This window comes from Amycolatopsis sp. N2S4-7 (assembly GCF_058119595.1).
In genome coordinates this window covers 4,870,360-4,982,217 of the sequence record NZ_CP172299.1, presented here as the reverse complement: position 1 = coordinate 4,982,217, position 111,858 = coordinate 4,870,360, and the positions used below count along the sequence as shown (strand labels likewise).

Here is a 111,858-nt window from a genome sequence, read left to right as displayed (position 1 = left end):
GACCAGCTGCGGCTGGTCACGCGCTTGGAAGACGAGGGAATCCACCTCAACATCAACCGCTTCACCCTGCGCCAGATCCTGCTGCACGGCCAGGAAGTCCGCTACGGCAAGCGGTTCACGCACTACGAGACCGATGAAGACGGCGTGACAGCGCATTTCGCCGACGGGACCGCCGCGCGCGGCACCCTGCTCGTCGGGGCGGACGGCGTCCATTCCCCGGTGCGGCGGCAGTACCTCCCGCACGCCGAGGTCGTCGACGCCGGGCTCGTGCACCTGTACGGCCGGATCCCGCTCACCGCGCGGACGCGGGAACTGTTCGACCCGGGGATGTTCGCGGTGTTCTCGATGGCCGTTTCGCCGGAGCGGACGATGGTCGGGTTCGCGCCGGTCGACTACCCGGAACCGGTCGCCGACGCGTGCGCGCGGCTGGTGCCGGGTCTCGAGCTGCGCGACCACGAGCCGTACATGACGTGCGCGGTGGGCGCCCGGCGTGAGGTGCTCGGCCGGACCGACGAAGAACTCGCCGCGTTGTCCCCGAACGACCTGCAGGAACTGGCGCTCGGCCTGGTCGGCGGCTGGCACCCGCGGGCCCGGGCGCTGGTCGGGCACTGGGCCGTCGGAGCGACGTTCCCGCAGCCGATCCGCACGAGCGTGCCGATCGCGCCGTGGGAACCGTCGCGGGTGACGCTCGTGGGCGACGCGATCCACGCGATGAGCCCAGCCGGCGGCGCGGGCGCCAACACCGCGTTGCGCGACGGTGCGGGGCTGGCGTCCGCGCTGGCCGGGGCTCCGCTGCTCGAGGCCGTGGCTTCCTACGAAGCCGCGATGGTGGGCTACGGGTTCGCCGCGGTGCGGGAGTCCGCCGAAAACGGGCGCCGGTACCTCGGGCAGAACCCGCTCACAGGGGCAGCGTGAACGGCGTGCACGTGGGCGTGTAGCTCGCGTCGAGCGCGTGCAGGATCAGGCCGGTGACGTTCGGGTCGACCGCCTGGCTCAGGTGCCCGGACGCGTCCGAGCCGCAGAAGTCCTGCAGGACGACGTCGGTCGTGCCCGGCTCGTTCAGGATGCCGCTGGTGTAGGGCGTGACGACTTCGTCGTACTTGCTGACGATGCTCGTGTACGTCGGTCCGGGCACGTGGACACCGCCGCGGGCGAGGTCGTCCAGGAAGGCCGACGGCGCCAGGTACTCCGTGCACGCGCCGCACGCCGTCCGCAGGATCGCGCCGAGCCCGGGCACGGTCGTGAGCAGGGCCTTGGCGAGGGCGTCGAGGCCGCCGAGCGTGGTGCCGCGGTAGTTCGCGCCGAAGCCGACGAAGTGCGCGACCTTCGCCGCGCCGCCGCCGTACTTCAGGTAGTACGCGGGCATCGTGCTGCCTTCGGAATGCCCGACGATGTCGACCTTCGCCGCGCCGGTCGCCGTGCGGACGCGGTCGACGAAGCGGCCCAGCTGCGCGGCGCTGTCCCGCATCGAGGCGAGCCCGCCGACGCCGGGGCCGAGGACGCCGGTGCCGTAGGTCAACGAGAAGACGCAGTACCCCTGGTCGGCGATCTTCGGCGCGTGGAAGAACCAGTTGACCGTGTCGTTGGCGCCGAGGCCGTGCACGAGCACGACGGGCTCCGGGTGCTGGGCGCCGGGGGCGCACGTCCAGTCGTTCCAGCCGCCGCCCGGCGCCGCCTCGGCGACCGCCGGAGCGGCGGCGCCGAGGGTGAGCGCCGCGAGGACCGCGGTCAGGATTCGCTTGGCACCGCCGTTGGTGACCCGCATTCCGTTGCCTCCAGTTACCCATCAGTAGGTGATGCAGATCATGATCGGTCACAGGGTGGTGGAGGCGACCTGGGAAAACGCTCAGAGTTGCTCGCGGCCCGTTGTGACGGATCACAGCGGGGAGATCGGAATCCTGAATGCCTTCCCCATCGCGCCGGCGGCGCTCCCGGCCGATTCTCATGGTGACTGTTCCGACGGCGAAGCAGGAGAAGCGATGCGACGGCTGTGGCTCTTGGTGTTCTTGACCGCCCTTTTCGCGATTCCCCAGCCGGCGCGGGCGGCACCGGTGCGCTGGGACCAGCCGGGCCCGTTCGCCGTCGTCAGCGAAGCTCTCGACGCCGCCCACACCGTCTTCCGGCCCGCCGACCTCGGCGACGCGGAGCATCCGGTGATCGTCTGGGGCAACGGCACCGGCGCGACCCCCGCCGTCTACGCGCCCCTGCTGCGCCACCTCGCGTCGTACGGCTTCGTCGTGGCCGCCGCCAACACGCCGTCCTCCGGCTCCGGTGAGGAAATGCTGGCCGGAGCCCGGACCCTCGTGGTGGAGAACGCCCGGCCCGGCAGCCCGTACTTCGGGCGGATCGACACCGCGCACGTCGGCGCGACCGGGCATTCCCAAGGTGGCGGCGGGGCCATCGCCGCGGGCGCCGACCCGCTCGTCACCACCACCGTCCCGATCGAGCCGGGTCCGCAGGGGTCCGTCGCGGCGCTGCACGGGCCGGTGTTCTTCCTCGGTGGCCGGTTCGACGTCATCGTCCCGCCCGCGCTGCTGGTCATCCCGCGCTACCGGGCGGCGTCGCACGTGCCCGCGGTCTACGGCGAGCTCGCCGGCGCCACCCACTTCACCCCGGCGGGCGACGGCGGCGGCTTCCGCGGCGCGATCACCGCGTGGTTCCGGTTCTGGCTGTCGGGCGACGAGCAGGCTCGAGGCGTCTTCTTCGGTCCGGGCTGCACGCTCTGCGCCGACCCCGCGTGGTCGAAGGTGCAACGCAACGCCAAGGCGCTCGAAGTGTGAGCACCGGCGCCGGGGGTGCCCGGGCACCCCCGGCGCCATGGGTCAGGTGGTGATCACGATCCGGCGGCACTGGTTCGTGCCCCCGGCCTGTTCGTTGATCTTCACGCCGGCGTTGGTGCCGCCGAGCGCTGAATTGTCCGCCGCGGAGAGGTCGAAGTGGATCAGCGTCTCGCCGTTGACCGCGGCGGTCACCGTGCCGGCCCGGACGGCCGCGGCGAGCGTGTGGAACGCGCCGGCGTTGACCGGCTTCCCGGTCGCCAGCACCAGCTGCGTCAGCGTGCCGCCGATGTTCTTGTACAGCCGGAGGTTCACCCCGCCCGTCTCGGCCGTGAACAGCAGGTAGTTCGACGCGTCGGTGTACCGGAGGAACAGGCCGAACCCCGCTTGGCCGGTCCACAGCAGGTCGGCCTCGACGCGGTGGTCCGCGCTCGACGTCTCGAGCACCGCGTGGTCGGCGATGTTGTCGGCACTGGCCGAGCGCAGCACGCCGTCGGTCACGGTCACCGCGCCGTTGCCGATCCACCACGGGATCGGCAGGCCGCCGTTCGGCTGCTGGAACGTCGTGCCCAGCACGAGCTGGTCGTAGCCCGCCTGGGCGGCGGCCTGCTCGCCGGGGATGAACCCCAGCGGTGTCTGCTGCGCGCCGCTGCCCAGGTAGGCGAAGGCCAGCCGCGAGTCCGTGCTCGTCGAGTCCTCGGCGGCCAGCACCGTGAAGACCTGGCCCGGCGTGGTTTCCAGCATCGACGCGTACGTGGACATCCCGCCCTTGGGCGGCGACTGGACGACGTACGGCGGCAGCCAGGTCGCGCCGCGGTCGCGCGTGGCCCGCACGGCGAACCGGCGCGCCGCGTCCCGCAGGTACACGACGATGGTGTCGTCGGCCAGCCACACCGAAGACGGGCGGCCGCTGCCGGCGAACGCGGCGGCGGGGGTGGACCACGTGGTCCCGTTGTCCGTCGAGAGGGCCGCGCCGACGGAGGCGTTGTTGCCCCACCGGAACGTCAGGAAGAGCGCGTTGTCCCGCTGCACCAGGTAGGGCTCCTGGTAGTCGCGGCCGGCGGTCTGGCCGTTGACGACCCGGGTCGAGGTCCAGGTGGCGCCGTTGTCGGCCGAGCGCGCGAGCCACACCGAGTCGAAGCTGTCGCCGGAGCTCTTCGAGTAGTGCGCGGCCACCAGGGTGCCGTCCGCGAGCTGGACGACGGGCGCGGTGATCGCCGACGACGGGAGGTTCGCGTCGATCCGCACCTCGGCGCTCCACGTCGCGCCGCCGTCGGCCGAGGAGCGGAAGAACGAGCCCGCGGCGGAGACCGCCGTGGTGCCCTTGAAGTACGTCAGGTAGAGGGTCGTGCCGGTGCGGCTGAGGGACACGGACGGATCGCGGTGGTCGACGCCCGCGACCGCGGCGAGGACGGTGGCGGGCGCGGACCAGGTCTTCCCGTTGTCGGGACTGGTCGTGCTCCGCAGGAAGCCGTCCCGGTTCGTGTAGTGGTTGCTGCCTTGGCGGTAGACGACGTAGAGCGTGTTGTCGGGCAACCGGGTCACGCTCGGGAACGCCGAATGCTGCGTGTCCTGTCCGTACGCGATGGTGGGCTTGGTGGGACGGAGGGTCCGGACGACGCCGCTCGGACTGTCGGGTTGCCGCAAAGTCATGGTCCGACCGTAGCGGTGGGTCCCGGCCGGGTGGGCGCGTTTTTCGCGGTTCGCCCGAACAGGGTCACGACGCCGGTCAGGGCGAGGAGGCCGCAGAGCCAGGCGAACCAGTCGCCGAAGCGGGCGTACGGGGTGTGGCCGCTGCCGGTCGGGATGTCCGCCACCACCACCGAAAACGGGCTGCCTCCCGTGTGGGTCTCGGCCAGGACGTGACCTTGCGCGTCCGACAGCATCGGGGTACCGCGGGCCGCGCTCCACGCCACCGAGAAGCCGTTCTCGACGCCTCGGATCAGGGCCGTGCGGCTGTGTTCCCAGCCGTCGACGTCCTCGTCGGACGCCGGGATGAGGACCAGGCCCGTCCCGGCCTCGCCGTACTGGCGGCTGGGGTCCGAAAAGTTGACGTCCATGCACACCATGAGCCCGATCCCGGCGAAGCGGGCGAATTCGGTCCCCGACGCGAGGTTCGCCGAATCACCGTTGTGCCACTTGCGGTATTCGACCGGTTCGCCCGACGGCGCGACGGCCAGGGCGGCGTTGAACCGGCCTTCCGGCGTGGTGTCCAGGACACCGGCGACGACGTCGAGGTTCTTCGCGCGGGCCACCCGCGTCAGGGCTTCGACGAAGGGCGGACGGCTGGCCTGGTTCACCGCGAACGCGGCTTCGGGGAGCACGACGGCGCCGACCCCCGCCGGCAGCCGGCCGATTTCGTCCACATAGGACTGGACGAGCGCTTGGCCGTCCGGGGTGGCGACGTCGACGGCCCAGCGGCTTTGCCCCGGCGCGATCAGGGCGATCCGCGTCGACGGTCCGGTGAGCGGAGGGACACTCGCGAAGACGAGCGCACCCAGCACCGCCGCGACGGCGACCAGCCCCGTCACCCGGGACAGGCGGCGGACGCCGGGGGCGAGGGCGGCGGCGACCGCGGCCGGGACGAACAGCACCAGGAACTCGACGCCCCAGCCGCCGGTGACCGCGGCGAGCCGCACGATCGACGGCCGGTCGGCCTGGGTCGTCATGAAGGTGCCCATGAGGCCGGTCGGGTTGAGCAGCGAAACGCCGTAGAGCGCGACGGTCCACAACGCGGGCGCGGCGAGCGCGGCCAGGAAACCGTGACCGCGCCGGACCAGCAGCCGGAAGAGGACGACCGAGGCCGCGAACAGCAACGCGCTCCCGCCGAGGATCGCGATCGCCGCGGGCCGGGGGACCGACAGGGAGTGCCAGAAGTAGCTCCAGGTGCTGCTGCCGCCCGCGAGGTAGGCGACGAAGGCGCACGTGAAAGCGCTTGCCGCCGACACCCTCGGGGCGAGCAGGAGCACCGGCAACGGCGCCAGCCACGCCAGTTCGGGCAGCGGGTCCAACCCCGTGCCGAAGAAGAACAACACCGCCGAGACCGCGGTCGCCAGTAGTGCTTTCATGCCTGCCCCTTTCGCCCGGTGCCGAGGATTCCAGGCGGGGTGGACGGGCACACTGGGCTGAACCACCCGGTCTTGGTGGGGTTTTCCTCACCCCCGTTCACGGAGAGTTCAGGAAGCCGTCACGCGGAGGGGATCGGTCTCCGCGAAGTCGATCAGTAGCGTTGCCAAGGAACAGCAACGGAAGAGAGCCGACCATGGACTTCTCGCTGATCGTGCTGGTGGTGATCGTCGCCGCGCTGGCCTTCGACTTCACCAACGGCTTCCACGACACCGCCAACGCGATGGCCACCTCCATCGCCACCGGGGCCCTCAAGCCGCGGGTCGCCGTCGCCGTGTCCGCCGTGCTCAACCTCGTCGGCGCGTTCCTCTCGGTCGAGGTCGCGAAGACGATCTCCGGCGGCATCGTCGACGACACCAAGGTGACGCCGGTGATCATCTTCGCCGGGCTCGTCGGGGCCATCGTGTGGAACCTGGTGACGTGGCTGGTCGGGCTGCCGTCGAGCTCGTCGCACGCCCTGTTCGGCGGGTTGATCGGCGCCACCTGGATCGCCTCGGGCGCGGACGCCGTCCACTTCGGGAAGGTCGTCGAGAAGGTCCTCATCCCCGCGCTCGCCTCGCCGGTCGTCGCCGGGATCGTCGCGACGCTGGGCACCTTCCTCGTCTACCGGATCACCGCCCGCGCGAAGCAGGACACGGTGGGCCGGACCTTCAAGGCCGGGCAGATCGCCTCCGCCTCCCTCGTCTCGCTCGCGCACGGCACGAACGACGCGCAGAAGACCATGGGCGTCATCACACTGACGCTGATCGCCTCCGGTTCGCTCGCGCCGAACTCGGGGCCGCCGCTCTGGGTGGTCCTGACCGCCGGCACCGCGATCGCGCTCGGCACCTACCTCGGCGGCTGGCGGATCATCCAGACGATGGGCAAGAAGCTCACGGAGATCCGGACGCCGCAGGGGTTCGCGGCCGAGACCAGCGCCGCGGCGGTCATCCTGACGTCGGCGCACCTCGGGTTCGCGCTCTCCACCACGCACGTCTGCTCCGGCGGCATCATCGGCTCCGGGCTCGGCCGCAAGCTCGCCGAGGTCCGCTGGGGTGTCGCGGGCAGGATGGTCGCCGCCTGGGCCCTGACGCTGCCCGCCGCCGCGATCGTCGGCGCGGTCGCCGCCGAGGTCTCGACGCTCGGGACCTGGGGCACCGTGCTGGTCGGCCTGGCCGGGGTCGTCGTCGCGCTGGGCATCTACCTCGCGTCGAAGCGGAACCCGGTCCACGCCGACTCGCTCGACGAGTCCGCATCCGCCGTGCAGCCGGCCAACGCCTGAGGAGTGCCGTGAACATCGACTGGGGTTCCCTCGGCGTCGTCTTCGTCATCGCGCTGGCATCGGTCGTCGTGCTGACGAGCCTCTTCTCCTTCGGGGTGGTGGGGCTCTCGAACCGCGAATCGGCCCGCGAGGCGGGTGCCTCGGGCGCGGGGTCCCTGGCCGGCGCGGTCGTGTGCTTCGCGCTGTGCGCGGGGATCATCGGCTACGGGATCTACTTGATCGTCGCTTGAGCGCGTTCCCGCAGGCCGTCCGGGAGTCCGCCGAGCATCGGGACGAGGGTGGCGCGGCGGGTTTCGCTCAGGTGGGTCAGCAGGTCGAGCGCCGGGGGCCAGAGGTCCTCGTCGGCGGCCGCCGCGGTGAGCAGGCGGCCGAGCCGGTGCGCCGGGAGCAGGCCGACGACGTGGTCGATGCGGCGCTTGTCGTCGAGCACGAACGCGATCCGGAGCAGGCCGGGGTCGTCGATCTCTTCGAGGGCCCGCCGCACCGTCGGGTCGGGCAGGTGCCCGACGAACCGGCCGAGCGTGATCCAGTCCTGCTTGCGCGCCAGCTCGGTGGCGACGGCGAGGACGGTGTCCAGGGGGATGCGGCTGATGATGGCGCTCGCGCGCCGCGGGTCGAGGTCCGCCGCGACCTCGGCGAGGAACCGGGGGCTGAGCCGCTTCGCGACGTCGACGCCGCGCGAGACGTCGACCAGGCCGGCGATCCGGGCGCACAGCAGCGGGCCGAACACCTTCTCGGCGATCTTGGCGAGCACGCCGCCGGGCAGCAGCCGCGCGGCGAGGGCCATCCGTTGCAGCACGGCGATGTTCGCGTCGAACAGCGTGTCGGTGACCTGCTCGCGGAACGCCTGGAGGTCGTCGGCGTCGACGCGGGCGAGGTAGCCGAGCCGCGCGGGCTCGACGTCGAGGACGCGGGCCAGCTTCAGGATCTCCGCCTCGGCCGCGTAGTTCCCGGCGGTCACAGGCCCACGGCCTTCCGGACCGCTCCGCGCAGCAGCGCGGGCACGTACCGAAGGCCCTCCTCGCCGGCTTCGGCGAGGGCTTTCGCCTGCCGCCGCCGCGCGTCACGCAACGCGTTCGCGAGGTCCTGCCGCTCGTGCTCTTCGAGGGCCTCGATGCCCTCGGGGAGGTAGCCGCCCAACTGATCGGCGAGTGTGCGCTCGGCCATGGTGGATCATCATGCAACACCCCGGGCGCTACCGTGCGGAAATGCGCATCGAGACGTCCACCATCCGTGTCGGCGACCTCTCCGCCCACCTGGCCCGCCCGGCCGGTGGCTCGGACTCCGGGATGCTGCTCCTGCCGATGCTCACCGGCATCGGGGAGCAGGTGCGGGCGTGGGCCGCCGAGCTCGCCGGCCGCGGGATCACCACGCTGACCTGGGACGTCTTCCACGGCGCGAGCACCGACAACACCTCCCGCGAGGACCTCGGGAAGAAGCTCGGCGGCCTGCGCGACGAGCCCGCGCTGGCGGAGCAGACGGCGCTGCTCGACCACCTGCTCGGCGACCTCGGCTGTGCGTCGGCCGGGGTCATGGGGTGGTGTCTCGGTGGCCGCTTCGCGCTCCTGCTCGCCTCCCGTGACCAGCGGCTCTCCGGGGTCGTCGCGTACCACCCGACGGTCCGCGAGCCCGCGCCGCCGAACCACGACCTCGACACCGTCGCGTTGTCGGCGCGGATCACCGCGCCGGTGCTCGTCGCCTACCCGGAGGCCGACTCCCTCGTCTCGCACGAGACGTTCGCCCGGCTGCAGACGGCGTTGCAGTCCCGGCCGCGGGGCGCGACGTTCACCCAGCACTTCCCGGGCGCCGAGCACGGTTTCAGCGACTCCGCGCGGCACGGCGCCGCCGTCAACGCCGATGCGTTCGCGCTGTCCTGGCCGCAGACGCTGGCCTTCCTGGACACCTTGAAAGGTTGACTTTCGGCAGTGGTCGGCGCCGGTCACGCCTTGTAACTTCGAACCCGTGCGAGAGGTGACGAAGCGCAGGTGGCGGGTGGTGCTCGACGTCGCCCTCGGGCTGTTCCTCGCGTTCACCGTCGTCGCGGGCACTGTCGAGACCCGGTCGTACTGGGAGCTGGCCGGCGGCCTCGCCGTCGTGGCCGGCTCGGTCGCGACGGCCCGGCGGTACCCGGCCGTCTCGCTCGGCATCGCGCTGGCCGGGGCGCTGGCCGTGCCGTTCCCCTACGGCGATCGCCTGCCGGTCTGGGTGGTGTTCGTGCTGGTCGCGATCAGCTACCAGGCCGGGCTGCGGATGCCGCGCGCCCGCCCCGGGATCCTGACCGGGGTGGCCGTGGCGGTGCTCGGGCTCCCGCTCGCGCTGGTCGCCGGGCAGGACGGCCTCGGCGACTGGGCGGGGATGGTCGCGATCCTGGTGTTCGCCGGGCTTTCGCCGTGGCTGCTCGGCCGGTACGTCCGCGTGCGCGGCGAGCTCGCCCGCACCGGCTGGCGGCGGGCCGAGGAGATGGAGAGCAGGCAACGGCTGGTCGCCGACCAGGCGCGGCTGCGCGAGCGCGCCCGGATCGCCAGCGACATGCACGACTCGCTGGGGCACGAGCTGAGCCTGATCGCCGTGCGCGCCGCCGCGCTCGAGGTCGCGGGCGGGCTCGACGACGTCCAGCGCGACGCGGCCGCGCAGCTGCGGACGAGCGCCGCCGCGGCGACCGACCGGCTGCGCGAGATCATCGGCGTGCTGCGCGAGGACGCCGCGCCGGTCGAACCGGTGCAGGGCGACCTCGGCGAGCTGATCGGCCGGGCGCGGGCGTCCGGGCTGCTCATCGACGCGGAAGTGGACGGCGACGCGGCCCCGCCGATGGTCGCGCGCGCCGCCTACCGCGTGGTGCAGGAAGCACTGACGAACGTGGCGAAGCACGCGCCCGGCGCCGCCGTGACGGTCCGGGTGGCCGGCTCCGGCGGGCGGACCGAGGTGAGCGTCGTCAACGCGCCGCCGCCCGCCGGGCCGCTGCCGGGCGTCGCGTCCGGGCACGTCGGGCTGATCGGCCTGCGCGAGCGCGTCCGGCTCGTCGGCGGCACGTTGCGGGCCGGACCGCTCGAGGGCGGGTTCGCCGTCACCGCGACGCTGCCGCACGACGCCGCGCCGGCCGAGGAGACCCCGGAGCTGCGGGACGCCGCCGAAGAGGAGGCCGGGCCGTCGACGTCGGCCCAGGCCCTCGAACTGGCTCGGCGGGACGTGCGGCGAAGCCTGGTCCAGGCGGTCGCCGTCCCGTGCGGGCTGTTCGGCCTGGTGCTGGCGATCAGCGGGATCGCCTTCCTCTACCAGTGGAACTCCTCGGAGCTGCCGGGCCCGGTCTACGACCGGCTGCGGATCGGGCAGCCGCGGGCCGAACTGGCGTCGCAGCTGCCCGAACACCAGCGCGGCGCCCGTCCGGTGCGGGGCGAGCCGCCGCTGCCGCCGGTGCCCGGGGTCGCCTGCGAGTACTACGGCACCGGGCGGACGTGGCTCGACAACGACTACGCCGCCTACCGGCTGTGTTTCGCCGATGGGAAGCTGGTCGCCAAGGACAGGTTCGCCGAGGGGGCACCGTGATCAGGCTCGTACTGGCCGACGACGAAGCGATGATGCGGGCGGGGGTGGCGGCGATCCTGGGCGCGGACCCGGGGATCGAGGTCGTCGCCGAGGCCGCCGACGGCCGGGAAGCGGTCTCGCAGGCGCTGGCCACGCATCCGGACGTCGTCCTGCTCGACATCCGGATGCCCGGGCTGGACGGCTTGGGCGCGGCCGCCGAGATCCGGCGTCTGCTGCCCGCGACCGGCGTCATCGTGCTCACCACGTTCGGCGAGGACGAGTACATCGAACGCGCGCTGGGCCTCGGCGCGAGCGGGTTCCTGCTGAAGTCGGGCGATCCGCGCGAGCTCCTGGCCGGCATCCACGCCGTCGCCGGGGGAGCCGCCTTCCTCTCGCCGAAGGTGGCGCAGCGGGTGATCGCCCGGCTCTCCGGCGGGCAGCTGACGCGTGCCGCCGCGGCCCGGGAGCGGATTCTCGGGCTGACCCCGCGCGAGCGGGAAGTGCTGACCCTGCTCGGGTCCGGACTGTCCAATGCGGACATCGCGGCGAAGATGTTCGTCGTCGAAGGCACGGTGAAGGCGCACGTGAGCACGATCCTGACCCGGCTCGGGGTGAAGAACCGGGTGCAGGCGGCGATCACGGCGTACGAGGCGGGGCTGGTCGGGGGAGACGCGGAGGCCGCCACCCCGTGATCCGCGTGCCCACCCGCGCGGTCGCCGTCGCTGGCAGGAGGCGCAGGACGGCGGTGCGCAGCGCCACCGCGACCGGGTTCGTCAGCTGCGGGCCGAGCTTGCCCATCCGGACGGACTCCCGGACGACCCTCTGACTGCGCGGGCGTCGCTGCCGGTCGTAGCTCCGAAGAGCGGCTTCGACACTGTCCTCGGTGGACACGGCGTGGGCGAGCACCACGGCGTCTTCCAGGGCCTGGCAGCCGCCCTGGCCGAGGAACGGGGGCATCGCGTGGGCGGCGTCGCCGAGCAGGGCGATCCGGCCCTTGACGTAGGTCGCGAGCGGCGTCCCCAGGTAGTAGAGGTCGTGGTGCAGCAAGGCTTCCGGCGGGGTCGCGCGGATCAGGGCCGGGATCGGGTCGTGCCAGCCGCCGAAGGTCTCTTCGAGGTCGGCCGGCGGCGCGCCCGGCTCGGTGACGTAGGAGGCGAACCAGTAGACGTCGCCGCCGGTCAGCGGGAGGACGCCGACCTCGGTGCCGCGGTCGAAGCTCGTGCTGAGCCGGGCGCCGGGGTGGTTCGTGACGCCGCGGAACGCCGTGCTGCCGGAGTAGACCGGTTCGGGGTGGCCGGGGAAGAGCGCGTGGCGGACCGGGCTGTGGATGCCGTCGGCGGCCACGACGAGGTCGGCCATCAGTTCTCCGCCGGTGAAGCGGACGCGCCCGTCTTCGGTTACTTCGGTGACTTCGGCATCGGTCCGGAGGCTGCCGGCGGGGACGGCGTCCCGGAGGGCGGCGATGAGGTCCCGCCGGTGGATCGCGCCGAGCGGGCGGCCGTGGACGCGTTCGAAGGCGGCGGTGTCGTACCGGGTGACCCGGCGGCCCCGGCGGTCGCGGAACCCGCCCTCCCGCTGGGTGGCCAGGCGGTCGCCGAGGTCGACGCCGAGTTCGTCCAGGCAGCGCAGGGCGTTCGGCCAGAGTGAAATGCCGGCGCCGACGTCGCCGAACTCCGCGGCCCGTTCCAGGACGGTGACCGTCCAGCCGGCCCGGTGCAGCCCCGCGGCCGCGCCCAGCCCCCCGATGCCCCCGCCGACCACTATCGCGTGCATGGCTCCTCCTCTACAGGTGTAGAGCACTCTACACCTGTAGAATGCCGTTTCGTGGACCGTCTCGAAGTGATCGGCGACGCAGCGATCTCCGTGATCGCGGCGGAGGGCATGCGCGGCCTGACGCACCGCGCGGTCGACCGGGCGGCGGGCCTGCCGGTGGGCTCGACGTCGTACTACGCGCGCACGCGGGCGGCGCTGCTCGAGCTGACGATCGCGCGGATCATCGCGCTGGACCGGGTGGAGGTGGCGCCGCCGTCGGGCGGGCTGGCGGAGTTCATCGCGGGCTACGCGTTCGAAGCGATCACCACGGGTCGGACGCGGATGCTGGCGCGGTACGAGTTCGCGTTGGAGGCCACGAGGCGCCCCGAGCTGCGAGCGACGTACGACGAGGGCGGTCTGCTGATCCGCCGCCAGGCGGCTTCGGTGCTGGCCGCCTCGGGTTCGACGGACCCCGAGCGCCACGCGTCGCTCGTGGTCGACTGGATGGAGGGGACGATCTTCGGGGCTCTTGCGGGGACGGGATCCCTTGCCCCGCCGACGTTGGAGGCCTTGGTCGGCAGTGCCCGGGAGATCCTGGCGGGGATCGGGGTGGGTCAGCGGCCGGCGGTGAAGGCGGTGAAGAGGTCGCGGCCGTAGTCCCACCGGCCGAGCCGGCTCGCGGAGTTGAGGTGCCCGTGGTGCCCGGCGCTGATGCGGTCGAGCTGCCACGCCGAACTCAACCGGCGGCCGGCGTCGGGGGTGCAGTACGGGTCGTTCCCGCTGCAGATCACGAGCCCCGGGACGCCGAGCGGCTTCGGGACCAGGCCGCGGAAAGTTCCGGCGGCGGCAGGGAACCGCGGGCCCCCGCTGTCCGGTGGAGCGACGAGGAAGACACCCCCGATGACCGGACGGCGGCGGGTGATCCACTCGGCGGCCGCGAGGCAGCCGAGGCTGTGCGCGACGAGCACCACGTCGGCCCCGGCCCGGCCGACGGCTCGGTCGATCGCCTCGCACCAGTCCGCCAGGTCCGGCTCGGCCCAGGACGCCGGGGCGATGCGCGACGCCGCGGATCCCCACTCCGCTTGCCAGAGGCTCTGCCAGTGGTCCTCGTCCGAGCCGTCGATGCCGGGGATGATCACACGATGCATGGCGGAAACTATGCGGGAAACATCGGCGCGCAGGGCGGGGAGCCGATGAACGGAAGGCGGAGGAGCGGGGAGACCTTGGATTCATTCGACGCCATCGACCGGGAAATCCTGGCCATCCTCCAGGAGGATGGCCGGCTCGGGGTCACCGAGATCGGCCGGCGGGTCAAGCTCTCCCAGCCGGCCGTCTCGGCTCGGATCCACCGCCTGGAGCGGTCCGGCGTGATCACGGGCTACCGGGCCGTCGTCGACCCGGCGCGGCTGGGCCTGGCCATCCACGCCGTGATCCGGCTGCGGACCACCCACGCCCGCATCGCCGCCTGCCTCGACCACTTCTCGCAGGTCCCCGAGGTCGTCGGCGTCTCCCGGCTCACCGGCGAGGACTGCTTCCTGCTCGACGTCCGGTCCGCCACGGCCGAGCGGCTGGAGGCCGTGGTCGACGGCATCGCCCGCTTCGGTCCCGTCACGACGTCGCTCGTCCTGCGCGACTACGAACCCAAGGCGCTCCGGCCCGCGGAGTGAGGCAGCGGGGTCACGCGTCGCGACGGCGCAGGACCGCCGCGCCCGCTCCCAGAGCCGCTGCCGCCCACGCCGCGCAGATCACCAGCCCCACCCACGGCGCGTAGGGCGCGACCGCCATCGTGATCGGGTTGGGCTGCCCGGCCTCGACCATCGCGTTCAGCCCCGCGATGCCCGGGAAGTACGCCACCAGCTCCGGCAGCCCCAGCGACGCCACGATCAGCGGCAGCGGCACGAGCAGCACGATCACCGACACCAGCGTCCCCGCCGCGCTGCGCAGGGCCCACCCGACGCCGGTGCACAGCAACCCGAGCAGCGCGAAGTAACCACCCATGCCGGACGCCGCCGTGAAGCCCGCCTCCAGGGACGTCGGCAGGCCGTGGCCGTCCTTCACCGCGCTCGCCAGCGCCGTTCCGGCGCACGCCAGCAGCACGCCGTAGCCGAACAGCACCGGCAGGAGCACCGCTGCCTTCGCCAGCACGACCCGCGAGCGCACCGGCGTCCACAGCAGCGTCGAACGGATGCCGCCGCCGGCGTACTCGCTCGTCACGAACAGGGTCGCCAGCGCGATCACCGCGAACTGGGTCAGGTAGAAGCCGCCGCCGATGGCGATCGTGTGCGCGCCCAGCGGCTGGTCGCCGTCGAGGCGCTGGGCGATCGCCGACAGCGTGCCGTAACCCAGCATCAACGCGGTTCCCGCCACCAGGCACCACCAGGTCGCCCGGACCGACCAGAACTTCGTCCACTCCGCGGCCACCGCACCCGCCAGTCCGCCGACGCGGACCTCCACCGAAGCCGTCATGCCGACACCCCGTATTCCACCGAAGAAGCGGTCAGTTCCATGTAGGCCTGCTCGAGCGACGCCGTGCGCTCGGCGAGGCCGTGCACCCGGACGCCCAGTTCGTGCGCGAGGTCGCCGACGCGCGTGACGGCCAAGCCGTCCACCACCAGTTCGCCCGGCTCGCCGGGGTGCGTCAGCCCGCCTTCGGCGCGCAGCCGCCGGTCCAGCGCCTCGCGGTCGCCGTCGGCCGGGACGCGCACCGAAACCGTCGTCCGCGAGTTGCCCGCGATGAACTCCGCGACCGGCGCGTCGGCCAGCAGCCTGCCCCTGCCGATCACGACGAGGTGGTCGGCGGTCAGCTGCATCTCGCTCATCAGGTGGCTCGAGACGAACACCGTCCGCCCCTCCGCGGCCAGCGACCGCATCAGCTGCCGCACCCAGCGGACGCCGTCCGGGTCGAGGCCGTTGACCGGCTCGTCGAACAGCAGCACGCCCGGGTCGCCGAGCAGCGCGCCCGCGATGCCGAGGCGCTGCCCCATGCCGAGGGAGAACTGCCCGGCCCGCTTGCCCGCGACGTCCGAAAGCCCGACGGTCGCGAGCACCTCTTCGACGCGGCTCGCCGCGATCCCGTTGCTGCGCGCCATGGCCAGCAGGTGCTTCCCCGCGCTGCGGCCGGGGTGCAGCGCCTTGGCGTCGAGCAGCGCGCCGACCTCGCGCAGCGGGTGCCGCAGCTCGGCGTAGCGCCGCCCGCCGACCAGCACCTCGCCGGCCTGCGGGTGGTCGAGCCCGACGGTCATCCGCATGGTCGTCGACTTCCCGGCGCCGTTCGGGCCGAGGAACCCGGTCACCTGGCCCGGGGCGACGTCGCAGGTGAGCGCGTCGACGACGGTCTTTTCCCCGTAGCGCTTGGTCAATCCCCTGAGTGTGATCATGTGCCCTCCCGGTGCGTTCCCCGGAAGTGTGCGGTTTCCGGGGACGCCCGGACATCGGACGACGGTCGCGGGCGACCCCCGACTTTCGGCGGGGTTCAGCCGCGGCGGCGGGTGTGCCGGGTCGGGACGGCGGTGGCGGGGTCCTCCGGCCAGGGGTGCTTCGGGTAGCGGCCGCGCAGGTCGGCGCGCACCGCCGGATAGCCGGTGGTCCAGAAGCTCGCGAGGTCGGCGGTGATGGCCGCCGGGCGGCCGGCGGGGGAGAGCAGGTGCAGGACGACCGGGACGCCGGCGAGCGTGGGCGTCGCGGTCCAGCCGAAGGTCTCCTGCAGCTTGACGGCCAGCACCGGCTGGTCGCCGCGGTAGTCGACGCGGAGGTGCGAGCCCGACGGGACTTCGAGGCGGTCCGGGGCGAGCTCGTCCAGCTTGGCCGCTTCCGGCCACGGCAGGAGGGCCTTGAGGGCGGTGCCCGCGTTGAGGGTCGCGAGGTCCGCTTTCCGCCGGGCGCCGGAAAGGTCGAGCCAGCGGTCCACATCGGACAGCAGGGTGGCGTCGTCGACCGCGGGCCACGGCTCGCCGAGGACGCGGTGGAGGAACGCCATCCGCTCGCGGAGGCGGGTCGCGTCCTCGCTCCACTTCAGCAGGCCCAGTCCCTCGGTTTTCAGGCCGGTCACGAGGGCGTCGCGGACGTCGGCGTTCTGCAGGGGCTTCGAGGAGAGGGTGATGGCGCCGAGCTTCCGGACGCGCCGGGCGACGACGTCGCCGTCCCAGGTGACTTCGTCCACTTCGGACACGCCGGCGACGCGGACGGCGAGCCGCTCGTCGGCGGCCGCGGCGAGGCGGATGGTGCCGTGCACCCGTCCGGGATCCCGGGTGGCTTCGGCGACGGCCAGCCATTCGGAGTCGAGCCCGCTGCCCGGCGGGAGTTCGGCCGCGGTACCACCGGCCATGAGGTAGACGGGCGCGCCACCGGGCCGCCGCCGCGCGAGCCGCTCGGGGTGCGCGAGCGCGACAACCAGCGCGGGATCCTGCTTGCCTTCGCCCTGCACGAGCTTCGAGAGGCGCTGCACTTCACGCTTCCAGCGGCGCGCGGATTCGTCGCTCGCACCCCGCAGGCGCCGAAGCTCCGCGGTCACGTCCGTCAGCGTGGCGCCCGCGTCCAGCAGCGCCACCACTTCCGCCGCGTTCCGGGCGCCGACCTCCGAAGCGCCGTCGAGCAACGCGCGCGCCAGCCGCGGGTGCAACCCCAGCTCCGCCATCCGCCGTCCCCGCGGAGTGATCGCGCCGTCCGCCGTCGCGCCCAGGGTGGCCAGCAATGCGCGGCCCGCCGCCAGCGCGCCCTCGCCCGGTGGATCCCACCAGGCCAGGCCGCTCCCGTCTGGGGTGGACCAGCACGCCAGCTCCAACGCCAGCCGCGCCAGTTCGGCCGTGCGGATCTCCGGCTCCGGGTACGCCGGGAGCAGGGACTGCTCGTTCTCGGCCCAGCAGCGGTACGCGCGCCCAGGTCCCTCGCGCCCCGCGCGGCCGGACCGCTGCGTCGCGACCGCGGCCGACACCCGCACCGTCGCCAGGCCGGGCAGTCCGCGCCGGTGGTCGACCCGCGGCACGCGCGCCAGCCCCGAATCGACCACCGCACGCACGCCCGGCACCGTCAGGCTCGACTCCGCCACCGCCGTCGCCAGCACCACCCGCCGCCGCGAACGCGGCCGCAGCGCGTCGTCCTGGTGCGCCGCCGAGAGCCGCCCGTGCAGGGGGAGGACGTCCACATCGGACAATCGCAGCAGCCCCGAAGTCCGCGCGATCTCACCGGCGCCCGGGAGGAACGCGAGCACGTCACCGTCCCCTTCGGACAGTGCGGTGCGCACCGCCCGGGCGACGCAGGCCTCGATCCGCTCACCGCGCGCGGGCGGGACGTACGAGAAGGACACCGGGTAGGTCGGCGCCGTCGCCGTCACCACGGGTGCGTCGCCGAGCAGCGCGGCGAGCCGCCCGGCCGCGACCGTGGCCGACGTCGCCAGCAGCCGCAGGTCGTCGCGCAGCCCGGCGCGGACGTCGAGCAGCAACGCCAGCAGCAGGTCCGCGTCCAGGTGCCGCTCGTGGCACTCGTCGAGCAGCACCGTCGCCACCCCGGGCAGTTCCGGGTCGTTCTGCACGCGCCGCACCAGCAGCCCCGACGTCACGACCTCGATCCGGGTCCGCGCGGACACCTTCCGGTCGCCGCGCACGGCGTACCCGACGGTCTCGCCGACCGGTTCGCCCAGGATCGCCGCCATCCGCGCCGCCGCGGCCCGCGCCGCCAGGCGCCGCGGCTCGGCGACCACCACCCGGCCGCCCGACGCCGCCAGGGCCAGCGGCACCAGCGTCGTCTTCCCCGTCCCGGGCGGCGCCACCAGCACCGCGGTGCCGTGCGCGTCGAGGGCCGAAAGAACGTCGGGCAGCACTTCCCGAACCGGCAGATCGGGCAGTTTCACTTCTCGGTGACCTCGGGGGGAGCGGGGAGCTGGTAACCGGACGGGCCGATGTTCGCGTTGAGCGAGCGCAGCCATTCACCCGAAGAGATCATCTTCCGGATCGCGTCGTCGACCGCGCCCACCCCCTGGGTGTCGCCCTTGCGCAGGCCGACGCCGTAGTTCTCCTTCGAGAACGGCTTCCCGACGACCTTCAGCAGCTCCGGATCGCGCGCGACGTAGCCCGCGAGGATCACCCCGTCGGTGGTCACGGCGTCGATCTGGCCGGCGAGCAGGGCGGTCACGCAGTCGCCGTAGCGCGGGTACTCGACGAGCTGCACCGCCTGGGCGAACTTGTCCTTCACCTGCTGCGCCGGCGTCGAGCCGGTGACCGAGCACAGCCGCCGCCCGTTGAGCGCCTCCGGCCCGGCGATGTCGGCCGACGTCCGGCGCACGAGGAGGTCCTGGCCGGTGGTGAAGTACGGCCCGGCGAACGACACCAGCTGCTTGCGCTTGTCGGTGATCGAATAGGTCGCGACGACCAGGTCGACCGCGCCGGACGTGAGGTCCGTTTCCCGCGTCGCCGACGTCGTCTCGCGCCACGAGATGTCCTTCGCGGCGACGCCGAGTTCACTCGCGACGAAAGTAGCGACGTCGACGTCGAATCCGACGAACCGGCCGTCCACGGTGTGCTCCGAAAGGCCCGGCGCGTCGAACCGGATGCCGATGGTGAGGTGATCCGTGGCACCGGCACGGGTGACCAGCGAGTCGGACGGCGAGACGTGCGCCGGACCGCACGCCGACGCCGTGACCAGCAGCAACGCGGAGCAGAGGAGCGTGCGCCACCGCATCCGGCCGCTCCCTCCACCGCTGCCCTGCCTCACGAAGTTCTCAGGTCCTCCCGTTAGCCTAAGTGCGTGGTGCGACCGTCCCAACCCGTGCTGGACACCGTCGGCACGCTCGCCCGGCTCGGGCTGGCGGCCGTCTGGCTCGTTTCCGGTGCGCTGAAACTGGCGGATCCGGGGCAGACGTTGATCGCCGTCCAGGCGTACGACGTGCTCCCGGACGCGCTCGAAGACGTGGTGGCCATCGCGCTGCCGCTCGTCGAACTCGTGCTCGGGCTGTTCCTGCTCGCGGGCCTGGCGACCCGGTGGGCCGCCGGCGCCGCGCTGGTGCTGCTCGTCGTGCTCATCGCCGGGATCGCCCAGTCGTGGGCGCGCGGGCTGAGCATCGATTGCGGGTGCTTCGGCGGCGGCGGCCAGGTGGCGGCGGGGCAGACCGAGTACCCGCAGGAGATCCTCCGCGACACCGGGTTCGCGCTGCTGGCCGCGTGGCTGCTGGCGCGCCCGCGCACCTGGCTGTCGGTCGACGGCTGGCTCGCGCGAAGTCGCGGGAACTCCACCGGGCCCGAGCACGACTACTCGGGTATCGCGGAAGGGAACTGATACACAGTGGGTGGAGCTGAGCGGACCGCTCGGAAGCGTCGTCAGGCCGCGCAGGCGGGCGGAGCGAGGGCGGTGGCCCAGGCCAGGGGCGCGTCCGGGGACAAGCGGAAGTGGATCATCGGGATCGGCGCCGTGGTCGTCGTGGCCGCGCTCGTGATCGGCGGGGTGATCTGGACGATTTTGGACAAGAACAAGACCGAGGGCAAGGTGATCGGCCCCGGCGAGACCACGAGTGCGCTGGCCGGCGATGTCACCCAGAAGCGTGACGGCGTCGTCGTCACCGTCGGCAAGACCGGCGCCAAGGCCTCGATCGACGTCTACGCGGACTTCCTCTGCCCGATCTGCGGCCAGTTCGAGAAGACGTACAAGTCCCAGATCGAGCAGGCGGTCAACGACGGCAAGCTGCAGGTGCGCTACCACATGGTGCCGCTGCTCAACGACCGCTCGAGCCCGCCCGGCTACTCGCTCGACTCGGCCAACGCGGCGCTGGCCGCGGCCGACGCCGGCAAGTTCGTCCAGTTCCACGACGCCCTGTTCGCGAACCAGCCCGAGGAGGGCAAGCGCGGCTACGACAAGGCGCAGCTGATCGAGCTCGGCAAGAACATCGGGATCACCGACCCCGCCTTCGCCCAGATGGTGAACGCCGGCACCTACGACCAGCAGCTCAACACCGCGTTCCAGCAGATCGAGACGGACCCGAAGCTGGCGCAGGACTTCGGCGGCGGGCAGAGCGGCTTCGGCACGCCGACGGTCACCGCGAACGGCACGATCGTCTCCTGGCAGGACCCGGACTGGCTCAAGAAGGTCACCGGCTGAACTCCGGGCAATTCGCCCACCCGGGTACGGACCGTGGTCTAGGCTGATTCCCGCAACAGGGGAACCGGAGGTGGCGAGGGCACGTCGCACCCCTGGTGACAGGGAGGGCCAGTGGACGGTTCGCATTCGGGGTTTCACGTCGACGACGGCGCGTACACGCGGTACGCGCGCGAAGTCGACCCGCTCGGTGAAGACGTCAAAGGCGCCGCGGACAAGCACGTCGGCCCGCACGTGACGCTCGGCGGCCACGGTTTTTCGGAGATGGGCGGGGAGTCCGGCTTCTCCGGGGCCTACAGCGGCCGGATGCGCGCGCTGCAGGAGAAGATGCACCGCGTCGGCGGCGGCTGGCGCCAGGTCGGCGAAGCCGCCCGGCAGACCGATCGCAACTACGCGGCGGTCGAGGCCGAGCACGGTGACGTCGTCCGGCGGCTCGGCGGAGACCTCGGGCAGGACCGCGCGTGACCGACGAGCACGCCGACCTCCTCGTCCGGCACGGCCTGGACACGACGAACCAGTTCGCGCAGAAGCTGCGCCACGACCCGGCCGCGATCGGCGGCGCGCGGGACGCGCACCTCGCGCTGCAGACGTCGGTGGGCACGACCCGCGACCACGCGTCCGCCCAGCGCGTCACCCTGACTTCGGCCAGCTCCGGCTCGACAACCGACCGCGCCACGGCGACGTCGAAGAGCCTCGAGCAGGAGGTCCAGGACCTCCTCGACGAGAGCGCCGAGATCGAGAAGGCCGTCGCCGAGGCGGCCGAGACCCTGCAGCTCGGCGAGATCAAGAACGACCAGGTCCGCGACCAGATCATCAAGGAGATCTCGGCGTCGATGAAGGCGCTCGCGGCGGTGAAGAACATCCAGCCGCCGGAGAGCCGCGGTGCCGCGTCCCGCGACATCCTGATGAAGCTGCAAACCAAGATCAGCCAGCTGACCGGCCAGGCCGCGACGTTCAGCGAGCAGACGATCAACCAGCTCACCGACATCGGCACCCGGCTCGGCGGCGAGGAGCAGACGACGTCGTCGAGCAGCGCGTCGCCGACGAAGGTCGGGTCGTCGTTCAACAGCAACAGCGGCTACTCCGGCGGCTCCGACGGCGGGGGCGGCGGAGGCGGGGGTGGCGGTGGCGGCGGTGGCGGCGGCGCCGTGCACAAGCCGCGGCTGCCGGTCGCGATCCCGCCGCAGCCCGGCTCCGGCGTCGCGATCAACCTGCCCGGCGGCAAGCAGGTCATGGCGCCGAACGAAACCGCGGCGAAGGCCGTCCGCAACGCGCTTTCCCAGCTCGGCGTGCCGTACGTCTGGGGCGGCACGGCGCGCGGCGTCGGCCTCGACTGCAGCGGGCTGACCATGACGTCGTACCAGGACGCGGGCCTGCAGCTGCCGCGGACCGCGGCCCAGCAGACGGTCGGTGCCGAGGTGCCCTCGATCGACCAGCTGCTGCCCGGCGACCTCGTCGTGTGGTCCGGGCACGTGGCGATGGTCATCGGCGACGGCCAGATGGTCGAGGCCGGCGACCCGGTGCAGATCAGCAAGATCCGCACCACGAACGCGGGACAGTCGTTCATCGGCTTCTACCGGCCCACGGGGTGAGTTGTGGCTGAATTCGACATCGACCTGGCTTCCGCGCGGGTCGCCGAGCAGGCCGGCCGGGCGGAGGCGGAAGCTTCCGCCCGCTTCGCGCGCTCGGGACCGGTGGTGGGCAAGGCCTCGTCCGACGCCGTCGAGGTCGAGGTGGCGCCCGGCGGGCTGCTCACGAGCGTGACGATCCACCGCTCCGCGCTGCGGCAGGGGTCGTCGGTGATCGCCGACCAGATCTTCGAGCTGGCCCAGCGCGCGACCCGCCGCGCGGGCGACAAGATGTACCACGCGCTGGCGCCGGTGGTGGACGCCGAACAGCTCGAGACGCTGGGCTACGAGCCGATCCCGGACGACGACCCGGACGCCGACACCTACTCGTACGGAAGGTGAGCGCGGTGATCACGACCCGTCAGCTGATCGCCCAGGCCCGGGCGCGGGAAGAGGCGATGTCCCGCGTCGAAGAGCTGCTCGCGTCGGCTTCCGGCACGGCCCACGACATCGACGGCCAGGTCGAGGTGACCGTCGACGCGCGCGGCAAGCTCCTGCGGCTGTGGCTGGCGCCGTCGGCGGTGAACCTGGGCGACCGCCTGGGCCCGCTCGTGGTGGAGATCGCCCAGGCGGCCATGCGCGAGGCGACCCAGGACGGCTACAACAAGGTCGCCCTGCTGCTCGGCGAAGACATGACGTTCATGATCGAGCAGATGACGGGCATCCCGGCGCCGGCCCGCGCGGAGGACGACGACCCGGGCATGACGGTCGAGGAGTTCCAGCGGCAGCGGGCCGAGCGCCTCGGTGCGGCGCCCGTGGAAGCTGCTCCTCCGGCACCGCCGGAGGATGAGGACGCGTACTGGGACTCCTTCGACCCGGCCTCGCTGCGCTCGGACCGTTAAGCCAGCTGGGCCGTCGAGTTCGCGCCGTCCAGCGCCTCGCGGATGATGTCCGCGTGACCCGCGTGCTGGGCCGTTTCGTGGATCAGGTGCAGCACGATCCGCCGTGCCGACCAGAACTGGGGCTCGGGCGGTGACCACGGCGTCGTCGGCAGCTGCACCAGTACGTCCAGCGAAGGCAGCGAAGCCACGTACTCGTCGGTCTCGGCCGCGGCGGCCGAGTAAGCCGAAAGCCAGTGCGACAACGTCTCGCTCATCGAGTACTGCGCCGTGTCCAGCATGCCTTCCGGGAGCGAGCCGTCGGCGTTGCGCAGCACCTGCAGCCACAGGCGCTCGCCCGTCGCGAGGTGGCGGACCAGCCCGCCCAGGGTCAGCTCGCTGACCGTCGTGCGCCGGCCCGCCTGCTCGTCGGAGAGGTCGCGCACCGGGATCAGCAAGCGCTTCCTGACTTCGGCGAGCAGCTGGAGGAGGTCTTCGTGTTCACGGCTCATGGGGGAACCGTAGAACCGAATTAGGCCAGATGGTGACCGGAATCGGCAATCCCGCTCAGCGGCACCCGAGTTCGGTCAGAGGTCTGGACCAACCCCCAAATCCTATGCATTAATTCAAGGCGTGAATTTTGGTCTCTCGACGAGGAGGACCCGCATGCGCTTCGGACGCAGGCTGGGCATCGGCGCGCTGGCCGTGGGGTTGCTGCTGGCGTCGGAAACCCCCGCGCTCGCCGGAAACGGCCCGGCCTACAAGGATTCCTGGCGCCCGGTGAAGGTCCGGGTGGCCGACCTGATGTCGCGCATGACGCTCGACGACAAGCTCGGCCAGATGATGCAGGCCGAACGCCTCGGGGTCAAAAGCCCGGCGGACGTGACCACGGGCAGGCTCGGTTCGCTGCTCTCCGGCGGCAGCTCGCAGCCGACCCCGAACACGCCCGTCACCTGGGCCGACATGTACGACGGCTTCCAGAAGGCCGCCCTCGCGACGCCGCTCGGCATCCCGCTGATCTACGGCGTCGACGCCGTCCACGGCCACAACGGCCTCTACGGCGCCACCGTCTTCCCGCACAACATCGGCCTCGGCGCGACGCGCGACCCGCGGCTGGTCGAGAAGATCGGCCGCGCCACCGCGGAAGAGGTCTCCGGCACCGGCATCGACTGGGACTTCGCGCCCTGCCTGTGCGTCGCCCGCAACGACCGCTGGGGCCGCACCTACGAGTCCTTCGGCGAGGTCCCGCAGCTGGCCACCGAGATGACGTCGATCATCACCGGGCTGCAGGGCCGCCGGCTGGACCAGCCGGGCTCGGTCATGGCCACCGCCAAGCACTACGTCGGCGACGGCGGCACCACCGGCGGCGTCAACGAAGGCAACACCGAGATCAGCGAGCAGGAGCTGCGGCAGATCCACCTGCCGCCGTTCAAGGCCGCCGTCCAGCGCGGGGTCGGCTCGGTGATGATCTCCTACAGCAGCTGGAACAGCGTGAAGATGCACGCCGGCTCCTACCTGATCAACGACGTCCTCAAGAAGGAGCTCGGCTTCACGGGGATCGTCGTCTCGGACTACAACGGCGTCGACAAGATCGACGGCAAGACCGGGTTCACCCCCGAAGAGGTCGAAGCCTCGATCAACGCCGGCATCGACATGGTGATGGTGCCCTACGAGTGGCAGAAGTTCATCGACACGCTGCGCACGCTCGTGCAGCAGGGCCGCGTGCCGATGTCCCGGATCGACGACGCCACCAGGCGCATCCTGACGAAGAAGTTCGAGCTCGGCCTGTTCGAGCACCCGCTGACCGACCGGCGGTTCCTGAACACCATCGGCAGCAAGCAGCACCGCGACCTCGCGCGCCAGGCCGTCCGCGAGTCCCAGGTCCTGCTGAAGAACGACAACCACGTGCTGCCGCTCGGCAAGCGGGACAAGATCCTCGTGGCCGGCAAGAGCGCGGACGACCTCGGCAACCAGTCCGGCGGCTGGACCGTCGGCTGGCAGGGCACCAGCGGCCCGGTCATCCCCGGCACCACGATCCTCCAGGGCATCGAGAAGAGCTCTTCGAAGGTGACCTACGCCAAGGACGGCACCGGGATCGACCGGAGCTACGACGTCGCCGTCGCGGTCGTGGGGGAGACGCCGTACGCGGAAGGCAAGGGCGACCGTCCACAGGGGATGGGACTGGACGCCACGGACCTCGCCACGCTGCAGAAGCTGAAGGACTCCGGGGTGCCGACGGTGGTCGTGCTGGTGTCCGGGCGGCCGCTCGACATCGCCGCGCAGCTGCCGGACTGGGCCGGGCTGGTCGAGTCGTGGCTGCCGGGCAGCGAGGGCCAGGGGGTCGCCGACGTCCTCTTCGGTGACTACAACCCGACCGGCAAGCTGCCGGTGACCTGGATGCGCAGCGCCGACCAGCAGCCGATCAACGCCGGTGACGGCAAGCCGGCGCTGTTCCCGTTCGGCTACGGGCTGCATTACTCGCGCCACTGGTGATCGTTCCCCGTTTCCCCACCGGAAAGGTTCCCGCATGCCGTCCAGAACCCGCCGTCCGCTGGTCCGGATCCTGGCGTTCTTCGCCGCCTGCCTGGGGCTCGCCCTGGGCAGCCCGGCGGTGGAGTCCGCACACGCCGCGACGCCGTTCAAGGTCCTCGCCTTCTACAGCGGCACGTACGACGCCGCGCACATCAGTTTCGAGAAGGAGGCCAACGTCTGGTTCCCGCAGCAGGCGGCGGCCAACGGGTTCACCTACACGGCCACGACCAACTGGAACCAGCTGACCACCATCACCCCGGCCCAGTACCAGGTGGTGATGTTCTTCGGCGACCAGCCGCAGTCGCAGGCCCAGTTCGAGGGCTTCCAGCGGTACATGCAGGCGGGCGGCGCGTTCTTCGGCTTCCACGTCACGGCGTACAACGACAGCTCCACGCCGTCGTACGCGAACTGGTTCCACAACGACTTCCTCGGCACCGGCCGGTTCACGTCGAACACGTGGGGCCCGACGGGGGAGACGCTGAAGATCGAGAACCGCACGCACCCGTCGACGGTGAACCTGCCGGCGACGATCAAGTCTTCGGTGTCCGAGTGGTACGCGTGGCAGAACGACCTGCGCCAGAACCCGAACATCTCGATCCTGGCGTCGATGGACCAGTCCACGTTCCCGATCGGCACGGACCCGAGCCAGACCTGGTACAGCGGCTACTACCCGATCATGTGGACGAACAAGAACTACAAGATGCTGTACGCGAACTTCGGCCACAACGCGATGAACTACGAGACGAACACCGCGCTGTCGTCGACGTTCGAAAGCGCCGACCAGAACCGGTTCGTGCTCGACGGCCTGAAGTGGCTCGGCGGCGGCGGGACGACGACCCCGCCGGACCCGGGCACGATCGACCCGGCGGCCTGGTACGCCGTGACGAACAAGGCGTCCGGCAAGTGCGTCGACGCGCGGGGCGCGGCCAGCGCCAACGGCACCGTGATCCAGCAGTACACCTGCAACGGCACCACGGCGCAGCAGTACCAGTTCGCCCCGACCAGCGGCGGGTACGACCGGGTCAACAACCGGACCAACCCCGCCCAGGTCATCGACGTCACGAACGTGGCGACGACGGACAACGCCGGCCTGCAGCTGTGGTCCTACAGCGGCGGCGGCAACCAGCAGTGGCAGCCCGTCTCCGAGGGCAGCGGCTACTACCACTTCGTCGCCCGCCACAGCGGCAAGTGCCTGACCGTGCCCGGATCGTCCACCGCGGACAGTGTCCAGCTGGTCCAGGCGACCTGTAACGGCAGCGCCGCTCAGTCGTTCAAGGTCGCTTAGGGGAAGGTCCGTGAAGGCCACCTCGGGGGAGTCCCTCGAGGTGGCCTTCACGGCTTTCCGGGGGCTCCTGACCTGCGGGTCAACGGTCTGCTCTTGATAAATACATGCCTGTCTGTATGTTTGTTGCCATCGGGTCGCCGAAGGGAGCGCAGCGTGGCGGGCAGGGTGTACGTCGTCGGCGTCGGGATGACGAAGTTCGAGAAACCCGGGCGGCGGGAAGGCTGGGACTACCCGCAGATGGCCCGCGAAGCCGGCACCAAAGCCCTCGAGGACGCCGGGATCGGCTACGACGCCGTCCAGCAGGCCTACGTCGGCTACGTCTACGGCGAGTCGACGTCCGGGCAGCGCGCGGTCTACGAGCTGGGGATGACCGGGATCCCGGTGGTCAACGTCAACAACAACTGCTCCACCGGCTCGACCGCGTTGTACCTGGCCGCGGAGGCGATCCGCGGCGGCCGCGCCGGCTGCGTGCTCGCGCTCGGCTTCGAGAAGATGAAGCCGGGGTCGCTCGCGTCGACCTACGACAACCGCGAACAGCCGCTGGGCAACCACCTCCAGGCGCTCGCCGAGATCTCCGAGGTGCTGTTCCCGCCCGCACTGTGGATGTTCGGCGCCGCCGGCCGCGAGCACATGAAGGCGTACGGCACGACGGCCGAGCACTTCGCGAAGATCGGCGAGAAGAACCACCGGCACTCCGTGAACAACCCGTACGCGCAGTTCCAGGACGCCTACACGCTCGACGACATCCTGGCGTCGCGGATGATCTACGACCCGCTGACCAAGCTGCAGTGCTCGCCGACGTCGGACGGCGCCGGCGCGGTGCTGCTCGCGAGCGAGTTCTTTGTGGACGTCAACGGACTGGCCGGGCGGGCCGTCGAGATCACCGGGCAGGCGCTGACCACGGACTTCCGCAGCACGTTCGACGGCAGCGCGAAGAACATCGTCGGCTACGACATGACCCGGCAGGCGGCGCTGCGGGTGTACGACCAGGCCGGCCTCGGGCCCGCCGACTTCCAGGTCGTCGAGCTGCACGACTGCTTCTCCGCCAACGAGCTGCTGACCTACGAAGCGCTCGGCCTCTGCGAAGAGGGCGAAGGCGGGCACCTGGTGGACGCCGGGGACACCACCTACGGGGGCCGGTGGGTCGTCAACCCGTCCGGCGGGCTCATCTCGAAGGGCCACCCGCTCGGCGCGACGGGGCTCGCCCAGTGCGCCGAACTCACCTGGCAGCTGCGCGGCGACGCCGGCGCGCGGCAGGTCGCGGACGTGCGGGCCGCGTTGCAGCACAACATCGGACTCGGTGGCGGCGCCGTCGTCACCGCCTACCAGCGAGCCTAGGAGAAACCATGGGTCGGATCAGCGCGTCCGTCGAACTGCCCGCGCCGCCGGAGAAGGTGTGGGCCGAGTTCTCGAACCCCGCCAACTTCGAGAAGTGGCTGACCATCCACACCAAGTGGAAGGGCGACGTCCCCGCCGGGTTCTCGGAGGGGTCGCAGGTGTCCGAAGTGGTCACCATGCTCGGGATGGCGAACACGATCACCTGGACCGTCGAGTCCTACGAGGCGCCGCACCGGCTGGTGATCTCGGGCACCGGGATGGCCGGGGTGAAGATCAGGTTCTCGCTGTCGGTGGCGGGGGCCGGTGACGCGTCGGCCGCCACCATCGAAGCCGAGTTCGCCGGGCAGATGATCATTGGCGCGCTCGGAAAGGCTGTCGAGAAGGACGGCAAGAAGAACCTCGACGAGTCGCTCGAGAAGTTCAAGGCCCTCGTCGCATGAAGTTCGACGCCGCCGGCCTCGGCAAGTGGACGTCGCCGTCGCACTTCGACGTCACGCGGGAGCGGATCGCCGAGTACGCGTCGGCGACCAACGACCCGATCCCGGCGCACCGCGCGGGCGACGTCGCGAGCCCGGTGTTCGCGATCGTCCCGGTGTTCCAGTCGCTGCTGGAGCCGGCGCTGGAGGTGGTGCCGCCGTCGCTGTTCGGCCGGGTGCTGCACGGCGAGCAGGACTTCCGGTTCCACCGCCCGATCCGGCCCGGCGACGCGCTGGTGTCACGCGCCAAGATGACCGGCTACGAAGGGCTGCCGAAGGGCACGCGGGCGACGGTCTACCTGGAATGCCGGTCGTCGGACGGTTCGCTGGTCAACGAGCAGTACGTGACGTTCTTTGTGCGCGGCTTCGACACCGGGGAGAAACGGGGCACGCTGGGGCCGTCACACCGCTTTGACGAGCGGTTGCGTTCGTCGTCGCCGATCGCGAAGGTCAGCCAGCACGTCGACGACGACCAGACGTTCCGCTACGGCCCGGCGGCCGGCGACCCGATGCCGATCCACCTCGACGACGAGGTCGCCCGTGCGGCGGGTCTGCCGGGGATCATCGCGCACGGGCTGTGCACGATGGCGTTCACGTCGTGGGCGCTGCTGACCGAGGTGGCGGGGTCCTCGGCCGGGAGGCTGCGCCGCCTCGCCGTCCGGTTCGCCGCGCCCGTGCGGCCGGGCCAGGACCTGTCGACGTCGATCTGGGCCGCGGGTCCCGGCGCTTTCGCTTTCGAAACCACGGTCGGGGACACCCTCGTGATCAAAGACGGACTTGCGGAGCTGTGATGGGTGCACTCGACGGGCGCGTTGCGCTGGTGACCGGCGCGGGCCGGGGGATCGGGCGAGAGCACGCCCTCCTGTTCGCGCGTGAGGGCGCTTCGGTCGTGGTCAACGACCTGGGTGGCGACAACGACGGGAGCGGCTCGTCCGCCGGGCCCGCTGCTTCGGTGGTTTCCGAAATCCGTGCGCTGGGCGGTTCGGCGGTGGCGAACACGTCGGACGTGGCGTCGTGGCCGGGTGCGTCGGAGCTGGTGGACCAGGCGGTTTCGGAGTACGGGCGGCTGGACGTCGTGGTGAACAACGCGGGCATCCTGCGGGACGCGTTCGTCGCGAGCATCACCGAGGAGCAGTGGGATTCGGTGATCGCGGTCCACCTGAAGGGCCACGCGGCGGTCCTGCACCACGCGGCGGCGTACTGGAAGTCGCTGTCGAAGGCGGGTTCTCCGGTGGCGGCGTCGGTGATCAACACGGCGTCGGCGTCCGGCGTCACGCTGCCGAACGCGGGCCAGCTCAACTACGGCGCGGCGAAGGCGGGCATCGCGGCGATGACCCTGGTGGCGGCGGCGGAGCTGGAGCGCTATGGAGTGCGGGTGAACGCGATCGCCCCGATCGCCCGTACGCGGCTGACGCTGGCGACCCCGGGGATGGGCGCGATCTTCGCGGAACCGGTGGCGGAAGGCGAGTTCGACGCGTTCTCGCCGGCGAACATCTCGCCGTTGGTGGCGTACCTGGCGACCGAGAAGTGCCCGGTGACGGGCAAGGTGTTCGCGGTCCAGGGCGGCGCGATTTCGGAACTGGCGGGCTGGCACGACGTGAAGGTCATCGAGACCGAAGGCCCGTGGGAGATCGACGACATCGCGGCGAGGCTGCCCTGAGGGGCCGCGAGTGTTCAGGCGGGTCCTAACCCGCCTGAACACTCACGACCGTCAGTCGCGCTCGATGAGGTGGCCTACCACGTCCGGGCCGGGGTGGGCGTGGCCTGAACCGTCCCGGCGGACGTCGATCTCCGGGAGCTCCACCGGGTCTCCGTTGCGTGCCGACCCTGCCGGGCGTGGGCCGATCCACGCCACCCTCAATGCCGTCTCGCCCTTCAGGAACCGCTGCGCCCGGACGCCGCCCGTGGCTCGGCCCTTGGCCGGGTACTCGCTGAACGGTGTCACCTTCACGCTCTGGCCCGTCGACGTGATCACCATGGGCTCGCCGTGCTCGTCGTCGTCCGTGCGGATGGCTCCGAAGAACACCACCGAGCCCGCACCGACGTTCATGCCCGCCATGCCGCCGCCCTTGAGGCCCTGGGGGCGGACCAGGGAGGCCGCGTACTTCAGCAGCGAAGCCTCCGAGGACACGAACGCCAGGGTCTCCGAGCCGTCCGTGAGCCAGGTTGCCCCGACCACCTCGTCGCCGTCCTTCAACGAGATCACTTCGAACTCGTCCGAGCGGACCGGCCACTCCGGGGAACACACCTTCACCACGCCCGCCCGCGTGCCCAGCGCGAGGCCCGGTGAGCCGGCCGCCTGGTCACCCAACGGGGCGATCCCGACGACCGTCTCGCCCTTCTCCAGCGGGACCAGCTCGCGAGCCGCCATGCCGCCGCGCAGGGAGACCGTGCCCGCCTGCTCCGGCAGCACCGGCAGGGGCAGCACGTCCGTCTTGAACGCCCGGCCGCGGCTGGTCACCAGCAGGACCTGGCCGCGCGCTGTCGTGTGGACCACCGCCGACACCGCGTCGTGCTTCACGCGGCCGTTGCGGCGGCGGGTCTCCGTCGACTCCTCGGACTCCGCCGCCGTGCGGGCCACCAGGCCGGTCGCCGAAAGGATCACCTGGCACGGGTCGTCCGCGACTTCGAGGGGGCCCGAAGGCTTCGACGCGGCCAGGACCTCCTTCAGGTCGCCGTCGATCAGGGCGGTGCGGCGCTCGGTCGGGAAGTCCTTCGCGATCTTCGCCAGCTCCGACGAGACGAGCTTCTTCAGCACCGACTCGTCGTCGAGGATCTTGGTCAGCTCCGCGATCTCCTCGCGCAGCCGCTCCTGCTCCGACTCCAGCTCCAGCCGGTCGTACTTGGTCAACCGGCGCAGCGGCGTGTCCAGGATGTACGTCGCCTGGATCTCCGACAGCTTGAAGCGCGTCATCAAGCCGTCCTTCGCGGCCTGCGCGTTCTCGCTCTCGCGGATGAGCTTGATCACCTTGTCGATGTTCAGCAGCGCGATCAGCAGGCCGTCGACCAGGTGCAGCCGCTCTTCGCGCTTGCGGCGCCGGTACTTGGTCCGCCGCGTGACTACGTCGTAGCGGTGGCGGAGGAAGACTTCCAGGAGCTCCTTGAGCCCGAGGGTCTGCGGCTGGCCGTCGACGAGCACCAGGTTGTTGATGCCGAACGACTGCTCCAGCGGCGTGAGCCGGTACAGGTCGGCCAGCAGCGCCTGCGGGTTGACGCCGACCTTGCACTCGATGACCAGCCGCGTGCCGTTCTCGCGGTCGGTGAGGTCCTTGACGTCGGCGATGCCGGTGAGCCGCTTGGACTTGTTGACCTCGTCGGTGATCTTCTCGATCACCTTCTCCGGGCCGACGCCGTAGGGCAGTTCGGTGACGGTGATCGCCTGCCGCCCGCGGCTGCCCTCCAGCGGTCCGGTCTCGACGCTCGCGCGCATCCGGACCACGCCGCGGCCGGTCTCGTACGCGCGGCGGACCTCGTCGAGGCCCAGCAGCTTCCCGCCGGTGGGCAGGTCGGGGCCGGGGACGAACTCCATCAGCTTGTCGAGCGTCGCGCTCGGGTGCGTGATCAGCCACCGCGCCGCGGCGACGACCTCGCCGAGGTTGTGCGGGATCATGTTGGTCGCCATCCCGACCGCGATCCCCGACGTGCCGTTGACCAGCAGGTTCGGGAACGCCGCGGGCAGCACGGACGGCTCCTCGAGCGAACCGTCGTAGTTCGGGCGGAAGTCGACGGTGTCCTCGCCGAGTTCGCCGACCAGCTGCATCGCCTCCGGTGACATCCGCGCTTCGGTGTACCGCGAGGCGGCCGGGCCGTCGTCGGGGCTGCCGAAGTTGCCGTGGCCGTCGATCAGCGGGACGTTCAGCGAGAAGTCCTGCGCCAGCCGCACCATGGCGTCGTAGATCGCGACGTCACCGTGCGGGTGGTACTTGCCCATCACGTCGCCGACCACGCGCGACGACTTCACGTACGCGTGCGTCGGGCGGTAGCCGTTCTCGTTCATCGAGTACAGGATCCGGCGGTGCACCGGCTTCAGCCCGTCCCGCGCGTCCGGCAGGGCGCGCGAGTGGATGACCGAATACGCGTACTCCAGGTACGAGTCTTCGATCTCCGTCTTCAGCGAGTTGTCGAAGACGTTCGCGCCGGCGCGGTCGAACGCGCTGGGATCGACCTTGGTGGTGGTGCCCTTGCGGCGTGCCACGGCAGAACTCCTTGGTAGCTAAGAAAATTAAGCGTCGATGGCGTCGCGGTCGATCCGGTCGGAGGAGGCGACCAGCCAGTTCCGCCGGGGCTCGACCTTCTCGCCCATCAGCAGCTCCAGCGCGCCCTCGGCGGCCTCGGCGTCGTCCATGGTGATCCGGCGGACCGAGCGGGTGGCCGGGTTCATCGTGGTCTCCCACAGCTCGTCGGCGTCCATCTCGCCGAGACCCTTGAACCGCGGCACCGGGGTGACGATGCTCTTGCCCGCCCGCTCCAGCTCGGCGAACTTCGACTCCATCTCCTGCTGGGTGAAGGTGAAGTGCGTCTCCGGGTTGCGGCCCTTCGTGACGAGCTTGTGCAACGGCGGCATCGCCGCGTACAGCCGGCCGTCTTCGATCACCGGGCGCATGTACTTCGCGAACAGCGTGATCAGCAGGGTCCGGATGTGCGAGCCGTCGACGTCGGCGTCGGCCATCAGGATGACCCGGCCGTAGCGCATGGTCGACAGGTCGAACGTGCGCCCGGTGCCCGCGCCGAGCACCTGCACGATCGACGCGATCTCGGCGTTCTTCAGCGTGTCGCCGAGCGACGCCTTCTGGACGTTCAGGATCTTGCCGCGCAGCGGGAGCAGCGCCTGGTACTCGGACACGCGCGCCATCCGCGCCGACCCCAGCGCGCTGTCACCCTCGACGAGGAACAGTTCGCTGCGCGAGACGCCGGTGGTGCGGCAGTCGACCAGCTTCGGCGGCATCGCCGCGCCCTCGAGCGCGGTCTTGCGCCGGGCGGCGTCCTTCTGCTGCTTCTGGGTGAGCCGGACGCGGGAGGCGTCGACCACCTTCTGCAGCACGACCTTGGCCTCGGACTTCGTCTTGCGGTCCTCGGTCCACGCCTTGACGTGCTTGTCGACGATGCCCTGGATGACCCGGGTGATGCCCGCGGTGGACAGCTCGTCCTTCGTCTGCGACGTGAACTGCGGTTCCGGCAGCCGGACGTGCACCACGGCCGTCATGCCCTCGAGGACGTCCTCGATCGTCGGCATGTCCTCCTTGGGCTTGAGCAGCCCGCGGGTCTTGGAGATGGCCTCCTGCAACGCCTTCGCCACCGCGCGGTCGAAGCCGCGCCGGTGGGTGCCGCCGTGGACGTTGCGGATCGTGTTGGTGAAGCACTCGACCGTGCGCTCGTAGCCGGTGCCCCAGCGCAGCGCCACCTCGACCTCGGCCCGGCGCTCCACATTGGACTGCATGACGCCGGTGGCGTCCGCCGCGTTCTCCTTGTACGTGCCTTCGCCGGTGATCAGCAGCGTGCCGCAGACCGGCTTTTCCCCCGACGGGGTCAGGAAGTCGACCATGTCCACCAGCCCGTGCGGGAAGTGGAAGGTCTCCTCGTTGATCGTGTCCTCGATCGCCGTGCGCAGCACGTACGTGACGCCCGGCACGAGGAACGCGGTGTTGCGCAGCTTCGCCCGCACGCCCTCGACGTCCAGGGCCGCGCCGGACTCGAAGTAGCGGGCGTCGTACCAGTAGCGGATCGAGGTGCCGGAGCGCTCGCCGCGCTTCATCTTGCCGATGACGTTCAGCCCGGAGCGGCGGGTGAACTTCGCCTTCGGTCCGGGCCCGTCGAACGTGCCGGGGACGCCGTGCTTGAACGACATCTGGTGGACCTTGCCGTCCTGCTTCACGGTGACGTCGAAGCGGTGCGACAGCGCGTTGACCGCCGAAGCGCCGACGCCGTGCAGGCCGCCGGAGGTCTTGTAGCCGGAGCCGCCGAACTTGCCGCCGGCGTGCAGCCGGGTCAGCACCAGCTCGACGCCGGACAAACCGGACTTGGCGTGGGTGCCGGTGGGGATGCCGCGGCCGTCGTCGTCGACCTGGACGCTGCCGTCGGCGTGCAGCGTGACGACAACCTTCGTCGCGTGGCCGGCGGCACCCTCGTCCGTCGAGTTGTCCACGACTTCGGAGAAGAGGTGGTTGATGCCCCGGCTGTCGGTGGAGCCGATGTACATCCCGGGTCGTTTGCGGACGGCTTCGAGACCCTCGAGATGCGTCAGGTCGTCGGCCCCGTACAAGGTCTCGGCAGTCACAGGGTCGTTCTCCCGGATCGTGGCTCGCGAAAGTGCTGGTGGTGGTGCGGACTCGCCTGCACCGTAGTGCAGGATATCCGCCGACCCCGACAACTTCCGCGCGCTGCCGTCTCCGGAGTGGCGTGCGCCGCCCCTAACGGGGGTCGTAGCCCAGGTCCGGCCACAGTGCCAGCAGGGCTTCGATCTTCCGCGGCACCTGGAAGTTGTTCCGGAAGTTCGGCTTCTCGCCGATCGTGGCGAGGCTCTTGCGGAGGTCGCCGAACACCGGCTTCGCGGACGTCTCCCGCGTCAGGAGGTAGCAGTAGGTGCGGCGCGGGTACGCGTACTCGTCCGTGTAAGCCTGCAGCACGAGACCGGGGGCCTCGATCCGCGACCCGACGAGGGCCCGGCCCTGCTTCTGGCTGTAGACGCGGATCACGTGCACGCCCGGGCGGAGCGTGCGCGGCGGGTCCTGGCCCTGGCCGTCGTCGGCCCAGAACAGCTCGACGCGGAACGGTGCTTCGCCGTTCTCGCCGGGGTGCGTGTACTCGCGCGCCAGCTCTTCGAGCCGGTACTCGGCCTCGGCCGACGGCTCGCCGCCTTCGACGAGGCTGACGAGGTACAGCTCGGCCGGGCGCGGCCAGGACGGCCGGGGCACGTCGGTCTCGGGCGCTTCGGTGGCTTCGGTGGCTTCGGGCTCGACGGCCGCTGCCGCAACCGGTTCCGGTACCTCGGCCGGAGCCGGGGACTCGGCGGCCGAGGCGGCCGAAGCGGGCGCCGCGGACTCGGCCACCGGGGCCGGTTCGGGTGCGGCGGGGGCGGGAGCCTCCGCCGGGCGCACCGGCGACGGCGCCGGGGGAGCGGGCCGGACCGGGGACGGGGGCGGCGTGACCGCCGCGGGGCGGACGGGTGCCGCCGGGCGGCTCGTCACGACCGGCCGGGACGGCGCGGCGGCCCGGGTGGTCGTGGCCGGGCGCGACGCGGTGACCGGCTTGCCGGCCCCGTACTGCTCCAGGAGCGGCTCCAGGTCACCCGCGGTCAGGGCGGGCCCCGCGAGGTCGCACCACTCGAGCCAGGCCTCCTGGGCCTCTTCGACGGTGTGCTTCTCGTTCGAGACGGTCACCGCCTCGAACAGCTGCCGCGGGCCGGCGGCCGTGACGTCGGCCGAGCCGACCACGACGAACGCCGGGTCGTCCTCGGCGATCACCAGCTTCGCGTTCAGCCCGCGCAGGGAGTGCACGATCACGCCCGCCTTCACCCAGTGCAGCAGGGCGTGCGGGCTCGTCGCCCCGGACAGCACCGTGTCCAGGCTCGCGTCGGTGATCACCGTGTCGCCCGGTTGCAACGGCAGCAGGGCGGCCGCGCCGGGACCGACGTGGCCGAAGGCGGCCACCAGGTTCCGGCGCGGGGCGAGCAGGGGGGTGATCGAGGCCCAGATGTCGCGGCCGGTGAGGAGTCGTACCGAACGTTCTGCCAAGCCCAGCCGAGCGCATTCCGCGTCCATGTCCCCGACCTTAGCCGGTGCCCTCCCCAGGCCGATGAACCGGAATATCTCTTGCTTGGAAGTAGTTGAACGCGCACGTAAGATGGGCTCGCGAAGGGAGCAGGTCATGCAGTTCGGAATCTTCACGGTGGGCGACGTCACGACCGATCCCACGAACGGCACCACGCCGACGGAACACGAGCGGATCAAGGCGATGGTCCGGATCGCGCTCAAGGCCGAAGAGGTCGGGCTCGACGTCTTCGCGACCGGCGAGCACCACAACCCGCCCTTCGTGCCGTCGTCGCCGACGACGCTGCTGGGCCACATCGCGGCGCAGACGTCCAAGATCATCCTGTCGACGTCGACCACGCTGATCACCACGAACGACCCGGTGAAGATCGCCGAGGACTTCGCGATGCTGCAGCACCTCGCCGACGGCCGCGTCGACCTCATGATGGGCCGCGGCAACACCGGCCCGGTCTACCCGTGGTTCGGCGAGGACATCCGGCAGGGCATCCCGCTGGCTATCGAGAAGTACGCGCTGCTGCGCCGGCTCTGGCGCGAGGACGTCGTCGACTGGTCCGGCAAGTTCCGCACGCCGCTGCAGGGCTTCACGGCCACGCCGCGCCCGCTCGACGGCGTCCCGCCGTTCGTCTGGCACGGCTCGATCCGCAGCCCGGAGATCGCCGAGCAGGCCGCCTTCTACGGCGACGGCTTCTTCGCCAACCACATCTTCTGGCCCAAGGAGCACTTCCAGCAGCTGATCGGCTTCTACCGCCAGCGCTTCGAGCACTACGGGCACGGCTCCGCCGACCAGGCGATCGTCGGCCTCGGCGGGCAGGCGTTCATCCGGCCGAAGTCCCAGGACGCGTGGAACGAGTTCCGGCCGTACTTCGACAACGCGCCGGTGTACGGGCACGGCCCGTCCCTGGAGGAGTTCACCGACCAGACGCCGCTGACCGTCGGCAGCCCCCAGGAGGTCATCGACAAGACGCTGACCTTCCGCGAGCACTTCGGCGACTACCAGCGCCAGCTGTTCCTGATGGACCACGCCGGCCTGCCGCTGAAGACCGTGCTGGAGCAGCTCGACCTGCTCGGCGAGCACGTCGTTCCCGTGCTGCGCAAGGAACTCGACGCGCTGCGCCCCGCCCACGTGCCGGAGGCGCCGACGCACGAATCGCTGAAGGCGGCGGCCACGCTGGTGGGGAGTGAAGCATGAAGCTCGCGGTGGTGACGGCGGGGCTGTCGGTGCCCTCGTCGACCCGGTTGCTGGCCGACCGGCTGGCCGCGGCGACCGTCGCCGCGGCCGGGTCCCCGGTCGAGGTGGACGTCGTCGAGCTGCGCGACATCGCCCTGGACGTCACGAAGAACCTGCTGACCGGCTTTCCGAGCCCGGCGCTGCGCAGCGCGATCGAGACGGTGACCGGCGCGGACGCCCTGATCGTCGTGACGCCGGTGTTCACCGCCGGCTACAGCGGCCTGTTCAAGTCGTTCTTCGACGTGCTCGACGCGGACTCGCTGGCGGGCATGCCGGTGCTGCTCGGCGCGACCGGCGGCACCGAACGGCATTCGCTGGTGCTCGACTACCAGCTGCGGCCGCTCTTCGGGTACCTGAAGGCGGATCCGGTCGCTACCGGCGTGTACGCGGCTTCGTCCGATTGGGGCAACGGCGAAGGCGCGTTGCAGCGGCGGATCGAGAAGGCCGGTGCGGAGCTGGCGTCGCTGGCCGCGGGACGGCCCGCGGTACCGGCCGAGCCGGCCTTCGTCCCCTTCGACCAGCTGCTGGCGGCCGCGGGCGACTGACCGTCCACTCAGGACCGGTAGTGCACCCGGTACCGCAGGTGGGTCACGCCTTCGCCGGCGACGACCTCGACGCGCTCCAGCTCGGCCTTGCCGGGGTCGACGTTCTCGAAGTACCGCACCCCTTCGCCGAGGAACACCGGCACGAGGTCGATCCGCACCTCGTCGAGCAGGCCGAGGTTCAGGCACTGCTGGGCGATGGCGGGGCCGGAGACGCCGACGGTGCCGTCGCCGGCCGCCTTGGCCCGCTCGATCGCGCTCTCGACGTCGGGGCAGAAGGTGAACGGCGCCAGGTGCCCGGCCGGCCAGTCCGCGGGCGGCGGGCGGTGCGTCACGACGAACGCCGCACCCCCGCCCGGCGGTTTGCCGCCCCAGCCGCGGGTGTACTCGAACACGCGGCGGCCGCAGACGAACGCGCTGTGGCGGACCGAATCGAGGAACGCGCGCAGGTAGCCCGCGCTGGCGGGGGCGACGCGGAAGGTCAGCGGGTAGCCGGCCATCGGGACCTCGACGTCGCCGTTCGAGTACCAGTCGAAGAGCGGCCCGACGCTGTCGTCGGGCCGCGCCACGAACCCGTCGAGCGACGTGCAGAAGCTCGCCACGACCCCGGGCACGTCAGCCTTCCTTCGCGAGCAGTTCGTCGAGCTGCTCGTACGACTGGACGATGCCGGTGTCCATACCGCTCGCGACCATCGCGTCCCGGGCTTCGACCGACGGGAACACCGAGTGGCTGTGCAGCCGCGTCCGGCCGTCGACCTCGGTGAGGGTCATCGTTTCGAGGCAGACCTCGTCCGGGGCACCCTCGTACTCGAACGTCTGGATGATCTTCTCGCCGTCCTCGACGTTGTGGAACACGCCGCGGAACCGGAATTCGCCGCGCTCGGCGCGGTGGATGTAGCGGTAGCTCCCGCCGGGCCGCGCGTCGTACTCGAGGATCTCCATCTCCAGGTCGCGCGGGCCGAGCCACTGTTTGACCAGGTCGGGCTCGGTGTAAGCGCGGAAGACGGCCGCCTTCGGCGCGGCGAACTCGCGCGTGACGTCGATGAACGGGGTGCCGGGCTGCGCGGTGATGGTGGTGCCGGTCATGACTGCTCCTTGAGGGTGTCGAGGACGGCGTCCAGCCGCCGGTAGGTGTGTTCGGTGGCCAGCCGGTAGGTGTCGATCCAGCCGGTCAGGGCCTCGAGCGCGGACGGGACGAGCCGGCACGGGCGCCGCTGGCCGTCCCGGCTGCGCGTGATCAGCCCGGCCTGCTCCAGGACCTGCAGGTGCCGGGAAATCGCCTGCTTGGTGATGGCGAAGGGCTCGGCCAGCTCGTTCACCGTCGCCTCGCCGCGGGACAGCCGGGCGACGAGCGCCCGGCGCACCGGGTCGCCCAGCGCGGTGAACGCCCGATCCAGGGTCTCGTCGTCAACCGCCATCTTTATCAACCAATCTGTTTATCAATCGATGTGTTGACTATAAGTCCGGCGGGGCACCGCGTCAAGGAGCTGCCGAAAGTAGGGGGTGGCTCCCGTCCTCCGGCAGCGGTCCGCGGGTCGGTCCGCTGCCTACCTTGACTGCCATGACCAGGCTCTTCCTCCTGCTCGCGGCCCTGCTGCTGGGCACCGCGACCCCCGCCGCCGCGCTCCCCGCCGCGTCGGCGACGGCTCCCGCCATCGACGGCTACGTCCGCGCCTACCTCGACCACACCGGCCTGCCCGGCGCCGCGGTCGCCGTCACGCATGGCGCCGAGATCGTCCGCGTCGCCGGGTACGGCCACGACGCGGCGGGCGCGCCGATCACCGCGTCGACCCGGCTGCCGATCGCGTCGCTGAGCAAGTCCATGACGGCGTTCGCGGTGCTGCAGCTCGCCGAGGCGGGCCGGATCGGGCTCGACGAGCCGGTGACGCGGTACCTGCCGGAGTTCCGGCTCGCCGACCCGCGCGACGCGCGGATCACCGTCCGGATGCTCCTGGACCAGACGTCCGGGATGGCCGACTCCGCGTTCCCCGACCTGAAGCTGCCGCAGCCGCACACGCTCGCCGAAGCCGTCGGCCGCCTGCGGGACGCGGGGCTCGCCGACGAGCCGGGGACGCGGTTCCACTACCACAACCCGAACTACGAGGTGGCCGCGCGGATCGTCGAGGTCGTCGCCGGCCGGCCGTTCGCCGAGCACCTGCGGACGCGGCTGTTCACCCCGCTCGGGATGGCGTCGAGCACGACCGTGGACGAGCCGCCCGCGGACCTCTCACCCGGCTACGTGCGCGCGTTCGGGTTCGAGGTCCCGGTGACCGAACCGGACTGGTTCACCGGCGGCAGCCACGGCGTGCAGAGCACCGCGGCGGACCTGGCGCGGTGGCTGGTCGCCCAGCGCGACGGCGGCGGCGTCCTCTCGCCGTCCTCGGTCGCGCTCGCGCACACCCCGGCCCCCGGCCGCACCTACGCGCTGGGCTGGGCCGCCTACCGCCCGGGACAGCTGTCCCACACCGGCGAGTGGTTCAGCCACACGGCCGCGCAGGTCCTGCTGCCCGGCGGCTACGGCGTCGCGGTGCTGGCCACCACCGGCCTGGCGCTGGACAACGACGCCGAGACGCTGGCGCAGGGCCTGGCCACCCTGATCGAGGGCGGTTCGCCGGAGCTCGCGCTGCCCGCCGGCGTCGTCGCCGACCGGGTGCTCGCCGGGCTGATCCTGCTTTCGGTGCTGCTCGCCGCGCTCGGCGTCGTCCACGCGCGACGGTGGGCCGCGCGCCGGACGGACTGGTGGCGGGCCGCCCTGCGGCTGCTGCCGTACCTGGTGCCGGGCCTGGCCCTGGTGCTGCTGCCGGAGCTGATGAGCGTCGTGTTCGCCGGGCGCGAGGGCACGTTCGGGCAGATCCTGTACGTCTGGCCGGGCCTCGTCACCTGGCTGGGATCCGCCACGCTCTGCGCGTTAGTGGTGCTCATTGCGCGGGTAAGCGCGGTCGTGAGTGGCACGACCCGATCCCGACGGGAAGAATCGGGCGAAACGACGGGAGTGGTCGCGTGGGGATCGGTGGACAGGTCAAGCGGGTCCTGATCGTGGTGGCGGGCGGGCTCCTGCTGGTGGTCGGTGTGCTGCTGCTGGTGCTGCCCGGGCCGGGCCTGCTGCTCGTGCTCGCCGGGCTCCTGCTGCTCGCGTCGCAGTTCCCGGCGCTGGAGCGGTACGTCGACCCGGTGCGGGACCGGGCCATGAAGGCGGCCGAGGAGAGCGTGTCGTCACCGCTGCGGATCGCCGGTTCGGTGCTGGCCGGGCTGGCGCTGCTGGCGGCGGGGATCGTCTGGGGCACGGTGAAATCGCTCCCGTTCAGCGGCTGGAGCACCGGGTCGAGCCTGATCCTGTCGTCGGTGATCCTGTTCGCGCTGCTGATCTGGAGCTACCGGCGGGTCAAGACCCGGCGCGAGGCCACCAGCCACAGCTGAGGAGGGATACTGTCGGCGCCATGAGCGCCGGATTCCAGCGGGCCCGCCGGCCGGAGCAGGTCGAGGAGCGCCGCACCGCGATCCTCACCGCCGCGCGGGAGCTGCTCGCGCAGCGGCCGGTCGCCGAGATCAGCCTGCGGGAGCTCAGCTGCCGCGTCGGGCTCGCGAAGTCCAATGTGCTCCGCTACTTCGACAGCCGCGAGGCGATCTTCCTCGAAGTCCTCGACGGCGCTTGGACGGCCTGGCTCGACGAGCTGGCGTTCGGGGAGCTGCCGGACCCGCCCTTCGCGCGGGCGGAGCGGATCGCCGGGACGATCGCGGCGACGCTGGCCGGGCGGCGGCTGCTGTGCGAGCTGATCAGCGCGATGGCCCCGGTGCTGGAGCGCAACATCTCCGTGGAGTTCGCGCGCGGCTTCAAGCACCGCGCGACCGCGAACCTCGAACGGCTGGCGTCGCTGGTGCGCGCCGGCGTCCCGGAGCTGTCCGCGGAAGCGGCCCGGGTGTTCGCCCGGGCCGTCGTGGTCGTGGTGTCGGGGGCGTGGCCCTGCGCGAACCCGACCGAAGCGGTCGCACTGGCGACGGCCGAGGCCGGCGGTGCGCCGGGGTTCGAAGCGGTGGTGGCGGAGAACCTCACGAACCTGCTGGCCGGTCTCGTCGCGCGAGTGCGGTGATGTCCGCGTTCTCCAGGACCGGCTTCTCGTACCCCGCCGAAGCCACCGCCAGCATCGCGAGCCCGATGTCCTCCGTGGTCGTCACCGCCCGCGGGAACAGCCGCTTGAGCACCGGGTACAGCGGCATCGCGACGCGGTAGAGCGTCCGGTACAGCGGGGTCTTCGACGTGATCCCGTGCAGCGGCTGGATGTAGCCGGGACGGAAGAAGAACGTCCGCAGCGGCAGCCGGGCCAGCGCGTTCTCCGTGGCGCCCTTGACGCGGGCCCAGCGCACCCGGCCGCGCTCGGTGCTGTCGGTGCCCGCGCCCGAGACGTACACGAACGTGCTGTCGTCCGGGAGCTTCCGGGCCACCGAAAGGGTGAGCTGGTAGGTGATCCGCTCGTACTCCTCCGGCGCCACGCCCACCGAAGAGACGCCCAGGCAGAAGAAGCACGCGTCGTACCCGGTGATCGGCTCGAGGGCGAACAGGTCCGGCCGCACGACTTCGGTGAGCTTCGGGTGGCTGGTGCCGACCGGGGACCGGCCGACCGCCAGCACCGCCTCGACCCGCTCGTCGCGCAGGCATTCCCTCAGCACGCCTTGCCCGACCATGCCGGTCGCGCCGAACAGGACGACCCTCATGCGCTCGTCACCGGCAGCAGCCCCCTCTCGGCGAAGACCTTCTTGGCCGTGAAGGTCGCGTTCAGCGCCTTCGGGAATCCACAGTAGACCGCCGAGTGCAGGAGCGCTTCGACGATCTCCGCGGGCGTGAGCCCGACGTTGAGGGACGCGTTGACGTGCACCTCCAGCTGCGGCTCGCAGCCGCCGAGCGCGGTGAGCATGCCGAGCGTGACGAGCTGGCGATCGCGCGGCGCGAGCCCCGGCCGCGCGTAGACCTCGCCGAAACCCCACGACACCACGGCTTCCGCCAGCGCGGGGGACACGTCGGCGAGGTTGTCGAGCACGCGCTGCCCGCTCTCGCCGTCGATGGCGGACAGGGTCTTCAGGCCGAGTTCGAAGCGCTCGTCGGTCATGGCGGGTTCCTTTCCCCAGTACGTCGTGGCGAGGACGACGCTAGGGGCTGGAGCGCGCTCCAGGGCAACCGTGACGGCCACCACGGCGGGTGGCCGTCACGGGAGGAACCTCAGACCGCCCTGGTGACGCGGGCCGCCGCGGTCTCGTCCACCCAGAACGAGGTGTACGACGTGTCGGTCCGCAGCCCGGCCGCGTTGGCGCTCCAGGCCTCCAGCCGCAGCGCGTACTGGGTCCGGTCCGCCGGGACCGTGAACTCGAACGCCGCCGTGCCGTCGGCGCCCGGCAGGACCGTCACCTCCGGACCGGCGTCCACGGTGTAGCCGTACGACGTCAGGCCCGGCTGCACCGGCGTCAGCGTGCAGCGGACCACCTGGCCGGGCCGCAGGGACCCCGTCCCGTCACACGTCAGGGGCGGTGCGGCCGACTCCGGGACGAACCGGTAGTAACTCGTCGCCGACACGGTGCCGTCGGCGAACGTGGTGGTCGCCTCCAGGTACTGCCAGCCCGTCCTGACCGGCGACAGGACGGCGCTCGCCGTGCCGTCCGGGCCCGCCGGCACCGTGGCCGGCTCCGCGCCCTGGAGGCGGGCGGTGAAGCTCACCGCGTCCGGCAACGGCGACGAGAACGTGAAGGTGCCCGGCGTCGTGACGTAACCGCCCACCGACGTCTCCGGGTACTCCGCGCTCGTCACCTTCGGCCCGTTGGTGTCGACGGTGACGTTGACCTCCTGCCGCGCCGAGACCAGTCCCGCCGCGGTCGTCGTGCGCGCGTGCAGCCAGTGCTGGCCCGGCGCGTCCGGGACGACCGTGACCTGCGCCGTGCCGTCCGGGCCCACCGGGATGGTGACGGCGCTGCCGGAGTCCCAGTCGTAGGTGAAGGACGTCGAGCCCGGCAGCGTGGCGTGCAGGGTGAACACGGCGGGCCGCCCCACCATGAGGGCGGCCGGCACGTCGACGACCGGCAGGCCGCGGTCGACCGGGACCTGCGTGGTCCGGGTGCCGGACAGGTTCCCGTTGGTCATCCGCGCCCGCACGGCGACGCTGTAGGCCTTCGCGGCGTCGGTCGGCGTGACCGTGAACGAGGCGGTGCCGCCGGACCCGGCGGGCAGGGTGACCTCCGGCTCGCTGTCGACCTTGTAGAGGTACTCGGTGGCGCCGTCGCCGACGTGCGGGCTGAAGGTGCACTGCCGCGTCTCGCCGAGGAACCCCTGGGCCGGGGTGCAGGCCATCGACGGGCCGTTGCGGTCCACCGAGAACCGGTAGGACGTGCTGGGCGTGCTGTTCCCGCCCGCGTCGACCCCGCGCACGATCAGCCGCTGCGACCCTTCGGTCCGCGGGGTGAACGTGTAGGTCCCCTTGCCGCCGGGCCGGTCGGCCGCGACGTGGACGGGCGGGACCGACTCGCCCACGTCGAAGCCGACGACGTCCGGGTCGCCCTGGGCGTCGAAGGTGAACACGCCCGGCTCGCCGACCCCGCCGGCGGGCGTCAGCGGGCCCGGGTAGTCCGTGGACGCCACCAGGGGGGCCGTCGTGGGCGCGGTGAAGTCGGTGGTGAACCGGCAAGTGCCGCTCCACGCGCCGACCGTCAGCTCGTCCGCGCCGCGGACCTGCCAGTCGTAGGTGACGCCGTCGGCGAGGCGGTCCTGGGCGAGGTCGAACCAAATCGGGTAGCCCGGGGTCCAGCGGGTCAGCACCTGTGTCTGCCGCTGGTCCGGGTGCGCCACCGGCCACCAGGCGAACTCCGCCCCGACCTGGTGGTCGTCCGGGTCGGTCACGATCGCGGAGAACCGGGTGTCGCCGCGGCCGATGACCGGGCTCTCGGCGCAGGCCCGGTTGTCCACGGTCAGGCTCGTGGGCACGTCGGGTGCCTGGTTCTTCTGGAGGCTGACGCCCAGCGACGGCTGGTGGGTGCGGCCGAAGCGCGGGTTGTGCTGCTGGCCGTCCGGGAGGCGCAGGACCAGCGTCAGCGAGGTGCGGCCCGCGTCGATCGCCTGCTGGAGCGTGGGCGCGGCGTCCCAGCCGAGGTAGTCCGACGGGCAGACGTCGAGGGAGCCCGGGCCGGGGACCTTGCTCAGCTCGGCGGGCTGCCGGTCCCACGTCGGCGGCTCCGTCGACGGCGCGGTCACCCAGAGTTCGGTGGTGCGCGGCGCCGAGCAGTCGGCGACCGCGGTTTCACGCCCCCACAGCTGCGCGGACAGCACCTTCGCGCCGCGCAGCCCGGAAAGGTCGAACGTGAAGTAGGACTTGGAAACGTGCTTCTTGCCGTCGGCCGTGACCTTCGCGCCGATGGGCGCGTCGCCCGCCGGGTTCACGAAGCTGGTCTTCGGCTGGGCGGAGTCGATGTAAGACCACGAGGTCGACTGGATCCCCGTGTAGACGGTCGCCGACGCCGGGTTCGCGGTGACGACGGCTGCGCCCGCGGCCAGCAACGCCGTCGTGACGGCCAGTACGCCCGCTCTCGCGGGCCTGATGGATCTTGTGGAGCCCAATGGGCTCACCCCCTGCTTCCTCCCCTGAGCCACCGAGGACGGCGGCTTCCGGATTGCACACGCCTGAGGGCGGCCGACGGTTGGGGCGGGGCAAGAAAAATCCGGGGAGACCGGAAACCGGTCTCCCCGGATCGGGGGGTTGGTTACTTACCGCTCGAGTACAACGCGCTCACGTCCGCGTCGGTCAGCGCCCGGTCGTAGACGTGGACCTGGTCGACCGCCCCGTTGAGGTAGTCGACCGGGCCGCCGCCGTACTTGCCGCGGCCGATCACCGTGTGGCCCGTCGACGCTTCGCCGAGGCAGACGCTCTTCGTGGCGGCCAGCTGCCCGTCCACGTACAGCTTGAGCGTGCCCGACGCCGCGTCGCGGACGCCGACCACGTGGTACCAGCGGTTCGGCTCCGGGGCGGTGGGCGCCAAGGCCCGCGTGCCGACGAAGCTCATCGCGAGCCGGTGGTCCTGGCCCGAGTACTGCAGGAAGAACGCGCTGTTGCTCGGGCCGTCCTGGCTCACCACGGTCTGGAAGCCGTCGCCGACGGCGTTGAACTTGACCCACGCCGCCGCGCTGTAGCTGCCTTCGGTGTTCACCAGTGCCGCACCGGTGTCGGCGTACTGGCCCGACCCGTTCACCGCCAGCGCCGACCCGCTCTTGCCCGCGGTCCAGGACGCGCCGCCGACGAGCGTCGCGTCGTGGTCGCCGACGACGTCCGCGGCCACCGTGCCCGCGTTCTCGTCGAACGGGTAGGCCGCGATGCCGTCGATGCCCGGCGTGCCCGCGGGCACGGACGGACCGGAGACCGGGTCGCCGGTGGCGCCCTTGATCACCGCGAGGTTCGCCGCGCGGACCGCCGCGAAGTCCATCTTCTTCACCTGCCGGTCGTAGGTGAAGAAGCCGTTGACCTCCTTCTCGACGTCGGTGGTCTGCGTGTAGACGCCGGCCGAGACGCCGCACCGCTGGGCGACCAGCAGCAGGCGCTGCTGGAGTTCGCCGTAGCGCCGGGTCAGCGTCGCGCTGTCGGGCTCCATCTCGTAGGCGAAGCTGCCCGCCGGGTCGAACTCGTGCCCGGCGACCTTCAGGCCGAGGCCGCCGTACTCGCCGTCGACCGCCGCGCGCGTGCCGGTCTGCATCGGCGTGCCCGGCCCGGTGTAGGTGTGGTCGTCGTAGATGTCACCCTTGCCGCTGTCCGGTTCGGACCGGCAGCAGTTGACGCCGGACTCGGCGTTCACCAGCCGCGTCGGGTCCCAGGCCTTGACCTCGTCGGCGATCCGGCCGACCTCGTAGTCGCCCCAGCCCTCGTTGAACGGCACCCACGTGACGATCGACGGGAAGCTGCGGTGCTGGTCGATCATCCGCTTCATCTCGGACTCGTAGTTGGCCCGCGCCGCCGCGGACGGCTCGACGTCGTCCTTCATCGCCGGCATGTCCTGCCAGACCATCAGGCCCAGCTTGTCGGCGTAGTAGTACCAGCGGTCCGGCTCGACCTTGATGTGCTTGCGCACCATGTTGAAACCGAGCGCCTTCTCCTGCTGCAGGTCGAACTTCAGCGCCGCGTCGGTCGGCGCGGTGTAGATGCCGTCCGGCCAGAACCCCTGGTCGAGCGGGCCGACCTGCATGACGAACTTGCCGTTGAGCAGCATCCGCTCCTTGCCGTCGGCGGTCTTGCCGAGGCCGACCGTGCGCAGCCCGAAGTACGAGCCGACCTCGTCGCCCGAAGGCACGAGCCGCACCCGCAGGTCGTAGAGGAACGGGTCGTCCGGCGACCACAGGTGCGGCCGGTCCACCTTGAGCTTCAACGGCTTGTTCGCGTCGCCGGACACGCGCCCGACCGGGCGGCCGTGGTCGTAGGCGACGGCTTCGACGCGCTGCTTCACCGGCCCGCCGACGACGGCGTTCACCGTCACGGAACCGAGGTCCGGCGTGACGTCCAGGCGGTCGATGCGCGCGGGCGCCACCGGCTCCATCCACACGGTCTGCCAGATGCCGGACGTCGGCGTGTAGAAGATGCCGTCGCCGGGCCGGCGTTGCTTGCCGATCGGCTGCCCGCCCTGGTCGTTCGGGTCGGCGACGCCGACGACGAGCTCCTGGCTCTTCGCCGTGGTCAGCGCGTCGGTGACGTCGATGGAGAACGCGTCGTAGCCGCCGGTGTGCCGCGACACGGTCCGGCCGTTGACGATGATCGTGGCGTCGTAGTCGACGGCCTGGAAGTGCAGCAGCAGCCGCTGGCCGCGGCCGACCTGCCAGGTCTTCGGGACCTCGAACGTGCGGCGGTACCACATGTTCGTTTCGTGGCGCATGATCCCGGACAGCGCGGACTCGACCGGGTACGGCACGAGGATCCGCTCGCCGAGCGTCTTGCCGACGGGCGCGGCCTCACCCGGGGTCGCCTTGGCGAACTCCCAGACGCCGTTGAGGTTCTGCCACTTGTCGCGGGTCAGCTGGGGCCGCGGGTAGTCGGGGAGGGCGTTGGTGGGGGAGACGTCCTGCGTCCACGGCGTGGACAGCGGTGGCGTCAGCCGTTGCCACTGGGGAGCGTCGGCCGCGCCGGCGGCCGGAACGGTGCCGAGGCCGGCGACCGCGACGGCGAACGCCGCGGCGGCGGTCAGCCAGCTCCGGGTTTTTCGGGCAGGGCGGAACATCGTTGAGACCTCCTGTTGGGGGGACGGGGACTCAGCGTGGAACTTTCACCGGGTTCGGGAACGCGCCAGCAGGCGCTGGATCACCACGACGACGAGCAGGAAGGCCCCGCTCACCACCGTCTGGTAGTTGGAGTCGAGGGTGCCGATCTGGTTGATGACGTTCTGGATCAGCGTGCGCAGCAGCACGCCGACGAGCGTGCCGATGATCGTCCCGGCGCCGCCGGTGAGCAGCGTGCCGCCGATGACGACGACCGAAATCGCGTCGAGCTCGGTGCCGACGCCGATCACCGTGACGCCGGACTGCAGGTACGCGGCGGTGAGGATGCCCGCGACCCCGGCCAGTGCGCCGCTCAGCGTGTACAGGCTGATCTTGGTGCGCGCCACCGGCAGGCCCATGAGCAGCGCGGACTGCTCGGCGCCGCCGATGGCGAACACCGACTGGCCGAACCGCGTGCGACGCAGCAGAAGCCCGCCGAGGGCGAACAGGACCAGCGTCAGGTACACCGGCACGCCGATCCCGAAGATCGTGCCCTGCCCGAGCCAGAGGAACGCCGAGCCGGGGTCCACTTTGTACGTCGTCGAGCCTTCGGACGTCAGGGCCAGCAGGAGCCCCCGGGCGAACAGCAGTGACGCCAGCGTCACGATGAACGGCGCCATGCCGGTGCGCGCGATGAGCAGGCCGTTGACCAGCCCGATCAGGGAACACACCGCCAGGGGCAGCAGGATCGCGACGAAGAGGCCGTACTGCGCGCCGTACGCGGCGAGAACGCCGCCGAGCGCGTAGTTCGAGCCGACCGACAGGTCGATGCCGCCGGAGATGATCACGAACGTCATGCCGAGCGCGATCACCGCGAGGAACGACCCCTGCAGCACGAGGCTGCGCAGGTTGTCGGCGGTGCCGAAGTGCGGGAACGCGAACCACGACGCGGCGAGGCCGAGCACGAGCACGACGGCCGCGCCCTGCCGCTGCAGGACACCGGCGAACGCGGCGCCCGACGCGGAGGTCTGGCTGGTGGTGGCGGTCATCGGCTGCTCCGCTCGCGCGCGACGTAGACCGCGACGACGATGATGGCCGCCTGGACCATCTGCGCGGTGGAGTCGGGCAGGTTGTGCTTGATCAGGGTCGCCTGGACGAGCTGCATGAGCAGCGCGCCGAACACGGTGCCGAGCACGCGGACCCGGCCGCCGGTCAGCGGGGTGCCGCCGACGACGACCGCGGTGATCGCGGACAGCTCCATCAGCAGGCCGACGTCGCTCGGGTCGCTGGCGGCCAGCCGGGACGTCGCCAGCACGCCGGCCACCGCGGCCAGCGCCCCGGAGATGACGTAGACGCTGATGAGCACGCGCTTCACCGGCAGGCCGGCCAGGGTGCTCGCGGCGCGGTTGCCGCCGACGGCGACCAGGTGGCGCCCGAACGTCGTGCGCTGGACGACCAGCCCGGCCAGCACCGCGAGCACGCCCGCCACGATGACCATGATCGGCACGCCCAGGAAATCGCCGGTGCCCAGCTCCAGGAAGTCCTGGTTGTGCAGCTGGACGAGCTGGCCGTGGGCGATCACCAGCGCGAGCCCGCGCCCGCCGACCAGCAGGGCGAGGGTCGCGATGATCGGCTGGATGCCCAGGTAGGCCACCAGGTAGCCGCTGAACAGGCCGGAGACCACGCCCGCGATGATCGCGACGATGACCGCCATCAGCGGGCCCGCGCCGAGGTAGAGCGGGATGAGCGCGGCGGCGATCGACATCACCGAGCCGACCGACAGGTCGATGCCCTCGGTGCCGATCACCAGCGCCATGCCGAGCGCGACGATGCAGACCGGCGCCGCCTGCACCAGCTGGGTGCGGAAGTTGGCCGCGGACAGGAAGTTCTCGGTGAACACGACGTTGAACAGCAGCAGCACGACGACGGCCAGGTAGACGCCGTAGTTCTGCAGCCACGCCGTGACTTTCGCGCGGTCCGGGGTCTTCGTCAGGGTGGCGCTAGACATCGTTGTCAGCCTCGGCTGCGATCGCGGTCAAAACGTTCTCCTCCGTGATGCGGTCGCCCGTGAGCTCGCTGACGACCGAGCCGTCGCGCAGCACGACCACGCGGTCGGAACCGTCGATCAGCTCCTCGAGCTCGGACGAGATGAGCAGCACGCCGAGCCCCTCCTGCGCGAGTTCGTCGATCAGGCCCTGGACCTCGGCCTTGGCGCCGACGTCGATGCCGCGGGTCGGCTCGTCGAGCAGCAGGATCTTCGGGCCGGTGGCCAGCCAGCGGGCGAGCAGCACCTTCTGCTGGTTGCCGCCGGACAGCTCGGACACCTTCTGCTCCGGGCTGGACGCCTTGATCCGCAGGCGGTCCATGAAGATCTTGACGACCTTGTCCTGCTTGGCCTTGCTGACGATGCCGAACGGGGACAGCGTCGGCAGCGCGGCCAGCACGATGTTCTCGCGCACCGACAGGTTCGGGATGATCCCGTCGGTCTTGCGGTCCTCGGCCAGCAGCGCGATCCCGGCGCGCATGGCGGCGGCGATCTTGCCCTTCTTGAGCGGTTTCCCCGCGAGCAGCACGCTTCCGCCGTCGAGGGGGAACGCGCCGACGATGGCGCGCGCGGTCTCGCTGCGGCCCGAGCCGAGCAGCCCGGCCAGGCCGACGACCTCGCCGGGCCGGATGCTCACCGAGACGTCGTGCAGCTTCCGCATACCCGACAGGTTCTCGGCCTTGAGGAGCGGTTCGCGCTCGACGTCGTGTTCCTCGCCGAACGCCGTGACGCCCTCTTCGCGGATCTGCTTGATCTCGCGGCCGAGCATCTTGGACACCAGCTCGATGCGCGGCAGCGCCTTCAATGGTCCACTGTGGACCACTCGGCCGTCGCGCAGCACGGTGACGCTCTCGCACACCCGGTACAGCTCGTCCATCCGGTGGCTGACGTAGACGATCGCGATGCCCTCGGCGTGCAGTCTGTTCAACACTTCGAAGAGCGTCTCGACCTCGCGCGGCTCGAGTGACGACGTCGGCTCGTCCATGATGACGACCTTCGCGTCGGTCGAGACCGCGCGGGCGAGCGCGACCATCTGCTGCGCGCCGACGCCCAAGGTGTGCAGCGGGCGCTTGACGTCGTCGTCGATGCCGTAGCCCTTGAGCAGCTCGCGGGCCTCGGCGTACATCTTCGGCCAGTCGACGAGCCCGGCCTTCGTCCGCGGCTCGCGGCCGAGGAAGACGTTGCCGGCGATGCTCATCAGCGGGACGAGGTTGACCTCCTGGTAGATCGTGGAGATCCCGGCGCGCTGCGCGTCGATCGGCCGCTTGAACGTCACCGGCTCGCCGAGGTGGCGCACCTCGCCCTCGTCGGGCTGGTAGACGCCGGTGAGCACCTTGATCAGCGTGGACTTCCCGGCGCCGTTCTCGCCGACCAGCGCGTGCACCTCGCCGGGCCGCAGCGCGAAGCTGACGTCGTCGAGCGCGAGGGTGCCGGGGAACCGCTTGGTCACCCCGGTCACCTCGAGCACCGGTGCGGTCGTCATGGCGACGTCCTCTTCGGTGGCTGCCGTCATCAGTACGCGTTCCCGACCTTCTGCGAAGCGTTGGTCTCGTCGTACTGGTCGTCGGTGATCACGATGCTGGCCGGGATCGGCTTGCCGGCCTCGAACTTCTGCAGCGTCTGGAAGGCCAGCGGGCCGAAGCGCGGGTTGGACTCGATCACGGCGTTGTAGCTGCCGTCGGCGATGAGCTGCACGGCGTTGCGGGTGCCGTCGATCGAGACGACCTTGACGTCCTTGCCCGGCGTCTTGCCCGCGGTCTTCAGCGCGTTGACCGCGCCGACGCCCATCTCGTCGTTCTCGGCGTACACGGCGGTGATGTCCGGGTGGCTCTGGATGAGCTGCTCCATCACGGACTGTCCCTTGGAGCGGTCGAACTCGCCGGTCTGCTCGGCGACCACGGTCAGGCCGGGCGTCTTCGCCAGCTCGTCCTTGAAGCCCTGGGTGCGGTCGGTGGTCACGTTGTTGCCGGACGAGCCGAGCAGGATCGCGACCTTGCCGGTGCCGCCGGTGGACTTCGCCATCGCCTGCGCCGCGCGCTTGCCCTGCTCGACGAAGTTGGAACCGATGAAGGTCAGGTAGTCGGTGCACGGCTGGGACGTCACCTTGCGGTCGATGGTGACGACCGGGACCTTCTTGGCCTTCGCCGCGTCGAGGGCGGGCTGGAGGCCGTCGGAGTTCAGCGGCGCGACGACGAGCAGCTGCGCGCCGCGGTCGAGCATCGACTTGATGTCGCTGATCTGCTTGTTGAGGTCGCTCTGGGCGTTGGTGACGAGCAGCTTGTCGTTCGCGATGCCGAGTTTGGCGGCTTCGTCCCGGATGGACTGCGTCTCGGCGATCCGGAACGGGTTGGCCTCCTTTTCGGACTGGGAGAAACCGACCACGGCCGTCTTCAGGTCGACCTTGGGGTAGCCGGTCTTGTCGAGCGTGCAGCCGTCGGCGCTCGGGGCGACCGACTGCGCGGACGCGGCCGGCCCGCCGCCGCTGGAGGGGGCGGCCGGGGTCTCTTCCCGGCTGGTGCAGGAGGTGAGGGTGAGCGCGGCGGCGGCCGCGGTGACCAGGACCAGGCGGGGACGGGTGGACAGCGGCACGGTGACTCCTCGGGCAGCGACGGTGGGGCCCGCTCACCGGGGTGATCGGAGTCACCGCGGGAGCCTTGAGGTACTTTTTACATCGTTGGAACAACGTTGTAAACCGGCAAATTATCGCTATGCTTCGTGCTCACACCTGAGAAGGAGCCGCCCGTGACCGTGACGCTCAAGGACGTCGCCACGCTCGCCGGAGTGTCGGTGAAGACGGTGTCGAACGTGGTGAACGGCTATGCGTTCGTCAAGCCGGAGAACCGCCGGCGGGTGGAGGAAGCCCTGGCGGCGACCGGGTACCGGCCCAACGTCGGCGCGCGCAACCTGCGTCGCGGCCGCACGGGGTTCCTGGCGCTGATGGTGCCGGAGCTGTCGATCCCGTACTTCGGCGAGCTGGCCGGCCTGGTCATCACGGCGGCCCAGAAGCGCGGGTGGAGCGTCCTGATCGAACAGACCCAGGGGACGCGGTCGCGGGAGCGCGAGACGCTGTTGTCGCTGGGGCCGCACCTGGTGGACGGCGCCCTGGTGCACCCGGAAGCCCTGGAGGCGGCGGACTTCCCGGCGGATCCCGGCGGCATCCCGCTGGTCATGCTGGGCGAGCACGCGGTGGACGTCCCGATCGACCACGTGGCGATCGACAACGTCCTGGCGGCGCACACGGCGGTCTCGCACCTGGCCTCCCTGGGCCGCCGCCGCATCGCGGCGATCGGCTTCAACCCGGCGCGCGGGACATCGTCCCAGCGCCTGGCGGGCTACCGTGCGGCGCTTTCCGACGCCGGTCTGTCCTATGTGGATTCTTTGGTGGCCCCGGCGGAGAAGTGGCACCGATCGGTGGGCGCGGCGGCGATGAAGGCGTTGCTGGCGCTGCCCGCGCCGCCGGACGCGGTGTTCTGCTTCAACGACCTCCTGGCGATCGGCGCGCTGCGAGCGGTGGCGGAGCTGGGGCTGCGGGTACCGGAGGACGTGGCCATCGTGGGCTTCGACAACAACGAAGAGAGCGCCTTCTCACTCCCGGCGTTGACGACGATCGCCCCGGACAAAACGGCGTTGGCGGAGGCGGCGATCGACCTGGTGCACCGCCGGATCACGGGGGACAAGACGTCACCGGCGCAGGACATCCAGACCCCGTTCGCCCTGGAGATCCGGGAGAGCACCGGGGGCCGCTGACCCTCAGCAGGGCTCGACGGCGCCGGTCGTGCCGACGGCGCACCAGCCGGGGTGGGTGGCGAGCCAGGCGTCCCGTTCGCGCTCGACGTCCTCCTGGCTCAGCCCGCGGGCCGCGTTGAGGCAGCCGCCGGTCCGGCAGTCCTCCGCCTTGGGCCGGGTGCTCCCGGCTGAGACGGTCTTGGTCGTGGTGACCACACTCGTGACGGTGGTGGGCGCGGTCTCGGTGACCGTCACCGGTTCGGCGGTCACGGTGGTGCGAACCGGCTGGGGAACTTGGGCGGCGGGTGCCGACGTACAGGCGCCGGTCAGCCCGGCGACCGCGAACAGACCGGCGATGGCGAGCTTCCGCATCCACCCAAGATGCGCCCGCGACCGCGGGGCGACCAGGGCCGTTGGACCCGGAAGGTCGGCTCGCGAGCCGACCCTCTGGGCACGAACCTCAGCGCTTCGGCCAGTGCCACGAAGGGCGGTCCAACCGGCCCTGGCCCACCAGCTTGGTCTCCCCGTACTCCTTCTCCAGCTCCAAAGCCGTCACCTCCGCGACCTCCGGCAGGGCCCGGATCAGCGAAGCCGCGTGGGAGACGACCACCAGCTGGGTCTCCTTGGCCGCCGTCGCGATCAAGCCGGCCAAGGCCGGGAGCAGGTCGGGGTGGAGGCTCGTCTCCGGCTCGTTCAGCACCAGCAGCTCCGGGGGCCGCGGGGTCAGCAGCGCCGCCACCCACAGGAGGAAGCGGAGCGTTCCGTCCGACAGCTCGGCCGCCGACAACGGGCGGAGCAGGCCGTGCTGGTGGAAGCGGACCGACAGCAGGCCGTCCTGGGAGACGACCTCCAGGCGGGAGCCCGGGAACGCCGCGTCGATCGCGGCCGCGAGGTCCGGTGCCCGGCCGATCTCCATGATCGTGCGCAGGGCCGCCGCCAGGTCGGCGCCGTCGTGGGAGAGCACGGGAGTGCGGGTGCCGATGTGGGACTGGCGCGCCGGGGCGGTGGCGTCCGTGCGGAAGTGGTCGTAGAACCGCCACGACCGGATCCGCTCGCGGACCACCAGCAGCTCCGGGCACGCGCGCGGGTCCGCGAACTCGCTCAGCATGCTGTCCGCCGGCTGGATCCGGTAGACGTCCGAACCCCACCCGCCGGACGACACCCGCGTCCGCACCGACGGGCCCGCGCGGTCCGCGAGGAGGGACGACGGCCGGAGGACCGGGCCGGACCACACCGCCTCCCGCTTGAACTCCGGGTCGAGGTTGAACAGCGTGTCCTTGAGCGGCACCGGCAGCCCCAGGTCGAGCGCGTAGCCGTACTCGTCGCCGGCGAAGCCCAGCCGCAGCCCGACGGCCTTCGACCGCACCGTGCCCTGCACCGGCGAGCGCCCCTCCCGCACCGCGCGCCCGACCGTCTCCGGGCCGGCCCACAGCGTCGACGGCAGCCCGCCTTCGCGCGCCAGGGCCGCCACGGCGCCGTTGCGCGACGCGTCCGTCAGCAGCCGCAGCGCCCGGTACAGGCTCGACTTGCCGCTGCCGTTCGGCCCGGTGACGACGGTCAGCCCGGACAGCGGCAGCACCAGGTCACGCAGCGAGCGGTAGTTCTCGACGGCGAGCGTGGTGAGCATGCCCCGAACCTAACCTCCGCAGATTCGTCCGATCTTTGTCTTGTCGAATCCGTTGACATCTTCGGCTCTGCGCAGCAAAAATTCCGTGTCGTCGATCCTATAGGATCCATGGTTGGCGTCCATTGAGCCGTGGTCCTCCGATGTCTGAAGGAGTGGTCATGGCAGCACGGACCCTGGGTGCCCTCGCCGGACTGACCCTGCTCGCGGGCCTGCTCACGGCTCCGGCGGCGGCCGAGGCGACCCCGGAACCCCAGCCGCAGCTTGTGGCCCAGAAGCCGTACATGGGCTGGAGCAGCTGGAGCCTCGAGTCGACGAACTATCCCGGCGTCAACCCCACCGGCACGGCCAGCTGGCTCACCGAGCAGCACGTCCTGCAGCAGGCCGACGTCCTCGCCGCGAAGTTCAAGCAGCACGGCTACACCTACGTCAACATCGACGCCGGCTGGGCGAACGCCTTCGACGAGTACGCCCGCCCGGTCGTCAACCCCGCGACGTTCCCCGACGGCATGAAGTACGTCGCCGACCACGTCCACAAAAAGGGCCTGAAGCTCGGCTCCTACCTCGCCGTCGGCCTGGACCTCAAGGCCTACAACGACGGCAACTCGCCGATCGCGGGCACCGCGAACTGCCACACCCGGGACCTGGTCTACCCCGACCTGCGCAAGACCAACGGCTGGGACTCCGCCTACAAGATCGACTTCACCAACCCCTGCGCCCAGTCCTACGTGGACTCGGTGGCGCGGCTGCTGGCCGACTGGGGCGTCGACTTCCTCAAGCTCGACGGCGTCGGCCCGGGCTCCTTCAAGGGCGGCGAGAACTACACCAACACCACCGACGTCGAAGCGTGGCACCGGGCGATCGCCAAGACCGGCCGCCCGATGGAGTTCGTCGTCTCCTGGGCGCTCAGCCACCGCCAGGCCGACGTCTGGAAGGCCAACACGAACGGCTGGCGCGTCGACACCGACGTCGAGTGCTACTGCGACACGCTGGTGACCTGGGACGCCTCGGTCAAGCAGCGCTGGAACGACGTCGTGCAGTGGATCCCCGACGCCGGCCCCGGCCACTGGAACAACCTCGACTCCCTCGACGTCGGCAGCGGCAAGATGGACGGCCTGACCGAGGCCGAGCGCCAGAGCTCCATGACCCTCTGGGCGATCGAAGCCGCGCCGCTCTACATCGGCGACGACCTCACCCAGCTCGACGACTACGGTGTCCAGCTGCTGACCAACGACGAGGTCATCGCGCTCAACCAGGCCGGCGTCCCGGCCAAGCCGGTGAGCCAGACGACCGACCAGCAGGTCTGGTACAACCGCAACGCCGACGGCAGCTACACGGTGGCGCTGTTCAACCTCGGCGCCGCGCCCGCCCGCGTCACCGCGGACTTCGCGCAGCTCGGCATCACCGGCCCGGTGCAGATCCGCGACCTGTGGGCGCGCAAGGACGTCGCCGGCGCCTCCGCCGACCTGCCCGTGCACGGCTCCCGCCTGTTCAAGGTGACCCCGCGCGACCGCGCCGCGCTCGCGGCCCCGGCGGTCGTGCACGGCACCGCCGCCACCGGCACCAGCGTTTCCCTCGCCTGGGACGCCTCGAAGGGCGCGCAGAACTACGACGTCTACGCGAACGGCAAGAAGGTGACCACCACCGGCGGCACGAGCGCCACGGTCACCGGTCTCGCGCCCTCCACGGCGTACGACTTCACGGTCGTGGCCAACCAGCGCTACGGCAGGCCGTCGGCGCCGAGCAAGAAGTACGGCCTGACGACGCCCGCGGCCGACGGCCCGAAGACGTACGAGGCCGAAAACGGCAGCCCGCAGGGCGGCGCGACGGTCTACGACTGCGCCTGCTCGGGCGGCAAGAAGGTCGGCTACCTCGGCGGCAGCGGCTACGTGGTGCTGCCGGCCGTGAGCGTCGCCAAGGCGGGCACCTACCTCATGCAGTTGTCCTATGTGGACGGCGACTCCAGCCGGACCGGCATCGTCACCGTCGACGGGACGTCGTTCCCGCTGCCGGTCGCCGGGAGCAACGACAACGACTGGAACACACCGCAGACGGTGACCGTCCCGGTGTACCTGCAGGCCGGGGCCAACACGATCCAGATCGGCAACCAGGCCGGCTACGTCTACGACGTCGACAGGATCACCGTCTAGTGGACCAGGCGGATCTCCTGCTTTCCTGGCCGCGCCCGGCGAACGACTGGACCGAGGCGATCCCGCTCGGCAACGGACGGCTCGGCGCGATGGTCTTCGGCGGCGCCGGCCGCACGCGGATCCAGGTCAACGACGCCACCGTCTGGTCCGGCACCCCGCACGGCCCGGCCGACGCGCTGGCCGACGTCGGGGCCGGGCCGGACCGGCTCGCCGAGGTGCGGGAAGCCGTGTTCGCGAAGGACTTCCGGCGCGCCGAAGAACTCCTGATGGCGTTCGAAGGGCCGTACAGCCAGGAGTTCCTGCCGTACGTCGACCTCTGGCTGACGCTGCCAGAGGGAACCTCGCACGGCCGGACGCTCAACCTGGACAACGGCGTCGCCACCGAGCGGCTCACCATCGGTGGCCACGAGGTCGAGCGGACGACCTGGGTGAGCCGTCCCGCGCAGGTCCTGGGCATCGCCCTGACGTCGCCGGGCCCGCTCGACGTCGGTGTCGACATAACGACGCCGCTGCGGGAGGTGTCGCGGGACGGCCTCGACCTCGGCATCGAGCTGCCGGTCGACGGCGCGCCGCGGCACGAACCGCAGGTCGAGGAGCCGCTGCGGTACGGGACCGCGGACGGCTACGACCCGTTCGGCGCGGTCGCCGTCCGCGTCACCCGCACCGGCACGCAGGTCCTGATCACGCTGGCCAGTTCGACCAGCGCGTACGACGCCTGGATCGGCGACCGCCAGCGCACCCGCGACGAGCACCGGCGGCGCGCGGCGGTGCTGGCCGAGCGGGCTGCCGCGGCGGGGATCGAGGAACTGCGGCGGGCGCACGAGGCCGACCTCCGGCCCCTCCTGGCGGCCGCGATGGTGCGGATCGGCGACCGGCGCGGCGGCACCCACGACGTCGCCGGGCTGCTGTCCGGGGTGGACGAACAGCTCACCGCCACCGTTCTCTTCCAGTACGGCCGGTACCTCCTGGCGAGCGCGTCCCGGCCGGGCGCGCCCCCGGCGAACCTGCAGGGCATCTGGAACGACGAGCTCCGCCCGGCCTGGTCGTCGAACTACACGATCAACATCAACACCCAGATGAACTACTGGGCCGCCGAGACCACCGGGCTCGGCGAGTGCCACCTCCCGCTGTTCGACCTGCTCGGCAAGCTCGCGGCCACCGGCGCCGACGTCGCCCGTGAGCTGTACGGCACCCGCGGGTGGGTCACCCACCACAACACCGACCCGTGGGGCTGGGCGCTGCCGGCCGGCATGGGCCACGGCAACCCGTCGTGGGCGATCTGGCCGATGGGCGGCGCCTGGCTGGTCCAGCACGCGTGGGACCACTACGACTTCACGCGCGACCTCGGTTTCCTGGCGTCGACGGCCTGGCCGCTGCTGCGCGGCTGCGCGGAGTTCTGCCTGGACTGGCTGGTCGACCGGGACGGCTACCTCGAGACGTGCCCGTCGACGTCGCCCGAGAACCTGTTCCTCTCCGAGGCCGGGACGAAGGAATCGCTGACGCACTCGGTGACCATGGACGTCGCGCTGGTCCGCGCGGTGTTCGAGCGCAGCCTCGCCGCGGTGGACGCGCTCGGGGTGTACGACCCGGTCCGCACCGAGATCGAGGCCGCGCTCCCGCGGCTGCGCCCGCTGCCCGTCCTCCCCGACGGGCGGCTGGGGGAGTGGGCTTTGGACCTGCCCGAAGAGGATCCGGCGCACCGGCACCTTTCGCACCTCGTGGCGCTGTACCCGCTCGGGCTGATCGACGCCGTCGCCACCCCGGACCTCGCGGAAGCGGCCCGCCGGGTCCTCGAGCGACGCGGACCGGGCGCGATGGGCTGGTCGTGGGCCTGGAAGATCGCGCTGCGCGCCCGGCTCGGCGACGGCGAGACCGCGCGGCGCCTGCTGGGCGAGGCGGCGCAGCCGTTCACCGGCGACCACCACCGCGACGCCCCGGTCGACGGCTCCGAGTGGGGTGGCCTGCTGCCCAACCTGTTCAGCACGCACCCGCCGTTCCAGGTCGACGGCAACTACGGCTTCCCGGCCGGGCTCGCGGAACTGGTGGTGCAGAGCCAGAACGGCGTCGTGACGCTGCTGCCGGCGCTGCCCGCGGACTGGTCCGGCGGCGAGGCGCGGGGCCTGCGCTGCCGCGGCGGGCTCGCCGTCGACCTCGAGTGGCGGGATGGCGTGCTCGTCTATGCCGTCGTCCGGCGGCGGTCCGGTGATCCGGCCGAGCCGGTGCGGGTGCGCTACCGCGGCCGTGAGACCGAGCTGTGGCTGCGGGCCGGGGAGTCGACCGTCCTGAAAGGACTGTGATGCTGACCGACCTCGGGCGCGACGCATTGTGGGAGTACCGCGCCGAATACGCGGCGCCGGCCGGCTTCGACGCGTTCTGGGCGTCGACGCTGGCCGAAGCCCGGGAGCACGACATCGGCGTGCGCCTCACGCCGGTCGATGCGCCCCTGCGCGCGATCGACGTTTTCGACGTCACGTTCGCCGGCTTCGGCGGCCACCCGATCCGCGCCTGGCTGAAGCTCCCGCGCGGCGTCGACGGACCGCTGCCGGCGATCGTCGAGTTCCACGGTTACGGGGGCAGCCGGGGGAGCGAACTCGAGCAGCTGCACTGGGCGGCCGCGGGGTACGCGCACCTGCAGGTCGACGTGCGCGGTCAGGGCGGCGTGACGCCGGATCCCGCCGGGACCGGACCGGCCTACCCGGGCCACCTCACGCGCGGCATCGAGAGCCGCGAAAACTACGTCTACCGGCGGATCTTCACCGACGCGGCCCGCGCTGTGGACGCGGTTCGGGCGGTCGAGGCGGTGGATCCCGCGCGGGTGGCCGTGGTCGGCAACAGCCAGGGCGGCGGGATCGCCCTGGCCGCCGCCGCGCTCGTCCCGGACGTCGCCGCGCTGCACGCCCAGGCGCCGTTCCTCTGCGACTTCCGGCGCGCGAGCCTCGTCGCGGGCGAGCGGCCGTACACGGAACTGACCGGATACCTGGCCACTCATCGCGAGCGGGTTCGGCGGACGTTCGAGACGCTGTCCTATTTCGACGGTGTCGGCTTCGCCGGCCGCGCCGTGGCGCCCGCGTGGTTCTCGGTGGGGCTGATGGACGGCATCGTCCCGCCGTCGACCGTCTTCGGTGCCTACCACGCCTATCGCGGGCCGAAGGAGATCGCGGTCTGGGACTACAGCGGCCACGAGGCCGGGGGAGCCGACGACCTGCGCGCGGTGCTCGGCGCGTTCGGGGCGCTGCTCGAACCAGTAGCCTGGAGGGAGACTCCGAGAGGGGACCGATGACAGGCGGACGGCGGCTCGAGGCCCTGCCCCACCGGCAGGTGCTGGCCGACGGCGTCTACGAGCAGATCCGGTCGCTGATCATGAACGACGGCATCGAGCCCGGTGCCCGCGTCAACATCGACGAGATCGCGCGCGAGCTCGGCGTCTCGGGCACGCCGGTGCGCGAGGCACTGGCGCGCCTGGAGTCGGAGGAGCTCGTCAGCCGGCTCCCGCTGCGCGGCTACCGCGTCACGGAACTGCTGAACCGCAAGGAAGTCGACGACATGTACGCGCTGCGCCTGCTCCTCGAGCCGCCCTCCGCGGCCCGCGCGGCGGCGGCGATGTCGGACGCTCACGTGGCTGCGTTGGAGGCGGAGCTGGCCACGTGCCCGGCGGCCCCGGCGGAGGACGCGTACCGCGACTACAAGGCCTTGACGGCCCACGACGCCCGGTTGCACGAGCTGATCCTGCGCTTGGCGGGTAATGCCGCGGTCGAGCAGGCGTTCGCGCGGACCCACTGTCACCTGCACTTCTTCCGGCTGAACTACAACCAGCCGTTCGGCGAGCAGACGATCACCGAGCACGGGGTGATCGTGGAGGCGTTGATCGCCGGCGATGCGGCGGGGGCCCGGAAGGCGATGACGGACCATCTTGAAGTGGCGCGGGACCGCCTGCTTTCCCGCCTCTGACTCGCGGTGGGTTCGCGGCCCCGGTAGCGGCGGCGGCCGGCCGGACCGGGTCACCCCGGTGCGGCCTCCCCCGACTACGTCAAACCAACCTCACTTCACCGGCATCGTCACTTCGTAAACCCGGCTCGGCGTGCCCGCCGTCGCGCGGAAGCCGTTGGCCCACAACGACTGGACCTTCGAAGCCTCCGTGGCGTTCGGGTTCGCGTTGGTGCAGGACGGGCCGGGGCCGCCGCCGGACATGAGCTCGGAGCAGGGGCCTTCGTAGTGGTCCGGCAGGCCCAGGGCGTGCCCGGTCTCGTGGGCCGCGATGCGGGTCTGGTTGTACTGCTCCGCCTGCGTGTAGTCGATGAAGATCGTGCCGCTGCCGTGGCCGTCGGTCTGGGCGTACGAGCCGCGCGGGTCGTTGCCCTCCGTGTAGTGCAGCGTCGCGCCCGAGGAGCTCTCCTGGAGCTTGACGTTCGACACCGCCGCGTTCCAGTTGGCCGCGCCGGCGTTGATCACGGAACGGAAGGTGGGGGCGTCCGAGGTGTCGTAGTAGACGATCGTGGCCGCCGCCGGGGCCGCGACCGCCGGGCCCGCCGTCAGCGGGGTGGCGATCATCGCGAGCGCGATGGCGGCGCCGGGCAGCAGGTACTTCCTGGACATCGGGACGACTCCTTGCGGTGGGGGATTTGCCGGATCGGGGTCCGAACGTAGAGATCGTCCCGGCCGTTGTGACCCGACTTTCGTACTGCACGGCGAATGGTGATTTACCAACCATTTCGTAGTCTTGACATGCGTAGCCGTGCATACGAGGATGCCCCGTCCGGCTCAGCCGATGGGCTCCGCCAAGGGGATCTCGCCCTCGCTCAGCCACGAGCCGCGCCACGCCAAGTCGTCCCTGACCAGCGGTTTGCCGCAGCTGTCGCACGTCGCGCCGGGGCGGGTGAGCTGTCCGCAGCGGGTGTGGGCCAACGTCATCGGCCCGAAGGCGTTCTCCGTCGACGTGTACGCGTCACCCCACGCGCCGAGGGCGTGCAGCACCGGCAACGCGTCCGAGCCGGCCCGGGTGAGGCGGTACTCGTGCCGGGTGCGGCCGCCGTCGCGGTAGGGGAGCTTCGTCAGCAGCCCGCGGTCGACGAGCTTGGCCAGCCGGGTCGTCAGCACGTTGTCGGCGATGCCGAGCTGGGTGCGGAAGTCCTCGAACCGGGTGGTGCCCGCGGTGGCGTTGCGTAGGATCAGCAACGTCCACGGCTCGGCGAGGACGTCGGCGGCGCGGGCGATCGGGCAGGAGGCGTCCTCCCAGGTGATGCGTCGGCTCATCGTGTGATCCCTTCGACCTGACTTGCTTGGAGCAAGTTTACGCCGTAGGGTCGGTGACAGCTAGCTTGCAACGTGCAAGTCAGGTGTGCGAAGGAGACAGTCATGGACATCACGGGTGCGGTGGCCCTGGTCACCGGGGCCAACCGGGGACTCGGCCGCCAGTTCGCCGCCGCCCTCCTCGAGCGCGGCGCGGCCAAGGTCTACGCCGCCGCGCGGAACCCGGAGTCGGTCGATCTGCCGGGGGTCGTCCCGCTGAAGCTCGACGTCACCGACCCCGAGTCGGTCCGCGCCGCCGCCGAGGTCGCGGGCGACGTCACGCTGCTGGTCAACAACGCCGGTTCGTCCACCGGCTCGTCGCTGCTCGGCGGGTCCCTCGAGGACATCCGGCTGGAGATGGAGACGCACTACTTCGGCACGCTTTCGGTGACGCGCGCCTTCGCGCCCGTCCTCGAGCGCAACGGCGGCGGCGCGGTGCTGAACGTGCTGTCGGTGCTGTCCTGGTTCACCGCGCCGCAGGTCGCGGCCTACTCTGCGGCGAAGTCGGCGGCCTGGTCGCTGACCAACGCGCTGCGCCAGGAGCTGGCGCCGCAGAAGACGCTGGTGACCGCCCTGCACGTCGGCTACATGGACACCGACATGGCCAAGAACGTCGACGGCCCGAAGGCCGACCCCGCGGTCGTGGCGGGTCTCGCCCTCGACGGCGTCGAGCAGGGCCGCTTCGAGGTGCTCGCCGACGACATCACCCGCAACGTGCGCGCCGGGCTGTCCGGCGACCTGACCGGGCTCTACCCGGCGCTGGCCTCCTGAGTCCACTTCGGACGGTGTCGGCCCGCTGAACGGCTTCCCGCTCAACGGGAGCCCACTCGGCGCAGAGGTTCGTCTTGACCGTGGCGGTATGTCGACTTAGCGTTTCTCGACAGTAAGGAAACTTTCCTAACTGTCGGAGGTCCTCATGCACAGACCCCGGGCGATCGCCATGGCGATCGCGACCGTCGGCGCGCTCCTGGTGGCGCCGGCGGCCGCGAGCGCCGCGACAGTCACCTACGAAGCGGAAAGCGCCACGATCTCGCAGGGCGCGGTCAACTCCGACCACGCCGGCTTCACCGGCACCGGCTTCGTCAACTACGACAACCTGACCGGCTCGTACGTCCAGTGGTCGGTCTCGGTCGCCACGGCCGGCAGCACGTCGCTGGCGTTCCGCTTCGCCAACGGCACGACGACCGCGCGGCCGATGACGATCGCCGTGGACGGCGCGACCGTGTCGACGCCGTCCTTCGCCGGGACCGGCGCCTGGACGACGTGGAACACCACGACGGTGAGCGCGACGCTGGCCGCGGGCACGCACACCGTCCGGGCCACCGCGACGACGGCGAACGGCGGCCCGAACGTCGACTCGCTGGTCGTCGGCGACTCCGGGGGCGGCACCGGCGCGCCGAGCGCGTCAGAACTGCTGGCGAAGCTGACGTCGTGCAGCCAGATCTCCAGCGGGCTCTACAAGACCGACTCCGAAAACGGCCGCACGATCCCCGTGTGCGGGCTGTCGGACGCCGTCTTCTGGAAGGCCGACATGGACATCGACTGCGACGGCCAGCGCACCACGCAGTGCAACGAGAACACCGACTGCTGCTTCCAGGCCGACACCGCGTTCCACCAGTCCGACGGCAAACCGCTGAACGCCGCGACGCTGCCCTACGTCGTGGTGCCGAGCCCGAGCAGCACCTGGGACTACCGGAAGTTCGGCATCGCCGGCGCCGGCGTGGTGGCGGTGATCTACCACAACCAGGTCACCTACGCCGTGGTCGGCGACACCGGGCCGACCGACATCATCGGCGAGGCGTCGTACGCGACGGCGAGCTCGCTCGGGATCGACCCCGACCCGTCGAACGGCGGGACGGACTCGGGCGTCACCTACCTTTTCTTCAAGAATTCCCGGGTGACGCCGATCGAGAGCCACGCCAACGCCGTGAGCACCGGCGAAGCCCTCGCCCGGCAGTTCGTGAACAACCACTGATCCGGTCCGCGCTTCCGGGGTCCCCGCGTTTCCGGGACCCCGGAATACGGGCGCGGTGGGACCGGGCGTATGAATGGGCGGGTGCCGGAGAACGTCGAAGCCGGAAACGGCCGAACGAGGAACCGCTGGGGCGAAGGCGAACGGCTGCGCGGGGAAATCCTGGCGGCGGCCGGCCGGTTGCTCGCCGAGCTCGGCGGCGAGGACGGGCTGACGATCCGCGGGGTCGCCCGCGCCGTCGGCATCGCCCCGGCGAGCATCTACCAGCATTTTTCCGACCGCGCGGAATTGGTGCGCGGCCTGCTGGAGCACGAATACGAGCGGCTGCGGGAATCGATGCGCGCGGCGGAGGAGTCGCTCGGCGAAACCGACGTCGTCGGCCGGGTGCGGGCGCAGATCCACGCGTACTGCACCTTCGCCATGGAGAATCCCGGGCATTACCGGCTGATGCTCGCGAACGGGGCGTCCCGGCCGACGCCCGGCGCGAAAGCGGAGGGACCGCTGCTGGACGTGATCGACCGGCTGACGGCGGGGTTCGAGCGGTGCGCCGAGACGGGCCACCCGCTGCGGGTGACCCCCGGACGCGCGGCGGCGGTGGTGTTCGTCGGTGCGCACGGGCGGGTGGCGTTGTTCCACAGCGTGCTGAACCGGACGGGGGCGGAGCTGGTGGAGCCGTTCGTGGACGAGCTGGTGTCGCTGGTCTTCGAGTGACCTCGAAGGCCGGGCGTGCTCAGACCGCGCGCTGCAGGGCGTCGACGTCGGCGGCGAGGCGGGCCGAGCGGGCGCGGCCCGGGCCGCGTTGTCGTCCTTGCGTGGCACCATCTCCACCAGCATGATCAGGTCCAGGTACACCCGGTACAGCCCGAGGCGCGCCCACGCCGGCATGTCGAACTCCGCCGGGCCGCCCGCCGCGCGGTAGCCCTCGATGAAGGCGGGATCCAGGTCGCGGAACAGGGCCAGCGAGACGAACTCCGCCACGGGGTCGCCCCAGAACGCGCGCTCGGCGTCGATGATGCCTGACAGCCGGCCGTCCTCCAGCAGGATGTTGCCGTCCCACAGGTCGAAGTGCACCAGGACCGGCGTCTTGACCAGCTCCAGGAGCGGCTCGTGCCGCCGCAGCAGGTGCTTGATCTCCGCCGCCGGGCGGGGGAGGCGGACGCCGTACCGGACGGTGTCGGCCAGGACCGCGTCCGTCATCGCCGTGAACGCCGCCGGCCAAGTCGGCCGAAGCGGGTCCTGCGGGTAGCCGAAGCCCTCGCCGGTCACGGTGTGCAGCCCGGCCACCACCCCGCCCAGCTCGCGGTGCGGCCGCGGGCCGTCGGCGACCTGCGACCACGGGACGCCCGGCAGCTCCGTCATCAGCAGGAACCCCGGCCCCGACCCGATGACGGACGGCACCGGGCCCGGCGCCCGGCGGTAGTACTCCGCTTCCGTGGCCAGGAGGTCGTGCTCGTACGACAACCCCGGCGCGGCCGGCGCGATCTTGAGCACCAGCCGCCGCCTGTCGGCCAGCCGCAGCCGGATCGCCGTGTTGTACGTTCCGCCGCCGATTTCCTCGGCCGCCACCACCGAAGCCGGGTCGATGCCCGATGCCGTCAGTTCCGCGCGCACCCGGCCGAGTCTGCCACTAGCCGCCCAGCTTTTCCTGCGCGTCGGCCAGGTCTTCGGGGGTCGCCGCGTCGTCCTGCGTCAGCTTGCGCCGCCAGTAGCCGGTGAACTCGATGGCGCGCTTGTCGAGCCCGCGCTCGCCGACGAGGTGCCGGCGCAGCGAGCGCACCATCCCGGCTTCCCCCGCGAGCCAGGCGGCCGAGCCCGGCCCGAGCGGAGCACCGCGCACGGCTTCGAGCAGCTTCGTCCCGTGCGGCGCGCCGTTCCGGTGCAGCCAGCGGGCCGGCAGTGGTTGCTCCTCGGCCGCGTCCGCCACCTCCACGAACACGACCGCGTTGTCCACTTCGGACAGCAGGGAGCCGATGGCGGGCAACGCCGTCTCGTCGCCGGCCAGCAGCACCGTGTCCCCGGCCGGCACGGGACGGCGGTAGGCCTCGTCCGGCCCGTACCGGCCGAGGACGTCACCGGGCGCCGCCGTCCGGGCCCAGGCCGTCGCCGGGCCGGGCGCGGCGCCGTGCAGCACGAACTCGACGTCGATCGTGCCGAGGTCCCGCGAGTGCACGGTGTAGCTGCGCATCACCGGCCGTTCGTCCTCGGGGATCGCGAGGTACGCCTGGTACCAGCGCAGCACGTCGTCCTCGGGCGACGGCAGCCGCACCGGACGGCCCGGCGGCGGGAACAGGAGCTTGAGCTGCTGGTCGGGCCAGGCCGCCAGCTCCCGCAACCCGGCGCCGGTGAACGTGACGCGGACGGTGCGCGGGGTCGGCCGCCGCACCGCGGTCACTTCGAGCAGGCCGGTCGGGTTCACGGCTTCCCCAGGTATTCGCGCAGGTGACGGGCGGTGAGCGTCGAGGCGTCCGCCACCAAGGAAGCCGGCGTGCCTTCGAAGACGACCCGGCCGCCGTCGTGCCCGGCGCCGGGACCGAGGTCGATGAGCCAGTCCGCGTGGGCCATCACGGCCTGGTGGTGCTCGATGACGATCACCGTGTTGCCCGCGTCGACGATCCGGTCGAGCAGCGCCAGCAGCTGGTCGACGTCGGCGAGGTGCAGGCCGGTCGTCGGCTCGTCGAGGATGTACGTCGAGCCCTTCTCGGCCATCCGGATCGCCAGCTTGAGCCGCTGCCGCTCACCGCCGGAGAGCGTGGTCAGCGGCTGCCCGAGGGTCAGGTAGCCGAGGCCGACGTCGGCGAGGCGGTCGAGCACGACCCGCGCGGTGCCGGTCGGGAAGAACTCCCGCGCCTCGGCGACGGACATCGCGAGGACCTCGCTGATGTTCTTGCCGCGCAGTTCGAACGTCAGCACCTTCGGCGTGAAGCGCTTGCCCTCGCACTCTTCGCAGACCGACGCGACCCCGGCCATCATCGCCAGGTCCGTGTAGATCACGCCGAGCCCCTTGCAGTGCGGGCAGGCGCCCTCGGAGTTGGCGCTGAACAGGCTCGCCTTGACGCCGTTGGCCTTGGCGAACGCCGTCCGGATCGGGTCCAGCAGGCCGGTGTAGGTCGCCGGGTTGGACCGCCGGGACCCGCGGATCGCCGACTGGTCGACCACGACGACGTCGTCGCGGTGCGCCAGCGACCCGTGGATCAGCGACGACTTGCCGGACCCGGCCACGCCGGTGACCACGGTCAGCACGCCGAGCGGGACGTCGACGCTGACGTCACGCAGGTTGTGCAGGCGAGCGCCGGTGATCGAGACGTGCCCGGCCGGCTTCCGCACCTCGGGACGCAGCGTGACCCGGTGGTCGAGGTGGCGGCCGGTGAGCGTGCCGGACGCGCGCAGGCCGTCGACGCTCCCGGTGTAGCAGAGCCGCCCGCCGGCGGTGCCCGCGCCGGGACCGAGGTCGACGACGTGGTCGGCGATCCGGATCGTCTCCGGCTTGTGCTCGACGACCAGGATCGTGTTCCCCTTGTCCCGCAGGCAGAGCAGCAGGTTGTTCATCCGCTCGATGTCGTGCGGGTGCAGCCCGACGGTCGGCTCGTCGAAGACGTACGTGACGTCGGTGAGGCTGGATCCCAGGTGGCGCACCATCTTCACGCGCTGCGCTTCGCCGCCCGAGAGCGTCGCGGATTCACGGTCGAGCGAGAGGTAGCCGAGGCCGATCTCGACCAGCGAGTCGAGGGTGTCGCGCAGGTTGCCCAGCAGCGGCCGGATCGACGGCGCGTCGAGGTTGCGCACGAAGTCGGCGAGGTCGCTGATCTGCATGGCCGCGCAGTCGGCGATGTTCCGGCCGTCGATCTTGGCCGAGAGCGCGGCCTGGTTCAGCCGGGCGCCACCGCATTCGCCGCACGTCTTGAACGTCGCCGCCTTCTCGATGAACCCGCGGATGTGCGGCTGCAGCGATTCGGTGTCCTTCTGCAGGTAGAGCCGCTTGACCTTGACCGCGAGGCCTTCGTAGGTGAGGTTGCTGGTGCCGACCTTCACCTTGCACGGCCCCTTGTGCAGCAGGTCGTCGAGCTGCTGCGGCGTGAAGTCCCGGATCTTCGTGTCCGGGTCGAAGAACCCGGAGGAGACGTAGATCTGGACGTACCAGTTGTCGGGCGCCCAGCCGGGCACGAGGACCGCGCCTTCGTTGAGCGAGCGGTCGAAGTCGAGGAGGGCGTGGACGTCGAGGTCGGACACCCGGCCGAGGCCTTCGCACGCCGGGCACATGCCCTCGGGCAGGTTGAAGCTGAACGCGCCGGACGTGCCCACGTGCGGCTCGCCGAGCCGCGAGAAAGCGATCCGCAGCATCGCGTAGGCGTCGGTCGCGGTGCCGACCGTGGAGCGCGAGTTGGCGCCCATCCGCTCCTGGTCGACGACGATGGCCGCGCTCAGGTTCTCCAGCAGGTCGACGTCCGGGCGCGACAGGCTCGGCATGAACGACTGGAGGAAGGCGCTGTAGGTCTCGTTGATCAGCCGCTGGGACTCGGCCGCGATCGTGCCGAAGACCAGGGACGACTTGCCGGAGCCGGACACGCCCGTGAACACCGTGAGCCGGCGCTTCGGGATGTCCAGGTCGATGCCGGCGAGGTTGTTCTCCCGGGCTCCCCTGACCTCGATCACGTCGTGGGTGTCGGCGGCCCGCCTGGGTGAGGTCATACCGTCCTTCTTGATAGTTTAGGCTGTAAAGTGATCTGTCATCGTACAATACTTTAGGGTGTAAGGAGTCGGCAAGGTGGTCGTCTTCGCGGGTCAGGGCGACGCCCGGCGGTCCATGGAACTGCTGTGGGGTCCGCCCGTCGTCGCACCGCGCACCGGTCCGGGGCCCAAGCCGGGCCTGTCCGTCGAGGCGATCGTCGCGGCGGCGATCGAGATCGCCGACGCCGAGGGCATGACGGCGCTGTCGATGCGGTCGGTCGGGGAGCGCCTCGGCCGCACGGCGATGGCGCTCTACACGTACGTGCCGGGCAAGACCGAGCTGGTCGACCTCATGTACGACCGGACGCTCGCCGAACTGCCTTCGTCGTACCCGCTGTCGGCCGGCTGGCGCCCGGCCGCCCTGGCGCTGGCCGGTTCGTTGTGGGACCTGCACCTGCGCCACCCCTGGCTGCTGCAGGTCTCGCCGGCGCGCCCGGTGCTCGGGCCGGGGGAGTTCCACGTCCAGGAGACGCTGCTGTCCGTGCTGGCCGAGACCGGGTTGCCGCTGGCGCGGGTGCGCTGGGTGGTGTCGGCGCTGTTCAACATCGTCCGCGGCTCGGTCCAGGCGGCGGCGGAGTCCCGCCAGGCGGCGCGCGAGACGGGACAGTCCGAAGAGGACTGGTGGGGTGCGCGGTCGGCGTTGCTCGGCGAGCTGGTGCCGGATCTTCCGGCGCGGTTCCCGACGGTGGCCCGGCTGGGCGCGGAGGGCGAGTACGAGGCGCCGGCTTCGGAGGAGCCCTACTTGGAGCGCGAGGCGCGGTTGTCGTTCGAAGCGGGCGTGGAGCTGCTGCTGGACGGCGTCCAGACGGCGATCGTCAAGGCTTCCGGGCCTCGATGAGGAACCTCGTGGTGTGGGCGGCGAACGGGCCGTCGCGCTGGATCTGTTCGTGCAGTTCCCGCAGCTTGCCGCGGTACTGCCCGACCGTGAACCCCGGGACCATCCAGATCACCTTGCGCAGGAAGTAGACCACCGCGCCGATGTCGGAGAACTCGGTGCGCAGCGACTCCGACCGCAGGTCGACGACCTCCAGGCCCGCGCGGACGGCCGCCTCGACGGCGTAGTCCGGGTGGCGGCTGTTGCGGGCTTCCTCGGGTTGCGGGCCGAGGAAGAACTCGACCAGTTCGAACACGCTCGCCGGGCCGACCTGCTGGGAGAAGTAGCTCCCGCCGGGGCGCAGCACGCGGGCGATCTCGGCCCACTGCGTCGTCACCGGGTGACGGCTGCTGACGAGGTCGAACACGTTGTCGCGGAAGGGGAAGCCCGCGGTGGCCACGACGGTGACCCCGCGCGGCCGCAGCCGTTCCGACGCCTTCGCGATGTTCGGCGGCCAGGACTCGGTCGCGGCCGTCAGCGGCGGCAGGGACGGGCAGCCGTCCAGGACTTCGCCGCCGCCGGTCTCGAGGTCGAGGGCCGCCTGCACCGAACCCAGGCGGGCACCCAGGAGGCGCTGGTAGCCCCACGACGGCCGGGCCTCGGTGGCGCGGCCGTCGAGCCAGGAAAAGTCCCAGCCGTCGACGGACACCGCTTCGGCTTCGGCCACCAGGTCGTCGAACACGGCCTCGATGGTCACCGGGTCGGCGGCGGGCCGCCACCCGATTTCCGGACGGGCGGTGGGGGCACCGGCTTGGCGAGCGTGACCGAGGAGAACGCCACCACCACCGGGCCGCGCCGGGTCTCCACGGTGCACGTCGTCTCGTCCCGGGCGACCAGGTCGCCGAGCGCGTCGGTGAAGCCGCCCTCGATCCGGAAGCGCACCACCACCCGCGTGCCGAGCGGCAGCTCCCGCAGCAGCCTCACAGCCGCGCACTCAGCTCGTCGTCGGACGGCTCGACCAGGAAGCTGCCGTCGTCCCACACGATCGTCGGGATCCGGCGCGCGCCGCCCTGCAGCTCGCGGACCCGGGCTTCGGCCTCCGCGTCGGCCTCGACGTCCACATAGGAATATTCGACACCTTCGCGGTCGAGCAGCGCGCGGCTGCGCTTCACGTCCGGGCACCAGCTCGCGCCGTAGACCGTCAGCTTCACGAAACTACCTCCGATACCGGGGTTTCCGCCGGGGCGTGACCCAACTCTGCCAGCCAGCCTCGGAACACCCGGTGCAGGGCCTCCGCCCCGACAACCTCGCCGAGCGGCGTGAACTCACGGGGGTGCACCACGAAGCCGCGCTGCTGCGGGCCGCCGAGGCCGCCGTGCGAGCCCACGTGCGTCTCGAACGGGGACGCCTGGTCCGAATCCGGGTCGTAGCGGCTGTTGATCATCACGTCCGCGCAGTGCGGGAACGTGTCGACCCGCCGGACCAGGTCCGCCGCGTGCGGGCCGTACGGCGTCAATGGGTCTTCGCCGATGACGACGCCCGTCGCGAGGCGGTGCAGGCCGTCGCGGCCCAGGACCACCGGCCCGAACTCGCGGCTGCGCACCAGCAGGAACCCGACGCCGGGGTGGTCCACCAGCGACGGCAGCAGGTCGGGGTGCTCGCGCTCGATCGTCTCCAGTTCGACGCGGCCTTCGTGCTCGGTGAACGAAACCATCGCGATGTGCCCGGAGACGACGGCCACCACGCCCGGCGCCACGCGGGTGACCGCGCCCGGCGAGCCGGACGTCGTGCGCGCCCGGTCTTCGGCGCACTCCGCGTCCTGCACCCGCGCCCGCAGCCGGCGCGCGATCAGCCCGCCGCCCTTCGTCGCCTCGGCCAGCGCGGCGTTGATCTGCCAGCTTTCGGCCTGCCGCCGCTTGCCCGCCGACGGCGACGGCGACCCGCCGCACAGGCGTCCGACGTACGCCTCGATCGTCTCGCCGAACCGCTGCGAGAACGCCTGGCCCTGGGTCTGGCCGTGGTCCGACAGCGCCACCACGTGGTAGCGGCGCGGCGCCAGCCGGCTCGCCCGGTGCAGCCGCGCGATCTGCTGGTCGATCGAGCGCAGCACCGACAGCGTGTCGAACCGCTCGATGCCGGAGTGGTGCGCGACCTCGTCGTAGCCGAGGAAGTCCGCGTACACGACCGGCCGCCCGGCGAGCATGTCGCCGAGGATCGCCGAGACGACGACGTCGCGCGCGATCACCGTCGTGCCCGGCCTCGCCAGGGGGTACCAGCCGCCGCGCGGGACCCGCGGCACGACCCCGGCGCGGCGCTGGCGCACCGACGCGTTGATCTCGCGGAAGACGTCGGCCAGCGCGACGACGAACGTGCGCAGCGCGTTGACCGGGTTCGCGAAGTAGGCGTAGTAGCCCGCGCCGAGCCGGTCGCGGCGGCGGCGCAGGAACTTCTTCGGCACCAGCACCGGGATCGAGCTCATGGTGAGGCTGACGTGGTCCGCGTCGCCGGAGAACAGGTTGCCGCGGCTGGCGCCGTCGCCGGAGAGCAGGCCGCGGCCGTCGGAGTGCCGCCGCTCGATCTCGGCCGCGTCGGTCGGGTGCGCGCACGCCATCACGTGGTCGCGGTCCTTTTCGTACCAGCGGAAGCCGAGGATGTCGTGGTTGGAGCCGTGCAGGATGCCGCAGACGCTCGCGCCCGTCTGCGAGCTCCAGTCGGTGTGCCACGGCGTCAGCGTGTGGCTGCCCTCGGCGAGCCACGCGGCGAACGTCGGCATGTCGCCGTCGCGGACGGCGCGGCGGACGGTGTCGAACCCGAGGCCGTCGATCTGCAGGAAGAGCACGCCGGGCGGCAGCTCGCCGTCGCCGACCGCGGGGGCGTGGCGACGGCGGCGCCGGGCGGCGCGGCGGAAGAAGATCTCGTCCTCGTCGATGGCGAGCAGGCTGGAGATCAGCGCGCCGACGGCGGCCATGGCCACCGTCACGGTCACCGCGGTCCGGATGTCGGCGATCTCGACGCCGGGCACGCCGCGGAACACGGCGAGGGTGCCCGCGCCGAGCAGGATGAACCCGGAGAGGCCGAAGGTGAAGAACGCCAGCGGGTAGGCGATCCGCATGACCAGCGGCCAGACGACCCCGGCGAGCAGGCCGAGCAGCAGCGCGCACACCGTCGGCTGCCACCAGTGCGTCATCCGGAAGCCGGGCAGGAGGACGTCGAGCAGGCGCAGCGCGCCGGTCACGGCGGCCCAGACCAGCAGGATGCGGGCGACGGCCCGGCCGCCGCGCAGCAGCCGGCCCTTCGGCGCGGTCGTCGTCACACTCGCTCCTTGGTCTTGCGCCGCCATCGGGCGATCAGGTTCGTCAGCACGGTGACCAGCAGGACCAGCACCGTCGCCAGCAGCGTCGCGACGAGCGGGGAGTCGAAGATGCCGCCGCTGACGATGCCGAGCAGGGCGTACGCGGTCGCCCACAGCACGCACGCGACGAGCGCGGCGGGCAGCAGCCGCCGCCACGGGTAGCCCAGCGCGGCCGCCGCGAGCAGCACCGGGATCCGGCCGGCCGGGACGAGCCTGCCGATCACGACGAGCTGCCAGCCGCGGCGGGCGAACTGGTCGCGGGCCTTCTCGAGCCGTTCGGCGGGCTGGCGGCGGCTGATCCAGCGGAACGCGGCCTCGCTGCCCAGGCGCGGGATGCCGAACGTCACGACGTCGCCGGCGTACGCGCCGAGCGTGGCCAGGAGGAGGACCAGCGGCAGGGAGAGGTGGTCGGTGGTGGTGGCGACGGCGGCCGCGGCGCCGACGACCGCGCCGGTGGGCACGATCGGGACGATCGAGCCGAGCAGGACGCCGCCGAACAGGGCCGGGTACCCGATGGCGGCCGGGTCGGTCCAGTTCACGCCTGGTCCGTGCGCGTCGGGAGGACGACCTCGGCACCGGGTTCGGTGAACAGCACCTCGGTGGCGATCTCGTGGGTGCGGACCTCGGCGGCGAACACCCGCGGCGGGTCCGCGAGCAGCCGTCGCATCCGGGCGGTGCGGTGCAGCCCGGGGACGGCGAGCGTGCCCCAGTGCACGGGGACGGCCGCGCGGGCTCTGGTGATTCCGGCGGCTTTCGCGGCGCGGGCCGGGTCCAGGTGACCCGGCCCGAGGTTCGGTCCCCAGCCCCAGACGGGCAGGAGGGCGACGTCGACCGGGCCGAAGCCGGCCATCCCGTCGAAGAGGTCGGTGTCGCCGGCGTTGTAGATCTTCTGGCCGGCGCCCTCGATGAGGTGCCCGATGGCGGGGCTCTGCGGGCCGTGGGTGAGCCGCGGCCCCCACCGGTGTCCGGAGTGGACGGCTTCGGTGGCGGTGACGGTGAGGCCGCCTTCGGTGCGGGTTTCGCCGGGCGCGATCTCCTCGACGTGCTCGAAGCCCTTCTTGGCGAGCCAGCTCCCGGCCCCGCGCGGGACGACGATCCGCGTGTCCTCGCCGAGCAGCCGCAGCGACGGCAGGTGCAGGTGGTCCCCGTGCAGGTGCGAGATGAGCACGAGGTCGATGCCGGCGTAGGTCTCGGGCTCCGGCGGTGGCACGACCCGGGTGAGCCCGCCGACCCGGGTGGTGAGCACCGGATCGGTCAGCACGACCCGGCCACCGAGTTCCAGCCGGACGGTCGAATGGCCGAGGAAACGCAGGTTGAAGCCGCTCACGGTGTCGAGTATCGCCCTCGCCGCACCCGGACGCCCGGCGGAGTGGCGCGGGCAACGCCGGGGCCGCGGCTCACCGTCCCGCGGGCAGCAGCGACGAGATCCGCACTGAGGCCGTGCCGATCCCGGTCGGGCCGTCGAGCCGGGGGCGGTGGCCCAGTTCGATCTCCGTGTAGCGGCCCGCGTTCCGGTGCCAGTGGGAACTCCCGGCCAGCCAGGCGCGGAGGGCCTCAACGTGGCCCAGCAGCGGGTCCGGGGCGGCGGCCGCCGCGTGCCGGAACTCCGTCAGCCGGGCTTCGGCCAGGTCGGCGACGATCTCCGCCGCGCGTTCCCCCGGGCAGCCGAGGAAGGTGCGCACCACCAGCACGGCGTTGTTCAGCTCGCCCTCGAACCGGACCTCCTTGCGGTAGGAGCAGAGGTCGTTGAGCAGGCCGCAGTAGTCGGCCGCCGTGTGCTCCAGGGTCTGCGCCTGCCGGGTGTGCCGCAGCTCGGCCGGCAGCGCCAAGCTCATCGTGAGTTCCGCGCCGAACGTCCGGCGGCGCATCTCGATGTGGTCGATGGGGTCCGGGATCCGGTTCTGCGCCAGGTTCGCCAGCCGCCACAGCCAGCTCCCGGTCATCGATTCGACCGCGCGGCGCACCGCGAGCCGGTTCGGCGTCCGCGGCCAGAGGTCGGCGAGCGCGGCTTCGAGCGGGTTCAGCGGGACCGGCGGTGCGCCGTCCGCCATGAACCGCGCGAGGCGATCGTGGGCCGCCTTCGCCCCGGCGAGGTCACGCGTCGCGCCGAACACCGCCTGGAAGTAGTCGTCGGCGTAGGTGCTCCAGGTCAGCCAGTCGCTGGTGACGTCGAGTTCGCCGGCCGGGGCGTCCGGCCGGATGCCCGCCGCGCACCGGGGCAGGTCGGCCGCGCGCAGCTTCCGCTCGTCCCACACGACGCCGTCGAGGAGCCCCGTCCGCCGCGCCCAGTCGACGTTGCGCACGCGGCACGAGTCCAGGTGCGGGCTCAGCCGCAGCGGGAACGGCGGCTCGGCGGCCGGCCGCGGCGGCGAGACCGGCTGGAACGGCAGGTGCCCGTACGCCCGCAGCCGCTGCGGCGCCGTCGCGAGCACCGAGGAGAAGATGCGCGCCGCGGACGTCCCGAGGCCGGCCGCGCCACCCGGCTCCGGGGCGCCGCGGCCGTCCAGCGCCCCCTCGTTCATGTACCGGCTGGAGCGCAGGTGCCATTCGTGCCCGCCGGACTGCCAGTCCTGCAGGCCCTTGACGTAGGCGAACGTCGCCGCCCGCGCCGCCGTGCCGACGCAGTGTTCGTCGAACAGCGCGGGCACCTCGGTCAGCGCGGTGTGCTCGAACTGGTGCAGCCGGGAGGTGATCAGGTCGTTGACGGCCTCGGCCGCCTCCTGGGTGCTCAGCCCGAGGAACTTCTCGAACACCAGCACGCCGTTGGACAGCTCGCCCTCGTCCTGCACCTCCCGCTGGTAGGAGAACAGGTCGTTGCGGAGGTGGACGCCGTCGGCGAAGCAGTCGCGCAGGACTTCCAGCGGCCGGGACGCGGCGATTTCGGCCGGGACCTCGGCGTCCACCGCGTGCTCGACCAGGTTCGCCGACCACGGCGCCCCGCCGACCTTCCGCCGCATCTCGACGTACTCGATCGGGTTGGCGAGCCGACCCTCGTTGATGTTGGCCAGCTCCCACAGCGACTCTTCAAGCAGCGCCTTCGTGCTGGCGACGAACCGGCGCCGCCAGGCCGCCGACCGTCGGGGGATCGTCCGGTTCCACAGGTCGGCCAGCCCCCGCTCGACCGGGTTCTCCGGGGTCGCGGTGATCTCGCCCTCGGCGGGCATGAACAGGTCCAGCCGGTCGAGGTACGTGCGCGCGCTGTCGATGTCGCCGGTGCGCTTGTACAGCTCGAGGAAGTGGTCGTCGAAGTAGAACACCCAGACGTACCAGCCGGTGATCAGGTCGAGCTCTTCGGCGCCGGCGTCGGGGTGGGTGTAGGCGCAGAGCAGCGCGTAGTCGTGGGAGTCGAGGTCCTGCTCGGTCCAGATCACCGTGCCGTGCTGCGGCACGTCGATCATGTCGAACCCGGCCGCCCAGGCCTTGCTGTGGGCGCGGGCCCGCTCTAGGTGCGGGTTCACCCGCGCCGGGTAGGGCATGTAGAACTCGGGGAGGACGAACGGCTGCTGAGGCACACCGCGAGGCAACCAAACCGGCCCGGTGCCCGCCAAGGGAAGCAGGCCGGATGCACACGAACGGGCCGGGCGCGTCCCCCGGCCGGCCCAGCGGGCGTCACGACCCGGTCAGCACGCGGCGGACGGCCGTCGCACGATGGGGGAGGCGCGTTTCCCCGCACCCACGAAGGAGAGCTGATGACCGACGAGAACCGAGTGACCGACAACCCCGCCGAGAGCCGCTACGAGCTGTGGGCGGGGGACAAGCTGGCGGGCTTCGCCGCGTACGACCTGCGGGGCACGCTCACGGTGTTCACCCACACCGAGATCGACGACGCGTTCTCCGGGCAGGGCCTGGGCAAGGTCCTGGCCGCGGGCGCGCTGGACGACGTCGTCGCGAAGGGCCGGACGATCGTGCCGGTCTGCCCGTTCATCGCCGGGTACCTCAAGAAGCACCCGGGCTACGAGGACCACGTCCGCCGGCCCCACGAATAGGCCGGAAGCGGTAAGGGCACTGGGCCATCCGGGTCTGTTCTGAGAGGTATGTCCGGTTCTATTGGTTATTAACCAACCTTAGTCGGTGTTGCGTTGGTTGCTCGGCAACGAAAGTGACCGGCGCAGGCTTCGAACCGGCAACCTGGAGGAAGTTGATGACTCCCCGGAAGACCGCCCTCAAGACCTTCGCCGTCTTGTCGGCAGCCGCGCTGACGGCGGGCGTGTGCTCGTCGGCGGCCACCGCGTCCCCACTGGCCTTCGCGGAACTGCAGGCCCACGCGATCAGCAGTGCGACCCAGGTCGCGAACGCCCTCGGCGCCGCTTCCGGCGGCATCTACCTCGAGAACGGCAAGGCCGTCGTGAACGTCGTCGACGACGCCGCGATGCAGGAGGTGCAGGCCGCCGGCCTCACCGCGAAGAAGGTCAAGCACACCTTCGCCGCGCTCACCGGCGTCAAGAACCAGCTGGACGCGGTGAAGAACGTGCCGCAGACCGCGTGGGGCATCGACACCAAGACCAACCAGGTCGTGGTGAAGGTCTACGACGCGGCCAGCAAGGCGACCGCCGACAAGGTCACCGCGGCCGCCGCGCAGTACGGCGACAGCGTCCGCGTCGAGCACCGCACCGGCAAGCTCGAGCTGTACATCCAGGACGGCGACGCGATCCAGAACAGCCAGGGCCGCTGCTCGCTCGGCTTCAACGTGACGCGCGGCGGTTCGCCGTTCCTGCTCACCGCGGGCCACTGCACCAACCTCGGCGGCACCTGGTCCGGCGGGGACGTCTCCGGCGCGCAGGTCGTCGAGAGCGACTGCCCCGGCGCCGACTCCGGCCTGCTGACCCGCCCCAACGGCACCGGCCCCGGCGAGATCAACACCGGCCAGCAGATCACCAGCGCGGCCACCCCGACCGTCGGCGAGCAGATGCAGAAGCAGGGCTCGACCACCGGCGGCGGCAGCGGCGAGGTGACCTCGGTCGACGAGTCGGTCAACTTCGACGTCGGCGTGCTCAACCACGAGTTCGGCACCACCGCGCACACCGACCACGGCGACTCCGGCGGCCCGGCGTACGACGGTTCGAAGGGCCTGGGCACGCTGTCCGGCGGCGACACCGTGACCAGCTACTTCTACCCGCTCACCCTCGAGCTGCAGGCCTACGGCCTCGAGCTCGCCTGAGTCCGGGCGAGGGCCCGCTCACCGCCGTCGGGGGAGGTGAGCGGGCCCTCGCTTCGTCACGCTTCGAGCCGCCTCGCGCGGTAGACGGCGTCGGTGTGGTGGCCCTCGCCGCGCGTCTCGCACGTCTCGACCACCCACGGCCACGGGTCGCCGAGGTAGGTCGTGATCTCCTCGGGCTCGAAGTACAGCTCCTCCGGCGGCTTCTGGCCGTCGAACTCCCGCATGGCCTTCGGCGAGTGCCCGACAACCAGCAGCGACCCGCCCGGCTTGATCGCCGCCGCGGCCGCCGTGAAGACGTCGCGGCGCAGGTCCGGCGGGAGGTGCATGTACTGCGCCGAAATCAGGTCGTAGCTCTCCTCCGGCTGCCACTCGAGGATGTTGCGGTGCAGCCAGTTCACCGTCACGCCCGCCTCGGCGGCGGCTTCCGCCGCGCGGGCGAGCGCGGTGGTCGAGATGTCGACGCCGTCGACCGTCCAGCCCTGCTTGGCCAGCCAGATCGCGTCGCCGCCTTCGCCGCTGCCGAGGTCGAGGGCGCGCCCGGGTTTCAGGCCTTCGACCTCGGTGCGCAGGTTGACGTTGACGTTCCCGCTCCAGATCCGGTGCTCGTCACGCTGGTACATCGCCTCCCAGAAGTCCTGCTTGAGCATGGCGTCGACGTTCATCGGGTGGTCGTGGGGCATGGTTCCTCCTCAAGGACGTCCCCCGAGCATGCGGACAACGTCCCCGAGAAGGCAAACCTCGTTGCCGGATCGGCAACTCAGGGGGTGCCGTACACCTGCATCTCGTACAGCGAGTAGCCGTACGACGTCCCGCGCGTGACGCCGTTCATCCGCACGTAGCGGCCGGTGCCGGACAGGCCGGTGAGGTCGTCCGCGCCGCCGTTGCCGGTCGTCGTGCTGAAGAGCGTCGTCCAGTTCGAGCCGTCGGCGGACGCCTGGATGCTGTACGCCTTCCCGTACGCGGCTTCCCAGCTCAGCTTGACGTGCGAGATCGACTTGGTGGCGCCGAGGTCGACCCGCAGCCACTGCGGGTCGGAGCCTTCCTTCGACGCCCATCGCGTGCTCGTCAGGTTCCCGTCGAAGGCCGCGCCCGCCGGGTACGACGCCGATTCGGTGGAGGACGCCGTCGCGGCTTTGCCCTGGGACAGCAGGGCTTCCGAGCCGCCGGTCACCGTGACACCCAGCGAAGCCGTCTTCGTGCCGCCGGTGAGGGTGATCGTCGCCGAGCCGGGGGCCGCGGTGGCCGCGGCGGCGACCGTGACGGTCGAGGTCCCGCCGGCCGGCACCGACGCGGGGGAGAAGGACACGGTCACGCCCGCGGGAGCGCCGCTCGCCGAGAGCGTGACGGCGTCGGTGGAAGTCACGGTGGCCGTCGCCGAAGCGCCCGGTGCGACCGACACCGACGACGGCGTCACGCTCAGACCGGACGCACTCGCCGGGGTGAACGTCCAGCGGGCGGCGGTGCCGGAGCAGCTGCCCGCGGTGAGGGTGCTGCCCGACGCGCGGAAGCACTTGCTACTGGACTGGATGTCCGAGATGGTGCCGTCCGGGTTGATCGACCACTGCTGGGCCGGGCCGCCGGTGCAGGTCTGGAGCACGATCGAGCTGCCGGAGATGCCCGCGCACCGGTCGTCGAGCACGAGGAACGCGCCGTGGAAGGTGAACCGCTGCTCGGGGCCTCCGGTGCACGCCGCCACTTTCAGCGTGGTGCCGCTGCTCGGGGCGGCCAGGCAGGTGCCGGTGGAGTTGTTGCGGTACTGGCCGACGGTCGTGTTCGGCTGCGCGCCGCCGTAGCACTCACCGGTGCTGGTGTTGAAGATCGGCGTCGCGTCGTACGGCTCGTTCGAGGGCGGGTCGACGACGACCGGCTCCATGACCGGGGTGTTGTCCGGGTTGTAGTGCGTGAGCGCGTCTTCGCAGTCGATCGCGTCGAAGGCGCTGCCACCCTGGCCGCCGAGCCAGAGGTCGATGTGCCGCAGGCCCGGTCCGCCGTTCGGGCCCTGGCTGTTCCAGTCGTCGGAACACTCGTCGCAGCCGTCCTCCATGACGAAGTACTTCTTCACCCGCGGGACCCAGACCTTGGTGCCCGGCTTGAGCTCGTCGCTGCTGGTGGCGAAGGTGATCGGGTCGGCGTAGGTGCCCTTGCCGCCCGCCGTGTCGTGGATCTGCGGGTAGGCGATGTCGCCGCCGGGCGGGGTGTTGTCCCACCAGCCGTAGAAGGTGAGGAAGGTCTGCTGCGTGGTGGCCGCGCTCGCCGTGCCGGCCCCGGCGGTGGCCAGGGCGAGGAACAGGGTCACGACGAGCACGAGCGCGCGCCGGGTCATGCTGCCTCCGGGAGGAGTGGGCGGACGATGACTGCGGCGTCCGTCCAGGTTCGCCGCGCTGCGGTGCGGCGTCAAGACTTATTCGTAAAGTTTCCTAACAAACCGGCTCTCTGTCCCGATCGCCGGGAAAGCCGTGTCGGCAAGCGCTTTCTTCCGCGAAGATGGCGCTCATGAGCGAACAGCGGGAAATCGTGGTCACCGGGGGCGGCACCGGCATCGGGCTGGCGATCGCCGCCCGGTTCGCGGCGGCGGGGGAGCGGGTCACCGTCACCGGGCGCCGCAAGGACGTGCTCGAAGCCGCGGCGGAGCGGATCGGCGCGCGGGCGGTCGCCTTCGACGCGAGCGACCCGGCGGCGGTGCAGGCGGCGCTGGCCGAGCTGCCCGAGCGGGTGGACGTCCTGGTCAACAACGCCGGCGGCAACACCGACCGGGTCCGCGAGGCGCCCGCGCCCGGTGACCTGCAGGGGCTCGCCGACGCGTGGCACGCGAACTTCGACGCCAACGTCCTTTCGGCCGTCCTCGTCACCGCGGCGCTGAAGCCGCGCTTCGCGGACAACGTGCGTGTCGTGACTCTCGGCTCTGTCGCGGCGAAGCAGGGCTCCGGCTCGTACGGCGCCGCGAAGGCGGCGATCGAGGCGTGGAACACCGACCTCGCGCGGCAGCTCGGCCCGGCCGGCGGCACGGCCAACGTCGTCGCGCCCGGAGTCATCCTCGACACGGAGTTCTTCCACGGCACCCTCACCGACGAATGGCTCAGCTCCCGGATTTCCGTGGCGTTCAACAAGCGGGCCGGCACCCCGGACGAGGTCGCCGAGACCGTGGGGTTCCTGGCCGCGCCGGGCGCCGCGCACGTCACCGGCCAGGTCGTGCACGTGAACGGCGGCGCGTACGGCGCGCGCTAGGCCATCCGGGTCGGAAGTGGGCCGGGTGTCCCACGACGGCGGCAGTTCTCTCCATGGTGGAAGGGTCGCCCACCACCGGAAGAGAGGTGTGATCCGCCGTGACGGCAGCAGCCGAAACCCCGGCCCTCCCGACGACGAGACCTCCCGGATGCCCGTTCGACCCACCCGAGGACTACGCCACCCTGCGGGAAACCGCGCCGACGTCGAAGGTGCGCTGCCCGGCCGGCATGGACGCCTGGCTGGTCACGCGCTACGCCGACGTCCGCGCGGTGCTCGCGGACCGCGCGATGAGCTCGCGCGGGGCGTCCTCGGTGCACGTGAACCCGAACGCCGACCTCGACGAGGAGGTCAGCCCCGGCTCGATCATCCAGCTCGACGGAACGGCCCATTCGCGGCTCCGGAAGAAGGTGATCGCCGAGTTCACCGTGCGGCGCGTGGAAGCGATGCGCGGCTACGTCCAGGAGCTGGTGGACAGCCACCTCGACGCGATGCTCGCGAAGCCCGGCCCGGCGGATCTGGTGCAGGACTTCGCGTTGCCGATCCCGTCGCTGGTGATCTGCGAGCTGCTCGGGGTCCCGTACGCCGATCGCTCGCGGTTCCAGCGGCAGAGCACGACGCTGGTCAGCACCGACGCCACGCGTGAAGAGGGACAGCAGGCGTACGACGACCTGTCCGGCTATCTGGCGGAGTTGTTCGCCGACAAGGAGCGGAATCCGCAGGACGACCTGTTCAGCAGGCTGATTTCCCGCGGCTCGGAGTCTGGCGACCCGCTCACGATGGAGGAGCTCGTCGTGCTCGGGCTCAGCCTGCTGGTGGCCGGGCACGAGACGACGGCCAACATGATCGCGCTGAGCACGTTGGTGCTGCTGGAACACCCTTCGCAGCGCGACGCCGTGCTGGAGGTGCCGGAGCGCGCGGTCGAGGAGCTGCTGCGGTACCTGTCGGTCGTCCAGTTCGGCGTGCTGCGCTACGCGACGTCGGACGTCCAGGTCGGCTCGCGGTCGGTCAAGGCGGGCGAGTGGCTGGTGGCCGCGCTGAACTCGGCCAACCGCGACGAGGACCTCTTCCCGGGCGGCGACAAGCTCGACTTCCACCGCGACTCGCCCCGCACGCACGTCGCCTTCGGTTTCGGCGCGCACCAGTGCATCGGCCAGCAGCTGGCCCGCGTCGAGCTCCAGGAGGCGTTGACCCGCCTGTTCCGCCGGGTTCCCGACCTGCGGCTGGCGGTGCCACGGGAGTCGTTGGTGTACAAGCACAACACGCTGGTGTACGGGGTGCGGGAGCTGCCGGTCGCCTGGGACTGACGGCTTGGCGGAGGTGGTGGAGCCGGCGCCGGGCCAGCACCTGCCCGGCGCCCAGGTGCCCTCAGGGCCGGGCCACGCCCATCGGGTTCGGGACCGGCACCAGGCCCGCGTCGATCACCGCCCGGCTCAACGGCACCGCCAGCTCCAGTACCCGCGCCAGCCCCTCCTCGCCCAGGGCCTCCACCGGGGCCGCGGCCAAGCGGTCCGTGTCGTCCTCGATGCGGCGGCGCAGTTCCCGCCCCTCTTCGGTCAGGCGGCCCTCCGCATCGAGGAGACCGCGGCCGCGCAACCGGCTCACGCCCGCGTCCCACTCCGCGTCCGGCCAGCCGCGGTGGGGCTGGACGTCCGCGCGGCCGATCACCCCGGCGCCGACGTGGGTCAGCGTCGTCTCCAACCCGCTCAAGCCGGCGTGGACCGCCGCCAGCACGTGGCCGTCCCCGCGGTGTTCGCGCAGGATCGTGGTCGCCAGCCACAGCCGGGCCGGGAGGTCCGCGGGCTCCGGCACCGCCGCCCACGCCGCCGCCAGCGGACGGCCGTCGAAGCCGCACGCCGCGACCGCCCGCCACAGCAGCCCGGTCAGCTCCGCGGCGTCACCCGAAACCCGGCCCAACGCCGACGAGACCGCCGCGAGCCGCGTCTCGAGGACCGCCGCGGGCGCCGCGAAGGACCACGCGTCCGGCAGGGCCCGCGCCACCATCGCCGGGGCGAACCCGAACAGCACCGACGTCGCCGGTCCGGGTCCGACGGGGCCGAGCGGAGCCAGCCGGCCCGCGAAGTAGCCCATCCAGTACCCGCGCAGGCCGGCCGCCTTCGCCGCTTCGGCCGTCTCGGGCGCGAAGTAGACGACAGCGTGCAGGGGTTCGACGGCCGCCCAGAGGCTGCGTGCGGTCATGGATCGCTCCTCACGGGGTGAGCCGGTGCAGGTCGCGCGGGAACAGCGTGACCTCCCGGACGTTGGCGGCGCCCAGCAGCCGCGCCGTCCAGCGTTCCAGGCCGATCGCGAAGCCGCCATGGGGTGGCATGCCGTGCGCGAACGCCGCCAGGTAGTCGGCGTACTCCGGCGCGTCTTCGCCCAGCACCGCGAGGTAGTCGGCGTGCCGGTGCAGGCGCTGGCCGCCGGTCACCAGCTCCATCCCGCGGAAGAGCAGGTCGAAGCTGTTCGAGTAGCCGGGCCGCGCGGGGTCCGGGTGCGTGTAGAACGGCCGTTTCGCCATCGGGTAGCCGGTGACGAACAGGAATTCCGACCCGTGCTCGCGCCGCGCCCACTCCGACAGCGCCCGCTCGTGGGCCGGCGCGAGGTCCGGCTCGAGCGGGTCCGCGCCCAGGAGGTCCAGCGCGTCGGCGAAGTGGATCTCCGGGATTTCGGCCGGGACGAAGTCCGGGTCCGCCATCCCCGCGAGGACGTCCCGCAGCACGGCCATGACGTCGTGGTGGTCGCGGATGAAGCCCAGCTCGACGTCGAGGCTGGTGTACTGCGCCAGGTGCCGCGCGGTGTCGTGCGGCTCGGCGCGGAAGACCGGCCCGACCTCGTAGACGCGCTCGAACACGCCGACCAGCGCCTGCTTGTAGAACTGCGGCGACTGCGCGAGGTAGGCGGGGCGGCCGAAGTAGTCGATGCCGAACACGTTCGCCCCGGACTCGGTCGCCGACGCCACGATCTTCGGCGTGTGCACCTCGGTGAACCCCATCGCGTCCAAAGTGGACCGGAAGCCCCGCACCGCGGCCGCGGCCACGGCGAAGCGCTCCTTCAGCAGCGGGTGCCGCAGCGCGACCGGCGCGTGGTCGAGGATCGTCGGCAGCGACGCGGTGACGGCGGGCCGGTAGAGGTCGAACGGCGGCGGCTGAACGGCTTCGCCGAGCGTCTCCAGAACCGGCTCGGTCAGCTCGACACCGCCGGGTGCGCGCGGGTTCGCCGTCACGGTCGCGTGCACCTCGACCACGGTTTCCTCCGGTGGCGCGGCGCCGTCCAGGACGACCTGCGCGGTTCCGGAGCGGTCCCGGACCACGACGAACGTGACGGACTTCAGGCGACGACGGCGGTGCACCCAGCCGGCGACGCGGACGCGAGCGCCGACGTGCTGCGGCAGGTCGGCGGTCAGAACTCGAGAACTCATCACCCTCCCAACGCGGATCCCTCGGGAGTGCGGGCGATCGGGGAATCGCGGTGCCACCGCACTTTCACCGCCCGGAGGCGGCCTCGTCGCGGCCTGGTGACGGGGGCCGGCCGGCGGGGCATGGGGCGCGGGCGCCGTTCCTCCCCGCACTCCGGAGGGTCTTCGCCGCCGGGACACGGGACCGCCTTCCCAGCTACCGGCGGCTCTCTGGACCCGTGCGCCCCGGGACTACTCGTCTCCATCAGCGCGTTGCCGAGCACGGTAACCCCCGGGCGGCGAAGACGCCTCCCAATTTCAGTCCGAGGCGACCGGCGGCTCCGGAACACCGACTCCGTCAACGCCTCCCGCAGCTCGACGACGCGCGACAGGAATCCTCACCGCGCCGCCCACCACGGTCGCCGTCCCACGAAGCCACCGCTCCGCCCGCGACCGGCAACTCCCGCGACACCGGCGGTGCGGGACGTCACCTGGCCGCGGGTGGCGTCGCAGTCGGCGGCGTCGCCCGGCCCTGCCGTCACCCGGGCCGGCGGGCAGCTCCTTCCCGCCGGCCCGGGGCCCCCGGGTGCACCCGAGGTCACTCGGCCGTCTCCCCTCGGCCCGCCTGGCGCCGCAGCAGGTCGTACTGGCAGCTCAGCTCGTGCGCCTGGTCCTCGTACTCGCGCTTCGCCGCGAGGAACGGGCGCACGCTTTCGCTGTAGTGGCGCAGGTCGTCCTGCTCCAGGGAGCCGTCGCGGAAGGCCGTCCAGAAGACCAGCGTCGCCGAGACCACCATCACCAGCGCGACCAGCACCGCCATCAGCACCGCCAGGTCGTTCATCCCGGACAGCACGCCTTCGGTGTAGACGCGGACGAACATCACCACGCCCATCAGTCCCACCAGGAGCACCACCGTGACCAGGCTCAGCTTCGAACCGGCGGACAGCTTCACCCAGTCCAGCTGACGCCGCGCGTTCTTGTGCTGGCGCTGGTTGTGGCCGAGGTGGTGCAGCGCGGTCGCCGCGCCGCCGGTGGCCAGCACCGAGATGACGATGCTGATCGCCAGCGGCAGCCCGAGCGGGTCGCTCCAGTCGACGTTGAACACCGAACTGGCCAGCCACAGCATGATCGGCAGGTCGACCACCGTCACGGTCAGCAACGTGAGGACCCGCGTCAGCCGCCCGACGCGCCGGTGGCGCTGGCTGCCGCGCAGCTGCTCCAGCTCGATCAGCCGGTCGATGAGTTCGGCGCGGGCCTGGGCCTCGCCGACGGTCAGGTTCTGGCCGTGCGGGCCCACGACGTGGCCGTCCAACGCCCGGGCGGAGCGGTAGTTCAGCTCCTGCACCCGCGCGAGGAGCAGGTCGCCCGCCGGGGTCTCCCCGCGGGGACGCGGCTGGGGCAGCGGAAGGTTGCGCGTCTGGTCGGTGCTGGTCATGGCGTGCCTCCTGGTCTGTCTACGAGCTCGGGCCGGCGCCCTGGTACGTGATCTCCACCCGCCTCATCCGGGCCGCCGCCGCTTCGTCGAACCGCCCGCCGGTCATCGCGGTGACCCCGGGCTGGGTGCCGGTGCCGGCGGCGTCGACCCGCTGGGTCACCCCGGCCTCGGTGAGCGCGCCGGCGACGGCACGCGCTCGCTGCTCCGCCAGTTCCCGCCGCCCCGCGTCGGTCGACCCGGGCGGGTCGGCCGCGAAGCCGCGGACGGTGACCGGCGCGCCGGAGCGGCCGGCCGTGATGCTGCCCGCGAGCGACCGCAGCAGGTCGCGGGCCGATTCGGAGAGGACCGCGGAGTCCCCGGCGAAGCCGAGCGCGGCGTCCGAAACCGTGGTGGTGACCTCGCCCCGCGGCCCGGTCACCGACGTCACCCCGGGCACGGGCACGACCGGCGTCGCCACGGTCGCCCGCGACGGCTCGGCCGGAACGCGGCTCTGGTCGACGTCGCACGCCGCCGCGTCGGCCGCCCGGCAGATCGCCTGCCAGTACGCGGCCAGCCGGTCCCGGGCCGGCGACGGCAGCGGCGGCTGGGCGCCGGCCACCGAACCGAGCCCGGCGAAGAGCACGCGCCAGCCGGTCAGGCGCGGCACCTGCCCGGCGGCGGCCAGCTGGGCGGCGATGGCCGCGGGATCCGCGGCCCAGCCGACCTGGCGCAGGTCGAACGCGCCGTCGGTGCTCAGCCCGCCGCTGGTCACCACGAGCGTGCCGGCCGGCACGCCGCGGACGGCGTCGGCGATGCCGGCGAGCAGGTCGAGCCCGCTCTTGTGCGCCGCGGTGGCCCCGATCGCGTCGACGGCGGCGGCGACGTTCCGGTCGATGAGCGACGGCCGCGAAAGGCCGTGCTCGAGCGAACCGTCGGCCCGTCGCGGGGTGAGCACGACCGAGCGCCGGTCGCCGCCGTCCGCGGCGGACACCAGCACGACGCTGCTCTTGCCCGAGCCCTGCTGCGAGACGTTCCCGCTGTTCGCGGCGTCGCGGAGCACCGTCCGGACGGCATCGGTGACGGACGGCCGCGGCTCGTTCGCCGTCCCGCTCACCACCACGACAACCCGGTCGCCGCCGCTGGGCGTCACGGCCCGGGCGGGCAATGCGCACCCGCTCGCGGCCAGGCAGCCGATGATCACGGCGGCAAATGCCGCCCGCCGCACGGTCGCGGTGCGCGACGGGACGTTTCGCAAGCCCAGCAAGGTCTTCGAAGGCCGGACTCCCCGTGCCGACCCGGTGTTCAACGGCTGCATGACGACCTCCCAGGGGTCCATGAGCAAGTCCAGCGTGACATTTGCCGAGTAACGAAGTCAATTGACAATGCGATGACGCGGAGAAGTGGTGCTGGTCGGCGGCCCTTTGTGCGACACGCGGGGACTGAACGCCCGAGCGAAACGGGCCGAACGGAGTAACTTGCCCGCTGTGCTCCGCCGGAAGGTGGGTTCGCGGCCAGCAAGTGCCAGGTGAAGAAGGGCAAGTGACAACCGAGGGGTAGGCTGGGACGATGGCGAGGTACGACGCCAACGTCGAGGGCGTCCGGAGCGTCTTCCTCAAGCTGAGGACGCGCAGCGGGCTGACTGTCGAGCGCCTCGACGCGACCGAGGTCGACGTCCGGCTGCTCGCCGAGCTGCCGGTCGTCCAGCGCCAGGCCCGGGAAACCGGCGTGTCCGAAGGCGAGGCGATCGTCGCCGTCGTGACCGCCGCCGTCGCCGCGCTCGACCCGACCGATCTGCTCATCGCGGACGCCGTGCTGGCGCTCGGTGTCCTCCGCGCGCGCGTGGGTGAGCGCCCCGAGGTCGAGCGGCTCTACGCGGACGACCTGGGGGAGCGCCGCCGCGCGCTGGCCGACGGCTGGGACGTGCTGCACGAACTGCTCGGGGTCACCAGCGATTACCCGGCGCCGACGGTCCGGAGCCTGCGCGGCTCGATCGAAAACCGGACGCTGGGGGTGCTGGCCGAACACTGCGTCGAGGACGTCGCCCCGGTGGAGGAGGCCGCCGGCGGCGAGACGGTCGGTGCGGTCGTGGTGGTGGGCGGGGCGACAACCGACCACGTCGTCGTCTCCGACGAGTGGCCCGACGTCGGTGAAGCGGTCCAGGCCCAGTCGTTCGACGTGCACCCCGGCGGCAAGGGGCTCAACCTGGCCGTCGCCGGGCGGCGCCTCGGGCTCGAAGCCTCGCTGGTGGCCGCGATCGGCGGCGACTCCCAGGCGCGGGAGCTGGTGGAGTACATGCGCCACGAGGGCCTGTCCACCGCGCTGCTCAAGGAGACGCCGGGGGCGGCCCACCCGCGGGCGCTGGTGCTGGTCGGCCAGACCGGGCAGGCGCGGTACCTCGGCTGGATGAACGAACACGACGTCTCTCTGTCCAGAGAGGACCTTCGCGCGCCGCGCGTGCGGGAGGCGATGGCCGCGGCGGACGCCGTGCTGGTCACGCTCGAACCGCCGATGGAAACGATCAAGTGGGCGCTCTCGGCCGCGGCCAAGCAGCCGCGGAAACCGTTGGTGCTGCTTCAGGCTTCGCCGTCCCGTGACGCGCCCCAGCAGCTGTACCGGCTCCTGCGCGGGGTCGACTACCTCGTCGGCCGCGAAGGCGAGCTGCGCCGGCTGCTGTCCGATCCGGACGGTCCGCCGACGGTCGACAACCTGGCCCGGTCGCTGCTCGCCCTCGGCGTGGGCGCGGTCTGCGTCGTCGAGAGTTTCGGTTGTAAGATCCGCTCGAGCGTGATCTCCCAGGACATCGAAGGCCCGCCGGTCCCGCTCGACGACGCACCAGGCGTCCGCGAAGCCTTCTCCGCGGCGCTCATCCGGAAACTTATCCAAGAGGGTGCCGGCCGGAGCCGCGAGGAAGCCCTGCACTGGGCGATCGCGGCGATGGCGACGAACCCGACGCTCGATGAGATCGCCGACTCCATGCCGGTTCTCGAGGAGGTCGAGCGCACCCTCGAGACCGACCAGAGCCTGGAGAACCCGTGACCGGATCAGTGGCGCACGAACTGGAGACGGGCGGCGGCACGTTCCGCGCGATCGTCCTCGACGACGGGTCCGGGCGGATGAACCCGCCGTGCGCGGCGGTGTACGGCGACCCGTCCGACGGCTGTCCCGTCCGCGTCCATTCGCGGTGCCTCTACGGCGAGATCTTCGAGTCGACGAACTGCGACTGCCGGTGGCAGCTGCAGGAGGCCCTCCGCATCATCCGCGAGCACGGCTCGGGGGTGCTGGTGTACCTGGACCAGGAGGGCCGGGGCGCGGGCCTGCTGGCGAAGGCGAAGGGGTACCAGCTGTCGCAGGAAGAAGGGTTCGACACCTTCGCGAGCTACGCGGCACTGGGCTACAAGGCCGACAGCCGGTCGTACGCCGACGCGGCGGCGCTGCTGACGCAGCTCGGGCTCACCGCCGTCCGGCTGCTCACCAACAACCCGGCCAAGATCTCCGCCCTCGAGGTGGCCGGGATCAAGGCGGAGATGTGCCAGCTGGTGCAGCCGGAGCCGAGCCGCGAAACGCTGCGGTACCTCGCGGCCAAGGAGATCCACGGGCACGCGATCCTCTAGCCGTCCGTGTCGAATCCGGGTGGGCCCGTTCGACGCAGGGGTGACCGCACCCCGACATCGGAGGACTCATGACGCTGCTCGCAGGCAAGAACGCGATCGTCCACGGCGGAGCCGGCCGGATCGGCACGGCCGTGGCCACGGCTTTCGCCGAGGAAGGCGCGCACGTCTTCCTCACCGGCCGTACCCGGGCGCGGCTGGAGGAGGTCGCCGGGCGCATCCGCGCCGCCGGCGGATCGGCCGACGTGGCGGAGGTCGACGCCCTCGACGAGCGCGCGGTCGACGAACACGCCGCGGCGGTGGCCGCCCGGGGCGGCGTCGACATCTCGGTCAACCTCATCACCCACGGCGACGTCCAGGGCACGCCGCTGGTCGACATGACGCTCGCGGACTACGAGCGCCCGGTCGTGACCGCCGTGCGGACGCAGTTCCTGACCGCCCGCGCGGCAGCCCGGCACATGATCGGGCAGGGCTCCGGGGTGATCTTGTTCTTCGGTGGTGACGCCGACCCGGTGCGCGAGTTCGCCGTCGGCGGGCTGCAGGTGGCGTTCCACGCGGTCGAGGCGATGCGCCGCCAGCTCGCCGCCGAGCTGGGCCCGCACGGGATCCGGACGGTGACGCTCCGGACCGGCGGCATCCCCGAGACCCTCCCGGCCGACGTCCCGGGCCGGGAGGCGATCGAGGAGAGCATCGCGGGCAAGACGATGCTCGGCCGCCCGGCCACCCTCGCCGACGTCGGCGCGGTGGCGGCGTTCGCGGCCTCGGACCGAGCCCGCACGATGACGGCCTCGACGGTCAACCTCAGCTGCGGTGCCCTGGTGGACTAGGGAGACGCGAGGCGGCGGCTCGCCGCGGACGGGCGGCTCGGCTGGTCGCCCGTCGCCGACCGGCGGCCCGGCTGGTGGCTCATGGCGGGGCCGCCGGGCTCGGCGTGCGCCGCCGGTCAGCGCCGGTCAGTGATCTGCTGGACCGTCCACTCGTTGCCGTCGGGGTCGGCGAAGTGCACGAATCCCACGTTGTTCAGGTCTGCCTGGCCGTCCCACGCGCCCATGCCGTGGACCTGGATTTCGCCGGCCTCGACGCCGCGCTCGGTGAGCATCGCGTGGGCCTTCGGCAGGTCGTTGACCACCAGCTGGAGCCCCTTGAGCGAACCCGGCGGCATGTCCGGCACCGCGCCGCGGCCGAACACCACCGAGCAGCCCGAGCCCGGCGGGGTGAGCTGGACGATCCGGACGCCCTCGACGGGCGTGATGTCGTGGTCGAGGACGAACCCGAGCTGCTCGGCGTAGAACGCTTTCGCGCGGTCCACATCGGACACCGGTACCACGACCACTTCGAGCGTCCAGTCCATCGTGCGTCCCTTCGTCGGCGGGCTCACACGCTACGCCGCTCGACCACCATCCGCTGGTGCCGCGCGGCGCGGACGCGGTCGCCGCAGGTGGTGGAGCACCAGCGGCGGCGGGCGTGCTCGCGGAAGTAGAACCGCACGCAGCCGTGCGCTTCGCACGGGCGCACCAGCGCGCCGAGGTCGCCGGTGACGACGTCGATCGCGTCACGGGCCAGGGCCGCGAGGGCCTCGTCGACGCTTCCGGGCTTCGTGCTCCGCCACTCGCGATGGGGCCAGACGAGCTGCGGCGCGGCGGCGTCGGCGCGGGCGGCCGCGTTCACCGCCGCCACGGCCGCCGGGTCCGGCGACCGCTCCTCCGCCAGCGCGGCCATCAGCTCCCGGACGGCCGCGCGAAGGTCGGTCAGAGGGGTGACGTCGGCCAGCGCGGTCACCCGCAGCCCGCGCTCCCGGAGCCAGCCGGCGGCGGCACCGGGGTCGGCGAGGTCGTCGGCTTCGCCGACCCGCCGGGTGTTGACCAGCGCCAGCGCGGGCGAGCGCTCCTCGCCGGGTGCCGCAGTGACCACGTTCGCCTCCCGAGTCCGGTCTCCAGTTTCCCCGACCCGTTGACAGCCTACCTCGTCTCATGGATAAATGAAAAAGTATCCATGAGACGTGAGGAGAACCCCATGGTCACCGTCCACCACCGCCACGCCACCGTCGCCGGCCACCGGCTGTTCTACCGGGAGGCCGGGCCCGCCGGCGCGCCCACGATCGTGCTGCTCCACGGCTTCCCGACGAGCTCGCACATGTTCCGGCACCTCATCCCGGAGCTGGCCGACCGCTACCACGTCGTCGCCCCCGACTACCTGGGCGCGGGCGCGTCGGACGCGCCGCCGGCCGGGGAGTTCACCTACACCTTCGACGCGCTCGCCGAGCTGACCCTGGGCCTGCTCGACCAAATCGGCCTCGGCCGCTTCGCGCTCTACATCCAGGACTTCGGCTCCCCGGTGGGCCTGCGCATCGCGGCCGCGAACCCGGACCGCGTCACGGCGATCGTCACGCAGAACGGCAACGCCTACGTCGAGGGCCTGGGTGCCGGGCTGCCCCAGCGGCTCGCCGCCGGCACGCTGACCGAGGACGACCTGCGCGGCATGGTCACCCTCGAAGCCACCAAGGCGCAGTACCTCGACGGCGTCGCGGACCCGTCGCTGGTCAGCCCGGACGTCTGGATCCACGACCAGGCCCTGCTCGACCGGCCGGGCGGCGCGGCGATCCAGCAGGCGCTGCTCGCCGACTACCACCACAACATCGGCCTGTACCCGAAGTTCCACGAATACTTCCGGACCAGCCAGGTGCCGCTGCTGGCGGTCTGGGGCGGCAACGACGAGATCTTCGTCGCCGACGGCGCCCGCGCGTACGCCCGCGACCTGCCCGACGCCGAGATCCACCTGCTCGACTCGGGCCACTTCGCGCTGGAGACGCACCTCGACGCCATCGCCGGGTACATCCGCGGCTTCCTCGGGCGGGTGCTGCCCGGTGAGCGGGATGCCGGTTGACCGCCCGTTCGGTGCGCTCATAGGGTTTCCGGGACTCCGCCGTCATCTTCAGCCATGGAGGACGGTATGAGTGGACTGATTCGGGTGGGGGCGGTCGCGCTCGCGCTCGCCGCCGGGACGATCACCCCGGCCGGAGCCGCGGATTCCTTGCTGTCACAGGGAAAACCGGTCACGGTGTCGTCGGCGGGCGGGTGCTGCCCGGCGGCGAACGCTGTCGACGGCGACCCGTCGACCCGCTGGGCCAGCGCGGCCGGTGTCGATCCGCAGTGGATCTTCGTCGACCTCGGCGCGGCGGCGCACGTCAGCCGGGTCCGGCTGCAGTGGGACGCTTCCTGCGCCACGGCCTACGAAATCGACACCTCCGCCGACCGCGTCACGTGGACGCGGATCTACGCGACCACCACCGGGAAGGGCGGCGTCGAAGACCTGACCTCGCTCGACGGCACCGGTCGCTACGTGCGGGTGTACGGCACGAAACGGTGCCGCACCGACGCGTCGAAGGGCTATTCGCTGCAGGAGTTCGGCGTCTACGGCGCCACCGGGGACGTCGTGCCGCCGTCCCCGCCGGGCACGCCGGAGCTCGAGGGGGTCACGCCCGTCAGCGCGACCATTTCGTGGGCCGCGGCCACCGACGACGTCGGCGTCACGGGCTACGACGTCTACCGTGACGGGCAACTCTGCGCGAGCACCACCGGCGCCCTCACCGCGACCTGCGGCAACCTCAGCCCGAACGGCAGCTACGGCTTCTACGTCAACGCGCGGGACGCGGCCGGGAACGTCTCGCAGGCCGGCGGCACGCTCGTCGTGAAGACACCGCCGTCGGACGACCACGCGCCGCCGTCCGCACCCGGGAACGTGCACACCACCGCGGTCGGCAGCACCTCGATCGGCCTGGCGTGGACCGCGTCGACCGACGACGTCGGCGTCACCGGCTACCGGATCTTCAACGCCGGCACGCAGATCGGCACGTCCGACACGGCGAGCACCACACTCGGCGGCCTGACCCCGGACACGGCCTACCACCTGCAGGTGCGAGCCGTCGACGGGAACGGCAACCTGAGCGAACCGAGCACGCCGGTCCTGGACGTCACGACCACCGGCGCGTCGAACTGCTCGCCGTCGCAGGGCGTCTGCGGCGCCACGCAGGCCGGCACCGACGACGACGTCGTGTGGGGCCTGGTCACCCTGCCCGACGGCACGATCCTCTACAACCAGCGTGACGCGCACGCGGTCGTCCACCTGAACCCGAAGACCGGGGCGAAGAAGACGATCGGGACGGTTCCGAACGTGCAGAGCACCGACGGCGAGGGCGGCCTGACCGGGCTGGAGATCAACCCGGTGACCTTCGCCTCCGACCACTGGCTCTACCTCATGCACACCTCGCCGAACGACAACCGGATCGTGCGGATCAAGTACGACCCGGCCGCGGACTCGCTGACCACGAGCACCGAGCAGGTCCTGCTGACGGGCATCGCGCGCAACAAGTTCCACAACGGCGGCCGGCTGCGGTTCAGCCCGGACGGCCGCTACCTGTTCGCGGGCACGGGTGACGCGCAGAACAGCGCCAACGCGCCGAACACCAGCAGCCTCAACGGGAAAGTGCTGCGGATCAACCCCGACGGCTCGATCCCGGCGGACAACCCGTTCCGCAACGCGGTGTGGAGCTACGGGCACCGCAACGTCCAGGGCCTGGCGTTCGACTCGCAGGGCAGGCTGTGGGAGCAGGAGTTCGGCAACAGCGTGATGGACGAGACGAACCTGATCGTGAAGGGCGGCAACTACGGCTGGCCCTCGTGCGAAGGGACGTCGGGCTCGTGCGGCGGATTCGTCGCGCCGAAGAAGACGTACCCGGTGGCGCAGGGGTCGTGCAGCGGCATCACGATCATCCGGGACGCGCTGTACGTCGCCTGCCAGCGCGGCGCGCGGCTCTACCGCGCGGTGATCAGCGGCAGTTCGCTGACGGACTTCCGGACGTTCTTCAACGGCACGTACGGCAGGCTTCGCACGGTGGAGCCGGCGCCGGGCGGCGGGATGTGGCTGGCGACCAGCGTGGACGGCGACAAGGACAGCACGCCGCACAACAGCCACAACAAGATCTTGCGGGTGGCGGTGGGGTAGGTCAGCCGCCGAGGAGACGCGAGAGCGCTTCCCGCGCTCTCGCGTCCCGCTCGGCCAGTGTCGTCAGTTCCCGCGCCAGCGCCTCGAGCCAGTCCTCGACCGCCGCTTCCTTCCGGCTGATCACCACCCCGCGGACCACCTGGTGGATCTCGGCCGCCACCCCGCCGCGCTCGCCCGCGCGCAGCACCAGGACCCGGTCCGGGGTGGTGACCCGCACCGAGACCGCCTGGCCGTCGCGGCCCGCGACGCGGTCGGCGAACGTCCGGCGCCGCGTCACCTCGACCATGCCCGGCGGCAGCGCGGTGCCGAGCGTCTCGGACAGGACCCGTTGGTAGGACTCGACGTCCGCGCGGTCCGTGCGCAGGGCCGCCGCCACCAGGTGGAAGTCCAGCTCGCCGCCCATCAGTCGGTGAGGGGCAGCACGAGCTGCGGCTTGGCGATGTGGTGGTCGGCGCGCAACGGCTTCACCGCGGTGCCGATGGCGAAGAACTCCGTCGTGTGCCCGCCCCACCGGTGCGGCAGCGACAGCAGCTGCACGCCGACGATGCCCTCGGCCGCCAGCTGCTCGGCTTCCGCCTGCATCCGCGACATCGCCAGCTCACGCGCGTCGTAGAGCGCCTCCGTGTACTGCGGGATCTCGACGTTCTGGCCGATGTTGCCCATCATCTGCCGGAACCGCTGGTGCGCGATGTGGTAGACGCAGGTGCCCATCACCATGCCCAGGGGGGCGTAGCCGGCCTGCACGAGCGTCCAGAAGTCCTGCCCGGACAGGTCGGAGGTGAACGGCTTCCCGGTGTTGTTGCGCCACTCGCCCGGTTCGTCGGCCTTGACCGCGGTGCCGACGGCGATGAACTCGGCGAGGTCGCTGCCGAACTCCTTGAACTCGATTTCGAGCCGGACCGCGACGATGCCGTCGGCGCCGAGGACGTCCGCCTCGGCCTCCATCCGGGACATCGCGAGCTCGCGCGCGTGGTACATCGCCTGGGAAAGCCGGTCCAGCTCCTGGTTCTTGCTCCACCGTCCCATCTGGAACCCGACGTGGTAGATGCTCGAACCGAGCACGAGCCCGAGCGGCCGGAAGCCGGCTTCGCGCACCAGGAGGAACTCGTTGACGCTCAGGTCCGAGGTGAACAGGCTGGTCTTCTGGCCGGGGCGCATCTCGGCGAGCCGGCGCATCGCGTCCTCGGGGATGTGCGATGCGGCGGGATCCGCGGTGGTCACGAAGCCTCCTCAGGAACGGTTCAGCGGCAGGATCTTGAGCGCGCCGGTCGGGGCGGCGCGCCCTTCGTGGAAGCGGGCGATCGCGGTGCCGGTCACGCTCGCGATGCCGGAGACGGCGACCCCGTCGACCGGCCACGTGCGCAGGAGCATCTCCGAGACGATGCCGCCGTCGGCGCCGCAGTCGCGGATCGCGCGGGCGAACTCCGCCCGGGCCGCGCCCCGGACCTCGTTGACGACCTTCGTGGGCGCGTCGACTTCGGTGTTCCCGGCCCACGCGGTCGTCTGGTTCTGCATGTTGTAGTCGTAGTGGGCACGCCCGGCGACGCCGATCGCGACGCTCACCGGCACCCAGCCGGCCTGCATCAGCTTGCCGACGTCCTGGCCCGGCAGCTCGGTGGTGAACAGCCGCCGCGGGCGCTGCTCGGTCTCGGCGCGCACGGCCGTGCCGAGGGCGACGAACTCCTGCATCACCCCGTCGAGCGAGGTGATCGTGAAGCGGATGCCGAGGACGCCGTCGGCACCCAGCGCGGTCGCCTCCTGGGACAGGCGGTCGAGCGCGGTCGTGTAACCGTGGCGCAGCAGCTGCGCCAGCTGCTCGACCTGGTCGGCGGCCCAGGCCGCCGTCGGGCCGGTCCACCCGAACTGCTGCACGACGCAGCCCATCACCTCCCCGACGGGGGTGAACCCGGCCACCTCGGCGCCCACCGCGCCGGGCACGGTCATCAGCGACGTCTTCAGCCCGGAGGCGGCGAAGCGGTCGACGCGCGCCCGCGCGACGGGCGGCAGGCCACGACCGTCCCAATCGGGCACTGGCGGACCTCCTTCGGCCGGGTCTGCTCCCATCGTGGCACGGATCCGCGCGGGCGGTCGGCGGCCGCGGGCATGATCAGCGATATGTCCGGAAGGTCGCGGCTCAGCGCCAGCTGTCGTCGCCGAAGCCGAGCGTCACCGGGCCGCGGTGGATCCCGGCGACCGTCTCGGCCGGCAGCACGTCGTCGAGGAACGCGTAGTCCGGGCGCCGCGTCCGCGCGTGCCACTGGGCGATCTCGTGCCAGCCCGGCGCCGCGAGCGCGCCGCCGAAGTGCTGGACGGACAGGCTCGCGGTGAGGCACGCGAACCGGAGCCGCTCGGCCAGCGGCCAGCCGGTCAGGGTGGCGGCGACGAACCCGGCGCCGAAGACGTCGCCCGCGCCGGTCGCGTCGAGCACGTCGACCGGCAGCGCGGGCACGGCCGCCGTCTCGCCGGTGGTGCCGTCGACGGCCAGCACACCCGCGCCGCCGCGGGTGATCACGGCGATCGGGACGAGCTCGGCGAGCGTCGACAACGCCGCTTCGGGCGTGTCCGTGCGGGTGTAGCGCATGGCTTCGACGTCGTTGGGCAGGAACGCGTGGCAGCACGCCAGCTGCTCCAGCAGCGCCGGCGACCAGGCCTCCGACGGGTCCCAGCCGACGTCGGCGAAGACGAGGCTGCCCGCCTGGTGCGCGGTGTGGACCCACTCGGCGGTGTCGAGGCCGATGTGCGCGACGGTCGCGAGGCTCGGCGGCGGCGAGCCGGCCAGCTCCGCGACGGGGACGGGCGGCGGGTGGCCGTGGGTGACCATCGCGCGGTCGCCGGCGTAGGCCAGCGAGACCGTGACGGGGGAGTGCCACTCGGGGAACCGCCGCGACCGCGACAGGTCGATGTGCTCCTGCCGGGCCAGCACGTCCCAGCAGTAGCGCCCGTAGACGTCGGTGCCGAACGCGGCCGCCAGCGACGTCCGCAGGCCGAGGCGGCTCAGCGCGACCGCGAAGTTAGCGATGCCGCCCGGTCCCGAGCCCATGCCGCCCGTCCACACCTCCGTGCCCGGCGACGGCGGTTGTTCGAGCCCGGTGAAGACCAGGTCGAAGAACAGCAGGCCGGAGAGGAAGACATCGATGTCGGGTGCGGGCTCAGCCGTCACGGGCGCCTCCACGAAGTGCGCAAGGGTGCGCACGAGCGTGCGTCAGCCGCCCAGATTTCGCAAGAGCTGCGCAAACTCGTCCGCGGGATGAGCGAGTTTGACTGCTATGGTCGCCGGATGCTGCCCCAGCGTCGCCACGAGCTGATCCTGCGGGCCCTCCGCGCGGAGGGGCCGGCCCCGGTCGGCGTGCTGGCCGAGCGGCTCGGCGTCAGCCAGGCCACCGTGCGGCGCGACCTGGTGCACCTCGACCGCGAAGGCCGGCTGACCCGGGTCTACGGCGGTGCGATGGCGGCGCCCGACGACGACGAGCCGTTCGCGCACGTGGCCGCCGAGCGGGCCGGCGAAAAGGACGCCGTCGCCCGCCGCGCGGCGAGCCTGGTCGCCGACGGCGACACCGTGCTCCTCGACATCGGCACCACCGCGCACCGGCTGGCGCGGCACCTGCGCGACCGCGCGCTGACCGTGATCACCAGCAGCCTCGCCGTCTACGAAGAGCTGAAGGACGCCGAGGACGTCCAGCTCGTCCTGCTGGGTGGCGTGGTGCGCCGCAGTTACCACTCGATGGTGGGATTCCTGACGGAGGACGCGCTGCGCCAGGTGCGCGCGGACACCGTCTTCCTCGGCGCCAGCGGCGTCCGGGGCGACGGCCACGTGATGGACTCGACGGTCGTCGAGGTACCGGTGAAGCGGGCGATGGTCGCCGCGGCCGACCGCGTGGTGCTGCTCGCCGACGCCGGCAAGTTCCCCGGCACCGGGCTGGCCAGGGTCTGCGGCCCGGACGCGCTCGACGTCGTCGTCACCAGCGCCGGAGCCGACGAACCGACCTGCGCGGCCCTGGGCGAAGCCGGCGTCGAGGTGCTGCGGTGAGGCTCGCGATCCTCGGCGGCGGCGGGTTCCGCGTGCCGCTGGTGCACGGCGCGCTGCTGGCCGACCGGAGCGTCACCGAGCTGGTCCTGCACGACGTCGACGCCGGCCGCCTCGCCGCGGTCGAACGCGTCCTCGCCGAGCAGGCCGCGGGGGTGCCCGGCGCCCCGGGCGTGCGCACCACCACCGACCTCGCCACCGCACTGTCCGATGTGGACTTCGTGTTCTCGGCCGTGCGCGTGGGCGGCCTGCGCGGCCGCCGGCTGGACGAGCGGATCGCGGCCGCGGAAGGCGTGCTGGGCCAGGAAACCGTGGGCGCGGGCGGAATAGCCTACGGGCTGCGGACGGTCCCGGTCGCCGTCGCCCTCGCGCGGGCGATCGGGGAGCTGGCACCGCGCGCGTGGGTCATCAACTTCACCAACCCCGCCGGCATGGTCACCGAAGCGATGGCGGAGCACCTCGGCGGCCGGGTGATCGGCATCTGCGACTCACCCGTGGGGTTGTGCCGCCGCGTCGCCCGCGCCCTCGGGATCGACCCGGCGGCGGCCTGGTTCGACTACGCGGGCCTCAACCACCTGGGCTGGCTCCGCGCGGTCCGCGTCGGCGGTGAAGACGTCCTCCCGCGGTTGCTCGCCGACACCGGCGCGCTGGAGTCGTTCGAGGAAGGGAAGCTCTTCGGCGCTCCCTGGTTGCGTGCGCTCGGTGCGGTGCCGAACGAGTACCTGCACTATTACTACTTCGCGCGCGAGGCGCTCGGTTCGGCGTCGCGCGGCGCTTTCCTGCTGGAGCAGCAACGCGGCTTCTACGCGGAACCCTCGCTGGCTTCGTGGGAGCGCACACGCTTGGAGCGCGAAGCGACGTACATGGCCGAGACGCGCGAAGGGGAGCGTGACGATCTCGAGGGTGGCGGCTACGAGAAGGTCGCGCTGGCGTTGATGCGGGCCATCGCCCACGGCGAGCGCACGACGCTGATCCTCAACGTCCGCAACGGGTCCGCGCTTCCTGGCGTGCCGGGGGACGCGGTCGTCGAGCTGCCGTGCGTGGTCGACGCGAACGGCGCCCGGCCGCTCGCCGCCGGGCCGCTCCCGGACCACGCGTTGGGTCTCGTGACCGCGGTCAAGGCGGTCGAGCGCGCGACGATCGAGGCGGCGGCGACGGGTTCGCGGGACGCGGCGCTGCGGGCGTTCGCGCTGCACCCCCTGGTCGATTCGGTCTCCGTGGCCCGGCGGCTGCTCGACGGCTACCTCGCCGCGCACCCGGAACTCGCTTACCTGGCTTAGGAAATCTCGCGCAGGAGCGGTGCCAGGCGGGTGGCCAGGTCGGCGTCGACCTGCTCGATCTCGCCGATGTACAGCTCGATGACGGCGTGGAAAGCCCGCTTGGCGTCGCTCAGTTCGCGGACGAGCGTGGCTTCGAACGGACCGGTGACCTCGGCGGGCAGCTGGTCCAGGCCGCGGCCCTCGACCGCCGGCACGCCGTGGCGCAGGCAGGCCAGCGCCAGTGCGTACTCCCGGACCCGGCTGATCATGTACTCGGCCTGCCAGCCGCGGCCGCGTTCAATGCTCGACCGCGCGTGCAACGCGTGCAGCCAGGCCAGGTCGATCAGCCGGCGCGCGTCCGGCGGCGGGGTCGCCGGACGGTCCTGCGCCGTCCCGAACAGCAGCCGGAACTTCGGCGTGGTCGCGCCGAAGTCCGCGGCCGGCCAGAACGCCAGGTCGACCTGGAGGGTGTTCGCCAGCAGGAAAACGCGGAACACCGTCCGCTCGAACACGACGTCCAGGTGGTGCACCGCGCCGTGCTCGCGGTACATCCGGGCGGTGAAGTCCGCGAGCACCGGCTCGGGGTCGCCGTCGACGGCGAAGGCGAGGTCGATGTCCGACCACGCGTCTTCGGCGTCGAGCGCGGCCGAGCCGGTGAGCGCGGCGCCGGTGACGCGCCCGTCCGACCGGGCCGCGTCGACCAGGGCGTCGCGGAGCAGGGTCCGATCCCCCGGGGTGAACATGATCCCCAGACTAGACGGCCGCCATCGCGTTGAACTCCGCTTCGGCCTCCTCGCGGCCGGTGTACAGGGACCACGCCTTGCCGGCGATGTCGTCCGGGTTCAGTGTTCCCGGCGTGAACCCGTGGTCCTGGGACGTGAACATCCGGTGGATGTCGCCGCGCTCGATGAGGCCGCCGATCGTCAACGCCCCGGCGTAGACGCCCGTTTCGCGCAGGGCCGCGTGGAGCGTCAGGACGTACATGCGCAGCGCCGCCGACGCCGGGGCGAGGCTGCCGAGCATCGGCATCGGGTACTTGCCGCTCAGGCCGCCGGCGAAGAGCAAGGAGCCCGAGCCGCGCTCCAACATCCCGGGCAGGACGGCTTCGACCAGCCTCGCCGCCGGGAGCACGAGGGACTCGAACGGCCCGCGCAGGTCGCTCGCCCCGGCTTCGGTGAGCGGTGTGATGCCCGGGCCGGCCGTGGCGTCGGCCGGCCCGAAGTACACCGTGTCGATCTCGCCGGCTTCGGCCGTGATGCGGGCGAGGACCGCCCGGAGCTGGGCGTCGTCGGTCACGTCGGCGGCGTAGGTGTGCGTGGTGACGCCCGCCAGGGACTCGCGGTACGCCGCGTGCCGGGCGTCGGTGCGCGAGACCAGCGCCGTCGTAAAGCCTTCGCGGCCGAAGCGGCGGGCGATCGACAGGCCGAGTCCGGGCCCGGCACCCAGGACGGCGATCACTTTCGGCAAGGGATCCTCCTCGAAGAGAACTTGAGACTGTCCTCAACTTATCCACAACATGAGGCAGTCGTCAACTTGTATGTCCACAAGGGACGGACGGGACGCCCGGAGGGGCGGCCGTCCGGGCGAAATTCCGCGTCCGGCCGGGTCTTGCACGGCGCCACGCCTTCCGCCACGCCGAGCGCGGCGCTCATCATCGGCGCCATGACCGCTGCCTACCCCGCCGAGAAGGACCATCCCGCCGTCCCGCTGGGGGCGGTTTACGCCGGCCACCCGCCGGTGTCCCGGATCGCGTTCCCGAGCGGGCACGAAGGCTGGCTCGTGACGCGGTACGACGACGTCCGCACGGTCTTCTCCGACCCGCGGTTCAGCCGCAAGCTGCTGTACCCGGGCGCGCCGTGCCTCATCGAGCCGGGCGACTTCTCGACCGGTGAGCACAGCATCCTCAACATGGACCCGCCCGACCACACGCGCCTGCGGCGGCTTTCGGCGCAGGCGTTCACCGTCCGCCGGATCGCCGCGCTGCGGCCGCGGATCCAGGAGCTCGCCGACGAGCTGGCCGCGGCGCTCGTCGCGCACGGCCCGCCTGCCGACCTGGTCGAGGAGTTCGCCTTCCCGCTGCCGACCGCGGTCATGTGCGAGCTGCTCGGCGTCCCGTTCGCCGGCCGCGAGCGGTTCCGGCAGTGGTCACGGGTGATCGTCACGCCGATGCAGCACACGCCGGCCGACGTCGAGCGAGCGCGCCGGGACGGTGCCCAGGACATGGCCGAGCTGGTCGCGGCCAAGCGGACCCGCCCGGCGGAGGACTTCCTGAGCGCTCTCGTGCACGCCCGGGACGAGGACGGGGACCGCCTCACCGAACCGGAGCTGATCGACCTCGCGACGCAGCTGCTGCTCGCCGGGCACGAGACGACGGTCAGCCTGATCGCGTCCGGCGTCGTCCTGCTGTGCCGGCACCCGGAGCAGCTCGCGGCGTTGCGCGCCGATCCCGCGCTGACGCCGGGCGCGGTCGAGGAGATCATGCGCTACGACGGCCCGGTCGACTCGTCGCTGCTGCGCGTGGCGCTCGAAGACGTCGAGCTGGGCGGCGTGCTCGTGCGCCGGGGCGAAGCCGTGCTGGCGCACGTCGGCGCCGCCAACCGCGACGAGAACGTGTTCCCGGACGCGACCGCGTTCGACATCCGCCGCAAGGACGCGCCGCAGCTCGGCTTCGGGCACGGCGTCCACTTCTGCCTCGGCGCCGCGCTGGCCCGGCTGGAGGGCGAGATCGCCCTGCGGACGCTGCTCGACCGGCTGCCCGGCCTGGACCTGGCCGTGTCATCGGAAACGATCGCCTGGCGGCCGCCGCTGTCGGTGCGCGGACCCGAAGAGGTGCCGGTGACCTGGACGGCCTGACCCTGCGCCGAATGCCGTCCGTGGTTGGCGCGACCGGTCCAATGTGGCCGTCCGCGGCTGCTCCAAGCGGGTAGAACCTGTTCCAGTTCAGTGCTGGTGCCGAGATCATGGCCCTCGCCGTTCCGCGAGCGAGGAGTGTGGCCATGGACGCCGACCTGACCCGCCGCCAGATCCTGCGTGGCACCGCCGCGGGCGTGGGCCTCGCCGTGACGTCCGGGCTCGCGGCGGCGCCGTCCGCGGGCGCCGCGCCGCTGCTGGGCGAGTACGACGTCGTCGTGGTCGGCTCCGGCGCGGCGGGGATGACCGCGGCGCTGACGGCGGCCAAGCGGGGCCTGAGCGTCGTCGTGGTCGAGAAGGCGCCGACGTTCGGCGGCTCCGCGGCCCGCTCCGGCGCCGGCATCTGGATCCCGAACAACCCGGTGCTGCTCGCCGCCGGCGTGCCGGACACGCCGGCGAAGGCCGCGCAGTACCTCGCCGCCGTCGTCGGCCCCGAGGTGCCGGCCGCGCGGCAGGAGGCGTTCCTGCGCAACGGCCCGGAGATGATCGCGTTCGTCATGGCGAACAGCCCGCTGCGGTTCCGCTGGATGGAGGACTACAGCGACTACTACCCGGAGCTGCCGGGCGGCCTGCCCAACGGCCGGTCGATCGAGCCGGACCAGCTCGACGGGAACGTGCTCGGCGCCGAGCTGGCGCACCTCAACCCGCCCTACCTCGCGACGCCGGCCGGGATGGTCGTGTTCAGCGCCGACTACAAGTGGCTGAACCTCGCCGCGGTGAACGCCAAGGGGGCCGCGGTCGCCGCCGCCTGCCTCGCCCGCGGCACGGCCGCCGCGCTGGCCGGGCAGAAGCCGCTCACCATGGGCCAGTCCCTCGCCGCGGGCCTGCGGGCGGGCCTGCTCGCGGCGAACGTCCCGGTGTGGCTGAACACCCCGCTCGTCGACCTGAACGTCGAAAACGGCGCCGTCACCGGGGTCCTGGTGCCACAGGGGCTGGTGCGCGCCCGCCGCGGCGTGATCGTCGGTTCGGGCGGGTTCGAGCACAACGCCGCGATGCGCGCGCAGTACCAGCGGCAGCCGATCGGCACCGCCTGGACCGTGGGGGCCAAGGAGAACACGGGTGACGGTCACCGCGCCGGGCAGCGCGCCGGCGCCGCGCTCGACCTGATGGACGACGCCTGGTGGGGCCCGGCGATCCCGACGCCCGGCGACCCGTACTTCTGCCTGGCCGAGCGCACCCTGCCCGGCGGGCTGATCGTGAACCAGGCCGGGAAGCGGTTCGTCAACGAAGCCGCGCCCTACAGCGACGTCGTGCACACCATGTACGACAAGAACCCGACGGCGCCGGACATCCCGGCGTGGCTGGTGGTCGACCAGAACTACCGGAACAAGTACCTGTTCCGCGACATCCTGCCGCTGCTGCCGTTCCCGGACGCCTGGTACTCGGCGGGCGCGGTCTTCAAGGCGTCGAGCATCTCGGACCTGGGTGCGAAGATCGGCGTGCCGCCGGCCGCCCTGAAGTCCACTGTGGACCGCTTCAACGGCTTCGCCTGGTCCGGCGTCGACACCGACTTCCGGCGCGGCGCGAGCGCGTACGACCACTACTACACGGATCCGCTGGTGCTGCCGAACTCCTGCCTCGCGCCGCTGTGGGCGCCGCCGTTCTACGCGCTCAAGCTCGTCCCCGGCGACCTCGGCACGAAGGGCGGCATGCGCACGGACGCCCGGGCGCGCGTGCTCCGCCCGGACGGGTCCGTGATCCGCGGCCTGTACGCGGCCGGCAACGCGAGCGCGGCGGTGATGGGCCACAGCTACGCCGGCGCCGGCTCGACCATCGGCCCGGCGATGACGTTCGGCTACATCGCCGCGAACGACGTCTAGAAGCGGGCGTAAGCCGATCCGTCGGCCAGGGTGCACGTGTTCGACCGTGAGGCCGTGGTCGGTGAACCTGGCGAGGTTCGCCGGTGACCCGGTCGATGCGGGAGAGGCGGTTGCCCGGGACGACGTCCCTGAACATCACCTCTGGAACTCCTTCTCCACCAACGGGAGCACCTCGGTGCCGAGGAGTTCGATGGCCCGCATGACGTCGGCGTGCGGCACGCCGGACCAGTCCATCTGCAGCGCGTACCGGTCCGCGCCGGTGAGCTTGCCGACCTCGATGAGCCGCTCGGCGATCTCCTGCGGGCTCCCGACGAACAAGGCCTGGGCGTCACGCGTGTACTCGTCGTACTCGGCGCGGGTCGGGACCGCCCAGCCGCGGGCCTTCGCCCCGTACTTCATCGTTTCGAGCCAGTACGGGTAGAACTTCTCCTTGGCGTCCTGCGAGTTCGGCGCGACGAAGCCGATCGCGCTCATGGTGACGTGCAGGTCGGCCGGGTCCTGCTCGCCGGCCTCGCCGGCGCGGCGGTAGAGGTCGACCAGCGGGGCGAAGCGCTCGGGGCGGCCGCCGATCACGGCGTACACCACCGGCAGGCCGAGCAGGCCCGCGCGGATCGAGGACTCGGGGTTGCCGCCGGTGCCGATCGAGATGCGCAGGCGCTCGCCGTAGGGCCGGGGCAGGATCCGCGCGTTCTCCAGCGGCGGGCGGAACTTGCCGGACCAGGTCAGCGGGTCCTCGCGGTCGATGCGCAGGAGCAGCGCCAGCTTCTCGTCGAACAGCTCGTCGTAGTCGCCGAGGTCGTTGCCGAACAGCGGGAACGACTCGGTGAACGACCCGCGCCCGGCGAGCAGCTCGGCGCGGCCGTGGCTGAGCTGGTCGAGGGTGGTGAACTGCTGGTAGACGCGGACCGGGTCCTCGGTGCTCAGCACCGTCACGGCCGAGCTCAGCGTGATCCGGCTGGTGATGCTCGCCGCCGCGGCCAGCACCGTGCCCGGGTTCGAGATCGCGTACTGGTCGAGGTGGTGCTCGCCGAGGCCGTAGAAGCCGAGGCCCAGCTCATCGGCGAGCTTGATCCGCTCGAGGGTGTCGGCCAGCGTCTGCGCGACGGTGGGCTGCTCGCCGGTGTGCGGGTCCGGCGCGCGGTCGCCGAAGCTGTAGATCCCGAGTTTCATAGAGCGTTCAACTATCTGGGGGTCCGATTCGTTCCCCGGCCCTCGGCCCCGGCCTTCAGCCGAAGCGGGCCTGGATGGCCGCCAGGTTCTTCTCCGACAGCTGCAGCGCGGCGGCGCGCAGGCTCAGGCCGTCCAGGGTGGCGACCTCGAACATCCTGGTCACGAGCTCGTGCATCCGGGCCCGCACCTTGCCGAACGCCTCGTCGGCGTCCGCGTCGACGTCACCGAAGAGCGTCCACCACCACCAGGAGTTGGTCGCCGAGTTGGCCACGAAGTCCGGCAGCACGTGGATGCCGCGGGCGTCGAGGAGCTCTTCGGCGTCCGCGGTGACCGGCATGTTGGCGGCCTCGACGATGAGCTTCGCGCCGATCTTGGCCTGGTTGTCGCTGTCGACGCAGTAGGAGATCGCCGCCGGCACCAGCACCTCGGCCGGCACGTCCAGCCACGCTTCGGGCGGCAGGAGCTCGTCGCCCGGCTTCAGGTTGTCGCGGTCGATCCCGCCGAAGCGGTCGCGGTGCCGCAGCAGGTTCTCGACGTCGAGGCCGCCGGGGTTGGCGACGACCCCGCGGACGTCCGAGACCCCGACCACCTGCAGGCCGGCCTCGGCGAGGAACCGCGCGGTGGCGCCGCCCATCGAGCCGAAGCCCTGGACGACCGCGCGATTCGGTCCCCGGAGCCCGAGCAGCTCGAGCCCGGTGAGCGTGGCCTGGGCGACGCCGAGGCCGCCGACCAGCTCGTCGAGCCCCAGGCCGCCGACCTCGATCCGGAACGCTTCGGCGAGCCGCGCGGTCGCCGCCTCCTGGTCTTCGAGCAGGGGGTAGATCGCCTGCACCGAGCTGAGCAGGCCGATCTCCGCGATCACGCCGTCGATGACGTCCTGGCGCAGGCCGAGGTCCTCGCCCATGGTCCAGTACCGCTCGATCAGCGGCCGCATGGCGTGCAGGTAGCGGGCGACGACGTCGCGGGCGCGCTCGTCGTACGGGTCGAAGTCGATGCCGCCCTTGGCGCCGCCGAGCGGGACGTACCGGCCGTCCGGGTCGTAGTTGAGGCCCTCCTTGAGCGTCATGCCCCTGGCCAGGCCGCGGACTTCGAAGAGCGTGCAGCCGCGGCGCATCCGCAGGCCGCCGCTGGCCACGCCGCGGACGAGGCGGTCGATCACCAGGTAGCCGCGGCACCCGGTGACCGGGTCGGTCCACGCCACTTCGAGCAACGCGGGTTCGGTCATCGCCCCTCCCGATCCTGATCCGCCGGTCAAGAGCGGAGGCCGAGTTCGTGCGCCAGCGCCTGCTCGACCCACCGGGCGCAGTCGCCGGCGGTGACGGTGCCTTCGCGCGCGATGACCTGCACCGCGAGCCCGTCGAGCAACGCCGTCAGCCGCCACGCCGCCCCGTGCGGGTCCGGGCACCGGAACACCCCGGCACCGACGCCTTCGGCGATCAACGCGACGACGGCGTCGCGCCACCGGAGGTCGAGCCGCTGCAGCACGGCCCGCAGCTGCGGATCGCGCATCGCGGCGGCGCCCGCTTCGATCCACAGCTTCCAGCCGTTGGCGGGCGGGGCGGGCCCGTACAGCGTCAGAACGGCGCGCAGGCGGGCGTCGACGGGGCCGCCGCGGTCGAGTTCGTCGCGCAGGTTCGCGAGGTCCCGCTCCGCGGCCTGCCGGAACGCCTCGATGATGAGCGCTTCGAGGGTGCCGAAGTGGTAGAAGATCAGGGCGGTGCTGACGTCGAGGGCCTGAGCCACATCGGCGGCCCGCACCCCGGCGATGCCCCGGGCCCGGATCTGTTCGAGCGCGGCGAGCACGATCTCCTCCCGCCGCACCGCAACCGCCTTCCGCATCATGCGGCCACCGTACCGAGGCCCACCGCGCGACGGCAGGCGCCGGATGTCGGTTTCCGCGGCTGACCGCGCGGTCAGGAGCGGAGTTCGGTGATGAGGGTGCGCAGCCAGGGTTCGGCCATGGCGGGTTCGGTGGTGATCGTCTGGACGAGCCGGTCGCGCAGAGCGGCGGTCCGCCCGGCGGCGACGAGCGCGAAGGCTTCGGCCAGCGCGCGGCGGGTCCGCTTGCCGTGGTCGGGGGTCCGGACGGTCTCGTCGGTCCAGCGCTGCCGGGGAAACGACGGCGTCAGCTTCGGCTGGTCGTTGCCGAAGTAGAACCAGACGTCCCGGGCGAGCGAGACGTTGCGGACGGCCTGCGCGGGCAGCTCGGCCGGCCACGTCACGTCTTCTTGCCAGCGCCAGGCGTCCGGCCGGATCGGCTGCCGCAGGGTGACGCCGAGGAACCGCAGCTTCCGGCGGATCACCTGCCAGGCTTCCCGTTCCTCGTCGATCCACCGCCGCAGCTGGAGGTAGAGCTCGGTGAAGGTATCGCCTTCGTAGACGAGATCGACGAACACGGTCGGCCGGGTACCGCGGGCAAGCGCATACGGCGTGATCCCCGCGGCGGCCAGGTTTTCGCGCAGCAGGGCGACGTCTTGGGGGTCGAAGCCCCGCCGTGGCTTGAGGGACATCGGCAGGTGGTGGACGCGGTCGTGCCACGAGGTGCGTTCGAGCGCGCCGCCGAGGAGGTCGTGCATGCTGTCCAGCGAGCGGCCGACGAAGTGGAGTTCGCCGTTGCCGCAGCGGGCCAGGACCTTGGCGGTGCAGGGGGTGAGGTTGTCGAGGAACCAGAGGTCGGGTTCTTCGACGTCGTCGAGGAGCGTCCCGACCTGGTCGGGACGCACCAGGTCCCACCGGAACGGTCGGTTCGTCATGAAGGCAGGTTAGATTCGGGAATCGTTGGGCAGCAACGGATTTTCGGGCGCATAGTGGGGGCGGGGGTGGCCGCGCAGGACGAAGACTCGACGGGACGGTCCGGCTTGCGTTCGGCCGATGCACGGGAAGAGAACAAACTCCCGGCACGCGCGAGTTTGCCGGGCAACCGCAATCGCGGCTCCCGGCAAACTCGGCGTCGTCGTCAGGCGGTCCACAGTGGATCGCGGCCCAGGTACCGAAGCAGGGCCGACGCCGCGTCGTCGTCTGCGGCAGGCTCCAGAGCCGGGGCGTAGGCGAACCCACGCAACGGTTCTGCGAGCTCCTTCGCCACCGGCAGCAGCGCCTCCGCCAGTTCCGGGGTCAGCGGGGACGGCTGGCCCGTCGCCACGGCGATGTCCCATGCGTGGACCGCCGCGTCCAGGGCTGCCGCTCCTGCCGCTAGCTGGGCCGGGAGGGCGCCCTGCGGGAGGGGCGTCGGGACCGCTGTCGCCGAACGGGGGACCGTCGCGAACGCTGCCGTGGCGGCGCACAGGGTCGGCTCCAGGAAGTCCGTGGCCGCGCCCGTCAGCTCGCCGGAGGGGGAGAACGGGTCGAAGTCGGGGCCGGGGTTGCCCGTGATGAACGCCGCGTAGCCCAGCTGGTCGCCCGCCGCGTGCTGGAGGACCTGCGTCACGTTCCACGCCGAGCACGGCGTCGGAGCCGACCACTCCGTGACGCCCGCGACCGCCGATCGCAGGGCTTCGTGGGCCGATGCCAGGATCGGCCAGGACGGCAAGCCCGCGAAGAACCGGCGGATGTCGGCGACCAGGACCTCCGGGGCCTCGTGCGCCGAGTAGTGGCCGGCCGCGTCGCGGGGGCCGCCGGCGGAACTGCTGGTGTCGTAGGAGTTCCAGCTGACGATGTTCGCGTGGTCGCGCTCGGCGAACCGGCGGATCGACTGGAAGTCGCCGGCGAACATCGCCAGGCCCGTCGGGACCGTCGTCGGACCCTCCGGGTGTGACGTCGTGTGCGCGTCCTCGTAGTAGAAGCGGATCGACGAGCCGCCGGTGCGCGTCAGCCAGTACAGCGCCACGTTCGCGAGCACGAAGTCGGCGTCCAGGTGCTCGCCGAACAGCTGGGCGTTCCACGCCAGCAGGCCCAGCGGCGAGTCCGCGAGCGCGAACGCCAGCGTGTGCGGCTGCTGGCTGTGCAAGGTGTTGAAGGAGAACATGTTCTCGTAGAACCACTGCAGGTGCGCGAGCGCGGCCTGGTCGGCTTCGCTCAGGTCCGCCATCTCGGCCGGGTCGCCCGACGGGAACGAGAACAGCTGCGTGACGTGCACGCCGACAACCTTCTCCGGCGCGAGCCTGCCGATCTCCGGCGAGATCATCGACCCCGCGTCGTTGCCCGCCGCGCCGTACGACTCGTAGCCCAGGCGGCTCATCAGCTCCGCCCACGCGGCCGCCGTGCGGTGCGTGCCCCAGCCCGCCGACCGGGTCGGGCCCGAGAAGCCGAAGCCCGGCAGTGACGGGATGACCAGGTGGAACGCCGGCTCCTCCGCCGACTCCGGTTCGGTCAGCGGGCCGATGACGTCGAGGTACTCGACGATCGACCCCGGCCAGCCGTGCGTCAGGACCAGCGGGGTCGCGTCCGCCCGCGAAGACCGGACGTGCAGGAAGTGGATCGTCTCGCCGTCGATCTCCGTGACGAACTGCGGGTACGCGTTCAGCCGCGCCTCGAAGGCGCGCCAGTCGAACTTCTCCAGCCAGTGCTCGGCCAGCGCGCGGACCCGCTCGTTCGTGACGCCGTACTCGGCGGGCAGCTCGTCCGGCCACAGCGCCCGGGTCAGCCGGTCACGCAGGTCGTCGAGGGCGGACTGGGGGATCTCGGCGCGGAACGGACGGAGGGTGGGGACCGACATCTCTGGCTCCTCGGAAGACTGGAACGGAATGCTTCGTTCCGAACTGTAGCAGAGCGGAACGATCCGTTCCAGTGGTAATCTCGGCCCATGCCCGAGACAGCCCTGCCCGGCCGCCGCGGCCAGGCCGCCCGCAACGACGTCGTCATCCTCGACGCGGCCCGCCAGGTCTTCCTGGTGGACCCGAAAGCCCCGAT

Annotated in this window: 107 protein-coding genes and 1 pseudogene (2 of these 108 cut by a window edge); 49 read left to right on the top strand and 59 right to left on the bottom strand. The window is 71.8% G+C overall.

Features of this window, described 5'->3' with window-relative positions; all coding sequences use genetic code 11:
• Positions 1–915: the 3' portion of an FAD-dependent oxidoreductase gene (locus ACH54P_RS23065; protein ID WP_489915988.1), read on the top strand. It extends 237 nt beyond the left edge of the window; only the last 915 of its 1,152 coding nucleotides appear in the window; the start codon falls outside the window, past its left edge; the stop codon is at positions 913–915.
• Here ACH54P_RS23065 and ACH54P_RS23060 read toward each other — a convergent pair.
• Entirely contained in the window at positions 899–1,765 is an 867-nt protein-coding gene (locus ACH54P_RS23060; protein WP_489915986.1) for a lipase, read from the bottom strand. The two genes, ACH54P_RS23065 and ACH54P_RS23060, sit on opposite strands and share 17 nt — an antisense overlap.
• Before the next feature lie 214 nt (positions 1,766–1,979).
• Between ACH54P_RS23060 and ACH54P_RS23055 the strand changes: the two genes are divergently transcribed.
• Positions 1,980–2,780 carry a poly(ethylene terephthalate) hydrolase family protein gene (locus ACH54P_RS23055; protein ID WP_489915984.1) on the top strand — a complete coding sequence of 267 codons (801 nt, stop codon included), beginning with the start codon at positions 1,980–1,982 and terminating at the stop codon, positions 2,778–2,780.
• A gap of 42 nt (positions 2,781–2,822) precedes the next feature.
• Here the strand turns inward: ACH54P_RS23055 and ACH54P_RS23050 are convergent, their stop codons facing one another.
• Both ACH54P_RS23050 and ACH54P_RS23045 read right to left on the bottom strand, forming a co-directional pair.
• Positions 2,823–4,430, bottom strand: a complete 1,608-nt coding sequence (locus tag ACH54P_RS23050; protein WP_489915982.1) for a sialidase family protein — start codon at positions 4,428–4,430, stop codon at positions 2,823–2,825.
• Positions 4,427–5,845, bottom strand: a complete 1,419-nt coding sequence (locus tag ACH54P_RS23045) for a nitrilase-related carbon-nitrogen hydrolase (protein ID WP_489915980.1) — start codon at positions 5,843–5,845, stop codon at positions 4,427–4,429. The genes ACH54P_RS23050 and ACH54P_RS23045 overlap by 4 nt, the downstream gene beginning before the upstream one ends.
• A 194-nt stretch (positions 5,846–6,039) precedes the next feature.
• Here ACH54P_RS23045 and ACH54P_RS23040 point away from each other — a divergent pair, with 194 nt between their 5' ends.
• Both ACH54P_RS23040 and ACH54P_RS23035 read left to right on the top strand, forming a co-directional pair.
• Positions 6,040–7,164 (top strand): inorganic phosphate transporter, encoded by a 1,125-nt coding sequence (locus ACH54P_RS23040; protein WP_489915978.1) that lies wholly within the window; start codon positions 6,040–6,042, stop codon positions 7,162–7,164.
• 8 nt (positions 7,165–7,172) lie between these two features.
• A complete protein-coding gene (locus tag ACH54P_RS23035; protein ID WP_489915976.1) occupies positions 7,173–7,394 on the top strand; it encodes a hypothetical protein in 222 nt (73 codons plus the stop codon).
• On the opposite strand, the gene ACH54P_RS23030 is transcribed toward ACH54P_RS23035, so the two are convergent.
• Both ACH54P_RS23030 and ACH54P_RS23025 read right to left on the bottom strand, forming a co-directional pair.
• Positions 7,376–8,125 (bottom strand): hypothetical protein, encoded by a 750-nt coding sequence (locus ACH54P_RS23030; protein WP_489915974.1) that lies wholly within the window; start codon positions 8,123–8,125, stop codon positions 7,376–7,378. The two genes, ACH54P_RS23035 and ACH54P_RS23030, sit on opposite strands and share 19 nt — an antisense overlap.
• On the bottom strand, positions 8,122–8,331 hold the full coding sequence (locus ACH54P_RS23025; RefSeq protein ID WP_043776570.1) for a hypothetical protein: 210 nt from the start codon (positions 8,329–8,331) through the stop codon (positions 8,122–8,124). The genes ACH54P_RS23030 and ACH54P_RS23025 overlap by 4 nt, the downstream gene beginning before the upstream one ends.
• Before the next feature lie 41 nt (positions 8,332–8,372).
• On the opposite strand from ACH54P_RS23025, the gene ACH54P_RS23020 reads away from it, so the two are divergent.
• The 3 genes from ACH54P_RS23020 to ACH54P_RS23010 are packed head-to-tail and all read left to right on the top strand — an operon-like array spanning position 8,373 to position 11,378.
• On the top strand, positions 8,373–9,080 hold the full coding sequence (locus ACH54P_RS23020; RefSeq protein ID WP_489915972.1) for a dienelactone hydrolase family protein: 708 nt from the start codon (positions 8,373–8,375) through the stop codon (positions 9,078–9,080).
• 46 nt (positions 9,081–9,126) lie between these two features.
• Entirely contained in the window at positions 9,127–10,707 is a 1,581-nt protein-coding gene (locus ACH54P_RS23015) for a sensor histidine kinase (RefSeq protein WP_489915970.1), read from the top strand.
• The gene (locus tag ACH54P_RS23010; protein WP_489915968.1) at positions 10,704–11,378 is read left to right on the top strand and encodes a response regulator; all 675 of its coding nucleotides are present in this window, start codon (positions 10,704–10,706) and stop codon (positions 11,376–11,378) included. The genes ACH54P_RS23015 and ACH54P_RS23010 overlap by 4 nt, the downstream gene beginning before the upstream one ends.
• Here ACH54P_RS23010 and ACH54P_RS23005 read toward each other — a convergent pair.
• The gene (locus ACH54P_RS23005) at positions 11,323–12,459 is read right to left on the bottom strand and encodes an FAD-dependent monooxygenase (RefSeq protein WP_489915966.1); all 1,137 of its coding nucleotides are present in this window, start codon (positions 12,457–12,459) and stop codon (positions 11,323–11,325) included. The genes ACH54P_RS23010 and ACH54P_RS23005 overlap by 56 nt on opposite strands.
• On the opposite strand from ACH54P_RS23005, the gene ACH54P_RS23000 reads away from it, so the two are divergent.
• A complete protein-coding gene (locus ACH54P_RS23000; RefSeq protein ID WP_489915964.1) occupies positions 12,400–13,095 on the top strand; it encodes a TetR/AcrR family transcriptional regulator in 696 nt (231 codons plus the stop codon). The genes ACH54P_RS23005 and ACH54P_RS23000 overlap by 60 nt on opposite strands.
• On the opposite strand, the gene ACH54P_RS22995 is transcribed toward ACH54P_RS23000, so the two are convergent.
• Positions 13,053–13,586 (bottom strand): RBBP9/YdeN family alpha/beta hydrolase, encoded by a 534-nt coding sequence (locus ACH54P_RS22995; protein ID WP_489915962.1) that lies wholly within the window; start codon positions 13,584–13,586, stop codon positions 13,053–13,055. The two genes, ACH54P_RS23000 and ACH54P_RS22995, sit on opposite strands and share 43 nt — an antisense overlap.
• Positions 13,587–13,661: 75 nt before the next feature.
• On the opposite strand from ACH54P_RS22995, the gene ACH54P_RS22990 reads away from it, so the two are divergent.
• Positions 13,662–14,105: an Lrp/AsnC family transcriptional regulator gene (locus tag ACH54P_RS22990; RefSeq protein WP_489915960.1), complete on the top strand. Its 444-nt coding sequence runs from the start codon at positions 13,662–13,664 to the stop codon at positions 14,103–14,105.
• 10 nt (positions 14,106–14,115) lie between these two features.
• On the opposite strand, the gene ACH54P_RS22985 is transcribed toward ACH54P_RS22990, so the two are convergent.
• The 4 genes from ACH54P_RS22985 to ACH54P_RS22970 all read right to left on the bottom strand — a co-directional run bounded on the left by ACH54P_RS22985 (position 14,116) and on the right by ACH54P_RS22970 (position 19,110).
• Positions 14,116–14,904, bottom strand: coding sequence for an ABC transporter permease (locus ACH54P_RS22985; RefSeq protein WP_489915958.1), 789 nt, complete (start codon positions 14,902–14,904; stop codon positions 14,116–14,118).
• Positions 14,901–15,815, bottom strand: a complete 915-nt coding sequence (locus ACH54P_RS22980; RefSeq protein WP_489915956.1) for an ATP-binding cassette domain-containing protein — start codon at positions 15,813–15,815, stop codon at positions 14,901–14,903. Before ACH54P_RS22980 ends, ACH54P_RS22985 begins: the two co-directional genes overlap by 4 nt.
• 95 nt (positions 15,816–15,910) lie before the next feature.
• A complete protein-coding gene (hrpB, locus tag ACH54P_RS22975; protein ID WP_489915954.1) occupies positions 15,911–18,283 on the bottom strand; it encodes an ATP-dependent helicase HrpB in 2,373 nt (790 codons plus the stop codon).
• Positions 18,280–19,110, bottom strand: coding sequence for a glutamate ABC transporter substrate-binding protein (locus tag ACH54P_RS22970; RefSeq protein ID WP_489915952.1), 831 nt, complete (start codon positions 19,108–19,110; stop codon positions 18,280–18,282). The genes hrpB and ACH54P_RS22970 overlap by 4 nt, the downstream gene beginning before the upstream one ends.
• 87 nt (positions 19,111–19,197) lie before the next feature.
• On the opposite strand from ACH54P_RS22970, the gene ACH54P_RS22965 reads away from it, so the two are divergent.
• The 6 genes from ACH54P_RS22965 (at position 19,198) to ACH54P_RS22940 (ending at position 22,987) form a co-directional block, all read left to right on the top strand.
• Positions 19,198–19,704, top strand: coding sequence for a MauE/DoxX family redox-associated membrane protein (locus ACH54P_RS22965; protein ID WP_489916584.1), 507 nt, complete (start codon positions 19,198–19,200; stop codon positions 19,702–19,704).
• A gap of 72 nt (positions 19,705–19,776) precedes the next feature.
• On the top strand, positions 19,777–20,520 hold the full coding sequence (locus ACH54P_RS22960; RefSeq protein ID WP_489915950.1) for a DsbA family protein: 744 nt from the start codon (positions 19,777–19,779) through the stop codon (positions 20,518–20,520).
• Positions 20,521–20,631: 111 nt separating this feature from the next.
• On the top strand, positions 20,632–20,982 hold the full coding sequence (locus ACH54P_RS22955) for a hypothetical protein (protein ID WP_489915948.1): 351 nt from the start codon (positions 20,632–20,634) through the stop codon (positions 20,980–20,982).
• Positions 20,979–22,109 (top strand): C40 family peptidase, encoded by a 1,131-nt coding sequence (locus ACH54P_RS22950; protein ID WP_489915946.1) that lies wholly within the window; start codon positions 20,979–20,981, stop codon positions 22,107–22,109. Before ACH54P_RS22955 ends, ACH54P_RS22950 begins: the two co-directional genes overlap by 4 nt.
• 3 nt (positions 22,110–22,112) lie before the next feature.
• A complete protein-coding gene (locus ACH54P_RS22945) occupies positions 22,113–22,487 on the top strand; it encodes a YbaB/EbfC family nucleoid-associated protein (RefSeq protein ID WP_489915944.1) in 375 nt (124 codons plus the stop codon).
• Positions 22,488–22,492: 5 nt separating this feature from the next.
• Entirely contained in the window at positions 22,493–22,987 is a 495-nt protein-coding gene (locus ACH54P_RS22940; protein ID WP_489915942.1) for a YbaB/EbfC family nucleoid-associated protein, read from the top strand.
• Here ACH54P_RS22940 and ACH54P_RS22935 read toward each other — a convergent pair.
• Positions 22,984–23,475, bottom strand: a complete 492-nt coding sequence (locus ACH54P_RS22935) for a DinB family protein (protein ID WP_489915940.1) — start codon at positions 23,473–23,475, stop codon at positions 22,984–22,986. The two genes, ACH54P_RS22940 and ACH54P_RS22935, sit on opposite strands and share 4 nt — an antisense overlap.
• Before the next feature lie 154 nt (positions 23,476–23,629).
• On the opposite strand from ACH54P_RS22935, the gene ACH54P_RS22930 reads away from it, so the two are divergent.
• From ACH54P_RS22930 to ACH54P_RS22905, 6 genes are all read left to right on the top strand, one after another.
• Entirely contained in the window at positions 23,630–25,456 is a 1,827-nt protein-coding gene (locus tag ACH54P_RS22930; protein ID WP_489915938.1) for a glycoside hydrolase family 3 protein, read from the top strand.
• Between the two features lie 34 nt (positions 25,457–25,490).
• Positions 25,491–26,780: an RICIN domain-containing protein gene (locus tag ACH54P_RS22925; RefSeq protein WP_489915936.1), complete on the top strand. Its 1,290-nt coding sequence runs from the start codon at positions 25,491–25,493 to the stop codon at positions 26,778–26,780.
• Between the two features lie 153 nt (positions 26,781–26,933).
• Positions 26,934–28,118, top strand: a complete 1,185-nt coding sequence (locus ACH54P_RS22920) for a lipid-transfer protein (protein WP_489915934.1) — start codon at positions 26,934–26,936, stop codon at positions 28,116–28,118.
• An 8-nt stretch (positions 28,119–28,126) separates the two neighbouring features.
• A complete protein-coding gene (locus tag ACH54P_RS22915; protein ID WP_489915932.1) occupies positions 28,127–28,558 on the top strand; it encodes a type II toxin-antitoxin system Rv0910 family toxin in 432 nt (143 codons plus the stop codon).
• On the top strand, positions 28,555–29,385 hold the full coding sequence (locus ACH54P_RS22910) for a MaoC/PaaZ C-terminal domain-containing protein (protein ID WP_489915930.1): 831 nt from the start codon (positions 28,555–28,557) through the stop codon (positions 29,383–29,385). The genes ACH54P_RS22915 and ACH54P_RS22910 overlap by 4 nt, the downstream gene beginning before the upstream one ends.
• Complete coding sequence (locus ACH54P_RS22905) at positions 29,385–30,254, top strand: SDR family oxidoreductase (RefSeq protein ID WP_489915928.1); 870 nt, start codon at positions 29,385–29,387, stop codon at positions 30,252–30,254. Before ACH54P_RS22910 ends, ACH54P_RS22905 begins: the two co-directional genes overlap by 1 nt.
• Before the next feature lie 51 nt (positions 30,255–30,305).
• Here the strand turns inward: ACH54P_RS22905 and ACH54P_RS22900 are convergent, their stop codons facing one another.
• The 3 genes from ACH54P_RS22900 to ACH54P_RS22890 all read right to left on the bottom strand — a co-directional run bounded on the left by ACH54P_RS22900 (position 30,306) and on the right by ACH54P_RS22890 (position 36,351).
• Positions 30,306–32,789 (bottom strand): DNA gyrase/topoisomerase IV subunit A, encoded by a 2,484-nt coding sequence (locus ACH54P_RS22900; RefSeq protein WP_489915926.1) that lies wholly within the window; start codon positions 32,787–32,789, stop codon positions 30,306–30,308.
• A gap of 27 nt (positions 32,790–32,816) precedes the next feature.
• On the bottom strand, positions 32,817–34,868 hold the full coding sequence (locus tag ACH54P_RS22895) for a DNA gyrase/topoisomerase IV subunit B (RefSeq protein ID WP_489915924.1): 2,052 nt from the start codon (positions 34,866–34,868) through the stop codon (positions 32,817–32,819).
• 133 nt (positions 34,869–35,001) lie between these two features.
• Positions 35,002–36,351, bottom strand: coding sequence for a phospholipase D-like domain-containing protein (locus ACH54P_RS22890; protein ID WP_489915922.1), 1,350 nt, complete (start codon positions 36,349–36,351; stop codon positions 35,002–35,004).
• A gap of 106 nt (positions 36,352–36,457) precedes the next feature.
• Between ACH54P_RS22890 and ACH54P_RS22885 the strand changes: the two genes are divergently transcribed.
• Together ACH54P_RS22885 and ACH54P_RS22880 are read left to right on the top strand one after the other, a co-directional pair.
• Positions 36,458–37,549: an LLM class flavin-dependent oxidoreductase gene (locus tag ACH54P_RS22885; RefSeq protein WP_489915920.1), complete on the top strand. Its 1,092-nt coding sequence runs from the start codon at positions 36,458–36,460 to the stop codon at positions 37,547–37,549.
• On the top strand, positions 37,546–38,133 hold the full coding sequence (locus ACH54P_RS22880) for an FMN reductase (protein ID WP_489915918.1): 588 nt from the start codon (positions 37,546–37,548) through the stop codon (positions 38,131–38,133). Before ACH54P_RS22885 ends, ACH54P_RS22880 begins: the two co-directional genes overlap by 4 nt.
• A gap of 8 nt (positions 38,134–38,141) precedes the next feature.
• On the opposite strand, the gene ACH54P_RS22875 is transcribed toward ACH54P_RS22880, so the two are convergent.
• The 3 genes from ACH54P_RS22875 to ACH54P_RS22865 are packed head-to-tail and all read right to left on the bottom strand — an operon-like array spanning position 38,142 to position 39,548.
• The gene (locus tag ACH54P_RS22875) at positions 38,142–38,744 is read right to left on the bottom strand and encodes a dihydrofolate reductase family protein (RefSeq protein WP_489915916.1); all 603 of its coding nucleotides are present in this window, start codon (positions 38,742–38,744) and stop codon (positions 38,142–38,144) included.
• Between the two features lies 1 nt (position 38,745).
• Positions 38,746–39,216, bottom strand: coding sequence for an SRPBCC family protein (locus ACH54P_RS22870; RefSeq protein ID WP_489915914.1), 471 nt, complete (start codon positions 39,214–39,216; stop codon positions 38,746–38,748).
• Positions 39,213–39,548 (bottom strand): ArsR/SmtB family transcription factor, encoded by a 336-nt coding sequence (locus tag ACH54P_RS22865; protein WP_465448106.1) that lies wholly within the window; start codon positions 39,546–39,548, stop codon positions 39,213–39,215. Before ACH54P_RS22865 ends, ACH54P_RS22870 begins: the two co-directional genes overlap by 4 nt.
• 143 nt (positions 39,549–39,691) lie before the next feature.
• On the opposite strand from ACH54P_RS22865, the gene ACH54P_RS22860 reads away from it, so the two are divergent.
• The 3 genes from ACH54P_RS22860 to ACH54P_RS22850 are packed head-to-tail and all read left to right on the top strand — an operon-like array spanning position 39,692 to position 42,218.
• Complete coding sequence (locus tag ACH54P_RS22860) at positions 39,692–41,164, top strand: serine hydrolase domain-containing protein (RefSeq protein WP_489915912.1); 1,473 nt, start codon at positions 39,692–39,694, stop codon at positions 41,162–41,164.
• Entirely contained in the window at positions 41,131–41,547 is a 417-nt protein-coding gene (locus ACH54P_RS22855) for a PGPGW domain-containing protein (protein WP_489915910.1), read from the top strand. The genes ACH54P_RS22860 and ACH54P_RS22855 overlap by 34 nt, the downstream gene beginning before the upstream one ends.
• Before the next feature lie 20 nt (positions 41,548–41,567).
• The gene (locus ACH54P_RS22850) at positions 41,568–42,218 is read left to right on the top strand and encodes a TetR/AcrR family transcriptional regulator (RefSeq protein ID WP_489915908.1); all 651 of its coding nucleotides are present in this window, start codon (positions 41,568–41,570) and stop codon (positions 42,216–42,218) included.
• Here ACH54P_RS22850 and ACH54P_RS22845 read toward each other — a convergent pair.
• The 8 genes from ACH54P_RS22845 to ACH54P_RS22810 all read right to left on the bottom strand — a co-directional run bounded on the left by ACH54P_RS22845 (position 42,178) and on the right by ACH54P_RS22810 (position 52,967).
• Positions 42,178–42,840 (bottom strand): Rossmann-fold NAD(P)-binding domain-containing protein, encoded by a 663-nt coding sequence (locus tag ACH54P_RS22845; protein ID WP_489915906.1) that lies wholly within the window; start codon positions 42,838–42,840, stop codon positions 42,178–42,180. The genes ACH54P_RS22850 and ACH54P_RS22845 overlap by 41 nt on opposite strands.
• Complete coding sequence (locus tag ACH54P_RS22840) at positions 42,837–43,232, bottom strand: carboxymuconolactone decarboxylase family protein (RefSeq protein WP_489915904.1); 396 nt, start codon at positions 43,230–43,232, stop codon at positions 42,837–42,839. Before ACH54P_RS22840 ends, ACH54P_RS22845 begins: the two co-directional genes overlap by 4 nt.
• A 110-nt stretch (positions 43,233–43,342) precedes the next feature.
• Positions 43,343–45,730 (bottom strand): DNRLRE domain-containing protein, encoded by a 2,388-nt coding sequence (locus tag ACH54P_RS22835; protein ID WP_489915902.1) that lies wholly within the window; start codon positions 45,728–45,730, stop codon positions 43,343–43,345.
• A gap of 134 nt (positions 45,731–45,864) precedes the next feature.
• Positions 45,865–48,357, bottom strand: a complete 2,493-nt coding sequence (locus ACH54P_RS22830; protein WP_489915900.1) for a LamG-like jellyroll fold domain-containing protein — start codon at positions 48,355–48,357, stop codon at positions 45,865–45,867.
• 45 nt (positions 48,358–48,402) lie between these two features.
• Entirely contained in the window at positions 48,403–49,383 is a 981-nt protein-coding gene (locus ACH54P_RS22825) for an ABC transporter permease (protein ID WP_489915898.1), read from the bottom strand.
• On the bottom strand, positions 49,380–50,342 hold the full coding sequence (locus tag ACH54P_RS22820) for an ABC transporter permease (RefSeq protein WP_489915896.1): 963 nt from the start codon (positions 50,340–50,342) through the stop codon (positions 49,380–49,382). Before ACH54P_RS22820 ends, ACH54P_RS22825 begins: the two co-directional genes overlap by 4 nt.
• The gene (locus ACH54P_RS22815; RefSeq protein WP_489915894.1) at positions 50,335–51,891 is read right to left on the bottom strand and encodes a sugar ABC transporter ATP-binding protein; all 1,557 of its coding nucleotides are present in this window, start codon (positions 51,889–51,891) and stop codon (positions 50,335–50,337) included. The genes ACH54P_RS22820 and ACH54P_RS22815 overlap by 8 nt, the downstream gene beginning before the upstream one ends.
• Positions 51,891–52,967, bottom strand: coding sequence for an ABC transporter substrate-binding protein (locus ACH54P_RS22810; protein ID WP_489915892.1), 1,077 nt, complete (start codon positions 52,965–52,967; stop codon positions 51,891–51,893). Before ACH54P_RS22810 ends, ACH54P_RS22815 begins: the two co-directional genes overlap by 1 nt.
• 153 nt (positions 52,968–53,120) lie before the next feature.
• Here ACH54P_RS22810 and ACH54P_RS22805 point away from each other — a divergent pair, with 153 nt between their 5' ends.
• Positions 53,121–54,125 carry a LacI family DNA-binding transcriptional regulator gene (locus ACH54P_RS22805; RefSeq protein WP_489915890.1) on the top strand — a complete coding sequence of 335 codons (1,005 nt, stop codon included), beginning with the start codon at positions 53,121–53,123 and terminating at the stop codon, positions 54,123–54,125.
• 3 nt (positions 54,126–54,128) lie between these two features.
• Here ACH54P_RS22805 and ACH54P_RS22800 read toward each other — a convergent pair whose 3' ends face one another.
• Together ACH54P_RS22800 and ACH54P_RS22795 are read right to left on the bottom strand one after the other, a co-directional pair.
• The gene (locus ACH54P_RS22800; protein ID WP_489915888.1) at positions 54,129–54,476 is read right to left on the bottom strand and encodes a hypothetical protein; all 348 of its coding nucleotides are present in this window, start codon (positions 54,474–54,476) and stop codon (positions 54,129–54,131) included.
• An 88-nt stretch (positions 54,477–54,564) separates the two neighbouring features.
• On the bottom strand, positions 54,565–55,731 hold the full coding sequence (locus ACH54P_RS22795; protein WP_489915886.1) for an AAA family ATPase: 1,167 nt from the start codon (positions 55,729–55,731) through the stop codon (positions 54,565–54,567).
• Positions 55,732–55,889: 158 nt separating this feature from the next.
• Here ACH54P_RS22795 and ACH54P_RS22790 point away from each other — a divergent pair, with 158 nt between their 5' ends.
• From ACH54P_RS22790 to ACH54P_RS22775, 4 genes are read left to right on the top strand one after another with little or no spacing between them, the layout of a single operon-like run.
• Positions 55,890–57,878, top strand: coding sequence for a fibronectin type III domain-containing protein (locus tag ACH54P_RS22790; protein ID WP_489915884.1), 1,989 nt, complete (start codon positions 55,890–55,892; stop codon positions 57,876–57,878).
• Positions 57,878–60,175 (top strand): glycosyl hydrolase family 95 catalytic domain-containing protein, encoded by a 2,298-nt coding sequence (locus ACH54P_RS22785; protein WP_489915882.1) that lies wholly within the window; start codon positions 57,878–57,880, stop codon positions 60,173–60,175. Before ACH54P_RS22790 ends, ACH54P_RS22785 begins: the two co-directional genes overlap by 1 nt.
• Entirely contained in the window at positions 60,175–61,158 is a 984-nt protein-coding gene (locus tag ACH54P_RS22780) for an acetylxylan esterase (protein ID WP_489915880.1), read from the top strand. The genes ACH54P_RS22785 and ACH54P_RS22780 overlap by 1 nt, the downstream gene beginning before the upstream one ends.
• A complete protein-coding gene (locus tag ACH54P_RS22775) occupies positions 61,155–61,826 on the top strand; it encodes a GntR family transcriptional regulator (RefSeq protein ID WP_489915878.1) in 672 nt (223 codons plus the stop codon). Before ACH54P_RS22780 ends, ACH54P_RS22775 begins: the two co-directional genes overlap by 4 nt.
• 90 nt (positions 61,827–61,916) lie before the next feature.
• Here the strand turns inward: ACH54P_RS22775 and ACH54P_RS22770 are convergent, their stop codons facing one another.
• Complete coding sequence (locus ACH54P_RS22770; RefSeq protein ID WP_489915876.1) at positions 61,917–62,471, bottom strand: snapalysin family zinc-dependent metalloprotease; 555 nt, start codon at positions 62,469–62,471, stop codon at positions 61,917–61,919.
• Between the two features lie 165 nt (positions 62,472–62,636).
• Positions 62,637–63,128 carry a winged helix-turn-helix transcriptional regulator gene (locus ACH54P_RS22765; RefSeq protein ID WP_489915874.1) on the bottom strand — a complete coding sequence of 164 codons (492 nt, stop codon included), beginning with the start codon at positions 63,126–63,128 and terminating at the stop codon, positions 62,637–62,639.
• A 102-nt stretch (positions 63,129–63,230) separates the two neighbouring features.
• Between ACH54P_RS22765 and ACH54P_RS22760 the strand changes: the two genes are divergently transcribed.
• The 3 genes from ACH54P_RS22760 (at position 63,231) to ACH54P_RS22750 (ending at position 65,847) form a co-directional block, all read left to right on the top strand.
• Positions 63,231–63,935, top strand: a complete 705-nt coding sequence (locus tag ACH54P_RS22760; protein ID WP_489915872.1) for an SDR family oxidoreductase — start codon at positions 63,231–63,233, stop codon at positions 63,933–63,935.
• 145 nt (positions 63,936–64,080) lie between these two features.
• Positions 64,081–65,139, top strand: coding sequence for a glycoside hydrolase family 75 protein (locus ACH54P_RS22755; protein WP_489915870.1), 1,059 nt, complete (start codon positions 64,081–64,083; stop codon positions 65,137–65,139).
• Positions 65,140–65,283: 144 nt separating this feature from the next.
• On the top strand, positions 65,284–65,847 hold the full coding sequence (locus ACH54P_RS22750) for a TetR/AcrR family transcriptional regulator (RefSeq protein ID WP_489916582.1): 564 nt from the start codon (positions 65,284–65,286) through the stop codon (positions 65,845–65,847).
• A gap of 192 nt (positions 65,848–66,039) precedes the next feature.
• Here ACH54P_RS22750 and ACH54P_RS22745 read toward each other — a convergent pair.
• The 3 genes and pseudogenes from ACH54P_RS22745 to ACH54P_RS22735 all read right to left on the bottom strand — a co-directional run.
• Positions 66,040–66,702 (bottom strand): annotated as a pseudogene (locus ACH54P_RS22745) (phosphotransferase family protein); the annotation flags it as partial.
• 61 nt (positions 66,703–66,763) lie between these two features.
• Positions 66,764–67,552 carry a siderophore-interacting protein gene (locus tag ACH54P_RS22740; protein WP_489915868.1) on the bottom strand — a complete coding sequence of 263 codons (789 nt, stop codon included), beginning with the start codon at positions 67,550–67,552 and terminating at the stop codon, positions 66,764–66,766.
• A complete protein-coding gene (locus ACH54P_RS22735) occupies positions 67,549–69,822 on the bottom strand; it encodes an ATP-binding cassette domain-containing protein (protein WP_489915866.1) in 2,274 nt (757 codons plus the stop codon). Before ACH54P_RS22735 ends, ACH54P_RS22740 begins: the two co-directional genes overlap by 4 nt.
• Before the next feature lie 76 nt (positions 69,823–69,898).
• On the opposite strand from ACH54P_RS22735, the gene ACH54P_RS22730 reads away from it, so the two are divergent.
• Positions 69,899–70,699: a TetR/AcrR family transcriptional regulator C-terminal domain-containing protein gene (locus ACH54P_RS22730; RefSeq protein WP_489915864.1), complete on the top strand. Its 801-nt coding sequence runs from the start codon at positions 69,899–69,901 to the stop codon at positions 70,697–70,699.
• Here ACH54P_RS22730 and ACH54P_RS22725 read toward each other — a convergent pair.
• The 7 genes from ACH54P_RS22725 to ACH54P_RS22695 all read right to left on the bottom strand — a co-directional run bounded on the left by ACH54P_RS22725 (position 70,677) and on the right by ACH54P_RS22695 (position 77,503).
• Positions 70,677–71,432 carry a methyltransferase domain-containing protein gene (locus tag ACH54P_RS22725; RefSeq protein WP_489915862.1) on the bottom strand — a complete coding sequence of 252 codons (756 nt, stop codon included), beginning with the start codon at positions 71,430–71,432 and terminating at the stop codon, positions 70,677–70,679. The genes ACH54P_RS22730 and ACH54P_RS22725 overlap by 23 nt on opposite strands.
• Positions 71,429–71,659, bottom strand: a complete 231-nt coding sequence (locus ACH54P_RS22720; protein ID WP_489915860.1) for a putative acetyltransferase — start codon at positions 71,657–71,659, stop codon at positions 71,429–71,431. The genes ACH54P_RS22725 and ACH54P_RS22720 overlap by 4 nt, the downstream gene beginning before the upstream one ends.
• Positions 71,656–71,886, bottom strand: a complete 231-nt coding sequence (locus tag ACH54P_RS22715; RefSeq protein ID WP_489915858.1) for a glutaredoxin domain-containing protein — start codon at positions 71,884–71,886, stop codon at positions 71,656–71,658. Before ACH54P_RS22715 ends, ACH54P_RS22720 begins: the two co-directional genes overlap by 4 nt.
• Positions 71,883–73,988, bottom strand: coding sequence for a phage holin family protein (locus tag ACH54P_RS22710; RefSeq protein ID WP_489915856.1), 2,106 nt, complete (start codon positions 73,986–73,988; stop codon positions 71,883–71,885). Before ACH54P_RS22710 ends, ACH54P_RS22715 begins: the two co-directional genes overlap by 4 nt.
• Positions 73,985–74,566: a DedA family protein gene (locus tag ACH54P_RS22705; protein ID WP_489915854.1), complete on the bottom strand. Its 582-nt coding sequence runs from the start codon at positions 74,564–74,566 to the stop codon at positions 73,985–73,987. Before ACH54P_RS22705 ends, ACH54P_RS22710 begins: the two co-directional genes overlap by 4 nt.
• Positions 74,563–75,354 carry an MBL fold metallo-hydrolase gene (locus ACH54P_RS22700; protein ID WP_489915852.1) on the bottom strand — a complete coding sequence of 264 codons (792 nt, stop codon included), beginning with the start codon at positions 75,352–75,354 and terminating at the stop codon, positions 74,563–74,565. Before ACH54P_RS22700 ends, ACH54P_RS22705 begins: the two co-directional genes overlap by 4 nt.
• A 70-nt stretch (positions 75,355–75,424) precedes the next feature.
• Positions 75,425–77,503 (bottom strand): terpene synthase family protein, encoded by a 2,079-nt coding sequence (locus ACH54P_RS22695; RefSeq protein ID WP_489916580.1) that lies wholly within the window; start codon positions 77,501–77,503, stop codon positions 75,425–75,427.
• A 213-nt stretch (positions 77,504–77,716) separates the two neighbouring features.
• On the opposite strand from ACH54P_RS22695, the gene ACH54P_RS22690 reads away from it, so the two are divergent.
• Together ACH54P_RS22690 and ACH54P_RS22685 are read left to right on the top strand one after the other, a co-directional pair.
• On the top strand, positions 77,717–78,013 hold the full coding sequence (locus ACH54P_RS22690; protein WP_489915850.1) for a GNAT family N-acetyltransferase: 297 nt from the start codon (positions 77,717–77,719) through the stop codon (positions 78,011–78,013).
• 155 nt (positions 78,014–78,168) lie between these two features.
• Complete coding sequence (locus tag ACH54P_RS22685) at positions 78,169–79,185, top strand: S1 family peptidase (protein WP_489915848.1); 1,017 nt, start codon at positions 78,169–78,171, stop codon at positions 79,183–79,185.
• Between the two features lie 56 nt (positions 79,186–79,241).
• Here ACH54P_RS22685 and ACH54P_RS22680 read toward each other — a convergent pair whose 3' ends face one another.
• Positions 79,242–79,865: an SAM-dependent methyltransferase gene (locus ACH54P_RS22680; protein WP_489915846.1), complete on the bottom strand. Its 624-nt coding sequence runs from the start codon at positions 79,863–79,865 to the stop codon at positions 79,242–79,244.
• 77 nt (positions 79,866–79,942) lie between these two features.
• Positions 79,943–81,508 carry a discoidin domain-containing protein gene (locus ACH54P_RS22675; protein ID WP_489915844.1) on the bottom strand — a complete coding sequence of 522 codons (1,566 nt, stop codon included), beginning with the start codon at positions 81,506–81,508 and terminating at the stop codon, positions 79,943–79,945.
• A 170-nt stretch (positions 81,509–81,678) separates the two neighbouring features.
• On the opposite strand from ACH54P_RS22675, the gene ACH54P_RS22670 reads away from it, so the two are divergent.
• Positions 81,679–82,410: an SDR family oxidoreductase gene (locus tag ACH54P_RS22670; RefSeq protein WP_489915842.1), complete on the top strand. Its 732-nt coding sequence runs from the start codon at positions 81,679–81,681 to the stop codon at positions 82,408–82,410.
• A gap of 98 nt (positions 82,411–82,508) precedes the next feature.
• Positions 82,509–83,714, top strand: a complete 1,206-nt coding sequence (locus tag ACH54P_RS22665) for a cytochrome P450 (RefSeq protein ID WP_489915840.1) — start codon at positions 82,509–82,511, stop codon at positions 83,712–83,714.
• A 61-nt stretch (positions 83,715–83,775) separates the two neighbouring features.
• On the opposite strand, the gene ACH54P_RS22660 is transcribed toward ACH54P_RS22665, so the two are convergent.
• From ACH54P_RS22660 to ACH54P_RS22645, 4 genes are all read right to left on the bottom strand, one after another.
• On the bottom strand, positions 83,776–84,606 hold the full coding sequence (locus ACH54P_RS22660; protein WP_489915838.1) for an SCO6745 family protein: 831 nt from the start codon (positions 84,604–84,606) through the stop codon (positions 83,776–83,778).
• 10 nt (positions 84,607–84,616) lie between these two features.
• Positions 84,617–85,828 (bottom strand): aspartate--tRNA(Asn) ligase, encoded by a 1,212-nt coding sequence (gene aspS / locus ACH54P_RS22655; RefSeq protein WP_489915836.1) that lies wholly within the window; start codon positions 85,826–85,828, stop codon positions 84,617–84,619.
• A 574-nt stretch (positions 85,829–86,402) separates the two neighbouring features.
• Positions 86,403–87,239, bottom strand: a complete 837-nt coding sequence (locus ACH54P_RS22650) for a hypothetical protein (protein WP_489915834.1) — start codon at positions 87,237–87,239, stop codon at positions 86,403–86,405.
• A gap of 19 nt (positions 87,240–87,258) precedes the next feature.
• Complete coding sequence (locus tag ACH54P_RS22645; protein ID WP_489915832.1) at positions 87,259–88,473, bottom strand: OmpA family protein; 1,215 nt, start codon at positions 88,471–88,473, stop codon at positions 87,259–87,261.
• 311 nt (positions 88,474–88,784) lie between these two features.
• On the opposite strand from ACH54P_RS22645, the gene ACH54P_RS22640 reads away from it, so the two are divergent.
• The 3 genes from ACH54P_RS22640 (at position 88,785) to ACH54P_RS22630 (ending at position 91,653) form a co-directional block, all read left to right on the top strand.
• Complete coding sequence (locus ACH54P_RS22640) at positions 88,785–90,254, top strand: PfkB family carbohydrate kinase (RefSeq protein WP_489915830.1); 1,470 nt, start codon at positions 88,785–88,787, stop codon at positions 90,252–90,254.
• Positions 90,251–90,829, top strand: coding sequence for a GTP cyclohydrolase II (locus ACH54P_RS22635; protein WP_489915828.1), 579 nt, complete (start codon positions 90,251–90,253; stop codon positions 90,827–90,829). The genes ACH54P_RS22640 and ACH54P_RS22635 overlap by 4 nt, the downstream gene beginning before the upstream one ends.
• 68 nt (positions 90,830–90,897) lie before the next feature.
• Entirely contained in the window at positions 90,898–91,653 is a 756-nt protein-coding gene (locus ACH54P_RS22630; protein WP_489915826.1) for an SDR family NAD(P)-dependent oxidoreductase, read from the top strand.
• Between the two features lie 116 nt (positions 91,654–91,769).
• Here ACH54P_RS22630 and ACH54P_RS22625 read toward each other — a convergent pair whose 3' ends face one another.
• Complete coding sequence (locus tag ACH54P_RS22625) at positions 91,770–92,177, bottom strand: VOC family protein (protein ID WP_489915824.1); 408 nt, start codon at positions 92,175–92,177, stop codon at positions 91,770–91,772.
• Positions 92,178–92,200: 23 nt separating this feature from the next.
• Positions 92,201–92,737: a CGNR zinc finger domain-containing protein gene (locus ACH54P_RS22620; protein WP_489915822.1), complete on the bottom strand. Its 537-nt coding sequence runs from the start codon at positions 92,735–92,737 to the stop codon at positions 92,201–92,203.
• 102 nt (positions 92,738–92,839) lie between these two features.
• Here ACH54P_RS22620 and ACH54P_RS22615 point away from each other — a divergent pair, with 102 nt between their 5' ends.
• Complete coding sequence (locus tag ACH54P_RS22615; protein WP_489915820.1) at positions 92,840–93,709, top strand: alpha/beta fold hydrolase; 870 nt, start codon at positions 92,840–92,842, stop codon at positions 93,707–93,709.
• Between the two features lie 66 nt (positions 93,710–93,775).
• The gene (locus ACH54P_RS22610) at positions 93,776–95,827 is read left to right on the top strand and encodes a PQQ-dependent sugar dehydrogenase (protein ID WP_489915818.1); all 2,052 of its coding nucleotides are present in this window, start codon (positions 93,776–93,778) and stop codon (positions 95,825–95,827) included.
• Between the two features lies 1 nt (position 95,828).
• On the opposite strand, the gene ACH54P_RS22605 is transcribed toward ACH54P_RS22610, so the two are convergent.
• The 4 genes from ACH54P_RS22605 to ACH54P_RS22590 form a co-directional block, all read right to left on the bottom strand.
• Entirely contained in the window at positions 95,829–96,230 is a 402-nt protein-coding gene (locus ACH54P_RS22605) for a hypothetical protein (protein ID WP_489915816.1), read from the bottom strand.
• Complete coding sequence (locus ACH54P_RS22600) at positions 96,230–97,048, bottom strand: heavy metal-binding domain-containing protein (RefSeq protein WP_489915814.1); 819 nt, start codon at positions 97,046–97,048, stop codon at positions 96,230–96,232. The genes ACH54P_RS22605 and ACH54P_RS22600 overlap by 1 nt, the downstream gene beginning before the upstream one ends.
• 9 nt (positions 97,049–97,057) lie before the next feature.
• Positions 97,058–97,858: a heavy metal-binding domain-containing protein gene (locus tag ACH54P_RS22595; RefSeq protein ID WP_489915812.1), complete on the bottom strand. Its 801-nt coding sequence runs from the start codon at positions 97,856–97,858 to the stop codon at positions 97,058–97,060.
• Positions 97,859–97,961: 103 nt separating this feature from the next.
• Positions 97,962–98,987, bottom strand: a complete 1,026-nt coding sequence (locus ACH54P_RS22590) for a carbohydrate kinase family protein (protein WP_489915810.1) — start codon at positions 98,985–98,987, stop codon at positions 97,962–97,964.
• A gap of 117 nt (positions 98,988–99,104) precedes the next feature.
• On the opposite strand from ACH54P_RS22590, the gene ACH54P_RS22585 reads away from it, so the two are divergent.
• Together ACH54P_RS22585 and ACH54P_RS22580 are read left to right on the top strand one after the other, a co-directional pair.
• The gene (locus tag ACH54P_RS22585) at positions 99,105–99,854 is read left to right on the top strand and encodes a DeoR/GlpR family DNA-binding transcription regulator (protein ID WP_489915808.1); all 750 of its coding nucleotides are present in this window, start codon (positions 99,105–99,107) and stop codon (positions 99,852–99,854) included.
• Positions 99,851–101,131, top strand: a complete 1,281-nt coding sequence (locus tag ACH54P_RS22580; protein WP_489915806.1) for a 6-phospho-beta-glucosidase — start codon at positions 99,851–99,853, stop codon at positions 101,129–101,131. The genes ACH54P_RS22585 and ACH54P_RS22580 overlap by 4 nt, the downstream gene beginning before the upstream one ends.
• Here the strand turns inward: ACH54P_RS22580 and ACH54P_RS22575 are convergent.
• Positions 101,128–101,853, bottom strand: coding sequence for a nucleotidyltransferase family protein (locus tag ACH54P_RS22575; RefSeq protein WP_489915804.1), 726 nt, complete (start codon positions 101,851–101,853; stop codon positions 101,128–101,130). The two genes, ACH54P_RS22580 and ACH54P_RS22575, sit on opposite strands and share 4 nt — an antisense overlap.
• A 10-nt stretch (positions 101,854–101,863) precedes the next feature.
• Entirely contained in the window at positions 101,864–102,568 is a 705-nt protein-coding gene (locus ACH54P_RS22570) for an SDR family NAD(P)-dependent oxidoreductase (protein WP_489916578.1), read from the bottom strand.
• Between the two features lie 204 nt (positions 102,569–102,772).
• Here ACH54P_RS22570 and ACH54P_RS22565 point away from each other — a divergent pair, with 204 nt between their 5' ends.
• Entirely contained in the window at positions 102,773–103,963 is a 1,191-nt protein-coding gene (locus ACH54P_RS22565) for a cytochrome P450 (protein ID WP_489915802.1), read from the top strand.
• Positions 103,964–104,106: 143 nt separating this feature from the next.
• Positions 104,107–105,840 (top strand): 3-oxosteroid 1-dehydrogenase, encoded by a 1,734-nt coding sequence (kstD, locus tag ACH54P_RS22560; RefSeq protein WP_489915800.1) that lies wholly within the window; start codon positions 104,107–104,109, stop codon positions 105,838–105,840.
• A 135-nt stretch (positions 105,841–105,975) separates the two neighbouring features.
• Here kstD and ACH54P_RS22555 read toward each other — a convergent pair whose 3' ends face one another.
• The 5 genes from ACH54P_RS22555 to ACH54P_RS22535 all read right to left on the bottom strand — a co-directional run bounded on the left by ACH54P_RS22555 (position 105,976) and on the right by ACH54P_RS22535 (position 111,664).
• Positions 105,976–107,010: an LLM class flavin-dependent oxidoreductase gene (locus ACH54P_RS22555; protein WP_489915798.1), complete on the bottom strand. Its 1,035-nt coding sequence runs from the start codon at positions 107,008–107,010 to the stop codon at positions 105,976–105,978.
• 55 nt (positions 107,011–107,065) lie between these two features.
• On the bottom strand, positions 107,066–108,235 hold the full coding sequence (locus ACH54P_RS22550; RefSeq protein WP_489915796.1) for a Glu/Leu/Phe/Val dehydrogenase dimerization domain-containing protein: 1,170 nt from the start codon (positions 108,233–108,235) through the stop codon (positions 107,066–107,068).
• Positions 108,236–108,261: 26 nt separating this feature from the next.
• On the bottom strand, positions 108,262–108,852 hold the full coding sequence (locus tag ACH54P_RS22545) for a TetR/AcrR family transcriptional regulator (protein ID WP_489915794.1): 591 nt from the start codon (positions 108,850–108,852) through the stop codon (positions 108,262–108,264).
• 71 nt (positions 108,853–108,923) lie between these two features.
• Complete coding sequence (locus ACH54P_RS22540; RefSeq protein ID WP_489915792.1) at positions 108,924–109,763, bottom strand: hypothetical protein; 840 nt, start codon at positions 109,761–109,763, stop codon at positions 108,924–108,926.
• 203 nt (positions 109,764–109,966) lie between these two features.
• Complete coding sequence (locus ACH54P_RS22535) at positions 109,967–111,664, bottom strand: TIGR03086 family metal-binding protein (RefSeq protein ID WP_489915790.1); 1,698 nt, start codon at positions 111,662–111,664, stop codon at positions 109,967–109,969.
• Positions 111,665–111,751: 87 nt separating this feature from the next.
• Here ACH54P_RS22535 and ACH54P_RS22530 point away from each other — a divergent pair, with 87 nt between their 5' ends.
• Positions 111,752–111,858: the beginning of a TetR/AcrR family transcriptional regulator gene (locus tag ACH54P_RS22530; protein ID WP_489915788.1), read on the top strand. It continues 523 nt past the right edge of the window; 107 of the gene's 630 nt are visible here — the first part of the coding sequence; its start codon is at positions 111,752–111,754; its stop codon lies off the right edge, out of view.

Bases quoted from the DNA above. Each gene is read 5' to 3' on its own strand.
- ACH54P_RS22585 (WP_489915808.1), top strand. From the start codon at position 99,105: ATGCTGCCCCAGCGTCGCCACGAGCTGATCCTGCGGGCCCTCCGCGCG.
- ACH54P_RS22930 (WP_489915938.1), top strand. From the start codon at position 23,630: ATGCGCTTCGGACGCAGGCTGGGCATCGGCGCGCTGGCCGTGGGGTTG.
- ACH54P_RS22935 (WP_489915940.1), bottom strand. From the start codon at position 23,475: ATGAGCCGTGAACACGAAGACCTCCTCCAGCTGCTCGCCGAAGTCAGG.
- ACH54P_RS22775 (WP_489915878.1), top strand. From the start codon at position 61,155: ATGACAGGCGGACGGCGGCTCGAGGCCCTGCCCCACCGGCAGGTGCTG.
- ACH54P_RS22830 (WP_489915900.1), bottom strand. From the start codon at position 48,357: ATGTTCCGCCCTGCCCGAAAAACCCGGAGCTGGCTGACCGCCGCCGCG.
- ACH54P_RS22650 (WP_489915834.1), bottom strand. From the start codon at position 87,239: ATGACCAGCACCGACCAGACGCGCAACCTTCCGCTGCCCCAGCCGCGT.
- ACH54P_RS22820 (WP_489915896.1), bottom strand. From the start codon at position 50,342: ATGTCTAGCGCCACCCTGACGAAGACCCCGGACCGCGCGAAAGTCACG.
- ACH54P_RS23005 (WP_489915966.1), bottom strand. From the start codon at position 12,459: ATGCACGCGATAGTGGTCGGCGGGGGCATCGGGGGGCTGGGCGCGGCC.
- ACH54P_RS22795 (WP_489915886.1), bottom strand. From the start codon at position 55,731: ATGCTCACCACGCTCGCCGTCGAGAACTACCGCTCGCTGCGTGACCTG.
- ACH54P_RS22925 (WP_489915936.1), top strand. From the start codon at position 25,491: ATGCCGTCCAGAACCCGCCGTCCGCTGGTCCGGATCCTGGCGTTCTTC.
- ACH54P_RS22765 (WP_489915874.1), bottom strand. From the start codon at position 63,128: ATGAGCCGACGCATCACCTGGGAGGACGCCTCCTGCCCGATCGCCCGC.
- ACH54P_RS22980 (WP_489915956.1), bottom strand. From the start codon at position 15,815: ATGATCACACTCAGGGGATTGACCAAGCGCTACGGGGAAAAGACCGTC.
- ACH54P_RS22695 (WP_489916580.1), bottom strand. From the start codon at position 77,503: ATGCCCTACCCGGCGCGGGTGAACCCGCACCTAGAGCGGGCCCGCGCC.
- ACH54P_RS22905 (WP_489915928.1), top strand. From the start codon at position 29,385: ATGGGTGCACTCGACGGGCGCGTTGCGCTGGTGACCGGCGCGGGCCGG.
- ACH54P_RS22535 (WP_489915790.1), bottom strand. From the start codon at position 111,664: ATGTCGGTCCCCACCCTCCGTCCGTTCCGCGCCGAGATCCCCCAGTCC.
- ACH54P_RS22995 (WP_489915962.1), bottom strand. From the start codon at position 13,586: ATGCATCGTGTGATCATCCCCGGCATCGACGGCTCGGACGAGGACCAC.
- ACH54P_RS22815 (WP_489915894.1), bottom strand. From the start codon at position 51,891: ATGACGGCAGCCACCGAAGAGGACGTCGCCATGACGACCGCACCGGTG.
- ACH54P_RS22615 (WP_489915820.1), top strand. From the start codon at position 92,840: ATGGTCACCGTCCACCACCGCCACGCCACCGTCGCCGGCCACCGGCTG.
- ACH54P_RS22890 (WP_489915922.1), bottom strand. From the start codon at position 36,351: ATGGACGCGGAATGCGCTCGGCTGGGCTTGGCAGAACGTTCGGTACGA.
- ACH54P_RS22870 (WP_489915914.1), bottom strand. From the start codon at position 39,216: ATGACCGGCACCACCATCACCGCGCAGCCCGGCACCCCGTTCATCGAC.
- ACH54P_RS23050 (WP_489915982.1), bottom strand. From the start codon at position 4,430: ATGACTTTGCGGCAACCCGACAGTCCGAGCGGCGTCGTCCGGACCCTC.
- ACH54P_RS22690 (WP_489915850.1), top strand. From the start codon at position 77,717: ATGACCGACGAGAACCGAGTGACCGACAACCCCGCCGAGAGCCGCTAC.
- ACH54P_RS22850 (WP_489915908.1), top strand. From the start codon at position 41,568: ATGAGCGCCGGATTCCAGCGGGCCCGCCGGCCGGAGCAGGTCGAGGAG.
- ACH54P_RS22985 (WP_489915958.1), bottom strand. From the start codon at position 14,904: ATGACGGCTTCGGTGGAGGTCCGCGTCGGCGGACTGGCGGGTGCGGTG.
- ACH54P_RS22630 (WP_489915826.1), top strand. From the start codon at position 90,898: ATGACGCTGCTCGCAGGCAAGAACGCGATCGTCCACGGCGGAGCCGGC.
- ACH54P_RS22910 (WP_489915930.1), top strand. From the start codon at position 28,555: ATGAAGTTCGACGCCGCCGGCCTCGGCAAGTGGACGTCGCCGTCGCAC.
- ACH54P_RS22865 (WP_465448106.1), bottom strand. From the start codon at position 39,548: ATGGCGGTTGACGACGAGACCCTGGATCGGGCGTTCACCGCGCTGGGC.
- ACH54P_RS23020 (WP_489915972.1), top strand. From the start codon at position 8,373: ATGCGCATCGAGACGTCCACCATCCGTGTCGGCGACCTCTCCGCCCAC.
- ACH54P_RS22550 (WP_489915796.1), bottom strand. From the start codon at position 108,235: ATGACCGAACCCGCGTTGCTCGAAGTGGCGTGGACCGACCCGGTCACC.
- ACH54P_RS22915 (WP_489915932.1), top strand. From the start codon at position 28,127: ATGGGTCGGATCAGCGCGTCCGTCGAACTGCCCGCGCCGCCGGAGAAG.
- ACH54P_RS22660 (WP_489915838.1), bottom strand. From the start codon at position 84,606: ATGACCGCACGCAGCCTCTGGGCGGCCGTCGAACCCCTGCACGCTGTC.
- ACH54P_RS22770 (WP_489915876.1), bottom strand. From the start codon at position 62,471: ATGTCCAGGAAGTACCTGCTGCCCGGCGCCGCCATCGCGCTCGCGATG.
- ACH54P_RS22545 (WP_489915794.1), bottom strand. From the start codon at position 108,852: ATGATGCGGAAGGCGGTTGCGGTGCGGCGGGAGGAGATCGTGCTCGCC.
- ACH54P_RS23025 (WP_043776570.1), bottom strand. From the start codon at position 8,331: ATGGCCGAGCGCACACTCGCCGATCAGTTGGGCGGCTACCTCCCCGAG.
- ACH54P_RS22735 (WP_489915866.1), bottom strand. From the start codon at position 69,822: ATGACCTCACCCAGGCGGGCCGCCGACACCCACGACGTGATCGAGGTC.
- ACH54P_RS22640 (WP_489915830.1), top strand. From the start codon at position 88,785: ATGGCGAGGTACGACGCCAACGTCGAGGGCGTCCGGAGCGTCTTCCTC.
- ACH54P_RS22860 (WP_489915912.1), top strand. From the start codon at position 39,692: ATGACCAGGCTCTTCCTCCTGCTCGCGGCCCTGCTGCTGGGCACCGCG.
- aspS (WP_489915836.1), bottom strand. From the start codon at position 85,828: ATGAGTTCTCGAGTTCTGACCGCCGACCTGCCGCAGCACGTCGGCGCT.
- ACH54P_RS22970 (WP_489915952.1), bottom strand. From the start codon at position 19,110: ATGCGGTGGCGCACGCTCCTCTGCTCCGCGTTGCTGCTGGTCACGGCG.
- ACH54P_RS23055 (WP_489915984.1), top strand. From the start codon at position 1,980: ATGCGACGGCTGTGGCTCTTGGTGTTCTTGACCGCCCTTTTCGCGATT.
- ACH54P_RS22880 (WP_489915918.1), top strand. From the start codon at position 37,546: ATGAAGCTCGCGGTGGTGACGGCGGGGCTGTCGGTGCCCTCGTCGACC.
- ACH54P_RS23040 (WP_489915978.1), top strand. From the start codon at position 6,040: ATGGACTTCTCGCTGATCGTGCTGGTGGTGATCGTCGCCGCGCTGGCC.
- kstD (WP_489915800.1), top strand. From the start codon at position 104,107: ATGGACGCCGACCTGACCCGCCGCCAGATCCTGCGTGGCACCGCCGCG.
- ACH54P_RS22760 (WP_489915872.1), top strand. From the start codon at position 63,231: ATGGACATCACGGGTGCGGTGGCCCTGGTCACCGGGGCCAACCGGGGA.
- ACH54P_RS22605 (WP_489915816.1), bottom strand. From the start codon at position 96,230: ATGGGCGGCGAGCTGGACTTCCACCTGGTGGCGGCGGCCCTGCGCACG.
- ACH54P_RS22675 (WP_489915844.1), bottom strand. From the start codon at position 81,508: ATGACCCGGCGCGCGCTCGTGCTCGTCGTGACCCTGTTCCTCGCCCTG.
- ACH54P_RS22685 (WP_489915848.1), top strand. From the start codon at position 78,169: ATGACTCCCCGGAAGACCGCCCTCAAGACCTTCGCCGTCTTGTCGGCA.
- ACH54P_RS22625 (WP_489915824.1), bottom strand. From the start codon at position 92,177: ATGGACTGGACGCTCGAAGTGGTCGTGGTACCGGTGTCCGATGTGGAC.
- ACH54P_RS22680 (WP_489915846.1), bottom strand. From the start codon at position 79,865: ATGCCCCACGACCACCCGATGAACGTCGACGCCATGCTCAAGCAGGAC.
- ACH54P_RS22555 (WP_489915798.1), bottom strand. From the start codon at position 107,010: ATGAAACTCGGGATCTACAGCTTCGGCGACCGCGCGCCGGACCCGCAC.
- ACH54P_RS22790 (WP_489915884.1), top strand. From the start codon at position 55,890: ATGGCAGCACGGACCCTGGGTGCCCTCGCCGGACTGACCCTGCTCGCG.
- ACH54P_RS22610 (WP_489915818.1), top strand. From the start codon at position 93,776: ATGAGTGGACTGATTCGGGTGGGGGCGGTCGCGCTCGCGCTCGCCGCC.
- ACH54P_RS22885 (WP_489915920.1), top strand. From the start codon at position 36,458: ATGCAGTTCGGAATCTTCACGGTGGGCGACGTCACGACCGATCCCACG.
- ACH54P_RS23045 (WP_489915980.1), bottom strand. From the start codon at position 5,845: ATGAAAGCACTACTGGCGACCGCGGTCTCGGCGGTGTTGTTCTTCTTC.
- ACH54P_RS22780 (WP_489915880.1), top strand. From the start codon at position 60,175: ATGCTGACCGACCTCGGGCGCGACGCATTGTGGGAGTACCGCGCCGAA.
- ACH54P_RS22565 (WP_489915802.1), top strand. From the start codon at position 102,773: ATGACCGCTGCCTACCCCGCCGAGAAGGACCATCCCGCCGTCCCGCTG.
- ACH54P_RS22670 (WP_489915842.1), top strand. From the start codon at position 81,679: ATGAGCGAACAGCGGGAAATCGTGGTCACCGGGGGCGGCACCGGCATC.
- ACH54P_RS22540 (WP_489915792.1), bottom strand. From the start codon at position 109,763: ATGACGAACCGACCGTTCCGGTGGGACCTGGTGCGTCCCGACCAGGTC.
- ACH54P_RS22825 (WP_489915898.1), bottom strand. From the start codon at position 49,383: ATGACCGCCACCACCAGCCAGACCTCCGCGTCGGGCGCCGCGTTCGCC.
- ACH54P_RS22800 (WP_489915888.1), bottom strand. From the start codon at position 54,476: ATGCGGAAGCTCGCCATCGCCGGTCTGTTCGCGGTCGCCGGGCTGACC.
- ACH54P_RS23060 (WP_489915986.1), bottom strand. From the start codon at position 1,765: ATGCGGGTCACCAACGGCGGTGCCAAGCGAATCCTGACCGCGGTCCTC.
- ACH54P_RS22845 (WP_489915906.1), bottom strand. From the start codon at position 42,840: ATGAGGGTCGTCCTGTTCGGCGCGACCGGCATGGTCGGGCAAGGCGTG.
- ACH54P_RS22840 (WP_489915904.1), bottom strand. From the start codon at position 43,232: ATGACCGACGAGCGCTTCGAACTCGGCCTGAAGACCCTGTCCGCCATC.
- ACH54P_RS22575 (WP_489915804.1), bottom strand. From the start codon at position 101,853: ATGTTCACCCCGGGGGATCGGACCCTGCTCCGCGACGCCCTGGTCGAC.
- ACH54P_RS22755 (WP_489915870.1), top strand. From the start codon at position 64,081: ATGCACAGACCCCGGGCGATCGCCATGGCGATCGCGACCGTCGGCGCG.